This is a genomic window from Terasakiella sp. SH-1 (assembly GCF_004564135.1).
GTDB lineage: Bacteria > Pseudomonadota > Alphaproteobacteria > Rhodospirillales > Terasakiellaceae > Terasakiella.
In genome coordinates, this window is sequence record NZ_CP038255.1 from 3,454,318 (window position 1) to 3,569,660 (window position 115,343).

104 protein-coding genes and 10 pseudogenes (2 of these 114 only partly in view) are annotated in these 115,343 nt (G+C 40.3%); 64 read left to right on the forward strand and 50 right to left on the reverse strand.

Features of this window, described 5'->3' with window-relative positions; all coding sequences use genetic code 11:
* Positions 1–56: the final stretch of a 3'-5' exonuclease gene (locus tag E4K71_RS16260; protein WP_135081350.1), read on the forward strand. 541 nt of this gene lie to the left of the window's left edge; only the last 56 of its 597 coding nucleotides appear in the window; its start codon lies off the left edge, out of view; the stop codon is at positions 54–56.
* Positions 57–78: 22 nt separating this feature from the next.
* Here the strand turns inward: E4K71_RS16260 and hslU are convergent, their stop codons facing one another.
* Both hslU and hslV read right to left on the reverse strand, forming a co-directional pair.
* On the reverse strand, positions 79–1,389 hold the full coding sequence (gene hslU, locus E4K71_RS16265; RefSeq protein WP_135081352.1) for an ATP-dependent protease ATPase subunit HslU: 1,311 nt from the start codon (positions 1,387–1,389) through the stop codon (positions 79–81).
* A 3-nt stretch (positions 1,390–1,392) separates the two neighbouring features.
* On the reverse strand, positions 1,393–1,944 hold the full coding sequence (gene hslV / locus E4K71_RS16270; RefSeq protein WP_135081354.1) for an ATP-dependent protease subunit HslV: 552 nt from the start codon (positions 1,942–1,944) through the stop codon (positions 1,393–1,395).
* A 147-nt stretch (positions 1,945–2,091) separates the two neighbouring features.
* Between hslV and rfbB the strand changes: the two genes are divergently transcribed.
* From rfbB to E4K71_RS16290, 4 genes are all read left to right on the forward strand, one after another.
* Entirely contained in the window at positions 2,092–3,144 is a 1,053-nt protein-coding gene (rfbB, locus tag E4K71_RS16275; protein ID WP_135081356.1) for a dTDP-glucose 4,6-dehydratase, read from the forward strand.
* A 4-nt stretch (positions 3,145–3,148) separates the two neighbouring features.
* Positions 3,149–4,009, forward strand: coding sequence for a dTDP-4-dehydrorhamnose reductase (gene rfbD, locus E4K71_RS16280; protein ID WP_135081358.1), 861 nt, complete (start codon positions 3,149–3,151; stop codon positions 4,007–4,009).
* Positions 4,010–4,018: 9 nt separating this feature from the next.
* Positions 4,019–4,897 carry a glucose-1-phosphate thymidylyltransferase RfbA gene (gene rfbA / locus E4K71_RS16285; protein WP_135081360.1) on the forward strand — a complete coding sequence of 293 codons (879 nt, stop codon included), beginning with the start codon at positions 4,019–4,021 and terminating at the stop codon, positions 4,895–4,897.
* 91 nt (positions 4,898–4,988) lie between these two features.
* Positions 4,989–5,168: a hypothetical protein gene (locus E4K71_RS16290; protein WP_135081362.1), complete on the forward strand. Its 180-nt coding sequence runs from the start codon at positions 4,989–4,991 to the stop codon at positions 5,166–5,168.
* On the opposite strand, the gene E4K71_RS16295 is transcribed toward E4K71_RS16290, so the two are convergent.
* The 5 genes and pseudogenes from E4K71_RS16295 to E4K71_RS16320 form a co-directional block, all read right to left on the reverse strand.
* A complete protein-coding gene (locus E4K71_RS16295) occupies positions 5,153–5,635 on the reverse strand; it encodes an IS30 family transposase (protein WP_135081364.1) in 483 nt (160 codons plus the stop codon). The two genes, E4K71_RS16290 and E4K71_RS16295, sit on opposite strands and share 16 nt — an antisense overlap.
* Positions 5,636–5,800: 165 nt before the next feature.
* A pseudogene (locus E4K71_RS18490) lies at positions 5,801–6,453 on the reverse strand (IS1595 family transposase).
* A gap of 8 nt (positions 6,454–6,461) precedes the next feature.
* A complete protein-coding gene (locus tag E4K71_RS16310; protein ID WP_135081368.1) occupies positions 6,462–7,727 on the reverse strand; it encodes a hypothetical protein in 1,266 nt (421 codons plus the stop codon).
* 322 nt (positions 7,728–8,049) lie between these two features.
* A pseudogene (locus E4K71_RS16315) lies at positions 8,050–8,238 on the reverse strand (transposase); the annotation flags it as partial.
* An 82-nt stretch (positions 8,239–8,320) separates the two neighbouring features.
* Positions 8,321–9,208 carry an SDR family oxidoreductase gene (locus tag E4K71_RS16320; protein ID WP_135081372.1) on the reverse strand — a complete coding sequence of 296 codons (888 nt, stop codon included), beginning with the start codon at positions 9,206–9,208 and terminating at the stop codon, positions 8,321–8,323.
* A 718-nt stretch (positions 9,209–9,926) separates the two neighbouring features.
* Here E4K71_RS16320 and E4K71_RS16325 point away from each other — a divergent pair.
* Positions 9,927–11,273: a CDP-glycerol glycerophosphotransferase family protein gene (locus E4K71_RS16325; protein ID WP_135081374.1), complete on the forward strand. Its 1,347-nt coding sequence runs from the start codon at positions 9,927–9,929 to the stop codon at positions 11,271–11,273.
* Here E4K71_RS16325 and E4K71_RS16330 read toward each other — a convergent pair.
* Positions 11,268–11,975, reverse strand: coding sequence for an acylneuraminate cytidylyltransferase family protein (locus E4K71_RS16330; protein ID WP_135081376.1), 708 nt, complete (start codon positions 11,973–11,975; stop codon positions 11,268–11,270). The genes E4K71_RS16325 and E4K71_RS16330 overlap by 6 nt on opposite strands.
* Before the next feature lie 83 nt (positions 11,976–12,058).
* Between E4K71_RS16330 and neuC (E4K71_RS16335) the strand changes: the two genes are divergently transcribed.
* Genes neuC (E4K71_RS16335) through E4K71_RS16355 form a run of 5 tightly spaced genes read left to right on the forward strand, consistent with a single transcriptional unit; the run spans position 12,059 to position 16,784 of the window.
* The gene (neuC, locus tag E4K71_RS16335; RefSeq protein ID WP_135081378.1) at positions 12,059–13,231 is read left to right on the forward strand and encodes a UDP-N-acetylglucosamine 2-epimerase; all 1,173 of its coding nucleotides are present in this window, start codon (positions 12,059–12,061) and stop codon (positions 13,229–13,231) included.
* A gap of 10 nt (positions 13,232–13,241) precedes the next feature.
* Positions 13,242–14,135 (forward strand): formyltransferase family protein, encoded by an 894-nt coding sequence (locus tag E4K71_RS16340; protein WP_135081379.1) that lies wholly within the window; start codon positions 13,242–13,244, stop codon positions 14,133–14,135.
* Entirely contained in the window at positions 14,135–14,800 is a 666-nt protein-coding gene (locus tag E4K71_RS16345) for a PIG-L family deacetylase (protein ID WP_135081381.1), read from the forward strand. Before E4K71_RS16340 ends, E4K71_RS16345 begins: the two co-directional genes overlap by 1 nt.
* The gene (gene neuB / locus E4K71_RS16350; protein WP_135081383.1) at positions 14,800–15,861 is read left to right on the forward strand and encodes an N-acetylneuraminate synthase; all 1,062 of its coding nucleotides are present in this window, start codon (positions 14,800–14,802) and stop codon (positions 15,859–15,861) included. The genes E4K71_RS16345 and neuB overlap by 1 nt, the downstream gene beginning before the upstream one ends.
* On the forward strand, positions 15,858–16,784 hold the full coding sequence (locus E4K71_RS16355) for a methionyl-tRNA formyltransferase (protein WP_135081385.1): 927 nt from the start codon (positions 15,858–15,860) through the stop codon (positions 16,782–16,784). Before neuB ends, E4K71_RS16355 begins: the two co-directional genes overlap by 4 nt.
* 167 nt (positions 16,785–16,951) lie before the next feature.
* Here E4K71_RS16355 and E4K71_RS18495 read toward each other — a convergent pair.
* A pseudogene (locus E4K71_RS18495) lies at positions 16,952–17,562 on the reverse strand (IS3 family transposase); the annotation flags it as partial.
* A 145-nt stretch (positions 17,563–17,707) separates the two neighbouring features.
* Between E4K71_RS18495 and E4K71_RS18500 the strand changes: the two are divergent.
* Entirely contained in the window at positions 17,708–17,881 is a 174-nt protein-coding gene (locus E4K71_RS18500) for a hypothetical protein (RefSeq protein ID WP_240796837.1), read from the forward strand.
* Positions 17,882–17,932: 51 nt separating this feature from the next.
* Here the strand turns inward: E4K71_RS18500 and E4K71_RS16375 are convergent.
* Positions 17,933–18,077 (reverse strand): annotated as a pseudogene (locus E4K71_RS16375) (transposase); the annotation flags it as partial.
* 466 nt (positions 18,078–18,543) lie between these two features.
* Here E4K71_RS16375 and E4K71_RS16380 point away from each other — a divergent pair.
* The 13 genes from E4K71_RS16380 (at position 18,544) to E4K71_RS16440 (ending at position 29,029) form a co-directional block, all read left to right on the forward strand.
* Entirely contained in the window at positions 18,544–20,355 is a 1,812-nt protein-coding gene (locus E4K71_RS16380; protein ID WP_135081391.1) for a hypothetical protein, read from the forward strand.
* A complete protein-coding gene (locus tag E4K71_RS16385; protein ID WP_135081393.1) occupies positions 20,355–21,368 on the forward strand; it encodes a UbiA family prenyltransferase in 1,014 nt (337 codons plus the stop codon). The genes E4K71_RS16380 and E4K71_RS16385 overlap by 1 nt, the downstream gene beginning before the upstream one ends.
* A gap of 7 nt (positions 21,369–21,375) precedes the next feature.
* Positions 21,376–22,011, forward strand: a complete 636-nt coding sequence (locus E4K71_RS16390; RefSeq protein WP_135081395.1) for a class I SAM-dependent methyltransferase — start codon at positions 21,376–21,378, stop codon at positions 22,009–22,011.
* Between the two features lie 74 nt (positions 22,012–22,085).
* Complete coding sequence (gene hisB, locus E4K71_RS16395; RefSeq protein ID WP_135081397.1) at positions 22,086–22,673, forward strand: imidazoleglycerol-phosphate dehydratase HisB; 588 nt, start codon at positions 22,086–22,088, stop codon at positions 22,671–22,673.
* 6 nt (positions 22,674–22,679) lie between these two features.
* Positions 22,680–23,285: a glutathione S-transferase family protein gene (locus E4K71_RS16400; protein WP_135081399.1), complete on the forward strand. Its 606-nt coding sequence runs from the start codon at positions 22,680–22,682 to the stop codon at positions 23,283–23,285.
* Positions 23,286–23,290: 5 nt separating this feature from the next.
* Positions 23,291–24,178, forward strand: a complete 888-nt coding sequence (locus E4K71_RS16405) for an SMP-30/gluconolactonase/LRE family protein (RefSeq protein WP_135081401.1) — start codon at positions 23,291–23,293, stop codon at positions 24,176–24,178.
* Positions 24,175–24,549, forward strand: a complete 375-nt coding sequence (locus E4K71_RS16410) for a DUF2628 domain-containing protein (protein WP_135081403.1) — start codon at positions 24,175–24,177, stop codon at positions 24,547–24,549. Before E4K71_RS16405 ends, E4K71_RS16410 begins: the two co-directional genes overlap by 4 nt.
* 19 nt (positions 24,550–24,568) lie before the next feature.
* The gene (gene hisH / locus E4K71_RS16415) at positions 24,569–25,210 is read left to right on the forward strand and encodes an imidazole glycerol phosphate synthase subunit HisH (protein WP_135081405.1); all 642 of its coding nucleotides are present in this window, start codon (positions 24,569–24,571) and stop codon (positions 25,208–25,210) included.
* A 102-nt stretch (positions 25,211–25,312) separates the two neighbouring features.
* The gene (hisA, locus tag E4K71_RS16420; protein WP_135081407.1) at positions 25,313–26,044 is read left to right on the forward strand and encodes a 1-(5-phosphoribosyl)-5-[(5-phosphoribosylamino)methylideneamino]imidazole-4-carboxamide isomerase; all 732 of its coding nucleotides are present in this window, start codon (positions 25,313–25,315) and stop codon (positions 26,042–26,044) included.
* An 80-nt stretch (positions 26,045–26,124) separates the two neighbouring features.
* A complete protein-coding gene (gene hisF / locus E4K71_RS16425; RefSeq protein WP_135081410.1) occupies positions 26,125–26,886 on the forward strand; it encodes an imidazole glycerol phosphate synthase subunit HisF in 762 nt (253 codons plus the stop codon).
* Positions 26,886–27,209, forward strand: coding sequence for a phosphoribosyl-ATP diphosphatase (locus tag E4K71_RS16430; protein WP_135081412.1), 324 nt, complete (start codon positions 26,886–26,888; stop codon positions 27,207–27,209). Before hisF ends, E4K71_RS16430 begins: the two co-directional genes overlap by 1 nt.
* 13 nt (positions 27,210–27,222) lie before the next feature.
* Complete coding sequence (locus tag E4K71_RS16435; RefSeq protein WP_135081414.1) at positions 27,223–27,558, forward strand: 5-carboxymethyl-2-hydroxymuconate Delta-isomerase; 336 nt, start codon at positions 27,223–27,225, stop codon at positions 27,556–27,558.
* Positions 27,559–27,571: 13 nt separating this feature from the next.
* Positions 27,572–29,029 carry a hypothetical protein gene (locus E4K71_RS16440; RefSeq protein ID WP_135081416.1) on the forward strand — a complete coding sequence of 486 codons (1,458 nt, stop codon included), beginning with the start codon at positions 27,572–27,574 and terminating at the stop codon, positions 29,027–29,029.
* Here E4K71_RS16440 and E4K71_RS16445 read toward each other — a convergent pair.
* The 6 genes from E4K71_RS16445 to E4K71_RS16470 form a co-directional block, all read right to left on the reverse strand.
* On the reverse strand, positions 29,003–30,256 hold the full coding sequence (locus E4K71_RS16445; protein WP_135081418.1) for a lipopolysaccharide biosynthesis protein: 1,254 nt from the start codon (positions 30,254–30,256) through the stop codon (positions 29,003–29,005). The two genes, E4K71_RS16440 and E4K71_RS16445, sit on opposite strands and share 27 nt — an antisense overlap.
* Before the next feature lie 68 nt (positions 30,257–30,324).
* On the reverse strand, positions 30,325–33,459 hold the full coding sequence (asnB, locus tag E4K71_RS16450) for an asparagine synthase (glutamine-hydrolyzing) (protein WP_135081421.1): 3,135 nt from the start codon (positions 33,457–33,459) through the stop codon (positions 30,325–30,327).
* Between the two features lies 1 nt (position 33,460).
* Entirely contained in the window at positions 33,461–34,681 is a 1,221-nt protein-coding gene (locus tag E4K71_RS16455) for a UbiH/UbiF/VisC/COQ6 family ubiquinone biosynthesis hydroxylase (RefSeq protein WP_135081423.1), read from the reverse strand.
* 82 nt (positions 34,682–34,763) lie between these two features.
* Positions 34,764–36,077 (reverse strand): flippase, encoded by a 1,314-nt coding sequence (locus tag E4K71_RS16460; RefSeq protein WP_167730647.1) that lies wholly within the window; start codon positions 36,075–36,077, stop codon positions 34,764–34,766.
* Between the two features lie 147 nt (positions 36,078–36,224).
* The gene (locus tag E4K71_RS16465) at positions 36,225–36,968 is read right to left on the reverse strand and encodes a hypothetical protein (protein ID WP_135081427.1); all 744 of its coding nucleotides are present in this window, start codon (positions 36,966–36,968) and stop codon (positions 36,225–36,227) included.
* Positions 36,969–37,065: 97 nt separating this feature from the next.
* A complete protein-coding gene (locus E4K71_RS16470) occupies positions 37,066–38,316 on the reverse strand; it encodes a 50S ribosomal protein L11 methyltransferase (protein ID WP_135081429.1) in 1,251 nt (416 codons plus the stop codon).
* 339 nt (positions 38,317–38,655) lie between these two features.
* Here E4K71_RS16470 and E4K71_RS16475 point away from each other — a divergent pair, with 339 nt between their 5' ends.
* From E4K71_RS16475 to E4K71_RS16500, 6 genes are all read left to right on the forward strand, one after another.
* The gene (locus E4K71_RS16475) at positions 38,656–38,994 is read left to right on the forward strand and encodes a P-II family nitrogen regulator (protein ID WP_135081431.1); all 339 of its coding nucleotides are present in this window, start codon (positions 38,656–38,658) and stop codon (positions 38,992–38,994) included.
* A 14-nt stretch (positions 38,995–39,008) separates the two neighbouring features.
* Positions 39,009–40,337 (forward strand): ammonium transporter, encoded by a 1,329-nt coding sequence (locus tag E4K71_RS16480; protein WP_135081433.1) that lies wholly within the window; start codon positions 39,009–39,011, stop codon positions 40,335–40,337.
* A 330-nt stretch (positions 40,338–40,667) separates the two neighbouring features.
* A complete protein-coding gene (locus E4K71_RS16485) occupies positions 40,668–41,897 on the forward strand; it encodes an ammonium transporter (RefSeq protein WP_135081436.1) in 1,230 nt (409 codons plus the stop codon).
* A gap of 179 nt (positions 41,898–42,076) precedes the next feature.
* Positions 42,077–42,985 carry a sulfate adenylyltransferase subunit CysD gene (gene cysD / locus E4K71_RS16490; RefSeq protein WP_135081439.1) on the forward strand — a complete coding sequence of 303 codons (909 nt, stop codon included), beginning with the start codon at positions 42,077–42,079 and terminating at the stop codon, positions 42,983–42,985.
* On the forward strand, positions 42,985–44,904 hold the full coding sequence (gene cysN / locus E4K71_RS16495) for a sulfate adenylyltransferase subunit CysN (RefSeq protein WP_135081441.1): 1,920 nt from the start codon (positions 42,985–42,987) through the stop codon (positions 44,902–44,904). Before cysD ends, cysN begins: the two co-directional genes overlap by 1 nt.
* A 142-nt stretch (positions 44,905–45,046) precedes the next feature.
* Positions 45,047–46,696: a heparinase II/III family protein gene (locus E4K71_RS16500; RefSeq protein ID WP_135081443.1), complete on the forward strand. Its 1,650-nt coding sequence runs from the start codon at positions 45,047–45,049 to the stop codon at positions 46,694–46,696.
* Between the two features lie 5 nt (positions 46,697–46,701).
* On the opposite strand, the gene E4K71_RS16505 is transcribed toward E4K71_RS16500, so the two are convergent.
* From E4K71_RS16505 to E4K71_RS16520, 4 genes and pseudogenes are all read right to left on the reverse strand, one after another.
* Complete coding sequence (locus tag E4K71_RS16505; protein ID WP_135081445.1) at positions 46,702–48,597, reverse strand: nucleoside-diphosphate sugar epimerase/dehydratase; 1,896 nt, start codon at positions 48,595–48,597, stop codon at positions 46,702–46,704.
* Positions 48,598–48,663: 66 nt separating this feature from the next.
* The gene (locus E4K71_RS16510; protein ID WP_135081447.1) at positions 48,664–49,620 is read right to left on the reverse strand and encodes an SDR family oxidoreductase; all 957 of its coding nucleotides are present in this window, start codon (positions 49,618–49,620) and stop codon (positions 48,664–48,666) included.
* The gene (locus E4K71_RS16515; RefSeq protein WP_135081449.1) at positions 49,617–50,615 is read right to left on the reverse strand and encodes a glycosyltransferase family 4 protein; all 999 of its coding nucleotides are present in this window, start codon (positions 50,613–50,615) and stop codon (positions 49,617–49,619) included. The genes E4K71_RS16510 and E4K71_RS16515 overlap by 4 nt, the downstream gene beginning before the upstream one ends.
* A gap of 168 nt (positions 50,616–50,783) precedes the next feature.
* Positions 50,784–51,466, reverse strand: a pseudogene (locus E4K71_RS16520) (IS3 family transposase).
* Positions 51,467–51,633: 167 nt separating this feature from the next.
* Here E4K71_RS16520 and E4K71_RS16525 point away from each other — a divergent pair.
* The 12 genes from E4K71_RS16525 to E4K71_RS18605 all read left to right on the forward strand — a co-directional run bounded on the left by E4K71_RS16525 (position 51,634) and on the right by E4K71_RS18605 (position 62,681).
* On the forward strand, positions 51,634–52,638 hold the full coding sequence (locus tag E4K71_RS16525) for an NAD-dependent 4,6-dehydratase LegB (protein WP_135081451.1): 1,005 nt from the start codon (positions 51,634–51,636) through the stop codon (positions 52,636–52,638).
* 12 nt (positions 52,639–52,650) lie between these two features.
* Positions 52,651–53,832, forward strand: coding sequence for a LegC family aminotransferase (locus tag E4K71_RS16530; protein WP_135081453.1), 1,182 nt, complete (start codon positions 52,651–52,653; stop codon positions 53,830–53,832).
* 91 nt (positions 53,833–53,923) lie between these two features.
* The gene (locus tag E4K71_RS16535) at positions 53,924–54,748 is read left to right on the forward strand and encodes a phytanoyl-CoA dioxygenase family protein (RefSeq protein WP_135081455.1); all 825 of its coding nucleotides are present in this window, start codon (positions 53,924–53,926) and stop codon (positions 54,746–54,748) included.
* A 60-nt stretch (positions 54,749–54,808) separates the two neighbouring features.
* Positions 54,809–55,567 carry a hypothetical protein gene (locus E4K71_RS16540; protein WP_135081457.1) on the forward strand — a complete coding sequence of 253 codons (759 nt, stop codon included), beginning with the start codon at positions 54,809–54,811 and terminating at the stop codon, positions 55,565–55,567.
* A gap of 13 nt (positions 55,568–55,580) precedes the next feature.
* Entirely contained in the window at positions 55,581–56,357 is a 777-nt protein-coding gene (locus tag E4K71_RS16545) for a class I SAM-dependent methyltransferase (RefSeq protein ID WP_135081459.1), read from the forward strand.
* A 64-nt stretch (positions 56,358–56,421) separates the two neighbouring features.
* Entirely contained in the window at positions 56,422–57,222 is an 801-nt protein-coding gene (locus tag E4K71_RS16550) for a phytanoyl-CoA dioxygenase family protein (protein WP_135081461.1), read from the forward strand.
* 59 nt (positions 57,223–57,281) lie between these two features.
* Complete coding sequence (locus tag E4K71_RS16555) at positions 57,282–58,427, forward strand: radical SAM protein (protein ID WP_135081463.1); 1,146 nt, start codon at positions 57,282–57,284, stop codon at positions 58,425–58,427.
* Positions 58,428–58,439: 12 nt separating this feature from the next.
* Entirely contained in the window at positions 58,440–59,252 is an 813-nt protein-coding gene (locus E4K71_RS16560) for an AAC(3) family N-acetyltransferase (RefSeq protein ID WP_135081465.1), read from the forward strand.
* Between the two features lie 9 nt (positions 59,253–59,261).
* Positions 59,262–60,824, forward strand: coding sequence for an amino acid adenylation domain-containing protein (locus E4K71_RS16565; protein ID WP_135081467.1), 1,563 nt, complete (start codon positions 59,262–59,264; stop codon positions 60,822–60,824).
* A 22-nt stretch (positions 60,825–60,846) separates the two neighbouring features.
* Positions 60,847–61,083 carry an acyl carrier protein gene (locus E4K71_RS16570; RefSeq protein ID WP_135081469.1) on the forward strand — a complete coding sequence of 79 codons (237 nt, stop codon included), beginning with the start codon at positions 60,847–60,849 and terminating at the stop codon, positions 61,081–61,083.
* 1 nt (position 61,084) lies between these two features.
* A complete protein-coding gene (locus tag E4K71_RS16575) occupies positions 61,085–62,380 on the forward strand; it encodes a DUF4910 domain-containing protein (RefSeq protein ID WP_135081471.1) in 1,296 nt (431 codons plus the stop codon).
* 115 nt (positions 62,381–62,495) lie between these two features.
* Positions 62,496–62,681, forward strand: coding sequence for a hypothetical protein (locus E4K71_RS18605; RefSeq protein WP_346504522.1), 186 nt, complete (start codon positions 62,496–62,498; stop codon positions 62,679–62,681).
* A gap of 247 nt (positions 62,682–62,928) precedes the next feature.
* Here E4K71_RS18605 and E4K71_RS16585 read toward each other — a convergent pair.
* Both E4K71_RS16585 and E4K71_RS16590 read right to left on the reverse strand, forming a co-directional pair.
* Positions 62,929–64,108: pseudogene (locus E4K71_RS16585) on the reverse strand (IS3 family transposase).
* Positions 64,109–64,162: 54 nt separating this feature from the next.
* Entirely contained in the window at positions 64,163–64,342 is a 180-nt protein-coding gene (locus E4K71_RS16590; RefSeq protein ID WP_135081473.1) for a helix-turn-helix domain-containing protein, read from the reverse strand.
* A 37-nt stretch (positions 64,343–64,379) separates the two neighbouring features.
* Between E4K71_RS16590 and E4K71_RS18505 the strand changes: the two are divergent.
* A pseudogene (locus E4K71_RS18505) lies at positions 64,380–64,562 on the forward strand (IS30 family transposase); the annotation flags it as partial.
* Between the two features lie 230 nt (positions 64,563–64,792).
* Here E4K71_RS18505 and E4K71_RS16600 read toward each other — a convergent pair.
* The 12 genes from E4K71_RS16600 to E4K71_RS16655 all read right to left on the reverse strand — a co-directional run bounded on the left by E4K71_RS16600 (position 64,793) and on the right by E4K71_RS16655 (position 78,393).
* Positions 64,793–65,485: a WbqC family protein gene (locus tag E4K71_RS16600; RefSeq protein WP_135081477.1), complete on the reverse strand. Its 693-nt coding sequence runs from the start codon at positions 65,483–65,485 to the stop codon at positions 64,793–64,795.
* Positions 65,486–65,499: 14 nt separating this feature from the next.
* Positions 65,500–66,558, reverse strand: coding sequence for an N-acetylneuraminate synthase family protein (locus E4K71_RS16605; RefSeq protein ID WP_135081478.1), 1,059 nt, complete (start codon positions 66,556–66,558; stop codon positions 65,500–65,502).
* Between the two features lie 17 nt (positions 66,559–66,575).
* Positions 66,576–67,217 (reverse strand): pseudaminic acid biosynthesis-associated methylase, encoded by a 642-nt coding sequence (locus E4K71_RS16610; protein ID WP_135081479.1) that lies wholly within the window; start codon positions 67,215–67,217, stop codon positions 66,576–66,578.
* Positions 67,218–67,295: 78 nt separating this feature from the next.
* Positions 67,296–68,405: a glycosyltransferase family 4 protein gene (locus E4K71_RS16615; protein WP_135081481.1), complete on the reverse strand. Its 1,110-nt coding sequence runs from the start codon at positions 68,403–68,405 to the stop codon at positions 67,296–67,298.
* Entirely contained in the window at positions 68,405–69,619 is a 1,215-nt protein-coding gene (locus tag E4K71_RS16620; protein WP_135081483.1) for a glycosyltransferase family 4 protein, read from the reverse strand. Before E4K71_RS16620 ends, E4K71_RS16615 begins: the two co-directional genes overlap by 1 nt.
* A 4-nt stretch (positions 69,620–69,623) precedes the next feature.
* Positions 69,624–71,432, reverse strand: a complete 1,809-nt coding sequence (asnB, locus tag E4K71_RS16625; RefSeq protein ID WP_135081485.1) for an asparagine synthase (glutamine-hydrolyzing) — start codon at positions 71,430–71,432, stop codon at positions 69,624–69,626.
* A gap of 16 nt (positions 71,433–71,448) precedes the next feature.
* Positions 71,449–73,263: an asparagine synthase-related protein gene (locus E4K71_RS16630; protein ID WP_135081487.1), complete on the reverse strand. Its 1,815-nt coding sequence runs from the start codon at positions 73,261–73,263 to the stop codon at positions 71,449–71,451.
* 38 nt (positions 73,264–73,301) lie between these two features.
* The gene (locus E4K71_RS16635) at positions 73,302–74,876 is read right to left on the reverse strand and encodes a hypothetical protein (protein WP_135081489.1); all 1,575 of its coding nucleotides are present in this window, start codon (positions 74,874–74,876) and stop codon (positions 73,302–73,304) included.
* 14 nt (positions 74,877–74,890) lie between these two features.
* Positions 74,891–75,589, reverse strand: coding sequence for an acylneuraminate cytidylyltransferase family protein (locus E4K71_RS16640; RefSeq protein ID WP_135081491.1), 699 nt, complete (start codon positions 75,587–75,589; stop codon positions 74,891–74,893).
* A gap of 23 nt (positions 75,590–75,612) precedes the next feature.
* Positions 75,613–76,641: a hypothetical protein gene (locus E4K71_RS16645; RefSeq protein ID WP_135081493.1), complete on the reverse strand. Its 1,029-nt coding sequence runs from the start codon at positions 76,639–76,641 to the stop codon at positions 75,613–75,615.
* 1 nt (position 76,642) lies between these two features.
* A complete protein-coding gene (locus tag E4K71_RS16650; protein ID WP_135081494.1) occupies positions 76,643–77,347 on the reverse strand; it encodes a PIG-L deacetylase family protein in 705 nt (234 codons plus the stop codon).
* Positions 77,348–77,388: 41 nt separating this feature from the next.
* Complete coding sequence (locus tag E4K71_RS16655; RefSeq protein WP_135081496.1) at positions 77,389–78,393, reverse strand: N-acetylneuraminate synthase family protein; 1,005 nt, start codon at positions 78,391–78,393, stop codon at positions 77,389–77,391.
* A gap of 184 nt (positions 78,394–78,577) precedes the next feature.
* On the opposite strand from E4K71_RS16655, the gene E4K71_RS16660 reads away from it, so the two are divergent.
* Entirely contained in the window at positions 78,578–79,567 is a 990-nt protein-coding gene (locus E4K71_RS16660; RefSeq protein WP_135081498.1) for a hypothetical protein, read from the forward strand.
* Here E4K71_RS16660 and E4K71_RS16665 read toward each other — a convergent pair whose 3' ends face one another.
* From E4K71_RS16665 to E4K71_RS16685, 5 genes and pseudogenes are all read right to left on the reverse strand, one after another.
* Positions 79,568–80,683, reverse strand: a complete 1,116-nt coding sequence (locus E4K71_RS16665) for a DegT/DnrJ/EryC1/StrS aminotransferase family protein (RefSeq protein ID WP_206201921.1) — start codon at positions 80,681–80,683, stop codon at positions 79,568–79,570. It abuts the gene before it with no gap.
* Entirely contained in the window at positions 80,683–81,270 is a 588-nt protein-coding gene (locus E4K71_RS16670; RefSeq protein ID WP_135081500.1) for an acyltransferase, read from the reverse strand. Before E4K71_RS16670 ends, E4K71_RS16665 begins: the two co-directional genes overlap by 1 nt.
* Entirely contained in the window at positions 81,270–82,208 is a 939-nt protein-coding gene (locus E4K71_RS16675) for a Gfo/Idh/MocA family oxidoreductase (protein ID WP_135081502.1), read from the reverse strand. The genes E4K71_RS16670 and E4K71_RS16675 overlap by 1 nt, the downstream gene beginning before the upstream one ends.
* A gap of 15 nt (positions 82,209–82,223) precedes the next feature.
* Complete coding sequence (neuC, locus tag E4K71_RS16680; RefSeq protein WP_240796838.1) at positions 82,224–83,324, reverse strand: UDP-N-acetylglucosamine 2-epimerase; 1,101 nt, start codon at positions 83,322–83,324, stop codon at positions 82,224–82,226.
* Between the two features lie 266 nt (positions 83,325–83,590).
* A pseudogene (locus E4K71_RS16685) lies at positions 83,591–84,797 on the reverse strand (IS3 family transposase).
* Between the two features lie 388 nt (positions 84,798–85,185).
* Here E4K71_RS16685 and pseB point away from each other — a divergent pair.
* Together pseB and E4K71_RS16695 are read left to right on the forward strand one after the other, a co-directional pair.
* A complete protein-coding gene (gene pseB / locus E4K71_RS16690; protein WP_135081506.1) occupies positions 85,186–86,220 on the forward strand; it encodes a UDP-N-acetylglucosamine 4,6-dehydratase (inverting) in 1,035 nt (344 codons plus the stop codon).
* Positions 86,221–86,237: 17 nt separating this feature from the next.
* On the forward strand, positions 86,238–86,921 hold the full coding sequence (locus tag E4K71_RS16695; RefSeq protein WP_135081508.1) for a methyltransferase domain-containing protein: 684 nt from the start codon (positions 86,238–86,240) through the stop codon (positions 86,919–86,921).
* 109 nt (positions 86,922–87,030) lie between these two features.
* On the opposite strand, the pseudogene E4K71_RS16700 reads toward E4K71_RS16695, so the two are convergent.
* Positions 87,031–87,395: pseudogene (locus tag E4K71_RS16700) on the reverse strand (transposase); the annotation flags it as partial.
* Between E4K71_RS16700 and E4K71_RS16705 the strand changes: the two are divergent.
* The 12 genes from E4K71_RS16705 (at position 87,388) to E4K71_RS16760 (ending at position 100,770) form a co-directional block, all read left to right on the forward strand.
* Positions 87,388–88,938, forward strand: coding sequence for an integrin alpha (locus E4K71_RS16705; RefSeq protein WP_167730136.1), 1,551 nt, complete (start codon positions 87,388–87,390; stop codon positions 88,936–88,938). The pseudogene E4K71_RS16700 and the gene E4K71_RS16705 overlap by 8 nt on opposite strands.
* Before the next feature lie 109 nt (positions 88,939–89,047).
* Positions 89,048–90,763, forward strand: a complete 1,716-nt coding sequence (locus tag E4K71_RS16710; protein WP_135081512.1) for an ABC transporter ATP-binding protein — start codon at positions 89,048–89,050, stop codon at positions 90,761–90,763.
* Positions 90,764–90,856: 93 nt separating this feature from the next.
* A complete protein-coding gene (locus E4K71_RS16715) occupies positions 90,857–91,888 on the forward strand; it encodes a nucleotidyltransferase family protein (protein ID WP_135081514.1) in 1,032 nt (343 codons plus the stop codon).
* A gap of 23 nt (positions 91,889–91,911) precedes the next feature.
* Positions 91,912–92,601 (forward strand): acylneuraminate cytidylyltransferase family protein, encoded by a 690-nt coding sequence (locus tag E4K71_RS16720; RefSeq protein WP_135081516.1) that lies wholly within the window; start codon positions 91,912–91,914, stop codon positions 92,599–92,601.
* 26 nt (positions 92,602–92,627) lie between these two features.
* Entirely contained in the window at positions 92,628–93,944 is a 1,317-nt protein-coding gene (locus E4K71_RS16725) for an N-acetyl sugar amidotransferase (protein WP_135081517.1), read from the forward strand.
* A 25-nt stretch (positions 93,945–93,969) separates the two neighbouring features.
* Positions 93,970–94,731 carry an imidazole glycerol phosphate synthase cyclase subunit gene (locus E4K71_RS16730; RefSeq protein ID WP_206201922.1) on the forward strand — a complete coding sequence of 254 codons (762 nt, stop codon included), beginning with the start codon at positions 93,970–93,972 and terminating at the stop codon, positions 94,729–94,731.
* An 8-nt stretch (positions 94,732–94,739) separates the two neighbouring features.
* Positions 94,740–95,387 carry an imidazole glycerol phosphate synthase subunit HisH gene (hisH, locus tag E4K71_RS16735; RefSeq protein WP_167730651.1) on the forward strand — a complete coding sequence of 216 codons (648 nt, stop codon included), beginning with the start codon at positions 94,740–94,742 and terminating at the stop codon, positions 95,385–95,387.
* A 16-nt stretch (positions 95,388–95,403) separates the two neighbouring features.
* The gene (locus E4K71_RS16740) at positions 95,404–96,813 is read left to right on the forward strand and encodes a hypothetical protein (protein WP_135081521.1); all 1,410 of its coding nucleotides are present in this window, start codon (positions 95,404–95,406) and stop codon (positions 96,811–96,813) included.
* 23 nt (positions 96,814–96,836) lie between these two features.
* Positions 96,837–97,907 (forward strand): N-acetylneuraminate synthase family protein, encoded by a 1,071-nt coding sequence (locus tag E4K71_RS16745; protein WP_135081522.1) that lies wholly within the window; start codon positions 96,837–96,839, stop codon positions 97,905–97,907.
* Positions 97,885–98,904, forward strand: a complete 1,020-nt coding sequence (locus E4K71_RS16750) for a phosphotransferase (protein WP_135081524.1) — start codon at positions 97,885–97,887, stop codon at positions 98,902–98,904. The genes E4K71_RS16745 and E4K71_RS16750 overlap by 23 nt, the downstream gene beginning before the upstream one ends.
* A gap of 11 nt (positions 98,905–98,915) precedes the next feature.
* The gene (locus E4K71_RS16755) at positions 98,916–100,028 is read left to right on the forward strand and encodes a hypothetical protein (RefSeq protein ID WP_135081525.1); all 1,113 of its coding nucleotides are present in this window, start codon (positions 98,916–98,918) and stop codon (positions 100,026–100,028) included.
* On the forward strand, positions 100,021–100,770 hold the full coding sequence (locus E4K71_RS16760; protein ID WP_167730653.1) for a class I SAM-dependent methyltransferase: 750 nt from the start codon (positions 100,021–100,023) through the stop codon (positions 100,768–100,770). Before E4K71_RS16755 ends, E4K71_RS16760 begins: the two co-directional genes overlap by 8 nt.
* 284 nt (positions 100,771–101,054) lie before the next feature.
* Here the strand turns inward: E4K71_RS16760 and E4K71_RS16765 are convergent.
* From E4K71_RS16765 to E4K71_RS16795, 7 genes and pseudogenes are all read right to left on the reverse strand, one after another.
* Positions 101,055–102,204 (reverse strand): annotated as a pseudogene (locus E4K71_RS16765) (IS3 family transposase).
* Positions 102,205–102,258: 54 nt separating this feature from the next.
* Entirely contained in the window at positions 102,259–103,392 is a 1,134-nt protein-coding gene (locus E4K71_RS16770) for a glycosyltransferase family 4 protein (RefSeq protein ID WP_135081530.1), read from the reverse strand.
* Between the two features lie 4 nt (positions 103,393–103,396).
* Positions 103,397–104,626 carry an O-antigen ligase family protein gene (locus tag E4K71_RS16775; RefSeq protein ID WP_167730656.1) on the reverse strand — a complete coding sequence of 410 codons (1,230 nt, stop codon included), beginning with the start codon at positions 104,624–104,626 and terminating at the stop codon, positions 103,397–103,399.
* Positions 104,627–104,686: 60 nt separating this feature from the next.
* Positions 104,687–105,967, reverse strand: coding sequence for a nucleotide sugar dehydrogenase (locus tag E4K71_RS16780; RefSeq protein WP_346504508.1), 1,281 nt, complete (start codon positions 105,965–105,967; stop codon positions 104,687–104,689).
* 2 nt (positions 105,968–105,969) lie between these two features.
* Positions 105,970–106,986, reverse strand: a complete 1,017-nt coding sequence (locus E4K71_RS16785) for an NAD-dependent epimerase (protein ID WP_135081536.1) — start codon at positions 106,984–106,986, stop codon at positions 105,970–105,972.
* An 82-nt stretch (positions 106,987–107,068) separates the two neighbouring features.
* Complete coding sequence (locus E4K71_RS16790; protein WP_135081538.1) at positions 107,069–108,445, reverse strand: hypothetical protein; 1,377 nt, start codon at positions 108,443–108,445, stop codon at positions 107,069–107,071.
* Positions 108,446–108,560: 115 nt separating this feature from the next.
* On the reverse strand, positions 108,561–109,010 hold the full coding sequence (locus tag E4K71_RS16795; protein ID WP_135081540.1) for a thermonuclease family protein: 450 nt from the start codon (positions 109,008–109,010) through the stop codon (positions 108,561–108,563).
* Positions 109,011–109,174: 164 nt separating this feature from the next.
* Between E4K71_RS16795 and E4K71_RS16800 the strand changes: the two genes are divergently transcribed.
* Positions 109,175–110,176 carry a hypothetical protein gene (locus E4K71_RS16800; RefSeq protein ID WP_135081542.1) on the forward strand — a complete coding sequence of 334 codons (1,002 nt, stop codon included), beginning with the start codon at positions 109,175–109,177 and terminating at the stop codon, positions 110,174–110,176.
* On the opposite strand, the gene E4K71_RS16805 is transcribed toward E4K71_RS16800, so the two are convergent.
* A complete protein-coding gene (locus E4K71_RS16805; RefSeq protein WP_135081544.1) occupies positions 110,173–110,385 on the reverse strand; it encodes a DUF1674 domain-containing protein in 213 nt (70 codons plus the stop codon). The genes E4K71_RS16800 and E4K71_RS16805 overlap by 4 nt on opposite strands.
* 84 nt (positions 110,386–110,469) lie before the next feature.
* On the opposite strand from E4K71_RS16805, the gene htpX reads away from it, so the two are divergent.
* The 3 genes from htpX to E4K71_RS16820 all read left to right on the forward strand — a co-directional run bounded on the left by htpX (position 110,470) and on the right by E4K71_RS16820 (position 113,654).
* Positions 110,470–111,387 carry a zinc metalloprotease HtpX gene (gene htpX / locus E4K71_RS16810; protein WP_135081546.1) on the forward strand — a complete coding sequence of 306 codons (918 nt, stop codon included), beginning with the start codon at positions 110,470–110,472 and terminating at the stop codon, positions 111,385–111,387.
* Between the two features lie 119 nt (positions 111,388–111,506).
* Positions 111,507–112,376: an MBL fold metallo-hydrolase gene (locus E4K71_RS16815; protein WP_135081548.1), complete on the forward strand. Its 870-nt coding sequence runs from the start codon at positions 111,507–111,509 to the stop codon at positions 112,374–112,376.
* A 60-nt stretch (positions 112,377–112,436) separates the two neighbouring features.
* Complete coding sequence (locus E4K71_RS16820; protein ID WP_135081550.1) at positions 112,437–113,654, forward strand: transcription antitermination factor NusB; 1,218 nt, start codon at positions 112,437–112,439, stop codon at positions 113,652–113,654.
* Here the strand turns inward: E4K71_RS16820 and E4K71_RS16825 are convergent.
* Together E4K71_RS16825 and E4K71_RS16830 are read right to left on the reverse strand one after the other, a co-directional pair.
* Positions 113,638–114,831, reverse strand: a complete 1,194-nt coding sequence (locus tag E4K71_RS16825; protein WP_135081551.1) for a glycosyltransferase — start codon at positions 114,829–114,831, stop codon at positions 113,638–113,640. The two genes, E4K71_RS16820 and E4K71_RS16825, sit on opposite strands and share 17 nt — an antisense overlap.
* Before the next feature lie 7 nt (positions 114,832–114,838).
* Positions 114,839–115,162, reverse strand: coding sequence for a heavy metal-binding domain-containing protein (locus E4K71_RS16830; RefSeq protein WP_135081553.1), 324 nt, complete (start codon positions 115,160–115,162; stop codon positions 114,839–114,841).
* Positions 115,163–115,312: 150 nt separating this feature from the next.
* Between E4K71_RS16830 and E4K71_RS16835 the strand changes: the two genes are divergently transcribed.
* Positions 115,313–115,343: the 5' portion of an SGNH/GDSL hydrolase family protein gene (locus E4K71_RS16835; RefSeq protein ID WP_167730658.1), read on the forward strand. It continues 1,019 nt past the right edge of the window; 31 of the gene's 1,050 nt are visible here — the first part of the coding sequence; the start codon lies at positions 115,313–115,315; its stop codon lies off the right edge, out of view.

The window sequence follows — 115,343 nt, forward strand, 5'->3', positions numbered from 1 at the left end:
ATTCTTTAGCGGTTGCTTTACGAGCGATCAATGAAAGGGTGCCATCTCACATGTAAGGTGAGATGGCTATTATATCGACTACAAAATAAACTTGGAAAGGTCAGCATTTTTCGCCAGTTCACCGACATTTTTCGTCACCATTTCTTTGGTAATGGTGATCTCTTCGCCGCTGCGATCAGTTGCGGTAAAGCTGATTTCATCAAGCAGGCGTTCCAGAACTGTATGCAGGCGACGCGCACCGATATTTTCTACATTCTGGTTGATCTCTGCGGCTAGATTGGCAATTTCTTCAATGGCATCGTCCTCGAAGCTGAGTGTGACTTCTTCCGTACCGATGAGAGCGACATATTGTTTGATCAGGCTGGCTTCTGGCTCTGTCAAAATACGTCTGAAGTCTTCGCGAGTGAGGGCGGAAAGTTCGACACGGTTTGGCAGGCGGCCTTGCAGTTCTGGCAGCAAATCGCTTGGCTTAGCCACATGGAAGGCACCAGAGGCAATGAACAGGATGTGATCTGTTTTCACGGTACCGTGTTTGGTGGTGACCGTTGTACCCTCTAACATAGGCAGCAAGTCGCGCTGAACCCCTTCGCGAGAGACATCGCCACCGGCTTTTTCACCACGTGCAGAAATTTTGTCAATCTCATCAATGAATACAATGCCGTTATTTTCAACGCTGTTTAGCGCCTCAGAAACCACTTTGTCGTTATCTAACAGTTTGTCCGCTTCTTCATCCAAGAGCAGGCCGTAGCTATCAGCCACGGTGACTTTGCGGGTTTTGCGGCGCCCACCAAAGGCATCACCGAACATTTCACCGAGATTCATCATACCCATTTGGGCACCGGGCATACCCGGAATATCCATGGTTGGCATGGAAAGGGTGGAATTATCGGCCAAATCCAGCTCAATCTCTTTATCATCCAGCTTGCCTTCACGCAACATGGCGCGGAATTTCTGGCGGGTGTCTGCGGACGACGTATCACCGACCAAGGCATCAAGGACACGTTCTTCAGCAGCGATTTCTGCCTTGGCCTTGACGTCCTTTTTCATTTTCTCAGAGACCATATGGATGGCGGATTCCACCAGATCGCGGATCATTTGTTCCACATCGCGACCCACATAGCCCACTTCGGTGAATTTGGTCGCTTCCACCTTGATAAAAGGCGCTTGGGCCAGTTTTGCCAGACGGCGGGCAATTTCGGTTTTACCCACACCTGTTGGGCCGATCATCAGGATATTTTTGGGCAGAACTTCATCGCGTAGTGGGTTTTCCAACTGCTGACGACGCCAGCGAGAACGCAGCGCAATAGCGACAGAGCGTTTGGCATCATTTTGGCCAATGATATAACGATCCAGTTCCGAAACGATTTCGCGGGGGCTGAAATTTGTCATGATTTACAGAGTCTCTACAGTCAGGTTGTTGTTGGTATAAACGCAAATGTCAGCAGCAATGCCCATAGCCTTGCGCGCCATTTCTTCTACGTTCAAATCTTCACGATCTACAAGGGCGCGGGCGGCAGAAAGCGCATAATTGCCACCAGAACCGATGGCAATGATGCCGTCTTCGGGCTCTAGCACATCGCCTGTGCCTGTCAGGACGAGGGAAACGTCTTTATCGACTACAGCCATCATGGCTTCAAGCTTGCGCAGGTAACGGTCTGTGCGCCAGTCTTTCGCCATTTCCACACAGGCGCGTGTCAGTTGGTTTGGATATTGCTCAAGCTTGCCTTCCAGACGTTCAAACAGGGTGAAGGCATCGGCTGTGGCCCCCGCAAAACCGACAATCACCTTGCCACCAGCCAGTTTGCGCACCTTGCGTGCATTGCCTTTGATCACGGTTTGACCAAGGCTCACTTGCCCGTCACCAGCAATGACGACCTCATCACCTTTGCGAATGGATAAAATCGTTGTCCCGCGCCAACCGGGAAATTTGTGATCTTGAGACATGAAGCAGGTCCTATAAATTTAAAAACTTGATGCGGATTTGTGCTTGAATAAGGGGATTTGTCAACCCTATAGACCATAAATGCTGGTATTTTTCACTTACTTTGTTAGAAGAAAGAAATATTCAGTTATGGTTTGAGAAGAGACGTTATGAAAGTCATCGTCACTGGTGGGGCTGGCTTTATTGGTTCAGCTGTTTGTCGTTTATTGGTCAAAGAAAAAGGTTGGTATGTCTTAAATATTGATAAATTAACCTATGCGGCCGATTTACGCTCTCTTTCGGAAATTCAGGAAACCCCATCTTATCAATTTAAACAAATTGATATTTGTGATCGACTTGCATTGGGTCAGGCATTTCGTGAGTTTCAACCAGATGCAATTATGCATTTGGCGGCAGAAAGTCATGTGGATCGTTCTATTGATGGGCCAAGCGCTTTTATCGAAACCAATTTAGTTGGTACATATATTTTATTGGAAGCTGTGCGTGAATATTGGTTGCAATTGAGTGAGGAAAGTCAAAAAGCTTTTCGTTTTCATCATATTTCGACTGATGAAGTGTATGGCAGTTTAGGAAAAACAGGTCTCTTTACGGAAGACACACCCTATGGGCCAAATTCACCCTATTCTGCGTCAAAGGCGGGTTCAGATCATTTGGTTCGTGCTTGGCATCATACTTATGGTTTGCCTGTTGTTATCAGTAATTGTTCAAATAATTATGGCCCGTATCAGTTCCCGGAAAAACTTATTCCTTTGATGATTTTGAATATTTTACAGGGTAAGAAATTACCCGTTTATGGGGATGGGTTAAATACGCGAGATTGGTTGCATGTGGAAGATCATGCTGACGCTCTTGCCATAATTCTAGAAAAAGGAAGAAATGGCGAAAAATATAATGTTGGCGGCCATAATGAAGTGAAAAATATTGATGTGGTCCGCACTCTTTTTGAAACTGTGAAAAAATTAAATCCAGATATCCCTGTACAAAATTTTGAAGATTTGTTGACCTATGTTACGGACCGTCCCGGTCATGACTGGCGTTATGCAATTGATGCATCCAAGATTGATAAAGAACTGGGCTGGACACCTAAATATACTTTTGAAACAGGTCTGGAGCAGACCGTGCAATGGTATTTAGATAATGAAACCTGGTGGCGCCCTATTCTTGAGGGGAAATATGATGGCCAACGTTTAGGGAAGGCGTAAGGTCATGCGTATTCTGGTATTTGGGGCAAATGGGCAGGTCGCAAAATCTTTTGCATTTCAAGCACCATTTTATCCTGAGCTAAGCCTTGTTTGTAAAGGTCAAGCTGACTGTGATATTACCGATAAAGGTCAGATTATTGCGACTCTCGATGAGATAAAGCCGGATTTGATTGTTAATACAGCTGCTTATACGGCTGTGGATCAGGCTGAAGAAGACCAAGCAGCAGCTTTTTTACTGAATGAAACTGCTGTTGGTTATCTTGGTGAAATTGCCACGGTACCGATTGTCCATTTTTCAACAGATTATGTTTTTAATGGTCAGGCTTGCCTACCTTATCAGGAGGGTCAGCTAACGGATCCCTTGGGTATTTACGGGCAAAGCAAGTGGGCAGGTGAAGAAGCCTTGCGGGCCAGCTGTCCCAAACATGTGATTTTACGTACAGCCTGGGTCTATAGCCCCTTTGGCGGTAATTTTGTTAAAACCATGTTACGGATAATGAATGCTAATGATAAAATTTCTGTTGTGAGCGACCAAATTGGTTGCCCGACATCTGCCCTTGATTTGGCTGATGCAGTTTTAAAGATTGCACCACAGCTTATTAATCAATCATTTGATGGTTATGGAACATATCACATTGTTACAAATGCAGTTTTATCTTGGCATGATTTTGCAGTCGAAATAAAAGAACAGACTCATATGGATTGTGTGGTTCAGGCAATTGAGACCTCTGCTTATCCCACGAAAGCGCAACGTCCGGCCTATTCAGTCCTTTCTTGTCATAAATTCGAAGCTCAATTTGGTTTTAACTTGCCGGACTGGAAAGAAAGTTTATCCTTTTGTCTCAAGAAACTTGATCAGCATTAAGGGGATATCATGGAGCGTAAAGGGATAATTTTGGCTGGTGGCTCTGGTACACGGCTCTATCCGTCTACGGGGGCGATTTCCAAGCAGCTTTTGGCGGTTTATGATAAGCCGATGGTTTATTATCCGCTGACGACTTTGATGTTAGCAGGTATTCGTGAAATTCTACTGATCAGCACACCGCGTGATATTCCCATGTTTAAAGAGTTATTGGGAAATGGTCAGCAATGGGGCATTGAGATCCAATATGCTGTACAGGATGAACCACGTGGGCTGGCAGAGGCTTTTATCATCGGCGAAGAATTTCTGGATGGTGCGCCAGCTTGTTTGATTTTAGGTGATAATATCTATTTCGGGCATGATTTTACTAACTTGCTTGAAAATGCGATGGTTCAAGAAACAGGTGCGACTGTTTTTGCCTATTATGTGCAAGACCCTGAACGTTATGGTGTTGTCGAATTTGATAAATCAGGGGCGGCTCAAGGGATTGAAGAAAAACCGCAAGAGCCAAAATCTAATTATGCGGTAACAGGTCTGTATTTTTATGACAACCAAGTTGTTGATATTGCTAAAAACATACAACCGAGTTGGCGTAGCGAATTGGAAATAACCGATGTGAATAACGCCTATTTACAAAAAGGTCAGTTGCAAGTTGAAAAAATGGGGCGTGGCTTTGCCTGGTTGGATACTGGTACTCACAGTGCCATGTTGGATGCTGCGAACTTTGTACGTACTGTTGAGAAACGCCAAAGTTTAAAAATAGCCTGCCCGGAAGAAGTGGCATTGCGCAAAGGATTTATTGATTCCGATCAGTTCGAAAAGTTGATTGGCCAATTTAAACCAAATGAATATCGCAGTTACCTTGAAATGGTATTGCGTACATGGGAGTAATATCAAATCCTATAGATTTTGACTCATAAAGGGGATTATTACCAAACCGCTTAAACCCTGATTCAATATAGAAAACGAATAGGGGTTTTCTATGGGTGCCCCAATTCCCTTGCGATCAGGTTACAACGGTGATGCTCTTCGCTATTTTGTCAAACAAACCAATGATGCAACACAGGCCCGTCGACTCTTGAGCCTTGCGATTATCTACGATGGCGGTGTGACTTTGCAAATAATCCGTGACGCTGGATTCACATCTCAAGTGCAATTTTGAAGATTGTGAAAGAATGCCTCGGCGGGTGTCCTGAACCCAAGGGATTTTCTGGGTGTGGTGTTTAAGTTCCATGTAATGTCATCAATGTCCTGATCGCTATCATCCTTGATGTCTGTTTTTCGCGGCATGTCCCGCCGAATAATGCCATTTGTGTTTTCCATACCGCCATGTTGCCAAGGTGAATGCGGGTTACAAAAGTAGGCTTCGATGTCCAAAACGTCTTCGATCTCGGCAAAATGAGCAAACTCACCGCCATTATCAAAAGTGATTGTTTTCAGTGCCTCTGATGGTAAGTCAGCAAGCCTTTCCTGTATATTCTGAGCCGTTTCAGCCGCTGTTTTTGTCTGCAGGGAAGCCGTTAATGTAAAACGCGTCTTGCGTTCCATCAGCGTGAGCAAGTTGCTTTTTGGTGTTCGGAGATTCATCAAGTCACCTTCCCAATGCCCGAAGGTCTTTCGTCCTTCCACTTCCTTGGGCGGTCATGGATGAAACGGCGGTTTTCCAAAGGTTCACGCCTGCGTTTGTAATATCGCCGATCTCGCTTTGCCTTGGCTCTGGGGAGATAGCGATAGAGCTTGTCCAGCTTGATTTTCGGATGCGGTAAAGATAACGATAGGGGCTGATCCAGATAACTAAATTAAATACAGTCTAACCCACTGTTTAATCTGACGTAATTGCTCCTGAGGATCAGGAGTGTTAAAACGCCACTCACATTCCTTCAAAAATAGCCCAAAATGCTCCTTAGAAACACCGTTGAATTTTCGCATATGATGCTTCGCTTGGTTCTAGAAATTCTCAATGTCATTAATGTGGTTCTTTTTGTCTGCAAAGAGTTTGGAATGTTAATCCGATAGTGTTTAAAGTCGGATACATCCAGCACATTATAACCACGCCAACAGTCAGAATATGCGATGCTGTCTGGCACAACCTTATCTTGGATAATCGGCAATAAAGTTGATGAGGAGGCATCAGGTATGATCTTTGTCTAGACCTTACCTTTCCGCTTTAAAAGGCCAAATACAGCTACTTTGCCACCTGCATCGCGACCTCGCTTACCTTTGCGGGTACCGCCAAAATAACTTTCATCAGCTTCAATTTCGCCATGCAGTCGATAGCCCGGCAACTTGCTGGCAACCAATTGACGAAGCTGCATGAAGAAACGGATCGCCGTGTTCGCCTGCACGCCAACAATTCTTGCAGTCGCTCGAGCGGTGCTACCTGCGACGAAATCCTCAATCAACTTGCTTTGCTGACGTGAAGTTAGACGACTTTTTCGGCTGTACATCGTAGCCATTATAGAACCTCATTTTCAGCCCCTTTGTTTTTTATGATGCATAAACAAATCAGTAGGCATTCTATTGACCACATACCTCTTGTCATTAAGGCAATTTCTTTAAAATTGATAATTAACGATAAAGTCAAGCAACATAGAAGAGCAATATATAAAGTCGTATCAGCATGTTTTATCTGAAAGGCAATATAATAACCGTAGAGAAATGGTAAAAGTAATAAGATTAATCCCAGCAACCCAATTCCAAAAATTAACCTGTTATACCCTAAATCAGTTGCAATATAGCCCCCTTCCTCCCTGCCAAGAGATCCACTTCCTAACATAAAAGTTTCTAAATCGGTTGGAAAAATCCACATCTCACGAATATGTTTGAAATAGTAAAAGTTCTGAGGGTCAGATATCATCATTTGAAAGTTAAGAGCAGATCCCATAAAATGGGAAAAAAGAATAGAACTATTTATAAAATCAAAGCTACCTAATAATAAAACTGATATAATCAAAAATATACTTCCAATCATTATTAAAAGTGTATATTTAACTGTACTTATTATATTTCCGCTCAATTGATAAAAAATAAATAAAAATACAATATGAGATAAAATCAACCCTGTTTTACTTGTTAAAGCAATGCTAATTAAGATAATTATAGAAAATATGGTTTTTAAGAACTTATTAGCGACCTGCCCATCAAGAAAAATGAGAGGTAATCCAATTAAATGGATTGCTGATGTTTGTGCTAGACCATAAGTTAGACCCGTTATGCGTGCGCCAGTTGAAATTTCAGTTCCAGCCCAATTAACATATTGTTTTGCATTAGTTAACTCATAAATAGCACTACGAGTTTCTTCATTTATGAACATTGCAATAATGATTAAGCTATGTAAAACAATCGCATAAAGAATAAACTGAATAAGTATTTTATCCCAATTATTTTTAAATAATTTATAAAAAATAAAAATAATCCCTATTGCAGCACTAAAATTAATCCCAGATCGAATTGTTCTTAATATGAAATGCATTTCAATTTTGTTATGATAAAAATAAATAAATGATAAATATAAAATAATTAAAACAAATAAAATAAATAAAAATCGCACATGTTTAAAACATAATATATTTTTAATATAAAAAAATGTATATAATGTAAATACAAATGATACAATTACTATAATATCAACATATTTACTTAATTTCCATCCAAAAATAAAAAAGAAAACACATATATACATTAATATATACATTAATATGTAAGATTTTTTTTTTAACATCTATTATATCAATATTATTAAAATGAATATTTAATCAGTTTATTCAATAGTTTCAGGAGCAAAATACAACATTCACTAGGAATAACAATTTGACATTTTTGCCCAGCTCATTCAATAGGGCTTAAAGAGACATTTTCTTGGTGTCATATCAAAACCGTAAACTTTTGACTCATAAGAGTCTGAATCCAGTCCAGTTATTTCGCCATGATTTAACGATTGAGGGAAATTTAGAGCGCTTCAGCTACAAGCTGACTCGCTAAAGGGGGGGCAAAACTTTCTGAACTGTTAAGTGTGGCGGAAAATTATTGGGGAGCATTGGCTACTGACAGCCCGTTGTCGCAATATACAGAATGCCGTTCATAACCTGCTGTAAATCCGTTGTTCGTGGACGTCCCTGAGGGCAAGGCACAGGTATGATGAAATTTTCAATCAAATTCCATTTTTTATCCGTTAAATCGCTTGCATATCGACAATTCGAGTGGTTGCTGTCCAAGCCATTATTGTTCTCCATCAGTTGTCGCAAACCGATAGAAACATAAGTAACTGTAATCACTCAACGACTTTTAGGTCAGGCTCTGTCCAGTTTTTTGGGATCATCTCTGAGATGCTTTTCTTTTTCGACTTAATTCCTTAATACCATCATGTATACTAGGCAATGTAATCTTAAAATCTTTAGAGAATCGGTTACTATTCATTCTCATATCTTTTGGCCTAGGTGCTAATCCTAATTTTTCTATACTCTTCCCAATTTTTACCATTGAGGTGTCAAGCATTAAATAATCTGCAATACACAATGCAAAATCAGCTTTAGACATTCCTCCACAAGATGATCCCAAATTATATGTTCCTATTCTATCAGAAAGAATCGTTGCTTTTATAAGCTTAGCTAAATCTTCAACATATAAAGGTGAAAAATAAATATCATCGAAAAGAGTAATTTTAGTTTTCTCTAAAAAAGAATGGATCAACCAGTCAACAAATGTTAGACGTTTTTCTCTGCCTAAACCAAAAAAATTCGTTCTAATAATCAGGTGATTTGGTAACTGCCTAGCAAGGTCCTCCCCCCATAATTTTGTCATTGCGTAAATATTGATTGGAGCAACTATATTTTCAGAATGGGGGCCTATACCGGAATATACTTGGTCTGTTGAAATATATATAAATCGAGTTTTAGAGGATTCTTTCAATATCCAACTTGTTAGGTTTCTTGTAATTTGAACATTTGAGATATAAGCAGATTGTGGATCTTCCTCACAGCAATCAACATTTGTTGCTGCAACGGTATGAAGAATAACATCCGGGTTAATTTCTGGAAGTAAATCCTCAATCTGAGATGCATCAGAAAGATTACATTTAAAGAAGTTTGAATTTTCCTCAGCTTGTGATAGGCCAAAATTAAAAATTTCTCCACAGGTCTTGAGTTTTGGGCCTAAATACCCACCTAAAAATCCTGTAGCCCCTGTCAAAAGAATTTTCATCATATTTTCATCTATTTATCACTTAGTTCACCTCGTAGATATAATAAGATTAACTCGATAATTAGAATGCCCTTAATTATAAATGCAATTATTTAATTGAAGAAAGTGTAAATCAATTACGCTAGTTAACATAGGAAATGTTAAAAAAGTTTGGAGCTATCCTAGATAACTAGTTGTTTAGTCTTAGCTTGGTTCACATCTCAAGTGTAATTTGAAGGTTTTGAAAGAATGCCTCGGCGCGTGTCCTGAACCCAGGGCATTTTCTGGGTGTGGTGTTTAAGTTCCATGTAATGTCATCAATGTCCTGATCGCTATCATCCTTGATGTCTGTTTTTCGCGGCATGTCCCGCCGAACAATGCCATTTGTGTTTTCGATACCACCACGTTGCCAAGGTGAATGCGGGTTACAAAAGTAGGCTTCGATGTCCAAAACGCCTTCTTTATTTTGCCTGAGAAAAAGGACGGTACGGTCTACGCGATGCAACCATGATCCTAGGCATGGCTTAAGGGGATGTGAAGTCCGTAATTTGACTTGGGATCAAATCAAGGGTATTTACATTAAACGCAGAAAACACGGTATTGATAGTACGCACGCCCTAATCTCGCTATGAAATGGGGGCAGCCCCAGTCCTGAATCTAGCTCTTAACTTGATGGAGCAATAAAAAGAGGCTATACGTTTTACAATTCTAATTTAATTTTAATTCTGTCAGAATACCTCCCATGCTGCAAACGAAGATAATAAGCCAAATTTTGTCCTCAAATGCTTTCAAAAATATTTTCCGTTTCTCATTTTTCGGAATATTTGCAGGTATTTTATTAGGTTTTAAGTCTAAGTGTATTTATAAATCTAATAATAAAGATTCGTTAAAAATCATTGTGTTTAGTTCTAATCGTTACGAGCAAGATCTCGACGCAATTTCGAAGGTAGAACAAGCTAGTTTTTATACTATTCCTTTAGAGCTTTTTCAAAAAATTAATGCAATCTTTTCGTTCAAAGGGAAAACGGAAAATATTTTCTATCACCTTGAAGAAGACCCAGTTCTTTTAAACTTAAGAGATAGGCAAGTTTTGTTCCTTAGAAAAGTAGGATGGGTTTTAAAGAAGCTTTTTCATTACGATATTGCGATTACTCCATCTATGCAATACGTTAATGAAAAGGCTTGGGTCAAAGGTTTACCTGAAGGCGGGCTCCCTTTTGTTGCAATTCATAAGGAGTTCACACTGATAGATGAACATCATATTCCACGCCGAGTTAAACTTAATAAAGAAGAAAAAATTCGTTTTGAAGGTAGTCGTTTACTTGTAACAAATCAAACAGGTAAGGAACTGTTTATTCAGTCTAATATTTTTGCTGGTGAAAAGATCGGGGTAGTAGGTTTACCCCGTATGGATCGAATTTTAAAAGCTGACAGTGTATTTCGTAAACCTACTTCATCCAAACAAATGACAATGTTTTCATTTGGGCATTTTTCTGGTGATATGGAATATATTCCACGAGAGCGTAAAGCTCATTATTTTAGTATTAATGACGACTTGGGTTTTGTTGAACTTGTACGTGATAGCCATGCAGCTTTTGCAAGGGCTGCCCTTAAACGTCCTGATTTTAGGTTTGTTTATAAGCCCAAATATAATGATCCTGATTGGTTCGCAGAAATTGACCATTATGTAGAGTATGGTACTGGAAAGTCGATTAAAGAAATTAAGAACTTAGAAATTGTTTTTGATCCCGCACCTGATTTGATATGTCAATCAACAGCCGTTGTGGGGTTTAATTCAACTGTAGTTATTGAAGCGCGAGCTTTGGATAAGCCTACATTAATTCCAGTTTTTGCAGAAGCGGTCGGAGCTTATAAAGATAATGTGTTTTTTCGTGATTACTTAAAATTATTTGAAACTCCAAGTTCTGCTAAAAAATTAGAAGAACGGTTGCTTGAATTGGCTAAAGGGCAAGATACAACGCAGTCTAGTGATAGAAAAGTATATCAAAAATTTATCCGAAATTACTTAGGTTATGATGATGGGCGAACGTCCCAACGTGTCATTGAAGAACTTAAAAAAGTTTTATAAGTAGTAGTTCTGGCGTTCTAATAATAACTCCGCAATTTCGAAATCAAACGGTTCGTCAATATCAATCGAAACTTTGGCATCCATTATATATGGGCGTATTTTTTCACCATATAATGATGGTGTTTTACATAATAAATTATCTGTTTTAGTAACAATAATAGCAGGACCATTTCTACCATAAACTTTTGGAATGGTCTGAGTTTGCCCAGGCTTTGGAGCATTGTCATGATAAGTATTTAGAAACCCCTCATGCTCAGTCATTAATTTCATAGGATTAAACTGATGAGGACATTCAGTTACACTTACGACACTATCGCATGCATTAGACCTAAATAATTTAATAGCTTCATCTATGTGTATAGATGTGCGCAAAGGCGACGTGGGTTGCAGGAGGACTAAAATATCATAATGTTCACCTTTTTCATTATAGAAATTTAATAAATCTATTAAGACTGGCAACATAGGTGTTGCGTCTTCTGCGAGTTCTTTGGGGCGTACATAAGGCACTGTCCCACCCCATTGTAGCGATATATCTGCAATTTCTGAATCATCAGTAGAAACAACATAGGAATTAATATGTTGAGATTCTCTTGCTGCTATACAGGTGTAAGCAATTAGAGGCTTGCCAGCACATAATTTAATGTTTTTCCGAAGTACCCTCTTTGAACCACCTCGGGCGGGAATTACTGCTATTATTCGCATATCATTTACCTATGTATATCTTGCTTCAAGAAACATCATGTGCAAATTTGAGACTACCTTAATAATGCGATACCTAAAAGATTATGTCTGAACAAATAAAAAATATATGTGTTGTAACTGGAACCCGAGCAGAATACGGCTTACTTTTCTATTTACTTAAAGAACTTAACAAATCAACTAATTTCAATCTACAAATTGCGGTAACGGGCACCCACCTTTCTCCTGAGTTCGGTAATACATATCAGCAAATTGAACAAGATGGTTTTTTAATAAATGCTAAAATAGAAATGTTATTAAGTAGTGATACACCTATAGGTATTGCAAAATCAATTGGCCTTGGCGTTATTGGCTTCGCTGATGCATTTGATCGATTGAAACCAGATATTATTGTTTTATTGGGTGATCGGTACGAAACATTAGCTGCAGCCCAAGCCGCCTTACCCGCACGAATACCGCTCGTACATATACATGGGGGAGAAGCTACAGAGGGCCTAATTGATGAGGCTATTCGTCATAGCCTTACAAAAATGTCTCATGTTCATTTTGTAACAGCTGAACCATATAGAAATCGTGTAATTCAGATGGGAGAAGATCCCAAATATTGTTTCAACGTAAGTGCGCCAGGTTTAGATAATATCGGTAACTTAGATTTGATTGACAAGAAAGAGCTTGAAGAATTCCTTGGAATTGATCTGAAGCAAAAGATTTTTATTGTTACTTATCATCCTGTTACACTTGAAGAAAAGCCATCTCGTAGTATTAATAATCTAATAAATGCTTTAAATCAATTTGATAGAACTTCCATTGTATTTACAGGTACTAATGCAGATACATCTGGTCGAGAAATTCGACATTTAATCGAAAATTATGTACGAAAAAAACCTAGGGACCTTGCAGCTGTCGAAACACTTGGTCAACGTCGCTACCTTTCTCTTATGCATTATGCTGATGTCGTTATTGGGAATTCTTCCAGTGGGATTTTGGAAGCCCCAGCTATGGGAGTTCCAACTGTAAATATAGGAATACGTCAAAAAGGCAGGCTCACAGCACCCTCTGTTATATCCTGTAAGACGGATGAAGATAGCATCAAGGAAGCTATTCAAAAAGCCCTATCAGATGAACACATCGCACTTACAAGAAAGAAAACTTCTCCATTTGGGCAACCAGGTGCTGCAAAACGTATGGTCGATCATTTAAATAATATTAATTGGAATAAAATTATAATCAAATCATTCCATGATATTCTGGTGAAATAAGGACCAAATAATGAGTATGCGTATTATTTTGATTGGCTGTGTAGAAACAAGTAAGACAGCACTTGAAACTCTTATGAACCACCCTAAATGTGAATTAGTGGGCATTGTTACACGGGATTTTAATAACTTCAATTCTGATTTCACTGACCTTTCATTGCATATAAAAGGAGATAGATGTCCTGTATATTATGCTAACTCACAACATCGTCAGGATAAGCTTACTTCTTGGATTACAGAAAAAAAACCTGATCTAATTTTCTGCATTGGATGGTCTTGGTTATTACCCCCTTCTATTCTTAAGATCCCTCGTATTGCAGCTATTGGATATCATCCAGCAGCTTTGCCAAAAAATAGAGGGCGCCATCCATTAATCTGGGCACTTGTTCTGGGCTTAGAAGAAACAGCATCTTCCTTTTTTATAATGGAAAATAAACCTGATGAAGGAGCATTAGTACATCAAATTCCAATAAAAATTAAATTTGAGGATTATGCTAAAGACTTGTATCAAAAAATATTAAACTTAATTCCCTCACAAATATCTGAAATCATTGACCAAGCTTATGTAGGAAATTTAACTCATAAAAAACAAAGTAATAAAGAAGCAAGTTATTGGCGCAAAAGATCTCCGAAGGATGGGATGATTGATTGGAGAATGTCTTCCATAAATATTTATAATTTAATTAGAGGTTTATCCTATCCTTACTGCGGCACGTCTCTATTTGTTGGAAAAAAAGAATATTTAGTATGGCGTAGTAAAATAGGACCAAAGTTCCCAAATGACATTGAACCTGGAAAAGTTTTATATATTGAAGGTAATAATATATGCATAAAGTGTGGAGAGGGTTCTTTAGTCTTAATTGAACATGATATTGAAACCTTACCTGAGGTAGGTGAATATTTATAATGGATATCTTAGTAATTGCACCTCATCCAGATGATGAGACTCTTGGCTGTGGTGGTACCCTGCTCAAGCACAAAGCAAACGGTGATCGAATTCACTGGTTGATTATAACGTGTATGAATGTTGAACAGGGCTTTTCAGCTGAACGTATTAGAAATAGAAAGGTTGAAATTGTAGAAGTTTCTAAACAGTTTCAATTTGATAGTGTCTTTGAGCTTAATTATCCTTCCACCCTATTGGATACAATTCCAATGTCAGATTTTGTCTTAAGAATCAGTGATGTTATAAAAGAAATTAAGCCTGAAGTTGTATACCTTCCTCATGGCGGAGATATTCATTCAGATCATTATGCTGTATATCAGTCTGCTAAACCTTGTATTAAATGGTTTAGATACCCCAGCATTAAGAGAACCTATATATATGAAACTATTTCAGAAACCGATTTTTCATTACCTGACAGTTCTTTTTTTCAACCCAATGTTTTTATAAATATATCTGAATTTATTGACAAAAAAATAGAAATTATGAAAATATATGGTGGTGAAATGAAAGAGTTTCCTTTTCCTCGCTCCGAAAGAGCAATACGTGCATTAGCTGAACAACGTGGCTCCCAGGTAGGCTGCCATGCAGCAGAAGCATTTATGTTACTAAAAGAATTCAAGTCCTAATGACAAAATGTTTTATTATTGCAGAAGCTGGCGTAAATCATAATGGTGATGAGAAACTAGCATACGAACTTATTGCAGCGGCGGCTGAGGCTAAGGCAGATGCTGTAAAATTCCAAACTTTCAAAGCTGAACGTCTTGTAAGTCAAGGGACGCCAAAAGCAAACTATCAATTAGAACAGACAGATAAATCAGAAAGTCACTTCGATATGATTCAGCGTCTGGAAATAAGTCCAGACCAGCACTTTAGGCTCAAAGAAGAGTGTGAAAAATATAACATTGAATTTATGTCGACTCCTTTTGATACTATTAGTGCTAACTTTTTGGTTAAAGAACTTAAAGTTAAACGTTTAAAAATTCCCTCAGGTGAAATCATTAACGGTCCCTTACTTGATCATGTTGGACGTTTAGGGGTACCAATTATTTTATCTTCAGGAATGTCATCATTGTCTGAAATTAAACAAGCTTTAAAGGTTCTATCTCATAGCCTATGTCACCGCGATGGTCCTCCAGACTTTAAAGCATTGATAGAAAAAAGTGATCAAAGAGCTTTAAACGAGAATATCAGTTTACTTCATTGCACAACTGAATACCCAGCTCCATTCAATGAGATTAACCTTCGGGCAATGGATAATATGAGAAAAGAATTCAGGCTTCCAGTTGGTTATTCTGATCACAGTCTTGGTATTCATATTCCCTTGGCAGCAGTAGCACGAGGTGCGCGAATTATTGAAAAACATTTTACACTGGACCACAACCTGTCTGGACCAGATCATGCAGCATCATTAGAGCCAGCTGAATTAATTAAAATGGTTCAACTTATCAGGGATGTTGAGGTCGCGCTAGGAGACGGCATTAAAAAAACTACAAAAAGCGAAAAAAAGAATCTACCAGTCGTGCGCAAAAGCCTTGTCGCCAAAGTTGATATTTCTAAAGGTGAGACATTTACGGCTGAAAACTTAAGCATTAAAAGACCTGGTGATGGCATAAGTCCTATGCAATATTGGGACTATTTAGGTAAAATAGCTGAGGCTGACTATAAAAAGGACGCATTAATTAAATGAAAATAGGTTATTTTGGCGATGGTCCTTGGGCTGTTAGAGCGCTTGAATTATTAAGAGATGAAAATAATATCACAATTGATTTTATTGTTGGCCGTTATGGTTCAGTCGACCCCTCATTAGAAAATATGGCGCGTAACCTTAATATTCCTTTCTTTTGTCCTCCCAAAGTCAATGCACAGGATTTTCTTAAGACAATATCCACATTTCAGTCAGATTTAAATGTATCAATGTCTTATGATCAAATTATAAAACCTGAATTAATCAACCTGTGTCCTGAGGGGTTTGTCAATTGTCATGCAGGAGCTTTACCATTTTATCGGGGAAGAAATATTCTCAACTGGGTTTTAATTAATGGTGAAGACAAATTTGGGGTCACACTACATTATATTGATGAAGGTATTGATACTGGGGATATCATTGAGCAAAGGTTTTCTTCTATTGGCAAAGATGACACCTACTATGATATTCTTGAAATAGCTCATGAACTATGTGCTGAGACACTTTTAACAGGTCTTAGAAAAATCAGAGATAAACAAGTTAAACCAATTAAACAGAGTAGTATTCATCCCGTTGGTTTCTATTGTGGTCGACGTAAAGTCGGAGATGAAAATGTAGACTGGAATTGGACTAGTGAACGTATTCACAATTTTGTCCGAGGAATTTCTTCTCCTGGTCCATGCGCCCGTGCAAAAATTAAATCTGATGATATAGCTATTGTTCGTACGAGATTAATCTTAGGAGTACCTAGCTATATGGGAACACCAGGTGAAATTATAGGCAAAAATAATGAAGGTGTAATAATAAAAACTGGAGATACGACACTTCAAATTCTTGAATATGCTCACATTAACAAGCAACAACAGCCAGAAAAGATACTTAAGCCAACATGGCCAATTGGGACGCGAATTGATAGTAAAAACTAAATTTAAATATCAGCTTTGGCACGCTGGTTGAGAGTGTCCGTTGTCAAAACATTAGAGACCAGAGATCATGATTTCTCTTTGGTTGATTTTAAACGGCCTGATTTTGGTAGATCAAGCGTCTTTTAGCGATAGTCTGTCGTTTTAATATAGGTAATATCAGTTACCTAAAATCGATTTGGTTCCAGAACATCAAATTGTCGATCAAGTGTATTATCAACAACAATAGACGGTTTTCCACCATATTGACCAGGACGACGTTTATATCCGATCTGAGCACAAATTCCTGCCAGACGAGTCAGGCGTGCGACACGGTTAGGACTGATGCATTCGCCTAATTCTCACAGGTCATCGTGTAATTTACGATAGCCATAAACCTTGCCACTCTCTTCCCAAGCCTGTTTGATGAGTTCAGTTTGGCGTTGGTCTTCAAGGGCTCTATTGCTGAGTGGTGATTTTAGCCACGCATAAAATCCGCTTGGATGAACTCGCAATATACGGCACATGCTTCGGATCATAAAATCAGAACGATGCACCTTCATAAAGGCGTACTTCACTTGGCATCTTTTGCGAAGAACGCCGTGGCCTTTTTTAAGATGTCTCACTCCTCGGTGACACGGGCCAACTCTTTCTTTTAGCGACTGATCTCGGCAGATTGTTCCATAACTTCTTGGGCAACAGCTGGCAATTTAGAAAACCGCTTACGCCATTGATAAAGCGAATGTGTGCTGACACCTAAACGCCGGGAAACTTCTGCGACTGAATAGCCCCGTTCCGTAATCTGCTATACAGCATCAATTTTAAATTCATCGGTGAAATAGGATTTGGATATTGAATAACTCCTTGCCTCATTTTGTAACCGACAAGGTGTCTAGAAATCTAGGGGCTATTCAATCGTGTAAACTCCTTTTAGGAGGTGCCAGAAGATGGTTATCAAGAAAGAACTGCTCGATGAGCTATTTGCGTCCGTTGACAACCCACAAGACTTGATGGGTGAAGAGGGACTTCTCAAAAAATTGAAGAAAGCTCTGATTGAACGGGCAATGACACTGGACCGCCTGACCATTGATCTTTTAGACCATCAGGTCCCTCTTTATTAAAACGCAAAACCCAGTCATGGATTATTTGCAAAGTCACACCGCCATATTTCTCCAACGAACAAAACGATTGTAGAGCGTTTTATGTGAACCGTAACCTGTCGGAGTGTCACGCCATACGCCATTGAAGACCACGTTTAGGCACATGAATAATACATGAAATAACCCGTTGATCATCGGTGCGGGGAACGCCATGGGACAACGTCATGCGACCCCATTCAGGCCGGCTGGCGCTGTTATGGAAAAACACCCATGCAGACCTTCGAGAATGTCAAACATTTGGCTATTGAGAAAAATCTTGATAACTTGATGCCACAATCGGACAACACGATCTCAAATATTTTTGCTGTCCGATAATTCATATATGTCGGATCAAGTTCTGACTTTTACAAATAAGGCTTTACGTTTTTTTCGATATGTCCCTTTTGTTTCCCCAGTTTTTGCTTCGTATTCTTGTGTTTTTCTTGGTTGTCGCCTGTTTGTCATTGCCTTTAAATCAATTTGGGGATTTTCTTTTTCTTGTGTTTTTCTTGCCCATATTGTTTTGGGCAGGTGTTACGGATAGATTTATAAGATGGGGATCGGCCTTAATAGTTTTGTTGATCTGTCTTACTCTTCAATCTGTTTTGCCTCAACATAAGATACAGGAAGGTCATAATCTGTTTATGCCAGCCCCACAGGGCCAGGTTTTTAAAGATCAATTGCCTGAAGAAATTTACAGCTGGCTGGAAGCTGATTTCCTGCGAAAGTATCCTGTAAAAGGCCATTGTCTGGGTGTGGATGTATCAAAGACGAGTAATTGTTGGAAAACACATCAAAAACCCACAGAATTATATGATGTAAATGCCGATGGGATTTGGCAAAATCCTGTTTATTCACGTGTTGTCTCTGATATTAATTTTTCAGATGTCATGAGTTTGCGTGGCGGTTTTATCAATCGCTCTTATAACTGGTATGATACACGTAGTGACGTTAAACGTGCGGATATGCCGTTTTTTGTCCTGTTTGAATTTAAGGGGAATAATCCGGCAAGTCAGATCTGTTGGCGAGGTAAAGTGGCTTGGGTTGAAGAAAAAAAGCCTGTTGTTTTTCTTCATCATCTTGAATTGGCGTGTCGTTCTCTTGAAAAGGCACAAGGCTTAAAGCTTTATGGTAATGGGATTGATTCTCTTGAAATGAGGCTGGAAACCTCATTTTTGATGCAAATACATCAGTTTGCCCCTTATGTGGGAGCTGTGCTTTTGGTCCTGCTTTTGGTCCGCGTTGAATTTAAACAGCTATTTCTTCCCTTTGGTTTTGTTTGTGCAAGCTTGTCCGTCTTAGCAGGAAAGGTAAGTCATCTCTTTACAGCATTACCTGTGTATCCAGGGGGGCTTGACGGTTTAACCCATGACAGTATGTCACGCTTGATGCTGGATGGGTTTTTGAGGGATGATTGGTCGAAGGTTTTTCAGGGTGGCGTTGACATTTTTTATTACATGCCCGGATTGCGTTATTTCCGTTTTCTAGAACATTTGATGTTTGGGGAAACGGTTTATGGCTATTTGATTATTCTCACCTTTGTCCCCCTGGTTTTATATTCTTTGCTCAGGATTTTTATTCCAAGCCTGTGGCTCTTGCCTGTGATGGGACTGTTTTTCTTCACGCCTTTTGTGCGTAGTTTTGGGCTTTCTTTCCCCCATTATATGGACAATATGGCTCTGGGTTTTCCGGGGGCTTTAGGATATGGGCTGTTTCTTTTGTCTTTATGTGTTCTTGTTAAACAGGTTTTGAAGGAGAAAGAGGTTTCGCTTGTGGCCCTGTGGCTGGGCGGATTGTTCTTAGCCTTTGCTGTCTTTATGCGCCCGAATATGGCCCCAGGGGCTGCTGTCTTGTTGTTGGGGCTTTCTGTTTTATTCCTTAGACAGGGGAATTTGAAAAATATTTTATGGTTGGGGTTTGGTTTTTCTCCCCTTCTTTTTGTGCCGTTTCATAACTGGTATTTTGGGGGCGTTTTTGTTCCCTTTACCACAGCGGCTACGGCCAGTGTGAATTTACATGCCCCACCTGCCTTGTGGATAGAGGCACTGGGTGATCTGTTATCTTTTGACATGGCAAGTGGGGCTGTGGAGAAATGTTGGGAGCAGCTTTCTTTATGGTCTAAGGGGTGGCATCCCCTTCATCTTTGGGCTTTTCTTTCTGTGGTTTTTGTCTGTTTTAATCCATTTAAAACACATTTTGCCTTACGTTTGATTTCTTATATTGCCCTTGTCCAGCATAGCGTGTTGTGGGTTTTTACGGCACATAGTCGGTATGCTTGGTTGGCGTGGCTGTTGAGTTTTGTGGTGACTGTCGCGCTGAGCCGTGCATTCTTCTGGCAAATGTTTGCGACCCGTTCTGAAATATGGAATAAGATAGCCCACCTGTTAGAGCCCACGGGTCTGTCAAACCCGCCTGTTATTGATATTGATTGTATAAAGTTGAGAAAGCTTTCCTGATGTCTGACCCGAAAATTCAAGATATTTATTGGGAAAGTGTCATCAACCTTGTGAAAAAAAATCCTCTCCAGCTTTTTCAAACAAAAAATATTATTGAAAGTGGTTCGGCCAATCTGGATTTAGCACTCCTGCCACAACAAAGTAAAACAACTTTATCGGGATTATTTAAGGGATTACGCCCTCATCAATGGTCTAAAAATATTCTCATATTCGCCGTCTTAATCATTGGGGGAGTGCCGACATTTGAGAATGTGAGCATTGCTTTTGGTATTTTTGTTTTATTTTCAATGATGGCCAGTGCCACATATATCATCAATGATCTGTTTGATTTACAAGCTGATCGGCAAAATCCCTATAAACAGTATCGGCCCCTGGCAAAAGGGGAATTCAGGATTCCTCATGCTATTGCTTTATCGCTTTTGATGTTACTATTTAGTTTAGGGTTAGCCACATATCTAGATCCAGTTTTATTCCTGTGTTTTGGGACATATTTGATCGTAACACTGGCTTATACTTTCTATGTGAAGCGGTTGATTATCGTTGATGTTATGCTTCTGGCCTTTCTCTATACATGGCGGGTTATTATTGGTGGGGTCGCACTTGATCTTCCCATGAGTTCCTGGTTTATCGCCTTTGTGGTTGTGACCTTTCTTAGTCTGGCATTTGTGAAACGTGCAGCAGGGCTCAAAGACGAGGTGGGGGAAGATACAGGTCGAGGCTATCGTCAAAAGCATTATCCGTTGGTTGTTACATTGGGCTGTGGTTTGGCAGTCATAGCAACGGTTGTATATGGGTTGTTTATTCAGTTAGACCCCAGTGTGGCTGATCGTTATCATGAATATGTCTATCTTTGGTTGTCAGCCATCGCCTTTGGTTTGTGGATCGGTTATATCTGGTTGCAGACTATTAAAGGTAAGATGCATCAGGACCCGATTGTGTTTAGTGGAACAAATATCATTAGTCTTTGGCTTAGTGGGGCCACTGTTGCCTTTCATTTTTTAAGTCGGGTATAAGGTTGAAATGACGCCACAAGAAATTTCAAAGATTAATGTTCAGGCTTATAAAAGGGCAGGTTTTTTAACGCGTTTACTATGTCGTCTGCGTCCTTATATCTGCCCGTTTGATATGTTGCTGGAACATGTTCCCCATGGGGCATCGCAATTCGATATTGGATGTGGCAACGGGGTGTTTTTGTTGTTAGCCAAGCACTATTGTCATATTCAAGATAGTGTCGGTGCTGATGTAAATGAGGCGGCCCTGGCAACGGCAGATGAGGCTGTGGAGAGTGAACGTGTCGAGTTTATCATGTCCATAAGGCCACAAGAGTGGCCAAATAAGCAGTTTGACGTGGTTTCTATGATTGATGTGATGCATCATGTACCTGCTGTGCAACAAGGTATTTTCTTAGAAAAAGCATGCGAGAAAGTCAAAAACGGCGGAAAGATTATTTATAAGGATATGGCGAAAAAACCGTTCTTTTTTGCCTTTATGAATCGTTTGCACGATTTGGTCTTGGCCCGTCAGTGGATTACATATTTTGACAAGGGCGAAGCTCGTCAAATTTTGAAAAATCAAGGGTTTGACATTACATATGAAACGGTCAGAACCTGTTATTGGTATCGTCACGAATTGATCGTTGCACAAAAAATCAAATAACTTATCTCTTGCTTAAGAAGTTTGGTGTATAACACGCTTTATTGACGAAGTTTTTCTATTGGAGACACTCCCCTATGCGCACTGCATCTGTTCAGCGACAAACGTCTGAAACTGATATTTCCGTTGAGATTAATCTGGATGGGACAGGCGAGTATGACATTAAGACCGGGATCGGTTTTCTGGATCATATGCTGGAACAGCTGTCACGTCACGGGTTGATTGATCTGAAAATCCGCTGCAACGGTGATCTCCATATTGACTGTCACCATACGGTGGAAGATGTGGCTTTGGCGCTGGGTGAGGCGTTTACGCAAGCCTTGGGCGATAAAAAAGGCATTACACGTTACGCTCATGCTTATATCCCCATGGATGAGACTTTGGTGCGTGTGGCGCTGGATTGTTCCGGGCGCCCCTATCTGGTGTGGAAAGTTCAATTCTCACAGGCACAATTGGGCGATATGGATACGGAGATGTTCCAGCATTGGTTCCAATCTTTCGCGCTGAAAGCCGGGTTGTCCCTGCATGTGGAATGTCTGGATGGGGAAAATAACCATCATATTGCGGAAGCGGCCTATAAAGGGTTGGCGCGGGCCTTGCGTCAAGCGGTGGAGATTGATCCGCGCAAATCTGATGAAATTCCCAGCACCAAAGGGTCTCTCTAAACAGCTATGCTGACGCTATATTCTAGTCAAAGTTCTGGCAATTGTTACAAGGTACGCCTGCTGCTGCATCAGCTGGGCTGTGATGTTACTATCAAGGAAATGGATGTGGTGGCTGGTGATTGCCAAACAGATGAGTTTAAGGCGATCAATCCCATGGGCCAAGTCCCTGCTCTTGTCTTGGATGAAGGCATGGTTCTGGCCCAATCCAATGCTATCTTGCTGCATTTTGCCGATGAAACCCAATATATGGCCATGGATTATTTTGATAAGTCGCTGACTTATCAATGGTTATTCTGGGAACAATATAGCCATGAAACCGCCATCGCCGTGGCGCGCTATTCCATGCATTATCTGGGCAATAGCGAAGCTGATGATCCCCGTTTGTCGGAACTGTGGGAAAAGGGATATCGCGCCCTTGATGTCATGGAAAAGCATTTGTCTGATCAGGACTTCTTTGTGGGTAACCGTTATTCCATCGTCGATATTGCCCTGTTTGCCTATACCCATGTGGCCGATGAAGGGGGCTTTGACCTATCCGGTTATCCCAAGGTTCAGGCATGGCTTGACCGGATCAAGGCACAACCGCGCTGGAAACCCATGGGTGAGATCTAAATCCCATGAAATGCTTACAGGCAGAGTTGTTGGTGGGTTGTCACAATGAACTGGGGGGAGGTATCCAGTGGAATGGGGCAGAACAGCGACTTTATTGGACGGATATTCAGAACAAACACCTTTATAGCTGTGACGAGTTTGGTCATGACCTTATGTGTTATGAGCTTGAAGAACGTCTGTGTTCTTTCGCCTTTGATCTGGACGGTAAAATCCTCGCAGCCTTTGCTAGCGGTTTATACCGTCTGGATATCCAAAGCGGACAGCGTGATTTGCTCTATGCCTATGAAACTCATCAACCCGCGACTCGCTTGAATGATGGACGTTGTGATCGACAGGGCCGGTTTATTGTCGGGGGCTATTATGAAGCCGGACCAGAAGCCATTACCCATGTTCTTTCTTTTGGAAAGGGTGAGGCAACCTCTTTATTTGACGGGGTGAAATGTGCCAATAGCATTTGTTTCTCACCCTGTGGCACCCGGATGTATTTTGCTGATACAGAGACCCGTGAGATTGCGAGCTTTACTTACGCCCCAGACTCAGGGTGTTTATCACAGAGATCCTCTTTCGCCCAACTTTCTGAAGAGGAAGGTTTGCCAGATGGGTCTTGTATTGATCGTGAAGGTGGTTTGTGGAATGCTCAATATAATGGGGCCTGTGTCCAGCGGTTTTTAGCAGATGGGACACGCGATATTATTATTAAGGTTCCAGCCCTGAATGTGACTTGTTGTTGTTTTGGCGGTAAAAATTTGGATAAGCTCTTTATCACAACGGCCCGTCAGGAAATGGATACCGGGCAGCTTGTGCGCTATCCGCAAAGTGGGGGTGCGTTTGTTGTAAAGCCGGGTATAATCGGTTTGGCAGAGAGTTTATATCAGGATCGCTTGTTTGCATGAAAATATACACCGTCCATATCCAGAAATTCGGCCTTGATCCAGAACCGGATGTTCGTTTGGTTAAAGAGGGATTTAACTGGGCGGCTTTTGTCTTCTCGCTCTTTTGGGCATTGATGAAAGGCTATTGGTGGGTTGCATTGAGTATTTTTGCCCTTTCCATGGCAATAAGTGTGTTTTTAGGTGTCTTTGGGCTTGATCTTTTTGGGCAAGCTGTGGTCAATATCAGTTTCAATATGTTATTGGGTATCTATGCTAATGATTTGGCGCGCTGGACATTAAGACGGCGGGGATATTTGGAAGAAGATGTGATCTCTGCACAATCTGTGGATCATGGATTGCAGTTGGTGGTGAGCAAGCTTCAAACTGATTAGAAAGTGGGCGAAGGACAGTATGTCTGTTGTCATTATTGATTATGGGTCGGGCAATTTACGCTCTGCCGAAAAATCCTTTGAACGTGCTGCACGCGAAGCGGGCTTAGGGCTTGATGTGCTGGTGTCTAATAAACCGGAAGATGTTGCGGCCGCTGATCATGTGGTGCTGCCCGGTGTGGGTGCCTTTGGTGATTGTGCTCAGGGCTTACGCAGCCTTGATGGCATGTTGGAAGCATTGAACGAAGCGGTTCATCAAAAAGGCAAACCCTTTATGGGCATCTGTGTGGGCATGCAGTTGATGGCTGAGCGTGGCCTGGAACATGGCAATCATGAAGGTTTGGGCTGGATCAAAGGTGATGTGGTGGCGATTGAACCTACAGATGCATCCCTGAAAATTCCGCATATGGGTTGGAACGAGCTGTCGTTTGATGAGGGGGCACACCCTGTTTTGGACGGCGTAGGCGATGCGGATGTTTATTTTGTCCATTCCTATCAGTTTAAAACGGTTGATCCTGCCCACCAATTGGCAACAGTGAAGTATGGTGGTGATGTCACTGCGATGGTGGGCCGTGATAATATGGTCGGTACCCAGTTCCACCCGGAAAAAAGTCAGGCGATTGGCCTGAAAGTCATCACTAATTTCCTGAAATGGAAACCTTAAGAGAATAGATAAAGAACGTCATCCCCAACTGGATTGGGGATCTCGAAAATCACAGGAAAAAGATCCCCGCATGCGCGAGGATGACGAAAGAGAGTAAAGCAGATGAATTTATATCCAGCCATTGACCTTAAAGACGGTAACTGCGTGCGCCTTTTGCGCGGTGATATGGATGCGTCCACCGTGTTTAATGAAAATCCCGGTGATCAGGCGGCGCAATTTGTCGCTGATGGTTGTGAGTGGGTGCATATTGTGGACCTTAATGGGGCCTTTGCCGGTGAACCAGCCAATGCTGAAGCGGTGAAATCTATCCTCAATGGCATTGATGGCAAGGCAAAAACCCAGCTGGGCGGCGGTATTCGTACTTTTGAGACCATTCAATATTGGCTGGATGCAGGTATTTCCCGTGTGATTTTAGGTACCATTGCATTGCGTGATCCGGATTTTGTGATTGAGGCGTGTAAGCGCTTCCCCGGCCAAGTGGCTGTGGGGATTGATGCCCGTGATGGCTATGTGGCGGTTGAAGGTTGGGCAGAAGTCTCTGACATGAAAGTGCTCGATCTTGCTCTGAAATTTGAAGATGCGGGTGTCTCTGCCATCATCTTTACCGATATTTCCAAAGATGGCGCGATGGAAGGCCCGAACCTGCAAGCCACTGTAGAACTGGCCGAAGCGATTTCTACACCGGTGATCTTGTCTGGGGGCGTATCATCCATGGAAGATATCACCGCGATTAAGGCCGCAGAAGTACCGGGCTTGGACGGGGCGATTTCCGGTCGTGCCATTTATGACGGCAAACTCAATGTGGCGGAAGCTATGAAAGTATTAAAAGGCTAAATGTCGTCCTCGCGCAGGCGGGGACCTCGTTCAAACGGAGAAAGATTCCCGATCCAGTCGGGGATGACGTGAGTGGAAAGATGCTGAAAGTAAGAATTATCCCCTGTCTCGATGTGGCCGATGGTCGCGTGGTCAAGGGTGTGAACTTCGTTGATTTGGTGGATGCGGGTGATCCGGTGGAACAGGCCAAGGTCTATGATGCGGCAGGCGCCGATGAGTTGACGTTTCTCGATATCACTGCAACCCACGAAAATCGCGACACCATCTATGATGTGGTGCGTCGCACGGCAGAGCAATGTTTCATGCCCCTGACCGTTGGTGGCGGTGTGCGTGAAGTGGAAGATATCCGCAAGCTCTTGCTGGCCGGGGCCGATAAAGTCTCCATCAACTCCGCAGCCGTGAAACGTCCTGAATTTGTCCGTGAAGCGTCTGAGAAATTCGGGAGCCAATGTATTGTGGTTGCTATTGATGCTAAATCTGTTGGCGAAGACAAGTTCGAAATCTTCACCCATGGTGGGCGCAAGGAAACCGGTATTGATGCGGTGGAATGGGCGAAAAAGATGGAAGAATATGGCGCAGGGGAAATCCTGCTGACCTCCATGGATCGTGATGGCACCAAGATTGGATTTAATTTGCCTTTAACGCGTGCCATTGCCGATGCGGTTAAAATCCCGGTGATTGCTTCCGGTGGTGTGGGCAATTTGGACCATATGGTCGAAGGGGTGACTGAGGGCCATGCATCGGCTGTGTTGGCCGCTTCTATTTTCCATTTTGGAACGTATACGATCCAAGAGACCAAAGAACATATGGCAAAAGCCGGTATCCCTGTGAGGCTGGATTGATGGACGCAACCGTACTTGATAAGCTGTTTGAGACCATTGCATCACGCAAAGGTGCTGACCCATCTGAATCTTATACAGCCAAGCTTTTTTCCAAAGGCCGTGGCAAAATCGCCCAGAAGGTCGGTGAAGAAGGTGTAGAATGTGTCATTGCGGCCCTGTCTGAGGGCAATGATAAGCTGACCGCAGAAAGTGCCGATCTTTTCTATCACTTACTGGTGCTGTGGGCCGAAGCCGGGGTGAAACCGGAAGAGGTTTGGGTTGAGTTGGCGCGGCGCGAAGGTATTTCCGGGATTGACGAGAAAAATTCCCGCCCGAAAGATTAAGGAGACTAAAAACATGCCTCATATGGTGATTTCTTACGCAAAGTCTGTTGAAAAACAGGTGGATATTCAGACATTGGTACAAGAAGTCTGGAATGGGGCCGAAGAAAGTGGCTTGTTTAACCCCGATGCGATCAAGGCCCGTGCTTTCCCTGTGGAGCATTATGTCACCGCCAATACGGACCAGCTCTTCATCCATGTAGATGCCAAGCTGTTTGTCGGACGCACCGATGAGCAAAAACAGGATATGATCCAACGCGTCTTCGATAAAATGGATGCGCTGGTGTCAGAAGATGTAGCTTTGTCAGTTGAAGCGATTGATATTGATAAGCCGAACTATGTGAAGCGCTAGATCGTACTGTCTCATGCTGTCCACCTTGTTCCAACCCAAAAAGCCGACAAAAAAAGAATGGCTAACGATGATTGCCATTTGTGTTGTGGGTTCTATTTTGTGTATGGGGCTAATGTATGCAAAATCAAAGGCGGAAAACCCTTTTTATGGGGATGCTAGTGATTATGTGAGAGGCGCTTTTACATTATATCATCACGGTGTCTTTTCGCAGCATATTTCAATAACAATGCCACCCGCAGGTCTTGGTCGGGAGCCAGCCTATGCTTTTGTATTGTCTTTATGGGCATATTTAGATAGCGGATTCCAGTCATTAACAATTCAATGTTTAGAGGCTATTAGTTGTTCAAAAGAGCAGTTTGTAGGTGCGCAATGGTTTAACAGATTTCTGTTTGCCTTAAGCGGTGTTTTGATGTTTATCGCAGGCTATTTGGCGTCTGGGCGTTTGTTGGGGGCTACCATTGCAGGGGGGGCGATCTGGTTTAATAAACATATGCAAAAAAATATGGATTATATTGTATCTGATCCATTAGCTTTAATGTTGAGTTCATTTCTTTTGCTATTGCTTGTTGTGATTGCGGTTAAAAAGCGAGAAAATAAACCAGTCGTTTTCTTATGGGCTCTGGCAGGTGGGGTGCTGGCAGCTTTAACCTTAACCAAAGCCGTATTTTATTATTTTGGTTTACTATTTATAGCGACTTTTGTTGTTTATTGTATTTATAAAATATTTTGTAAACAGCAGGATAGGTTTTTAACTACAGTTCGTTTTCTTTTATTTTCTGTGTGTTTTATTGTCCCAGTTTTTATGTGGATGGAACGGAATAATGATATTAGTGGGGAACGTATTATTACGCCTTCACGGGCGGGTATTGCTCTGAATACGCGGGAAGTGCTGAATCATATGACACCCGCACAATATTTCACGTCTTTCCTTTATTGGACACGAGGGTTTGGGGATAATTGGGCACGAGCTTTATTGCCAAAAGAAATTTGGACTGAATTTGAGATTGCAAATCCGGATGGTTTTTATTTAAAGGCTCAACTTGGGTATCCAAAACTTGTCAAAGAAGTCATGTTAAAAGAGGGGGTCAATAAGACGGTTGCAAGCAAGATGGTTGACCGCCGTCTGATGATGGATATTGTGAGTAATCCCATTACTCATGTATTGGTTACAATCCCAGTTTTTTATTATGGAATTTGGGTGGATCAGTTTGCTTTTCTGTCTGTGCCTTTCTTTTTCTGGTGTTTATGGTTGGCTTGGAAGAAGCGTGAGTTTGCTTTACCTCTTATCTTGGCTCCCAGTTTATTTAATATGATCTTTTACGCTTTGATTAGCTTAAATATCCCACGTTATCAAATGACAGCGGTACCAGGATTAGCACTGGCTTTAGCAATAGGTTTTTGTATTTGGGCAGAGCAGGGGCGTTTTCAAAAATTACAGATTTTTTTATTGAGAAGGCGACCAAAGGGATAGTTTTTTAAAAACAGTGAAAAACATAAGACTTGTCCAGGTTATGCTAAAAATAAGATAACTAATTGATATGCCATTGAGCTGTAGAAGACTATGTAGCCAGAAAATAGAGAGAATATAGGCCAGTACTGCGATTGTTTGATTGATAAGAAGTTTACCAGGTATACCAAGAGCCAATCCTAAAGGGCTTAATGGGGCACTTAATGTCATCACCGAAGCCCCTGCTGTGAAAATAACTAAGGCTATATAGGATTGGGTGTAATCTTCACCTATGAGCAAAAGGATAGGGTAACCGAATATGGTGAACCCCAACCAGAAAAAAAGGCTAATAATTATGCAGTACTTTAATGTTGTTCTGTTGAGTTTACGTAAATCATTGAGCTGTTTCTGAACAACTAATTTATTGATTTCAGGAAAAAAGGCTTGGGTGAACGGATCGATAATTCGCATCACGATTGATGAAAGCTGTTTGATAATTCGAAGAATACCAGCTGCTGCAGGCCCTAGTAACAAGCCAGTGAGGAGTATATCGCCATCTTTAGGAAAGAGGCGTACAAACGCATTCAGGCTTGTTTTAATGATAAAGCCAAAAAAGTTTGGGCATTTTTCCAAGACTGAATAAGACAAATATTTCTTATGCTTCGGGATAAAATGAGAAGCAGAAATTAAAAATATAATAGGGATAAAAACTTCAAATACAGCCCAAACTAATAAAAAGCCTGAAAAATGATCTTCTTTTGGTAATAAAAAGAAACAAACGACTAATGAAATAAGCCGAAGCCCACTGTTTAAGGCAATGAACCAAGCGACTTTGGAAAATTTTTGATAAAACTGTAGGATCGCGATAGGAAGGTGACTTAATGTGCCAATGGCTGTAAGAGCATAAAGTTGAGCATAGAAGACCTCTTCGGCTTTGATTTCTAGCCAATGAGGAAGGTAAGGAATGAGGAAGTAAGCTGATAAACAGGCTAGAAGACTACTGGTCAGATCTAAAAGAAAACACAGTCGAGCAAGTTTATGTTGGAAATAGTCTGCATAATCTGTTTGTTTTAGCCGTTCAGCATAATGAATGAAGGCTTTACCTGTATTAAAGGTGAAAAACTGTATCAGGACAAGAACTACCGCCTGTATTGCGGCCCATTTTCCGAATGCTTCTGCTCCTAGGGCAGATGCGATAAACATATAGCTTAGCATTGTTGCCAGTGCTGCCCCTGCTTGACCAAAAAGCATTTGGATGCCCCCTTTGGCGACAGGGTGAGATTTGCAGGTTTGAATAAACTGAGAGGCAGAAGGAAGCATTATGCAGTGATTGAGGCTGGAAGAGTGGAATTAGTTTTAAGAAGGCCCATGATCCTTTTTGCCCGATGATAAAAATCAAATTTGCGATCAATATCTTTTAAGGCATTCTTAGAAATATGACTTCTTAGCTTGTCATCAGATATTAATCGTTGCAATTCAGTAGCCCATTGATTGATGTTATTTGCGGGACAGAGCAGACAGTTTGTTTCGTGTTCCAGGATATCTTTAATGACGGGTAAATCACTGGCAATAATGGCTTTTCCATGTGCCATATATTCAAAGAGTTTTAAGGGGGACATCCAAGGGGCAATATTTCTGTCGCCACCAAAGCCATAGGTTTCTTCCTGAAACGGTGCGATACAGATATCAAATGCCTGCAGGTATTGTGAGACGGATGCATGGTTGATTGCCCCGTGGAAATGAAGGTTTCCATTTGTATGTTGGGCTCGTAATTCTTCTACTTGTGAGGGAGCACCGCCAACAAGGTGAAAATCAAATTCAGGCATCATTTTTGAAAGGGTAATAACTGTTTCATAGCCCTTTCCTTTATGGAATTGCCCAACATAACCGATATGTGTGGTATTGGCCCGACCCGGTAAAGCAACAGGTAAATTTTCTTTACTTGGAATGTTAGCCCCGCTTGGCAGAACAATAACGTTCTGTTCATTTAATTCTGTGAAATTTGAAATATAATAGTCTCTCAAGGGGGTAGAAATACAAATTAAGCCTTTAAAATTCTTGGATTCAAAAAGTTTTCTTTCCAAACTTTCATGGAATGAATTTGGTGGGGGTGTATGTACTTCGAAGGCAAAAGGAACATTAAGGTTTAAACAGCTTTGCATGCTGTAAACATCGCGGCCATAGGCATAGTCGAAATTATCTTTGCTTTTTGAGAGTGTCTTTTTAACAGCATGAGCATATTTTAAGCCACCCCAAAGTCTGACCTTCGGCCATATATGTTGCTTAATAGAGACCGGCTCACTGATGCCATAATGAATATAGGGATCGATTGGACCCTTTTCATAACCTTGACGGCAGAAAAGAGTGACATCAATATCTTGGCGGGCAAAACCGCTTGCCATACTCATGACTTGAACACTGTTTGCCATGGGAGAAGGGATGGATGACGCTGAGAAATAGGCGAGTTTTTTCTTTGTTGTGTTTGTTTTAAGTGTCGGGATATTTGGGGGAGCATCACTACAGGATGGCTTGTGCCAGGTCTGTGACCAGTTGGCTAGCATTAAGACGGCCCAAAGTTGGTATTGCCAGTTTCGTTTCGAAGACTGATGCTCATTCCAGCGTTGCATGATTGCTGTTTTATCCAGACCCATTTCTTCATAAAGGATCGGTGTTTCAATCAGGTTGTGTGCCCAATCTTTTAAGGAACCACGTAACCATGCATTCAGGGGAATGGCAAACCCAGCTTTAGGCCGTTCAATTAATTCTTTAGGGACATAGCGATAGAGAACTTCGCGTAAGATATGTTTGCCATTTGTGCCTTGCAGTTTGTACTTTTCAGGCAATTGCCAGCTAAATTCGATAACGCGATGATCAAGAATGGGAACGCGGACCTCCAGCGAGCAAGCCATAGAGGCTCGATCAACCTTTGCTAGAATATCGTCCGGCATATAGGTCGTGGTGTCCAGAAGCTGCATGCGTTCAACAAAACTAAGGCCAGAAGCGGCTGCTGTACGTGTCCATCCTGCACTTTGTGCTTCTAATGTACCCGGCGTAACTCCTTCAAGATGGGTCACAAGTGAGCGATACATTAATAAGGGGTCGTCCATTCCTAACAACGGGGCAGCCTTATGGATTTTATCACCAATCATGGAAGGCAGGAAATGGCCTGTTAGTGGGGAAAGGAGCTTATCCCATGTTTGAGGAGAGGGGTGTTGCAGGCTATTGGCAATAGCATGACGGGCAAAATCAGGAATCTTTTTCCTGAAGTTTTCAATCTGAGAGCCCCAGGTATATCGGTTGTAGCCTGCAAAAAGTTCGTCCCCACCATCGCCTGATAAAGCAACCGTGACATTTTTTTTTGTCATTTCAGAAACAAGAAAAGTCGGAATTTGGGATGAATCGCTAAAAGGTTCATCATACATAGTTGCTAAACTAGGGATGACTTCTTCTGCTTTTTTTGGGGAGACATAAAGTTCTGTATGGTCAGTTTGAAGGTGGTTGGCGACAGCTTTGGCATATTCGGCTTCGTTAAACCCTTCTACATCAAAACCGATAGAAAATGTTTTTGCTTTGCTACTTCCAGCTTGTTGCATAAGTGCAACAACAGTAGAAGAATCAACGCCGCCAGATAAGAAAGCCCCTAAAGGCACATCAGTAATCATTCTCCTTTTGACAGAATCACTAAGTAGAGCCTCGAGTTCATCTGTGGCGTCTTTTTCAGAAAGGTCAAGTTGGTTTTTCTTGCCAAAATGAGCGACTTGGGTAGCATCCCAATAGCGTTGAATATGAGGTTGTCCCTTAAGGTTACTAGATAAAATACAACCTGGTTCAAGTTTATAGATCGAGTTATAAACGGAATAAGGCGCAGGAACATATGTGTATCTGAGGTATGCAGCAATGGCTTCACGACATAGCGATGGTGTCCAATTGGGCAGGGTGTGGAAAGCTTTAAGTTCTGAAGAGAAAATAAGTTGGTTATGTTGGAGCCCCCAATAGACCGGCTTAATCCCTACCCGGTCACGTACCAAATAAAAGCGGCGTTCTTTGCGATCCCAGGCGGCAATGGCGAACATGCCGATGAGTTTTTCAACAGTGGCTTTCACCCCCCAGGCCGCAAACCCGTTAACAATCACTTCGGTATCGGAATGACCTTTGAATGTGTAGCCTTTTGCCTCTAGTTCAGGGCGTAAGTCATCTGCGTTATAGATTTCTCCATTGTAAACGATCACAAAACGGCCATCACTGGACTGCATGGGTTGATGACCCGCAGGTGACAAGTCGATAATAGCAAGACGGCGATGACCAAGCCCGACACCCACCTCGCTATCGACCCAGGTATCACCACCATCTGGGCCACGGTGATAGAGGGTGTCGGTCATTCTTTTGGTGGTTTGGGCAAGTTCTTCTGTGGGGGTTTGGGCATTTAAATCAATAAAACCGGCAATTCCACACATTTTAAGATGCCTCGCGCTCTTTCATGATTTCGGGTAATTCACCAACAAGACCCATAGCAGATTTTGTAAAGAATTTCTTGGCAAAAGGAATTTGATCCACAACCGTGAGACCAATATCACGGGCCAGTCGAAGAGGAGTGCTGTTATTGGAAAAGAGTTTCACAATCGCATCGGTGGAGGCGAGCATAAGGTGGTTATCAAAATGGCGCCAGCGATCATAGTCTTCCAATACGCGCCCCGCCCCTACATCAAGGCCAAGTTTTTTGGTTTCGATGATGAGTTCAGCAATGGCGCAGGCATCGCGTGCACCCATGTTAAAGCCTTGGCCTGCAACCGGGTGCATGCCGTGGGATGCATCGCCAACCAAAGCCAGACGGGTATCAATAGAGCGTTTGGCAAATTGTAGGGTCAAAGGATAGGACCAGCGTGGTCCTTCAACTTTAACCTCACCAAGATAATCACCAAAACGTTCAGACAGTTCGGCTTGGAAATCTTCGTCGCTTAGTTTCATCATCATAGGCGCATTGCGTGTGCTTTCTGTCCAGACAATGGAGCTACGTGTGCCTTGCATCGGTAAAATGGCAAAGGGGCCATTGGGCAGGAAATGTTCCTGGGCGACATTGAGATGAGGCTTCTCACTTTGAACAGTGCAAACAATAGCTGTTTGATCATAAGACCATTTGGTGATGTCAATATTGGCTGAACGGCGCACCCATGAACCCCGACCATCTGCCCCAATGACCAGCTTGGCTTTAATCTCTATCCCATCATTGAGTTTTGCATTAACTTCGGAAGCGGAACGTTCTAACTTTTCTACACGTTTAGGCGCAAGATAGGTCGCATGGTCCATATCTGGTACGACTTTGAGGATGGCTTTGCGCACCGTGCGATTTTCCAGCATATAGCCAAAGGGTACACCAGTGAGGTCGAGACTATCAAAATGTAAAAACAGGGGTGATGTCCCATCTGTTACACGAATATCTTCAATAATGCCGGCTTCAGGTTCCATATGGTCCCATAGGCCAAGAGAAACAAACGCATTATAAACCGATCGGGCAATGGCAGAACAGCGCCCGTCATATTCTGCCTTAAGCAAGGTTTCGGGATCGTCGGCATCCACGACAACGACATCAACACCGCCACGGGCCAAGGCACAGGCTGTCATGCCACCGACGAGGCCACCACCAATAATAAGGACGTCCGTATCGTAATGTTGTGTCATCTTTAACTTTAAAATCCATTAAAGGCTCTTGGATAGATGTGACTTTTGTAAAGCTATTTGTCTCGGGCGTAAACTGTCTTATTTACGATGCTTGTTTTAAACGTTGTGAGACGCGGTAGATGAAAAAGAGAAAGAGTGAGAAGTTCCAAAATATAATGGCCGTTCCATAGGCTATAGCAGCACCATCAATGCCATAATGGGGAATGAGGGTGTAGTTCAGCAAAATATTGATCAAAACGCTGATGCTGACCAACATGGCAACAAGAACCTGACGCATAGTCATTAAGGCTGTGACACTAAAGATACCGAAAATAGCGTTTACCAATTGTGCAAAAGCCATGACTTGGAGGCTTGTTGCTCCTGATTTAAATTGTGCTCCAAAGAAGTTTAGGCACCATTCTGGAAAAACAAGCATCACCCCTGAAATGGGAAGGGCAAACCCGGTGCCTCCAACAATGGCATAAAGGATTAATTGTCTCAGGTTGTCTTTTGATCCTGTTGCATTGAACTTTGATAACAGCGGGGCAACAACGACATTTAAAGCAACCAGACCAAAGGCTGTTAAAGTCGCTAGACGTATGGCAGCAGAAAAGATGCCAGCATTTTCAATTTCATGAATGGAACCTAGAAACAAGGTACCGATTTGGCCGTTTGCAGCTTGACAGATATTAAAGACAAGCATGGATAGGCTGATAATAAACCATTCTTTTTTGGCAAAGGCCGGCTTGGTTTCACCCTTAAGAAGGGAAGGAACTTTCTTAACAAGAATATAAAATGCATAAATTGCAGCAATTCCAAATCCGATTGTTTGTCCAACCCAGACATCGCCTGTTGTTTGCGCACCAAGAATATAAATAAAGAGAAAGGCACAGAACCAGAATGACAGGGGACGAACAAGCCCTTCCGGTGTGGCGGCCAAGACACTATGACCAGAGCCCCTTAAAAAGGCTTGCCAGGTAAGCATAAGGGCGGCAAATGGCAGAGAGATTAAAGCAATCCACAAAGTGTCTGGATCAATATTGAGCCATATATTCAGGATCAAACCGACAGCGAAACAAAGTGCAGATGTAATTACAACCGACCATGTGGCAAACCGAAATAATCCTTGATAGCAATTTGATGAACCATCTGCGAGATATTTTGCGCTGAAACGTACTGATGTATGATCCAGGCCAAAAACAGCAAGGATCAACAAGAGATAGATAAAGCTTGAGGTATAGCTATAGAGGCCATATTCCTCTGCTCCAAGATTGCGTGCGAGGAAAACCTGATAAAAAAAGATAAGTGCTGCGGACGTTAGGTTAATGATAAATGTACCGCCTGACCCTTTAATCAGTTCAATCGCGAGTTCCTTGTTGGTGAACAAGGATTTTATATACGTAAGATATCGGTACAACGATAGATCCAGACGTGTTTATCAGACATTACCAAAAATCATTTGGTTATTCAGTCTCTTATGAGGAATAATCAATTTAATGATACAATAACTCCTGCTTTCTCTGCGATCAAGTCAGGATGGTTTTATGAGTTTACGTTTAGAGGCTTACAATTGCGCCCTCAGGTCCTGAATAATGGCTTTTGTATCAAGTCCGACCAGTTTATCCAGCTTTTCCCAGTCAGCCGTGCTGATTTGAGCTTTGTCAAAACTGTTATAAAGTTCTTTTAAGATCACTTTGAGTTCGGTTTCCTTGTTGATCTCAACATTGTCGACCAAAGAGCGTTTTTCCAGGAAGTTGATCATCCAGTCCAGGCGGTCTTGATAATTATACATAATATAAGCGGCGACTTTTACGAGGAAGGCTTGGAGAATGGCCTGACTTTCTGGATGGTCATAGAAATGATAAAGGGTGAAGTCTTTATCTTCGCTGGCGCGTAGCATGTTGACGATCTGGATGCAGCGTTCATTTTCGCGCACAACGTTTTCACGTTCAAATATGGCGGTAAAGAGATCGAAGTAATAGGGCAGTTTGTCACGGGTGAGGAATTCTGTTTTGATCAGGTTCTCAAATTGATAGGTGACCAGACGCCAGAAAAAACCACGGCGTTTGGATTCAAAATAGCGCGACGTAAAGGTTGCCGGGCAGCTCATATTGCGCTGCATATGGTCTTCCTGCATCATGTCAGATGACAGAAACTGGGCGGCTTTGTCTGTAATTTCGCTACGGCTGAAACTGTCTTTCCCGGTGATCAGTAATTCATTGATGAACTGTTGCAGCAACATTTGGGAATGTTGCATACAAGGGGAATTTGCCGCTTCCTTAAATTGAACCATATCTGGTTTCACCATCTTATCCTCGCCCGCTATCAACGTTTTTTTTAACTATAGCGTAGAAATCCTATAGGTAAAATTCTCTTGAAGGATATCAGTATTTTCCCTTATGCCTTTAGGGTTGAACAGGGCTTACTTCAAAATGGAAATAGGTGTGATAAGTGCTGCTGAGCTGGATCTTTTCCCCCTTGTTACATGGGTGGGGGGCAAGCAGAATTTGTGCAGCCTGACGCCAGTGGTTATGGGGTTTCGGGGCTTGGGTAGAAAAGATTAAATCATCGCTCAGGTGAAGATCAAACCACATCAAAATGGCGTCTGCCTGACCTGTTTGGCAAATCGGAATGTCTGTTTTTTCACGAAACCCTACAGAAGGGGCCTGTGTAAAATCAAATTTTTTGATGGTAAAGGGGGCGCTTAGAATACGGTGGTCTTCGGTTTCATTCAGACCAATCTGAGCATCTTTATAAGAGAGAGGGTGGGCCAGAACATTCATGGGGCTGAGGTCAAAGCCGTTCACTTGGTCCACATGGTGGAATTTTTGCAAATGCGGACATTCAATCAACACCCCGTAAAGTGTGGCTCCTTGCGGGATAATGCGGGCATCTTCTTTGAGCAAATGGTGCCAGGCATGATTAAGGGTGGGTAGAGCCCCTTCCCCCACAATGGCGCGATCAAAGATTTCGGTCAGGAGCAGATCACATTTTTCAGGGAGGTCTTCACCAATGACGAGATCGCTGGAGCGTTTGTGAATGACGCTGATTTTATCTTCAAACCCATTAAGTTTAATGATTTGCCGCGCCTGTTCTGCCATAAATCCATTGGCTTCACAGGCATAGACATGGGCAGCCCCGGCTCGCGCGGCCATCATGGCCAGCAGGCCGGACCCTGTACCCACATCAAGAACGATATCATCGGGGCGCACCATCTTTGAAATGGCCTGGTCATAAATATCATTGCGTTCCTGATCAGCCAGCATGGGTAAATGCCATCCCGGCATACATTGCATGGCGACCTGACCGCGCAGGTAGAGGATGTCCAGATCATCACCAAATTGATTGCGGGCTTTTTCCAGAATGCTCAGGGCATCCTGTTTCATTGTCATTGTGTAATAAAGATTTGAGAGCTGCACATAAGCTTGTCGAACCGTAGCGTCCAGTGTGATGACTTTATAATAGGCTTTAATCGCCAATTCTGTTTCACACAGCTCTTCCAGAGCAGCGGCCAAAAAGTAGTTGATGCTGACGTTATTGGGGTCCAGCTCAAGGGCGGTTTCAAACGTTTGACGCGCTTTTTTATAATGTGCGCTCGAGAGTTCCTTTGCCCCTTTGGAAATCAATTTTTTAACAGTGGTTGTATGTTTGACCATAGTTTAAAAAAGTCCAAAAGCTAAAGACGGATAAGTTGATGAAGGTGATTGGGGCGGAGAATAGGCGATTCAGGTAAAATTGTCATGGATAAAAAATCTCTTGCCATATAATTATGCCCAAAAAATAGTCACAAAAACTTAATAGCCTAAAAAATAGGCATTAAATTTTGTGCAGTGCACATTCCATCGAATCGACTCAGGAAATATAACTATTTGTTTTTAAATAATAAAATAGCATTTTTTGAAACTGGCACGCTCCTTGAAATAGAAGAGGCAAGAGCAATTAAGCTTTTGTTTTGAATCTATTATTTGATTTTCTCGATTTTAGGAGAGTGTGAAATGAAAATGGTAATGGCCGTCATCAAGCCCTTTAAGCTTGACGATGTTCGCGAAGCCCTCACCAGCCTTGGTGTGCATGGCTTGACCGTTTCTGAAGTTAAAGGCTTTGGTCGCCAGAAAGGTCAGACGGAAATTTATCGTGGTGCGGAATATGTTGTGAATTTCCTGCCGAAGGTAAAAATTGAAATCGTCACAAGTGATGACATGGTGGAAAGCGTTCTTGAAACCATCCGCACAAGTGCTGAAACAGGCCGTATCGGTGACGGTAAGATCTTTGTGTATGACGTATCCAAAGCTGTACGTATCCGTACAGGTGAATCAGACGACGAAGCGCTTTAAGGAGTTTTAAGACAATGACTGCGTGGAAAAAACTTTCCAAAATCTCGCTTGTGGCCCTGCTTGGTCTGGTCGCAGCGATTGATCCGGCGCTGGCTGAAGATGCGCCCACAACTGAAGTTCAATATATTCTTAACAGTTTCCTTTTCCTGGTTTGTGGCTTCTTGGTCATGTTTATGGCAGCAGGTTTCGCTATGCTGGAATCTGGTTTGGTTCGTTCCAAAAACACAGCGACGATCTGTTTGAAAAACATCGTACTTTATGCGGTGTCAGGTTTCATGTTCTACCTCGTCGGGTACAACGTTCTTTACGGTGGCGCTGAAGGTGGCTTCATTGGTTCGTTCTCCGTTTGGGGGCCGGATGATGCAGCTGCATTAAGTGGTGACTTCTCTGGCGGTTATGCGGCATCCAGTGACTGGTTCTTCCAGATGGTATTCGTTGCAACAGCAGCCTCTGTCGTATCTGGTACGGTTGCGGAACGTATTAAGCTGTGGCCGTTCCTAGGCTTTGTTGTTGTTCTTTCCGGTTTCATCTACCCGACAATTGCCATGTGGCAGTGGGGCGGCGGCTGGTTGGCTGAAATGGGCTTTGCTGATTTCGCCGGTTCCACGCTGGTACACTCAACAGGCGGCTGGTGTGCGCTGACAGGTGCAATCATCTTGGGTGCGCGTAAGGGTAAATATGACTCAGAAGGTCGTGTAACGCCGATCCCGGGTGCGAACCTGCCGATGGCGACACTGGGTACATTCATCCTGTGGCTCGGTTGGTTCGGCTTTAACGGTGGTTCTCAGTTGGCGCTGGGTACAGCAGCTGATGCGATCGCGATTTCCAACATCTTCATCAATACAAATATGGCCGCTGTTGGTGGTACGATTGCCGCAGCTCTGCTGACGCAAGTTGTGTACAAAAAAGTTGACCTGTCCATGACGCTGAACGGTGCGATCGCTGGTCTGGTTTCCATCACAGCAGGTCCGGATACGCCGACACTGGCTTCGGCATTCCTGATCGGTGCTGTTGGTGGTGTGATCGTGGTCTTTGTTGTACCGCTGCTTGATAAATTTAAAATCGACGATGTTGTTGGTGCGATCTCCGCTCACTTGGCAGCGGGTATCTGGGGCACAATGATTGTTCCGGCCACAAATGCTGATACGTCATTTGTCACTCAAGCCATTGGTGTGGTTTCCATCGGCGCCTTCGTTATCGTAACGTCTGCGATTGTATGGTTCGTGCTGAAGGCAACAGTTGGCATCCGTTGCTCCGAAGAAGATGAGGAGCTTGGTTTGGACCGTGCTGAATTGGGGATGGAAGCCTATCCTGAGTTCGGACGTGGTTCCCAAACTGTGTAATTGATCTTTCGATTACATCATCTCTACCTTCCCAAAGGTCGACCCCGGTACTCTTTTGAGTGCCGGGGTTTTCTTTTTGAATCCATTGGTCAAAGAATAACCATGCACAAAAAATAATCAAATATATGCCTATATGATTAGCATTTGAGCAAAATATATCATGACTACTTTTTGTGCACCTTTCGCCCCGACTCCGCAGGTTTCTGCCTATAGCCGGGTTTGCCTAATTAATTGGCATGTTTTTTGATTATAGGGTGCCAATGTTTAATTTCTGGGCAGTTCCAGTTTTGGGATGGGGCGGCTCACTCGTCATCTTAAAGGTAGAGAGATATGGAAACCGTAAAAATTGGGGCAGATGTCTTTTTCGTGCTGATGGGGGCTATTATGGTCCTTGCCATGCACGCAGGCTTTGCATTTTTGGAAGTTGGGACTGTTCGTCGGAAGAACCAGGTCAATGCCTTGGTTAAGATCATTGTGGATTTTGCCGTTTCGACCATTGCTTACTTCTTTGTTGGTTATATGGTGGCTTATGGGGTGAGTTTTCTTGCGCCTGCCAGCACAATTTCCGGTGCAACGGGTGACTTATTTGCCAAAAGCGGTTTCGATCTGGTGAAATTCTTCTTCCTACTCACCTTTGCAGCTGCGATCCCTGCGATTATTTCTGGGGGTATTGCGGAACGGGCGAAATTTTATCCACAATTGCTGGCGACAGCTATTTTGACAGGGCTGGTCTACCCCTTCTTTGAAGGTATTGTCTGGAATGGCAACTTCGGTTTGCAAGGCTGGATTGAAGAGGCTTTCGGTGCAGGTTTCCACGATTTTGCCGGTTCCATTGTTGTGCACGGTGTGGGCGGCTGGCTGGCCCTTGGCGCTGTTGTCATGCTGGGTGCACGCAAAGGCCGTTATAAAAAAGATGGATCTGTCGTTGGTATCCCGCCAAGCAACATCCCGTTTCTCGCACTGGGGTCCTGGATCCTTTGTGTCGGCTGGTTCGGCTTTAACGTGATGTCTGCGCAATCTGTTGAAGGTGTGACAGGCTTGGTTGCAGTCAACTCCTTAATGGCGATGGTCGGCGGTATTTTGACAGCGGTTGTTGTTGGCAAGAACGATCCGGGCTTCATCCACAACGGCGCGTTGGCTGGTCTGGTTGCCGTTTGTGCTGGCTCTGATGTGATGCATCCGGTCGGTGCTTTGGTCACAGGCGGTCTTGCTGGTGCTCTGTTCGTCTGGGGCTTTGAGAAGTGCCAAAATATATGGAAAATTGATGACGTACTCGGTGTATGGCCCCTGCATGGCATGTGCGGTCTACTCGGCGGCTTGGCTTGCGGTATCTTCGGTATGGAGGCCCTTGGCGGTATGGGCGGTGTCAGCTTTATGGCCCAGCTGGTTGGTTCCTTGATCGGTGTGGCTTTTGCAACGGTTTCTGGCTTTATTGTTTATGGTGTGCTTGCCAAATCTGTTGGTATTCGCTTGGATGAAGAAGAAGAATTCCGTGGTGCAGATTTGTCCATCCATCATATTGGGGCTTACCCGGAAGAGGACCTGACGCAGGGTCGTTAAGCTTTACAAATTTAGAAGAAACCGTTAGTCCTCAAAGATTAGCGGTTTCTTATTTTCAATATTAAACATCAATATTTTGTATTTAATTTATATTTAACACAAAATATGTATTTTTATTTGACTTGCAGGCTCATTGAGACTAAGTTGCACGAAATTTTAAAATCCAAGGATTAGGATTTATGACGACTTCAGAACTCACACACTTAAAACAACTCGAAGCTGAAAGCATTCACATTATCCGTGAAGTGGCCGCTGAATTTGAAAATCCGGTGATGCTTTATTCTATTGGTAAAGATTCCGCTGTGATGCTGCATTTGGCACGCAAGGCGTTTTATCCTTCCAAGCCTCCGTTTCCGCTTATGCATGTGGATACGACGTGGAAGTTCAAGGAAATGATTGAGTTTCGCGATCGAATTGCGCATGAATATGGTTTTGATCTGATTATTCATATTAATGAAGAGGGTGTGAAGCAGGGTATTGGTCCTTTTACGCATGGTTCTTCCATGCATACCGATGTGATGAAGACGGAAAGTCTCAAGCAAGCCTTGAACAAATATAAGTTTGACGCAGCTTTTGGTGGGGCGCGTCGTGATGAAGAAAAGTCCCGTGCCAAGGAACGTGTTTTTTCATTCCGGTCTGAAAACCACCGTTGGGATCCCAAGAATCAGCGCCCGGAATTGTGGAATGTCTATAATGCACGGGTGAAACCAGGTGAAAGCATTCGTGCTTTTCCTCTGTCCAATTGGACGGAGCTGGATATCTGGCAGTATATCTACAAAGAGAATATTCCCATTGTCCCGCTTTATTATGCCAAGGAACGTCCTGTTGTGGAACGTGATGGCATGCTGATTATGGTCGATGATGACCGTATGCCGCTGGACCCAGGTGAAACGCCGATGATGAAATCTGTGCGCTTCCGCACCCTTGGCTGTTATCCCCTGACCGGTGCAGTTGAATCTGAAGCGGCCACTTTGCCGGAAATTATTCAGGAAATGCTACTGACCCGCACGTCTGAGCGTCAAGGTCGTATGATTGATCATGACCAAGCTGGTTCCATGGAAAAGAAAAAACAAGAAGGGTACTTCTAATGGCCCACCAAGATACACTTATTGCCGAAGATATTCTGGCCTATCTCAAGGCACAGGAAGAAAAAAGCCTGCTGCGTTTTATCACGTGTGGTTCTGTAGATGATGGGAAATCCACTCTGATTGGCCGTCTCCTCTGGGATTCAAAACTGATTTTTGAAGACCAGCTCGCAGCTCTTGAATCTGACTCCAAAAAAGTTGGGACCCAAGGCGGTGATATTGATTACGCCCTGTTAATGGATGGCTTGCAGGCTGAACGGGAACAAGGCATTACCATTGATGTGGCCTATCGCTTCTTTTCCACAGACAAGCGTAAATTCATCGTGGCCGATACGCCGGGTCATGAACAATATACCCGTAATATGGCAACGGGCGCCTCCAATGCTGATGTGGCCGTGATTTTGGTAGATGCGCGCAAAGGTATCTTAACGCAGACGAAACGACATAGCTATATTGTGTCCTTGGTGGGGATTCGTAAGGTTGTTGTCGCCATCAATAAGATGGATCTGATTGAGTATAATCAGGAAAAATATGACGCCATTGAAGAAGCTTACCGTGAGTTTGCAGCCGATCTGGGCTTTGATAATATTACCTGTGTGCCCATTTCTGCCCTTAAAGGCGATAATATCATTGAACCAAGTGCCCATACCCACTGGTATCATGGCCCCACTTTAATGAGCTATCTGGAAACGGTGCAGGTCGCATCTGACTTAAAAGATAAACCTTTCCGCCTGCCCGTACAATGGGTGAACCGTCCCAACCTTGATTTTCGGGGGTTTAGCGGTACGATTGAAGCAGGGACCATCAAGCCGGGGGATGAAATTGCGGTTCCGGCTTCTGGTCAGACCTCGATTGTCGATAAAATTGTTACTATGGATGGTAATCTTGAGGAAGCAGGCGCAGGGCAGGCTGTCACTGTCACTCTGAAAGATGAAATTGATATTTCACGGGGTGATATGTTGGTGGATGCCAAGGCACGCCCGGATTTTGCCGATCAGTTTGAAGCTAAAGTCATCTGGATGCACGATGAAGCGCTCTTGCCGGGGCGCTCTTATCTGATCAAGTTTGGTTCACAATCGGCGGGTGCTCAGATCAGTGAACTCAAATACAAAGTCAACGTGAATAGTCTGGAACATACGGCAACAAAGACATTGGACCTCAATGAAGTTGGTGTCTGTAATATTGCGCTGGATCGCAGTGTTGCCTTTGATCCATATATTGAAAGCCAAGGGACAGGCCGTTTCATTCTGATTGACCGTTACACAAACGCAACGGTTGGTGTCGGTATGATTGACCATGTGTTGCGTCGGGCAACCAATGTGCATTGGCAATCCATGGATATTGGCAAGCAACAACGCGCTGAACGTAAGGGTCAAAAAGCATGTGTACTGTGGTTCACGGGCCTATCTGGTTCTGGAAAATCCACTATTGCCAACCTGGTAGAAAAGAAACTTCATTCACTACATAAACATACTTATACCCTGGATGGGGATAATGTTCGCCATGGTTTGAATAAGGATCTGGGCTTTAGTGATGCCGATCGGGTGGAAAATATCCGCCGCATTGGTGAAACGGCAAAACTGTTTGTTGATGCCGGTATGATCACCATTACGTCCTTCATCTCACCGTTCCAGTCTGAACGTAAAATGGCACGGGACCTGCTGGAAGAAGGGGAATTTATCGAAATTTTTGTCGATACACCACTAGAGATTTGTGAAGAACGCGATGTCAAAGGGCTCTATGCCAAAGCCCGTTCAGGTGACTTGCCAAACTTCACGGGTATTTCTTCGCCTTATGAAAGACCTGAAAAGCCTGAAATTCATCTGGATGGGGCAACTCTGAATGCTGAAGAAGCGGCCGAAGCCGTTGTTCAGAAGCTGGAAGATTTAGGAATCTTAGGAGTTTGGTTCCCTGAAATTTAATACATAGATACACTTTAAAAGCGGTCTTTGAGAAATCAGAGACCGCTTTTTTTCTCCCCCATCTTGCCCTGATTCTATGAACCTGATAGGTATGAAGTAAGAAAAACAAAAATATTTGGTTTCAGCTGCGTCGAGAGTGGTTATGTCTTTGTCCAACAAAGAAAATATTCATGAGCCCCCACTATGGCACCAGTGGCTGAATAAAATTCGCGCCCTGACCTATCGCTCCCCACTTTATCTCATTACATTAAAAAAACGCAAACAACTGGAAATTGACCTTGTTCCCGGTGTTTTGTTCGATATTCGGGTTGGGCATGGACGGTCCCTGAAATCAGGGAATTTTCCTTTTGCCGGACGCATTTATCAAAGTACAGGCCAGCCTTGGTCAACAGCACAAGATGACTTGGCTTGGCAACGTTGGGTCCATGGCTTCGGCTGGTTGGGGGATTTGTGTGAATATGATGACCCGGAAGCCCTGCCCAAGGCACGTGAATATGTGCAAAGCTGGCTTGATTTGCATGGCGTCTGGACCCCGCTTGCCTGGCGTTCAGACGTGATTGGCAACCGTTTGGTCGCCTGGATGTGTCATGCACGTACGCTCGCCAAAGATGCGGATGCAGATTTCATTCATTCTTTTTACACCAGCCTGTCTTTACAAGCTTCACATTTATCGCGGTCCTATTTTAATGATTTGCGCGGATATGCTTTATTAAAAGCTTTGCGCGGGCAGCTTTACGCCTGTTTTTTCATAAAGGATTTAAAACGGCGAGGGGAAAAGCCACTTAATCGCCTGGCGAATGAGTTCGACAAGCAGGTTCTACCTGATGGGGGACATATTTCGCGTTGTCCTCAAACCACATTGGACGTCTTGCGTCTTGCCCTTGAACTGGTTGATGTGTTTGAGGCCATGAATATTGAATGTCCTAAGGCCATTCGCCTGTGTATTGATCGTATGGCCCCGATGATCCGTACCATGTTACATCAAGATGGCGGATTAGCATTATTCCATGGGGGACAGGAAGGCAATACTCAGGAAATTGAAGCTTTACTGGATCGAACTGGAAACCAGGGCAAACCCTTAAGTGATGCCCGCCATACCGGCTTTCAACGGGTCGAAGCTGGGAAAACTGTTTTACTCATGGATGTAGACAGCCCACCGGACATACACACCCACCCTTTTGGTCATGCTGCCCCTCTCAGTATGGAGGTAAGCTATGATCAGGACCGTTTATTGGTGAATTGTGGCTCTGTTTTAGGTGGTGATCCCAATTGGCAAGAAGCTCTTTCTGCCACAGCTGCCCATAATACCCTGACAGTAGATGAAAAAAATTGTATGTCTCTGGTCCACGGTGGAGGCATTCAACCTCAAAATATTACGGTATCGTATCAACGCATTGAAGAAAACGGCGAAGTTCTGATCCATGCCAATCATGATGCGTATAAAGAAACATTTGGCCTGATCCATGCCCGTAGTGTTTATGTTAATAAAACCGGTGATGATATCCGGGTTGAAGATAAACTTACCGGCATGGGGGGAAGTTCCTATGCCATCAGCCTGCATCTCCACCCTGATACCCATGCTTCCTTGGTACAAGATGGGCAGGCTGTTTTGTTAAAAATGCAAAACGGTATGGGCTGGCACCTGCGTGTACAGGGCGGAAAGCTGGATATGCGTGAAAGTATCTACGTTGGTCAGCCCGGCGATATGCGCCATACGGATCAAATTTTGATCCAGGGACCTTTACGTGGCGAGGGGGCTGTTGTGAAGTGGCGCCTGAGCCGGGTGGGGTGATTTATTTATCCTAGTTTATTATGTTTAAGTTCTGGCACCATTGTCTGAACATAGTCAAGGGCCGTACTGATTTCCTTAGAAAGACAAAGTTGTTCCAATTGTTTCAGTTCAGATTGAAGTTTTTCACAATTGCGGACCCGAGGTGTTGCGATCATCACACCTGTCAGTTCAGATGGTGTCGGGGGTTCATCACCATGGAAGATTTCTTCAAAAAGCTTTTCACCGGGGCGCAAACCAGTGAATGTGATATCTATATCTTTATAGGGCTCAAGACCAGATAGACGGACCATTTGTTCAGCCAGATGTAAAATCTTGACGGGCTCTCCCATATCCAAAACACAGATTTTACCGTCAAGGGAATGATCTTTCTGCGTGAGAACAGCCGCTTGAAGGACCAATTCAACAGCCTCACGCACGGTCATAAAGTAACGTGTCATTTCTTCATGGGTAACAGTTAAAGGCCCGCCCAGATTCATCTGTTTCTGGAATAAGGGAACAACAGACCCTGTTGAGCCCAAAACATTACCAAACCGTACAGTGGTGAAACGACAGGAAAGTTGTTTGAGGTCCAAAGCTTGGGCATAACTTTCTGCAATGCGTTTGGTTGCCCCCATAATATTGGTAGGATTAACAGCCTTATCGGTAGAGATTTGAACCATAGCCTGCACGTTATGAGTAACACAAGCATCAGCGACGTTACGGGTCCCGATGGCATTGGTTAAAATACCTTCCAGTGGGTTTTCTTCAACCAATGGCACATGTTTAAGTGCGGCTGCGTGAAAGACAAGATCTGGCTTTGTTTCTTCAAAAATATGATGAAGACGGCTGGCTTCGCGAATATTACAGATGAGTGCCTGACGTTTAATGTCTGGAAATTTCCGAGAGACCTCCATATCAATGGAATAAAGTGCATATTCTGAGGCTTCTAAGAGCAAGACTGCGCTTGGGGAAAAACTACAAATCTGGCGAACCAACTCACTTCCGATGGAACCACCTGCACCTGTTATGAGGACGCGTTTGCCTTGAACAAGGGATTTAGGCAAAGATTTGTCCAATGCTTTTTGTGGTCGACCAAGGAGGTCCTCCACATCAATGGGGCGAACTTGAATTTGATCTGTACTACTTGATTTCAGTTCCGTCATTTTTGGCATTCGGGATAAAGGAATCCCAAGTTCTTCTGACAAATCATAAAGCTGCCTGACTTTTTCCCCCGGCCAGTCTTCTTTTGTAAGTACAAGACGCTGAGGTTTTTCCCCTTGTTGTTCTAATCTTTTAATAATCTCAGGAAGATCATCAACCAATCCAAGAACAGGGGTACCCTGAATATCAAGCCCGAGACGTGTTTTTTTCTCTGCTGCCAAACCAAGTGGAATATAGGGAGTGGTGGGATAGCGCCTTATGGCCCGTAAAAAAAGGTCTGCTTCGTCTCCTGCTCCAATCAATAAAATAGGTACAGTGCGAATATCCCCAGCAACATGAGTAAGATCAAAATGTCGGTCTTTGATTATTCGATAGATAAAACGTGGTCCTCCTAATAGGGCCATTAAAACAAACCAATTGATAAGAGGAATAGAACGAGGAAGCTCTTCAAGGCGCGTTGCCATAAATAGGACAAGGGCAATAATCAGTACTGCAAGACTGGTTGATTTCGTAATGGCAACTAAATCTCGGATGGAGGCATAGCGCCAAACTCCGCGATATAGCCCCATCAAATAGAAAACAAGTGCTGCAACACAGGCACTGATCACGGTCCCTGTTGTTAAAAAAGACACATTATCAAATGCCTGTTCCCCGAGCCTTAAATAAAGGGCAATCACAAAAGACAACCCAGCCATAAAAATATCATGGCTGAAAGCGACCATTGCACGTAAGCTGAATTGTCTTTTCTGAAAGAACATCATGATTAGGCATTCATTTGATTAGGTTCTACTGAGTTGAGTAACCTGTTTTGAAAATGACTGCAACCGTTATGCTTCTTTTTTAGGAGCAGAGCAACTGAGTTCAATTGCTTGATCAACAGACACAGGGGGCTGCCAACCTAACTTGCTTTGTAAAGGTGTGCTATCGACCTGTAGATACTGGGTTAAACGCCCTACTTGGTCCTGTTTGCCTAATACTTTTGCAATGAGTTCCATCCACTTAGCTGGAATGTTAATCAGTTTTGCTTTGTGGCCTTGTGCAAAACAAAGTTTCTCATAGAGTTGACGAACAGAGAGGTCATGGCCGTCAGAAATCAAAAAAGTTTGGTTGGCTGCTTGTGGATGTGTGAGACATATTTTGATGCAATCACATAGATTGTCGATAAAAACATAACTTCTTAAATTATTTAAAGAACCAAAAGGGACTGGCCAGCCCTTTGTTGCCAAGTTTTGTAATCGCTTAAAGTTTGCTTTTACCCCTGGCCCATAAATAAGAGACGGTCGTATGATACAGACTTCCATATTACTCTTTGCAGCTATGGCATTTAAAGCTTGCTCTGCTTCCCATTTGGATTGCCCATATGGATCCTCAGTATGAGGGCGATCACTATTTTTAAAAGGGAAATTTGGGGAGGAACTTTCACCATTAACCTTAATTGAACTTAAGAAAATAAATCTCTTAACGCCATGTTGGGCAGCCTGGTCAGCAAGCTGGCGTGTACCTTCAACATTGGTTTTGCGGAATTCCTCTAATGGGTTATCTGCAATATCATTCATAATATGGACCCGTGCAGCACAATGAACAACGATATCAATATTTTTGAGAGCATCTTGCCAGTTTGTATCGTTATTAATATCTCCAATATTAATATATTCAATTTTTTGATTGTGTGTATGGGGGGGGCGTCTCGTTGAACCTCGTACTGAAATGGATTGCTCATTCAAAAATTGACAAAGACGCGAACCGACGAACCCGGTTGCACCAGTGACTAATACACGTGTCATTGTTTTTTCCTTGTGGCAAAGAAGTACAATAAGGAAAAGGTTGCTAATAAGCCAAGGAAGAAGGCAACAAGGCCATTTGTAATGCTGTAGAGAGCCAATCCTAATAAGGCAATGTTAAGCGCAGTAATAGAAAGAACAACACGGTTATGCGCTATTCCGGCTTGAGTGGCCTGTTGATAGAAATGTTCACGATGGGCTTGCCATATTTTTTCTTTTCGAAATGCTCGTTTAAGTAAAGTAATGGTTGCATCGGACAAATGATATAAAGGTAAAATAAGGGCGACAAAAACAAATCCTTCACCGGCAAGGTGAATTAACATCCAGCCCAGAAGGTAGCCAATTGGTATACTGCCGACATCACCCATAAAAATTTTAGCTTTATGCCAGTTCCATTTTAAGAAGCCTAGAGAGGCCCCTCCAAGAGCGAGGCTAATAAATTGTAATTGCGGACTTAGAGTATAGAGCGTTGAAACAATGACGACACCTAAAGTAATTGTAATGATTTCAACACCACTAATGCCATCAATACCATCCATAAAATTAAAAAGATTGATGAACCAAACCCAGGCTAAGCCGAGTAAAATTTTCTCTATTGCAATTGGTAAAAAACCACCAAGATAACCAAACTCAGGTGCAGGCATGAAAAATAGCGTTAAACCGACGGCACAGGTTTGAGTTAAAAAACGTATCCCAGGGCCAAGAGAACGTAAGTCATCAACCCAAGATAAGCTTGCTAGTAAAAGTGTACTGAATATAACAGGCCATAAAATAAGTTCGTTATTTTTAAATATGGTCGCAACGATAGCCATTGCCGATAAGGCGATAGCGACAATTGCGATACCGCCACCACGAGGCGTTGGTGTTGAATGGCTACTGCGTTCATTAGGGTGGTCAAGAATGGCTTTTTTATGGAGGTATTTTAGAACAACCCCCGTTGCAAAGAGGCCCCCACATGTACTCAATGCAAAAATACTGACAAAATATAAATAGGTCATAAGCAACACATAAAATGTAAAAGTCAGAATTTGATCTGACAAAGTTGAATTATCGCACAGAAAGAATATTTGAGGTCGTTTTGTCCGATTGTGACATCAGGTTATCAAGATTTTTCTCAATAGCCAAATGTGGACTGGTACAGAAAAATTGGTGTGTGTCTCACTCACTTAGGAAGCCCTTCTCTCAAATTTAATCGGGCTGAGGCCCTTCAGGTATGAAGGGCGACGGTGAGCATTGTAAAACCCATTTATGTATTTGAACAATTCCTTTTTGGCCTGATCGCGTGTTTGGAAGGCAATTTTCCAAATTATTTCCGCTTTCAAGGTTTTGAAGAAGGTTTCCACAACGGCATTATCGTAACAATTTTCTTTGCCAGACATCGACTGTTTGAACTTGTATTTTCCAGCATTTTACGGAATTTGTTTGAGCAATATTGGCTGCCATGATCTGAATGGAAGATTACGTCAAGCAAAATAGCGATTTTGTGAAACGCTTATCACACGGCAGAGTCCTGTAATGCTGTGGTTTTCGCGGTGTTGTTGGACAAACTGGAATTTCACGGTTTTTGGCTCGCAAAGTACCGGACTGCCTTTTTTAAGATGTCCCTCTCCTCCCGCAGTTCATAAATCTCGCGGCGTAGTAGGGACAATTTCTTTTAAACCTCATCATTTGGCTCTGCCGTTTCTTCTTTACGATATTGAGAAACCCAACGGTTCAAACTGCCGACACTAACACCAAAATCGGCAACAACAACTTTACGCAGTTGGTTGCTGCTTAAAGCAATGCGGGCTGCTTCTTCTCTAAATACAGGGGGCGTTTGCGACTCATTATATTCTCCTGTAGTCTGTATAATTTACTCAGGAGACACGTTCCACTTTTTTTTAAGTACGAGTCCATTGCATAACTTTTCTGAAAAATGTAGAAGACTAACCTACTCTTATAGCTCAAGCTATATAGCTTTTTTATATGTGAGCAAAACAACAGTTTTTAAATCTCCATAATTTAGATGAGTATGTCATGAACGCTAAGAAAATTCTTGTTACAGGTGCAGATGGTTTTATTGGTTCACATTTAACTGAATTACTTATTAGCCAAGGGCATGACGTACGCGCATTGTGCTACTATAACTCATTTGGTCAATTTGGTTGGCTTGACCAATGTGCCCCAAATATAAAGAAACAGTTTGAACCTATTTTAGGTGATATTCGTGATCCTGTTTTAGTACGAAATGCCGTTAAAGGGTGTGATGTAGTATTACACTTAGCTGCCCTCATTGGTATCCCCTACTCATATGTGGCACCAAATTCATATATTGACACAAATATATCAGGCACCTTGAATGTATTACAGGCTGTTCGAGATTACGATGTAGGGCGTATGGTACATACCTCAACGAGTGAGGTTTATGGCACGGCTCAATTTGTCCCAATTACTGAAGAACACCCCTTAGTTGGCCAATCACCTTATTCGGCTTCTAAAATCGGAGCCGATCAATTAGCTATATCATATTATCGGTCTTTTCAAACGCCCGTTACAATTATGCGCCCATTTAACACCTATGGTCCACGTCAATCAGCTCGTGCAGTGATTCCAACAATCATTTCTCAAATTTTGGATAATGATGGGCCAATTAGATTAGGCTCTCTTACTCCAACAAGAGATTTTAATTTTGTTAAAGATATTGCACGAGGTTTTATCGAAATGGGGTTAAGTTCTAAAGCTGCTGGTGATGTTATCAACTTTAGTTCAAACTTTGAAATATCCATTAAGCAACTTATTGAAACTATAAAAACCATTACTGGTAAGGAAGTTGAAATTATTGCAGACAATGATCGTATACGCCCAAAAGATAGTGAAGTGGAACGGTTATGGGGCTGTAATAAGAAGGCTGAAGAAATTATTGGCTGGAAACCAGAATATAGTGGCCTTGCTGGTTTCCAAAAAGGAATTGAAGAAACAATTGAATGGTTCTCTGATCCCCAAAATCAAAAAACATATAAATCAGATCATTATAATATATAACAAGCAATAATAATGTCTAATCTACCTGCTTCCATACTTAATGCCTTAAGAACGGTTCTTCCAAACCCTGATACTTTTTATCCGTTACACGAACCAGAATTTTCGCTTGAAACGTGGAACTTGCTAAAAGAGTGCCTTGATAGTGGTTGGGTAAGTTCAGTTGGTAAATATGTGGATCAATTTGAAGAACAATTTTGTGATATAACTGGAGCGCAATATGCTATTGCTACAACGAATGGCACTGCAGCTCTTCATCTTGCTCTTCATCTTGCAAAAGTTCAGAGGGATGATGAAGTTATCACGCCAACGTTAACCTTTGTTGCAACTACAAATGCTATCTCTTATTGTGGTGCAGTTCCCCATTTTGTTGATAGTGACCCTATAACTCTCGGAGTTTGCCCAGACAAATTATCTGACTATTTAAATCAAATTGCAGTAATGCGTAATGGGATTTGCTATAATAAAAAAACAAATAGAAATATTACAGCACTAATGGTTGTCCATATCTTTGGAAGACCAGCACAAATTAAAAAGTTAAGAGTTTTGGCTGATAAATGGAACTTAGAACTTATTGAAGATGCTGCAGAAGCTTTAGGTTCAGAAGAGAGTAGTGTTTTTATTGGTTCTAATAGCAAGTTTGCTGCATTTAGCTTTAATGGAAACAAGATCATTACGACTGGAGGTGGTGGTGTATTAGCAACAAGTGATTTTAGTGTTTGGAAAAGAGCTAAGCATTTATCTACGACAGCAAAACAACAACATGCATGGGAATATTCACATGATGAGATTGGGTTTAATTATAGAATGCCAAATATTAATGCGGCAATGGGGTGTGCCCAACTTAACTGTCTCAAAGATTTCTTAAATAGAAAACGTGAATTAAGCAATCATTATCTCAGCGCGTTTCAAAAAGTCAAAGGTATTCAATTTATACAGGAAGCGCCAAATACTAAAATTAATTATTGGCTTAATATATTACAGTTAAACAAACCTAACTTGGAGCTTCGTAATGAAATATTAGAAGTTACAAATAAAAGTAACATTATGACACGACCAATTTGGAATTTAATGCATAATTTGCCAATGTATTCATCCTCACCCCGGATGCATGATTTAAGTACTGCTTCTAACCTTTTTGCTTCTATTATTAACATTCCCTCTAGTCCAAGCCTCATATCCTCAAGACTAAATTAAGTCCTTGCCATTATTTGACAAATATCAAGGTTAGTTCATATTTCCATAATAAAATGAAGCTTAATAACTAATTTTATTCAAAGGTATATAAATGATAAATTGTTTTAATGAAGCGTTAGTTGAAGCCTATAATTCGCGTAAGAAAGAGTATTTTGCAAAAATAGGCTCCCCCCTTTCCTCAGAAAACCCTAAAGTTAATAATGTCGTTAGCACCTTAAAACGAGATGGTCTTTGCGTTATTGAAAATTATTTCGATCATAACGAGGCATTGTCATTAGGGGAAATGTTAGATACATGGCTTGACGATTTAAAAAATGAAAAAAAAATATGGGAAGAAACAATTCATCATTTTGATGATATTGGTCTGACCCGACTTTTGAATGCGCACAAAATTGAAGGTAACATAAAAAGTTTCTTTGAAGATCCTTTTATTTATGAAGTGGCGAAAACATATGCTTGTGAAACAATTGAATCTCGACAAAAAATGTTAGAACGCCGTAAACCAATCAATAAGCATGGACCTGCAGACGATTATCATGTGGATGAAGGTTATTACCACAAGTTTAAAGCTTTTTTATATTTGACAGATGTGTCTGAAAGCACTGCTCCTTTTGATTATTATATAGGTTCTCATGAAGATGCTTCATGGCGTATCCCCAAAGAAATTCAAATGCATGCTTGGGAAACCTATGGCAATGAAGCAACCTTTGGTTGGCGCGGGAACTGCTTTGATAGTCGTGAAATGGATGAAATTATCAAACAAAATAATTACGAACATAAAATATGCACCGCTAAGGCAGGTACTCTTATTTTTGTCGATACCAGAGGCATTCATAAGGCAACAACACCACAAACAGGTGGACGTTTAATGTTAGGAAATTATTTCGAAGTTTCGAGAAAAAAGTTATTTTCTTAGCATCTTAATTATAAAAACTATTATGGAGCTTCGGCTCCATTTTATTTTGGAATATTTATAATGTTTTCTAGTAATTTTAGTTACGCGTTTTATGAAACCATATTACAATACTGTCAAACTAAGGGAGAAATTATCCCTTTGCATAAATTCGATCTGGGTAGCGTAGATCGTAAGACATTTGTTTGGCGACATGATATTGATATTGACTTGAGGGCTGCCGTTAAAATGGCAGAGGTGGAAGCTAAACTCGGTATTAAATCTACTTATATGGTTATTCCTGACTCACCGATTTATGATATTAGTTCCCAAGAAAACAAGTCATATATAAATGAACTTCAAGCGTTAGGGCATGAAGTCGCATTACACTTTGATATTGTTACTGCTGGCGTTACAGATCTCAAAAATAATGAACAATTAGAACAATGCATTCAACGTGATATGGATAAAATTTCATCAATCACAAATAATCGTGTTTTATCAATTTCTTTCCATCGTCCAATTCAATCTTTCTTACATGGGCCTAGTCATATATGTGGTTGTGTTAATGCATATGCTGCAGAACTTATGGATTTTTATATTTCTGATTCAAAAGGAAATTGGCGTTCAGGTAACCCATTAGAAAGATTGAAGAAATTTGATGGTTTACTTGGACAAACATTAACCCATCCGATTTGGTGGTCAGATAAACATTGTTCTCCAGATCTTTCTTTAGAACATTTTTTTCAATACCGTACATGTGATATGTCTTCTTCACAGGTATCAAATTTTGATAGCCTTCTTAGAGAGACAATTCCTGCTGTCAAACGTCAAGGCTTATAATAAAGGAAAAACCATGAAAATTGGGAAACTTGATACCCATTCCGAGTCTTTAAAAAATCGAGTTGATTTACAGAAAAAGCTAAGTTCTTTTGACTTGAACGAATGGATTTTTCAATATCTCTCTCCTTATGCAGGAGCAACATGCCTTGATTTAGGCTGTGGTAGAGGAAACCAAACTCTGGAGATTGCAAAAACCATAGGTGAAAATGGTCATATCACTTCTATTGATTTGTCAAAAGAATCCTTGCAAGCTCTTGAAAAAAGCGCACGTGAACAAGAGACTTTAACTCGTATACACACAATCAATAGTGAATTAGATAATATTGATAAATACTTAGAAAACAAAAAATTTGACCGCGTAGTTGGGAGCTATTCTTTATATTATGTTCGAAACGCAGAGCATATGTTTAAGACTATTCATCAACATCTTAATGATGGTGGGCGTTTTTTCTACTGTGGTCCTTCTCATGAAAATAATATTGAGCTTCGTAATATCATTGCAAGCGTCACGCAAGATAAAAACGTTCTTGAACCAACCGTCGCTTCTAAATTTATGGAAATGGAGAGTCAAATAATTGTCAAAAGTTTATTTAAGAATGTGGAACTCTTTACTTTCAAAAATGAAGTAACCTTTCCATGTATAGAAAGCATTAATACTTATTGGAAAAGTCATAATTTATATAACAAAGAATTTGATGATAAATTCCAAAGGTTGGTAGCTGAATATTTTGATAGAAATGGACAATTCATCAATGTTAAACGTGGTATTGGTGTTCTCGCAATAAAGTAATCTTAATCTGACGATTTCTAATTTACAGTCCCAAAAGAGCAAGTTCGTTCAAGGTAATATAGTTATGCTTAAACTCACAAATAAAGAAATTGTACAACATGTCCAAAACCTCGAGATTTTAGGCTATACGGTTTTAGAAAATTATTTGCCTGATAATGTGGTCCTGAAAATGCGAAAAAAACTGGAACAGCAGAGAGCACTTAATAAAGACAGACATTATCCAGGCTACTCAGAATTACGAAGTAAGGACGAGCAAGTTTTTAACCTTCAAAATAAAGATGTTGATTTCCTACGTTTATTATCAGATTCAAATATAGAAAATATCTTAATGAAACGTATCAATGATGAATATTATCCGGCGCTAGAAGATAATCATCCAAACTATATTCTTGGTGAGTTTATCGCACGTAAAAGTGGAGACCCCCTGCGGCTTCATATTGATTCATGGATGCCTTCAACAGGTAATCATTGCTGGATGATGCAAGTGGTTTTTGCATTGCATGATCGTAACGAGGAAGATGGCTGTACAACATTAGTTCCTGGTAGCCATCGCATTGGTGATTACACTGATCGTGAATTCCCGAATGTTGTTAAAGTGCCAATTAAAGCTGGTGATGTGGTGATGTGGGATAGTCGTTTGTGGCATGGGGCTTTGGCAAATATAAGTGATCAGGATAAATGGGTCTTAATTGCAACTATTCAACGTTGGTGGGTCAAGCAACGTTTTGATATTCCAAATGCTATTCCCAAAAATATTCTTAAAAAACTCACTGATAGAGAAAAAATCTTGTTGGGCTTTGCCTCAAGGCCGCCACTAACAGAATTTGACGGCACTAATGCACGTGGTGGCTATGAGGCCTTGTGATTCCCTAAAAAATCCACTACATCTCATGTAATAATTGAAAGAATTCTAAAGGAATAATTATGGCTGGAGCTAAAGGTGGGGAGTTTAAAGAACTTCTGTCTCCATTTTTGAAAGAAAAGTTAGAACGAGCCAAATGGGATTTCGGTGAAGACAGCAAGGAAGTCTTTGCTATTACACATCAGTATTTGAGAAGTCCTTTAGAAAATTTAATTCAATCACATGAACGTCGCCGCCATTATGAAGCGGAAATGGAAATTGAGTTTGAAGGGCAAAGCCTTATTGGTGTTGAGCGTCTATATCGTCGAACTATTCTCATCGAACCAACAACCGTTTGCGCTGCTCATTGCCGTTGGTGTCTTCGTGGTCAGTACCCTGTTAAGACAATGACGCAGGATGATATTGTTCATGCTGCAAGATATATCGGTAGTCCCCAAAACAAACAAGATATTGATGAAGTGTTGATTACTGGTGGTGATCCGTTAATGTCACAAAAATTGTTAAGTTTTACCCTCCAGGCTTTAACAGATCATGCTCCTAATGTGATTAATGTACGTATTGGTTCCCGTGTTCCGTTTCAGGACCCTAAGAGGATCAACGATGGCCTGATTGCTATTTTTAAGGAATTTAGCCAGTTTAACTTTGAAATCGGCATTAATGTTAATCATCCAATTGAATTTTGGCCAGAGTCTGTTTCTGCGATCAAGAAACTTCAATCTATCGGCGTTACATTTTACAATCAACACCCGCTCTTAAAAGGGGTTAATGATGACATTGAGACTTTAATAGAACTGTATTCCCTTTTACGTAAACATCGTATTGAGGCGCATTATTTCTTTCATGCTATTCCAATGCGTGGCATGCAACACCATCGGACATCTTTGCGCAAAGGTTTAGCACTAGCTAATCAGCTTTCATCTTGCGGACAATTTTCGGGGCGAGCTAAACCAAGATATGCTGTTTTGAGTGATATTGGGAAAATTGTTATTTATCAAGATACAATCGTCGATGAGCACACTGAGGACAATAAACTCTTATTACGCTCTGGCTTTAAATTAGAAGACCGCCAACGTTGGAATCCTAGTTGGCAAAAACCCGATTCTGTTGTTCTCGCAAATGATGGAACAATGATGACTTGGTATCAAGATGGTACAGATAAAACACTGACTGAATTATCGATAGAGCTTGCACAAAATATAAATTTGTAGAGAGTATAAAGCATGGCGAAAAAAAAATGGTCTCTTTCTGATTTAAAAAATGTTTTAGAATATTTCGGCATTCAATCTGGCGATACCTTGTTGGTTCATTCTTCTCTCTTACACATCGGAAAACCAGACGGCGTTAATATGACAGAATATCCTAAACAGACCATTCAATTGTTTAGAGATTATCTTGGTCCTACAGGTACATTTTGCGTACCCTCTGCTTTCTTTAAGTATGGCTCTAAGTCTGAGCCTTTTAATCTCCAAGACTCTCCCGTTGAACGTTTACTAGGTGTGTTACCAAATGTTTTTTTAAATGAAAAAGGATGCCACCGCTCCTCTAACCCTTTCTTTAGTGTGGCAGCAGTCGGGAAGTATGCATCAGAAATTTGTGATAATCATATAGGCTCTCCATTTGGTCAAGGCTCCCCATGGGCAACGATGTATGACCTAAATGCGAAAATGTTATTTTTAGGATGCGGGCTTGAAGCAATGACTTTCACTCGTTTTGTCGAAACTCATTTTGGTGTTCCTTACCTCTACAATAAATTATTTAACACGCCTGTAATTAATTCTGGTGAAAGACTAGATGTTACAATTACAGCTCCTCTTCGCTATCGGCACTTAGACAGTACTTATGATATGTCGACTTTCCATAGGTCTGTCGAGCAATCAGGTTTTTTGAAAAAAGTAGAAATTGGAAAAGGCTTTGCATATTATTGGGATATGCAAACAGCCTATGATATTTGCTCAGATGCTTTGAGAAAAGACATTCACTGTTTTCTTAAGGCAGTACCAAATTATGATCAGCAACAACTCCCACTAACGTAGATTTCGAACATGCTTTTACAACAAGACTTCTTTGAAAAAACGGTTGAGCAATTTCCAGACAATATTGCGGTGGATGATCATGGTGATCAAATCACCTATTTGGGCTTAGACGGAAATTCTAACCAATTAGCACACCTTTTAAAGAAATTAGGTTGTGCTGCTAATGATAGAGTCTGCATATTTACTGAGAAATCGATAAAAGCTTACACAGCAATTTTAGCGACTTTAAAGGCAGGTGGATGTTGGGTGCCGTTAAATAAGGCATTCCCAACTGAGCGAATTAAATTTCTATTTCAAACATTGAAACCCTGCGCCGTTATTTGTGATAGTGCTTCTGTTAAAATTACAGAAGCACTAAAAAGAGAGCTAAAGGCTGAATGGGATATTGTCTATATAGATGAACAAGACATTGATGATCCAGATGATAGTACTCTATCTATAAAAGATTATATTAACTTACCCGCTGAGCGACCATCACGTGCTGAAATTAATAATAATGACTTAGCCTATATTATTTTCACCTCAGGTTCTACAGGTGAGCCCAAAGGGGTTATGGTTCGACATAGTAATACGGTTCTATTTCTGTCTGAATGTCAAAAATTCTTTCAAGTTCAACCTAAAAGTCGTTTTGCCCATTTTTCGGACTTAACGTTTGATCCGTCAGTTTTTGATATGTTTTATTGCTGGGCAAGTGCAGGTACATTGGTACCAATGAATAAAAGAGAGTATAAGATTAATCCTTCTTTGTTTCTCCTTTCTCAGAACATCAACGTTTTATTTACTGTACCTTCTGTTATTTTACAGCTCCAAAATCAGGGAAAGTTGTCCGACCAAGCATTAAAAACACTCAAACATCTTCTTTTAACAGGTGAGGCAGTTCCTGCTCCGTTATTGTGTGCATGGTATGACGAACACCCTGACAGCCAAGTTTATAATATGTATGGAACGACTGAAACGGCTATCATATCTCATTGGTATAAAGTTCCCTCATATATTAAAGCAGGTGATGAAGTTGCTGTTGGTTATCCAATGCCAACCATTCGAGTTATGCTAATGGATGATGGTAAAATTGTTGAGAATGGTCAAATAGGGGAGAGTGTTATCTGCGGAGGCCAATTATCCCCTGGTTATTGGGCAAATGACCAGCAAACCGATACCGTTTTTTCTAGTTATCCAGATCATCCCGACCTTCCTATTAGGGTCTATAAAACAGGTGATTTATTGCGTAAAGATGAGAATGATTTATACTATTATGTAGGGCGACGGGATAATCAGGTTAAAGTTCGCGGTAACCGTGTAGAGCTTGGTGAAGTTGAGCGACATATTATTAATTTTGAAGGTGTTCAAAATGCATGTGTTGTGCCTATTGGGGAAAGCCATGAAAAACGCTTATATGCATATGTGCATTGTGATGAGATGGTAACAAAGAAACAATTAAAACGTCATTTGATACAGTCTATACCTGCATTTATGATTCCTTCCCATTTTCACCTTCAAAATAAATCATTACCACTCAATGCGAATGGTAAGATTGATCGCAAAGAATTAATCGCACAAGTGACAGAAACATGAACGCGTTTTAGGAATTATTACAATGAATGAGATCGGAAAAATTATTCGAGAATGTCTTATCGAAGCATTGGAATTGAATGAACATTCATTACCAACTGAGATTTCAGTTGAAACGGTTGAAACATGGGACTCGTTAGCACACTTGAATCTAATAGATTTACTTGAAGAACGTTTCGATATTTCAATCGAAAATGTAATTGCCCCGACATTATTAAATGAAAAAGAGATTATTCAAGCTATCAAAAAAACTCTAGGATAAAATGTCAAACGCCCAAAAAAAATCCATTGAGCTAGCTTCTTATCTGGATCGCCTTTTTCCTATTCTGAGAAGTATAACAGGCAATGGTGTGCGAGAAACGTTCTTAATACTTTCTGAGATCATCCCTTATGATGTTCTTGAGTTCCCCTCAGGAACCAAAGTATTTGATTGGGAAATTCCACCAGAATGGAATGTTGAAAAAGCGCAGATTAAAGATGATCTGGGTAATGTTCTTGTTGACGTGGATGATCACCCTTTACATATATTGAATTATTCAATCCCTTTTAGTGGTACGGTCTCTCTAAACGAATTACAGGACCATTTATATAGTTTACCTGAACGCCCAGAAGCTATTCCGTATGTTAGTAGCTATTATAAAGAGCGATGGGGGATGTGCGTTTCAGAACAGCAAAGGCAAGCTCTTAAACCGGGAAATTACCGTGTAGATATTCAAACATCACTTGATCCTAATGGCTCATTATCTATAGCTGAATATGTTATTCCTGGTCGCTCAAAAAAGGAAATCCTTTTTACCGCTTATAGTTGCCACCCAGGGATGGGAAATGATGAGATGGGTGGAATGATTGCTCTTACCCTATTAGCGGATCGTCTTCTTAAGAAGAAAAATTTTTATACTTATCGTTTCTTATTACACCCAGAAACCATTGGTTCCATTTCCTATCTCGCGCATAGAGGAAAAGAATTAAAACAAAACCTTCATGCAGGACACGTTATTGCTAATATATGTTGGGAACAACCCTTTAATGCCAAACGAAGTAGGTGTGGTGGAAAGGTGGACCAAATTCTTGAGTATGTTTTAAAGCATGAGCGCTATGAACAGGGAGTTTTAAACGATTTTTCACCATTAGCTTCAGATGAACGACAATATTGTTCACCTGGTTTTAACCTCCCTGTTTGCTCAATCTGGCGGGGAGATCCTTATTTCCAAGAATATCATTCTTCTCTTGATTCAAAAGAAAAGATATCAACTGATGCCATATGGGAAACTGTCGATTTTTTCGAGGAAATCTGTAGCTCTCATGAAATGAATTTAACTTATCAAAATCTTTTCCCCGATTGTGAACCGCAGTTAGGAAAAAGGGGGCTATATCCTACAATCGGTGCTTCAAGTAGACGTACTCAAGAACTTGAAGCACTCCTATGGGTCTTAAATTTATCTGATGGTAATCATGATTTGCTTCAAATAGCAAAAAAAAGTGCAACCTCATTAAAAATTATCAGTGAAGCTGCACAGAAATGTGAGCAGGCCGGCCTCTTAGTATCTATTTGCAAATAATATATACGTTTCTTCAAACTGGAGAGTACCTTCTGTTAAACTGAGATTTACAGGAGGAATAAATGAGTCCTAGAAAATCTGATGAATTTATAAACGTGAAGCTGTTCAGCTTGCACTGGCAAGTGGATTATCACGGAAACAGGTTACTGCCGGTCTTAGTATTGGCATGTCCACCTTGAACAAATGGGTCGCTCAGCATAAGCATAATGATTTGATGTCACGCTCCCATGATGACCTTTACAAGGAACTTGTCCGTCTTCGGAAAGAAAATCGCATTCTCAAGGAGGACGTGATATATTAAAAAGGCTGACCATCCGCTTCATCTGCTGTGCAAAGCCTTCAATATCAGTCCCAGTGGCTATTACGATTGGCGAAAGCGGCCCATGTCACAACGTCAGCGTGAAGACCTGATTTTGTTGACCAATATTCGCACGATCCATAAAGAGAACTACCAGTCTTATGGCGTGAACGCATGACGGATGAATTGCGAGATCTTGACTTCACAGTCAGTGAGAAACGTGTCGCTCGTTTGATAAAAGATAATAATATCAAAATGGTACGTGAATAGCTCCTATTTCCCTAGACGCCTTGATCTCTCTTTTTTGCTGTCGTTCGAATTCATTTGGTGACAGCATTTCGTTCCTAGCATGCTTGCGTTTTGGATTGTAGAACATTTCAATATAGTCAAATACATCCTGCCTTACATCCGCTCTGGTTTTGTAGACCTTGCGCCTGATGCGTTCACGTTTAAGCAGGTTAAAGAAGCTTTCCGCAACAGCGTTGTCATGACAATTACCGCGACGGCTCATAGAATGTTCCAAGTTATGAGATTTCAGAAACGAAGCCCATTCAATGCTGGTAAATTGTGAGCCCTGATCGGAATGTATGACGACTTTATTTTTAGGTTTTCGCCGCCACACAGCCATTAATAAAGCCTGCAAGGCGAGTTCTGTCAGTTGCCTGCTTTGCATAGACCAACCAACAACTTTTCTGGAATAAAGGTCAATAACAACCGCTAAATATGAATATCCTTCTGTCGTTTTAATATAGGTAATATCAGTTACCCAAAATCGATTTGGTTCCAGAACATCAAATTGTCGATCAAGTGTATTATCAACAACAATAGACGGTTTTCCTCCATATTGGCCAGGGCGACGTTTATATCCGATCTGAGTAAAATTCCTGCCAGATGAGCTAAACGTGCGACACGATTGGGGCTTATGAATTCGCCTAATTCGCACAGATCATCATGTAACTTACGATAACCATAGACCTTGCCACTCTCTTCCCAAGCCTGCTTGATAAGCTCCGTTTGACGTTGGTCTTCAAGGGCTCTTTTGCTGAGCGGTGATTTCAACCACGCATAAAACCCGCTTGGATGAACTTGCAATATACGGCACATGCTTCGGATCATAAAATCAGAACGATGCACCTTCATAAAGGCGTACTTCACTTGGCATCTTTTGCGAAGAACGCCGTGGCCTTTTTTAAGATGTCTCACTCCTCGGTGACACGGGCCAACTCTTTCTTTTAGCGACTGATCTCGGCAGATTGTTCCATAACTTCTTGGGCAACAGCTGGCAATTTAGAAAACCGCTTACGCCATTGATAAAGCGAATGTGTGCTGACACCTAAACGCTGGGAAACTTCTGCGACTGAATAGCCCCGTTCCGTAATCTGTTTTACAGCATCAATTTTAAATTCATCGGTGAAATAGGATTTGGATATTGAATAACTCCTTGCCTCATTTTGTAACCGACAAGGTGTCTAGAAATCTAGGGGCTATTCATTGCTATTAATCAACCCCTTTTCACCATGCTTGGCATACTCACGTTTCCTGCGATGAAAAGTGTCTCGTGAAATCCCAAAATAACGACAAGCTTTGGAAGCATTGCCGATTTCAACAGCGTAATTCAGAACCTTGATTTTGTGCTTAACAACACGTTCGTCTGCAGGTGTCATGGTGGACCTCAAAATACATGATGTAATTATTTACAAAATGTCAGGCAAGGTCCCAAGATCCACATTTGATAATAGCGGTGAGTTTATTCATTTTGCCAAGATCGAAGACGTTTTGGACATCGAAGCCTACTTTTGTGACCCGCATTCACCTTGGCAACGTGGTGGTATCGAAAACACAAATGGCATTATTCGGCGGGACATGCCGCGAAAAACAGACATCAAGGATGATAGCGATCAGGACATTGATGACATTACATGGAACTTAAACACCACACCCAGAGAATCCCTTGGGTTCAGGACACCCGCCGAGGCATTCTTTCACAATCTTCAAAATTACACTTTATACGTGTATTCAGCGGGTGCGAATGGTGTTTCAATGGAGGTACAACTATGCAGACCTCCTAAAGTAACTGAAAACATGATATAAACAGACTAAACACTAAAACTTAGCTACTCCATCCCCTTAAATATAGTTCCTGCCTCCTGTTCATTCATTAACAAATCAATAATGGCCATATATGGAATAAATTCAGCCCCAGTAACTTGTTGATAAGTTGGGTGGATATAATCTTGAAATTTTACTTCAATATTCTCTCTTTCAAATGAAGGAAGATCAAGATAGTTACGTCCAAGAGACCCCGAAAGGTAAGAAGTTGCAGAAAGTGACTTGCAGATATCAAGTACTAGATCGCTTTTTTGACTATCAAAAAAACCGAGTTCAGAGGATTTGATTATTTGTGTCGTAATTCCGAGTTTGTGACAATAGTAAGTTAACATCTCAAAGCATATGTCGCTAAGAGTTCTAAATTCTTTCTGATAAAACTCAGAAATTTCAGGAAAAATTTCCTTATAGCAAATTGCCTTTTTATAGTTTAGCCGAATTGAATTCAGGTGTTTTTTTTGCCACTTTTGTTTTGAATCGATTTCAATTTCTTTTAAAGACAGTTCAAATAATTTTCCTTTGGTTAAGACTGGTATACTTAACCATAAAGGGCCATTTGCGGTTAAAATTTTATTTCGATTCTGAAAACTGTTTTTCTGAAATTGAACAGTATCTAAATACACAAAAATATCACTCTGGATAATCTTGTCCATATAACCAAGCCAAGGAAGATAAGCTGGCTGATGAATACTGATTTTCATATAATGATGTTTCCTTAAGAAAAGTTCACATCAGACAATGAGATACCCTCATTTGCTCTTTTAGATACTTTTAGAATTGAACCTTCGATATTAGTCCATTCTCCTAAAAAGGATCCCTTATCAGCACGTTTAAAACCAACATTCTTTTCACTTAAAACTGTGCCTGGTTCTAGGTTTATTTTGGCAACAATTCGGCGGCGCATAATTTTTTTACTTTTTAATTCTTCATCACTGGGCGTAATATAATTACTTCCCATTGCAGCTTCTGCAAAACGGATATCACGAACTAACTGAGACATTTCCTGGGGGTCCATTGAGAACCAGTGGTCTGGACCAGCTAGGCTATGGTCCATAGTAAAGTGCTTTTCTATCACTCTAGCTCCCATTGTAACAGCTAATGTAGAAGCAAGCGTACCTTGAGAGTGATCAGAGAAGCCCCAAATGATTTCTGGGTATATTTTTTTAAGTAGTGGAATTTGATTTAGATTCAGAAATGCTGGCCCTGCTGGATATATGGATACACAATGAAGTGCAATTATTTGAGACCAATGATCTTTTAATGCAGATAATGTATGATCTACTTCTGCAAGATTTGCCATCCCCTTTGAAATGATTAAAGGTAAGCCCGTTTCCGCAAATTTCTTTAGATTTAGAATGTGATCAAAGTCGTCAGAGCCAACTTTAATAGCTTCAAGTCCAAGGGTCTGCATTAATTCTAAATTAACCATATCCTGGACAGTAGTCATAAAGAAAATATCTTTTTTCTCACATTCCTGAATAATCTGCGCCCACTCATCAGCTGTAAATTCAAAACGTTTAAACATTTCAAATTCACTTTCGGTAACTTCTTTACCTTGGGATTGATATGTAAATGTTTTTTCTTTATCAGCACAAAATTCTTCAGCAGAAAAAGTCTGAAACTTTACACAATCGCATCCAGCTTCTTTAGCGGCAGCAATAAGTTCAAATGCGAGAGAAAGGTCACCATTATGGTTGGCGCCAGCTTCTGCTATTACATATGCAGGTTGGTCATTCCCAACCAGACGATTACCTAATTGTACTGTATGGCCCATAATGATTGCTTTTCGTTCTAAGCTTTCTGAAGAAGATAAGTTTTATCAATCAGTCCAGCTTCATCTTTACATTCCAGAAGATGTGAATTTACTTCTTCTAAATTACCACAACGATCTATAAACTCTTTTGCGAAGTCACATTTCCATAAGAGGTCGGAATTTCCGCGATATTTAATCTCAGTGTATTCCGGTGCATAATATTCTGTACCCCAGATATATTTTCGGCTTACCCGGGTCATTTCTTGCATGACTTGTGTGATATTATCTGGAGAAATATGAATGAGAACATTGTTTGTAAAGACCAGATCAAAATACTCATCTTTAAATGGAATATCCAAGGCTGAGCCTTCAATGAAATCAATGCTGTGGCAATATTGTTTTGCTTTCTCAATAGCATCTCTTTGAAGTTCAAGTCCAAACAAGTTTTTGAAACCTTTGCCTTGTAAGGCGCGGAGCTGGTTGCCAATATTAGCGCCAACTTCTAGGATACGGATATCACGATCCAAATCTTTGAGGAGAAGATCAATAATTTCTGCTCGAGTTATTCCATATCGCTCAATATAAAGCGCTTCAAATGCTTTCTGATTCTCAAAGGTATTGCGATTTGTGTAGTTTTGGCCAAAATCACCAAGCCACACTTTTATTTGATCTGTCTGCATTTGAGCACTCTTTCAAATCTATATCTAAATATTGTTACTTTTTGGGCAGATCAGTAGAATAAGTCAAGATAAAGCTATTCATCTAAATGAATCAGGGAATATATATTTATTCCAATCATGAATAACATTATCAAGAGTATAACGCTGTGCCGTTTGTCGTGCTTGAAAGGCCATACCGTCTAGTTTATTGTGATTTTCAATAAATCTCAATAGGGTAAAAGCCCATTCCCTTTCATTGTTACATGGGATAATCGCCCCAGAAACTTTATCTTCAATTAAAGATTCAATTGAAGGAATCGCATCGCTGGCGATAGAGGGAATCCCATATGACAATGCTTCAAGAAGAACATTTGGGGTTCCCTCGTAACGTGAGGGTAAAGCAAAGATTGATGCTTTTTTATAGTATTCAGTAACGTTTTCTTGAAAACCACATAAAGTAATCCTTGTTTCTAGTCGTAATTGAGAAATCAGCTCTGTAAGCATCTCTCTTTCTGGCCCTTCACCTACGATCATAAGGTGCCAGTCTTCTTTTTTATCCGCGACATGAGAAAAGGCTCGAATTAATACATCATGTGCCTTTTGTTGATGCAATCTACCAACAGTCAAAATGATTTTTTGATCACGAGAAACCGGATGATGAGGAAAGCTATGACGTAATGGATTCGGGAGATATCCGAGCTTAGAATAGGGAACATATGATGACAATGTCTCTAAAGCCCCTTGGCTGTTAGCTGTAACTACATCAGCACAGGGATAGAGTTTGGTTCTTAAATAGTCCCAAAATTTTCCGAAACTTTGTTTTGCAGGGTCATTACGCTCAGAAATAACTCGCCTACACTTAAATCCTACTGTTGCCAGAATGGTTAAAATATTCATCGGTGCAATAAAGCTTAAAATCGTATAGCCAGAATATAGTTTTAAAACTTTTCTAAGTTGTATAATTCGTTTAATATTATTGAATAGTCGAGATATTAAATTGGTAGATGGGATAATCCCTCCAATTACATGTCTTGTTATTGCCGGATGAATCGGAAATTTATCCTCACTGACAGGAGCCATTGTGATCAATGCGACGTTCTTGCCATTTGCCGCCCAATAATTCATGACATTATGAGATACATTCTGTGCGCCACCACCTCCCATATCAGCGAGAACAAAAACAACAGAATCTTTGTATAGGTTTTTCATTAATTTGCCATTTGCCGAATAAGATTTATTTCTAACTCAATACGTTCTGACCAAGATGAAATGCGGGGCTTAACTTGTTGAGCAATATGTGTTTGGAATTCTTTGCGCTTTTCAGGACTTTGAATTAAATCAGCAAGACATTTTGCAAGATCACTAGGTTTTGCATTCTTAGGAATAGATGTATAAGTTCCAACAGGCATTAACTCGTCAAACTCTTCATCATGCATTCCTTCCCCAAAAATATTACGTACAACAAAACAACATTCTGCAGAAATTGCCTCAAGATTTGCATTACTTACATGCCCTTGTTTGTTTAAGCAAACGTAGATATCAGCTTTTGCAAGCTCATTTTTTACTTGAGACCCAAGTACAGCACCATAAAATTTTACCTGATCAGCAATCTGTGAATTAGTTACTTTTGTTTCCAAATCATGTTTTAATGTTCCATCCCCAATAATTTTAACTTCTGTTTGTTTTAATAAATCTTGAGGCAAATAAAATAGACTTTCTATAAAGAAGTCTGACCCTTTGAATTCTTCTAAACGGCCAAGAAGCACTATAGAAACTTTTTTTCTATACTCTCTGTTTCTATTAATTTGATCAACACCATTAAGTAAAACATCTCGTGTCACAGTCGGAAGAAGTGCTTTTTCCATCCAAGTTTTCCCTCCACTGCCATCGCCTGTACAGATTACATGGGAAAAAGGGGACTTATATGCCCATCTTAATAAACGTTCAAAGGGGCTGGTACCAGCAAGAGCATGCTGTAAGTCAATGGGGATACCTAACATCCTCAAAACAATAGGAACACTGGTGAAACGTGCAAGTATCGCAGCTTGAAGAACATTTCCTCGATCAATATACACAATATCTGGATTTGAATTTCGAACCCTTTTTAATAGATATATAGCATGTTGAATTTCCCGGATATAAAATGCAAAACGACCTGCCCATCGGCATGGCATTGCTAAAATTCTAATAGGGTTTTTTAATCCATCTATTTGAAATGATTTATTATTCAATGGAGCAAAGTCATCATTTTTATGATTAATATTAAATGACCGCGTCATAATAATTTCAAGATCAATATCATTAGCTTGATCCATATATTCCAACATATAACGTATAGCAGGAGAACCAAAAGGTTCCCATTTTTTTTGCTTAATTGAAGTTTCAAAGCCATTCATCAAACGACAAATAAATATACATTTCATAATATTATGTTTTTTGCCATTTTTCTAAAATTGCCAGCCTTAATGCCATACGGGTCCACCCTTCTCCAGCGGAACGTTTGTGCCATACTTTTTCACTGAACGCTGAGTCTATTCCATTAATCTGTGGCACAGTAGTTTCTAAATTTTTCAAAAGATGGTTTGAGGAAAAAAGGAAACCATGTGTTCCAATATTAAAATCAATATCTTTAAGGTAACTTTTTCTCAATCTTTTTAAAATGTTTTTGCGCCCGAAACTAATCATGCTACGAGGATCAATATGAGAAGCAGCCTCAAAAACATCTTTCGATAAGAATGGGGTCCGAAGTTCAAAACTTTCAGACATACTTGCATGATCTTGAGCAAATAAAATACTTCCTGGAAGTGTGCCATTTAAATCTTCGTAACCAGCTTCCAAATATGGAGCTAACTCATTTTTAAAATAGTTTTCACACCAATCTTGATATCCGTCCAATTTATTTAACCAGCGAACCATTGGATAATTTTTTTCTGCTGAATATATTTGACTTGTTGTTTTACACGCTCTATCGGCGATAGCTTGAAACTTACTGGAAAATGGCCTCAAATATTGTGATGTCGCATAGATTCCATCTAATAAGAAGTGAGGTAGGACATGAAGTTTTCGGAATCTGTACAATGTTGCAACCTTACCATAGCCATAAGCTAGTTCATCGCCCCCTACACCAGTCAATCCAACGACATAATTTTTTTTGGCAGCATGACATATTGTTTTGACTGAAAAAGCACCTGAATTATCACATGGCCCCCCAAAGAGGTGAAGCATATCATCTATATTATTTTCGTTTTCTGCAGGATCGCATTCAACAATATGATGGGGACAGCCTAAATATTTAGCCAATTGACTTGCGATGAAAGATTCATCAATTTTAATTTTGCCAGACAAATAACCTTTTTGAACAAAAGTCAATGTTTCAGGGCGAATATCCAATTCATAACGGCACATCAAAGCAACTAGTGTTGAATCAACTCCAGAAGATAAAAATAAACTTAATGGGACATCGGATATAAGCCGGCGTTCAATTGAAGTAATTAAGGCATCTCGTATACGCTCAAGATCAGCATTTGTTGCCGGGCGGGGGGGGGCGGTAGATAAGGTAGGGCGAGGTGGGAACCAATAACGTGTTTCACTAATAACTTCTTTTGCGTTAAGAGTTACTATAGTACCAGCATCAATTTTCTTTACCCCTTTGTAAGCAGAAGTGCCACCTGGCAGGTAACCTAGAGTTAAAAAACTATATAAATCTGATTGTGAAAGGTTCTTTTCTAATGGTAATAGCTTATCCAAAGCAGATAATTCAGAAGCAAACTGATAACCCGTACTTGTTTCACGCAGAAACACAGGCTTTTCTCCAAAAGGGTCAGTAACAATGTGTGTATAAGTCCCGTCGAAAATAGCAAAAGCAAACATACCATCTAGTTTAGGAACTAAACCTTTCCCCCACTGACGCCACCCATTAAGAAGAATTTCTGTATCGCTTTGAGTGGTAAATTTATGGCCTTTTTCTTCAAGTTCTTGTTTCAGATCTAAGAAATTATATATTTCACCATTAAACGTAATTGTTAACTCGCCCCGTGTCATAGGTTGAGCAGCACGCTTATTCAGATCAATAATTGCAAGACGGCGATGACCAAGAGTAATTGTTTTATCTGGGGTCTGCCATACCCCTTCTCCATCTGGACCACGATGGGATATTGCAGATAATGCATCTTTATATTTTTGGCTTCTGTTTTCTATCGCCGGGGAAACGAGGACTTCTCCTAGGATGCCACACATTAATTGATCCCTTCTATTATGAATGAGTAGAGATAAATTTATTTAGGGACATGAAATTCCATAAGAAATCTGCAACTCTCGGTGGGTTAACTTTTGTGTCATTGGAATAAAAGTCTTCAGCTAATTTCGCGATATGTTCATATTTGATAAAATCAGCATTAAATAACTTCTGAGAATCTCTCATAGAGAGAAGATAAGATTCAAAATCTTGATTTCCTTTCAAAACGGTATCATTTGTTGGCCAAGTTCGAAACATTTCGATTGGCGAATTAGACCTCTCACGAACAATCCTGCGCTTTATCGCTGATAGAGAACGATATAAAAACTTACGATGTGACGAAACAATCGGTAAGTCATCATTGGCATTTCTGATCTTCAAAAATCCAGGATACAGGTATTTCAGTGTGTGTCGAACGAGTTTCCTGTCAAATCGTTGAACCATAGGTATGCGGTGAAATAAGTCAAAAACAGAATTCTCAAATGTTGGTGTTCTTAATTCACCTTGGGTTCGCATTCCAAGATTATCAGGATAACTATAATGACGACTTGGGTCTGATAAGAACAAGTAATGCCAAATATCATCAAGATCATCAGTAAATTGTCGGGCTTCTATTTCAAGTTCCTGAATCCGATCACGGTGTGCAGCTCTAATGTCCTCAATAATGGTTTTGTGGAAACAGTTTTCCACTCCATTGTATTTTAAACGTGAGGAGAAGTTATTGATATAATGATCAGTTAATTGTGAAGGCAACTTAGCTTTAAATTTACCACCAATCCTTCTTGAGGCAAAATCAAAAGAATTTGAGGGCATATACATACCCTGAAACATATAATCAATACCAGTACCACATAGAAATACATCAATATCATTAGGCACGTCATCAAGGCCGAAAAATATGTTGGCAATGTTATATTGTGAACCGTTCTGCTCTAAAGCACCTTGGTACGTATTTAGATAATGTTTTTCATCAATTATAATAGTTTGATGAGGGCAGTTTTTAAGGGCAGCAAGTTCACGTGCTCTGAGAATTTCACGTGTATTATCGTGAAACCCAACAGTAATACTATGTAAAGGGAAATTACAGGCAGCCAGAACTGTTCTTGTATCATGCCCGCCACTTAAAAAAATTCCGGGTTTATTCTTGTCCGAGCATTTAGCTGAAATTGAATTTTTTAGCGCTATTCCCAGTTTTTCAGCATTTTCAGCAACTGAGCCAGAAAGTTTTTCAAAATTTGGTTGATAGTATCTTGAAAGAGAACAAGTAGCATTTTTCCAAATCAGGTGATACCCGGCACGTAAAAATGAAATGTTTCTAGCAAGAGTATAGGGACCATGAACACGTCTGAACTTTAGAAAATCATATGCAGAAACAGGATCCCAATCTAATTTGTTTTTTTGTTTTAAGATTTCACAACAATCGTTAAAAGAAAAGGCTCCAATAAATGAACCTTCATCAACACTGTAATGAAATTGAGTTGAAGCAAAACGATCAGTAAAAGTGTGAAGAGTGCCATTTTTTTTATCAATCACGACAATAAGAAATTCTCCATTTAACTCTTCAAGAGAACGCTCATTATCAAGTGCATCTTCAATCATTTCAGTGGGAACGGTTTTAGAAACTCTTCCATCTTTGATAAGATGACCAAAAACAATTATAAAATGCTTCTCTTGCTCTGAAATCAGTGGTGTATATTTCAAGCCTTGATAGCTAATTGTACATTTTCTTCCCGGAAATATAACAGAATAGCTTTTTTCAGGCGTAAAAGGAATTTCAATAGGTTTTGATTCTGCAGGTTGGCATATAACCGTTATTTGTTCACGCAATAGCATTTTAAAATGTGTCTTAAATATTGATGTCTTTATAAAACTTATGAAGGATAATATAGTTCCTGAAAAGAGCTATCTCTTAACTGTAATGCTTTTACAAAAGCCTCTTCTAATTCCTCTCCATCCAATTCAATTTGGTTATCATCGGAATAAACTAATGGAAGGCGTACAACTCTTTTTTCCAGAGAGGGCAAAGCATCATTCATAAATGGTGTTCGTCCAGGGTCAAAGATAACGATCGGCATTTGACTAAGAAGGCCAGTTCGAAATGTTGTAGATTGAGGATAATCCATCAACATGATATCGGCGTCATTATATGCTTCTTCAAAGGGTCTATTATCTGCCTTTATACCTGCCATCTTAAGGAGTTGTTGAGGAAAACCAGCCTTGCATCCAGGGTGTGGTTTTACAACAACTTCATAACCCTTGCTAGATAAGTACATAAGCAGTTTAGTCTGAAAATCAATTTGGGCTATATCAAATTGAAGTGCAGGAAAATAATATCTTTCTATCATATAATGCGAAGGTACATAGATAATTTTCAAGTGTTTCCCAGATTTCCTGTCCCATTTTCTTGGTACATCATAAAGTGGGACAGGTGTTTTTTCTAGTTTTATAGAATTATCTGTAAGTTTATAATCTGGAATAATTTGTTTTTGAATTGATTGAAGGTGGGCATCACTATAAGCAATAAACTTTTGACAATAAGACCATTCGGTTAAAGCAAATTCAGGACAATCCATCCAGCCACAACCTGTACCGTGATCGTGCGCTGTATTTTCTCCTCCATTTTTATAAATAATATGGGCTAAAATTCGGTTTGCAATATTGCCCATAGACGGTGCCCAAAAACGATAAGGTAAATTTTTCTGGCTCTTTTCCGCAGTAACAAGCAGTAAATTGGTTGTATCAAGCAATTGAATAAAAGATTGCAAGATTGATTTGCGATATAATTTAATATCGGCCAAATTATTTTGGCTAAAAAGAGATAGCACAAGGTCAACAAGTTCGTTTGCAATATCATTATTAGCAAAATTAATAGGACTGCTTTTCTTAAGATCAAACCATTGTTGGTAATGAGATAAAACTAGGTTTTCCTCTTTGTAATCAGCTAGATCTTGTATCCATTTTTCAGAAGAAAAACATAGTATTTGTTTTTTTCTAGAAATTATTTTTGAAGGGCGTCTTGAAAATTTATCTTTCTTTAAAGGTGAAGCAAGCCACCTTAGCCACATTAAACCGCGAGAATTTTTATCCAATATTTTATGAAAAGCCGCATCAAAATTTGATGACGCAATATTATTATGCAGAAGATTCTCTAAAATACTATTTTCTTGATCAAACCTTGGCTGAATCCCTTTTTCAAGGCAACTTTCTTTAATACGTGCAAAAATAAAAAATTGTACGGCCTCAAGACCAAGATAAATAAGACATAGCCACGCAATCTCTGCTTGGCGGTTTTGTTCTATGTTATATGTGCGCAAAATTGCACAAGCTTGCTTACAAAAAGTTTTAACAAAAACATCGGTTTCCTGATTTGAAACAGGTAAAAAGAAGTTTTCTACACCGCTTGTATCAAACTTAATATCTTTTGGGTGATAATTTAAAACTGGCATTAGTTATTCAATATTTAGATAGTTGTTTTTCTTTGCAAACGTTCATATTTCCATTCTAACCTTTCCCAATCAGCTTCATTATTAATGTCACAGCTATATCCATGGGGGACAAGGAAGGCCTGAAGTTTATTTGCTAGTTTATGACAGTCATATTGAGCAAGAATGCGTTGATCAAAGAAATAAAATAAGCCGGAATCCGTAATGGTTGGTTCTAAATCTTGTGAGTTTATTAGAACTTTATCTGGAAAAAGAGGATACCAAAATCCATCCTCTTTTTGCGTCATTGCCCAAAAGGCAGGTTCATGAAAAGGTTCACAACTCATCAAAACTTCCGGTTCATCTTTTTTGAATTGTTCATATGCTTTAAGGTAAATTTCCGCCGGGACTAAGGCTGCAGTTGCCAGACAAAATAGAACCTCATGATCATTTTCTTCTGCCTTCATAAAACGGGGAATATCATGACGAATAAGGTCCGTGAAGCCGCTAATACTATCAGCAAGATCAGGAGAACGTAATTCTAATGTTTCTGCCCCATATGAGCGCGCAACTTCGGCAATTTCTTCATCATCTGTTGAAACATAGACATTCGATAAGAAATCTAGTTCCTTTAAATGATTAATGACGTGCCCAATAATAGGTGTACCATCAAGTTCTCGGATATTTTTACGTGGAATGCGTTGGGAACCGCCCCGCGCCGGTATATAAGCAAACACTTACCATCCTCCTTTGAACAATGTCACTGTCCAATTTTATCTTTAATTAGCTTTACTACTAATTCACTACCCGCACCATGAATATATGCGCATTGGTTCTCATAAATTCTCGCCAATTCAGAAGGTGAGTTTTTTATTTGTGAGATAAGTGAATTTACATTAGCAGCACATAGAGGTGAAGGGCCACCAAGATATGTCAGAAGGCATTGTTTCTGAAGCTTATCTGCCATAGCAAGTTGGTGGTCTTCAACAGCAATTGCAAACATTGGAATACGTGCTGCAATAAGTTCGTAACAAGTTGTACCACAAGCAGTAAAAGCAAAATGGGCTCTTTTTATATACGGGATAAGACCATTAGGTGCGATATGATGTGTAATCTTTAAAGCTGATTCTTGAGATGCTTTAAAAACAATTTCAGGACAGGGGTGAGAGGGACCGATAATTACATCAAACTGGTATCCTTCAAAGAGAGTTGGTTCAATATTTTTAATAAGCCAAGCTGTAAAGCCCCCGGGATCTTCCCCTCCTGTCGTTAACAATACATGCGTTTTGTCTTTTTTTTCTCTCTCATGAGAAAATAGCTGCTTATTTAAAAAGTTATATTCCAATCCGCATAATACGGTCCTGTTATTCTGTATCGGGTATGATGTTTTTTTTGCAAACGCATTGTTATTAATAAGAAAGTCACAATCAAGGTCTCGGAACTTTTCATCATCAATGCAAATAAGACAAGACAGATTCCTATAGCGGGTACTCGTTCCCACAGTAAGGTCACGACTGTCTATTAGCAGACAATAAGGGGCTTCTGCATTGACTAAATTGTGTAAGAAAACAAAGTCTTCTTCCGATCCGACAATCCCGTGAGATACTATACAATTAAACCCATTCTCTTGTACGAAAGTCACCCCTTCTGGTGCATTTGGCTGCAGAATAAAAACAACTTCTAGATTATGAGAGCAAAATTCACGAGCAAGATTGCAGCAACGAACAACATGTCCTAGACCATAAGTTCCTCCTGCATCGCATCTAATATAAACTTTTGGAATATTCATTCTAAAGATCAAGACTACGAATCAGAGTAAATGCTTCAGCATATTTAACTCCGACCTGAGTTCCTCGATATTGAGCCAGTGATCTTAGCACTTCTTCTGACCTAGGATGTGGGGCAGGTAGCATCTCGTCTTCATACGCCTGCATAGCCTCAATTTTTAGATCGATAGTTTGAGTAACATCTACAAAAGAAGTCGCCATAAAGGGTTGAAGTGGATTCCATTCTGTTGAAGAAAGAACTTCGTATGCATAAATTGCTTTAAACGCACGGGATGTAGCAGGTCTAGCCGCAGCCAAAAGAGCCTTATAGCTCAACCGATGGTCAATATTGGCATCATGTGCAGAATGACCAAAGATACGCGTAGGGTTAAAGTCTTTAATATGATGTTCTATTTCTTTGGTAAGGTCGATGAGGGAAACTTCATCTAAACGACAACAATAACGTGAACCGAGGTAAATCTCTTCTTCCGTCATTCTTAAAAATTTAAGAGCTCTGATCGCATTTTGATTACGCTTAACTGACTTTTCTTTAACTTCAGCGCTTTCAAGGACTTTCTCATCATATCGAGCGGTTACTCCTTCTGCTAAAAAAACAACTCTCACAGGAATGTTTTTTTGTCTAGCCAGAGCAATAGTCGCACCGCACCCTAACACTTCATCATCAGGATGGGCTGCAATAATCAAAAAACGTTCAGATGAATCAAACATTTAAATCCCTTGAAAATCAATCTAAAGCTTGTAGGGACACTTTATTCAAAATCATCAAATGAAAGCTGATGATTAGCTGGAACAGCATGGCGTAACTTTTTTGATAAAACCTCATTATAACGCCATGCGGCAATCCCATCCCCAGGTTTTTTATATGATAGGTCCTTTTCTTGAATACAGTCACCTTTTCCTAGTGCTTTGGTGGTGACAATACTCTTCTCAAAAACTTTTTTCATATCTAAATATGGTGAAAGGTCATCTTTGTTGACTGGGTTATCTAACATTTTCCAGATACTCTTAATACCCCGGCAGAAGGTCGTAAACTCTTCTGGTTCCATCGCATTAGCTGCGTCACTACCATACATTGCCTTTGAAAAAGTAAGATGTTTTTCAATGCAAACAGCTCCTAGTGCAGCAGCAGCAAATGCAGCAGCACAATCTGTTGTATGATCAGAAAAACCAACAGGCAATTTATAATGGTTGGTCATTTCAGAAATAATATTTAATCCAACACGCGTTGGTGGGCAGGGGTAAGCCGAAGTACATTGCATGATCATAATTTCTTGGCAGTCAGATAGAGCTGTGATTGCACGTCCCAGCTCTTGCCAGTTACTCATGCCAGAAGAAAGCAAAACAGGTTTTCCAGTTTGAGTAATCTTTTTTAATAAAGGGGTGTTGCTGACTTCACCTGATGCGACTTTATAGCAGCTGACATTGACTTTTTCTAAGAGATCAACAGCTTCTAAAGAGAAGGGGGATGATAGAAATTGCACTTTATTTTCAGAACAACATTGTACAATTTGCTCCCATTGTTCAATAGAAAAGGCGGTTCGTTTAAAGTATTCAAGCCTTGGCTCGCCTTTAAAATAAGGGGGCATTGGAGCATTTGGTAAAGTTTCAGCTTCAGCAATATGCGTCTGAAACTTGACAATATCAGCTCCGCACTTTGCAGCAAGTTCAATTAACTTTAATGCATTACCGAAAGAGCCGTCATGGACAGAGCCAATTTCAGCAATAATTTTTCTGTCAAAAGATGTGGCTATCATTATTTAAATTTCTTGCAGTTTTACTGTTTAATCAATACGTCCATAATTCTAAAGTAGTTTTTATCATTTCAAACAATAGATTGATATAAGAAAACAAGTATCAATAGACTTGAATTTTATCTAATGAATTTTTACACATGCTTAAATATCTTAATAAAATTTTCCCCAAAAGAGGCTCAGACAGATGAATAAACCAAAATTAATTATATGGGGGGGATTCTGGACAGAACACCGAGAAAATCTATTACTTGAAGAATTAAATTCTCATGCTTCTGTTAACGCCTTCTTTTTAAGAGAAAACCTAGAGCAGTATTTTACAATTGTTTCAATTACAAGCTTCTTAGATGCTTTAGATATTTTGCACCACAAAGATGCTGTGGCAGTTTTATCCACTTTCCAAGCGGGGTTTACGCGCCTCAAACAAGACAAGCCTAATATTTTTGAGGAAATCAAAAAGAACTTTAATGGAAAAATCGCATCAATAGTCGACTTCGCGAGCTTACAGCCTTATGCTGAAGACATTCTTTTTACTGTTTTAAAACCTGAAAAAAACTGGAAAGGGTGTATTAAGCGTTTTGTAAATAGATCGGACGTCATCCATATGGGATGGAGTGCAGCAGCTAAATATTGTACCCCGAATCAAAAGAAAGAGCCGACAAGAATTTTTCTGGATCATGGGCATTATAGTGGTGATGATTTTACAGGAGTTTTCGTTTCTGCTTTAAATAAACTCTCTTTAGATACAAGCATCCCCCAATTTGAAGTATATCTGCAAGAGAATAAAGGTATTGGGAGCTGGCCATTAGGTACAAGCTGGCATGACGAAAAATATGACCGTCAGCAAAAGGTTTCTTGGCCAGATATTATGTCTGAATATGGGAAGAGCCATATTTTTTGTGTAACTCACCGTGAAAGTGCTGGTCTCGGCGTGATTGAAGCAGCTATGAGTGGAGCGTTAATTTATATTCCACATGAAGGTAGTCCTTTTATTCGTTCAGAACTGTTGGAAACAGGCCTCAAACATCGATTACTTCCCCTTAATGAAGAGTATATATATAAGCAGTTAAAGGCTGACATTATAAAGGGGGTTCATTGTCAAGAGAACCGAGAAATGGTTGAAAGAACACATGACTGGTCAATCGCAGCTAAACGTATTGCTCAAATATTCACATAATTATAGCGTTAATAGAGTGCTAATAATCTTATTTTGACTTTCTTCATCAAGATATGGGTGCATTGGTAGGCTGAGCACTGACTGTGATAGAGTTTCAGAGTTTTGGAGGCCGCCTGGAGCTATATAAGAGTCGCGATATGCTTTTTGTCGATGTAATGGAATTGGATAATATACCTGAGTTGGAATATTATTTTTGTTACACTGTTCTTGTATTTTTTCTCTATTTGAGACAGTTAAAGTATATTGAGCCCATGTTGAGCTAGTTTCTTTTGGAATGAAGGGTGTTGAAAAATGCCTTTTTAGTACAGAAGAATATTTTTGAGCAATAAGCTCTCTTTGATTTAACTCATCTTGAAAAATTCTTAATTTCTCAAGTAAAATTGCAGCTTGAATCGTGTCTAAGCGACTATTAAGACCAACCCTAATATTGTCATACTTATACTCCCCTTTTCCATGAAAGCGTAAGGATTGGAGGAGGCTAGCATTTTTAGCTTTCTCCGTAAAAACCGCTCCTCCATCACCATAACAACCTAAAGGTTTTGCAGGAAAAAAGCTTGTTGTTGTGTAATCAGCTAATGTACCAACAACATTTCCTTCATAAATTGCACCAAAGCTTTGGGCTGCATCTGCAATAAAAAGTAATTCTTCTTTATCTGCTATTTTGCGAATAGCCTTATAATCACAAGGAAGCCCAAATAAATCCACTGAGATAATCGCTTTTGGGTTTAATCCTCTTGATTTTGCATCATGAATAGAATCCTCAAGGCTTTCTGAACACATATTGAACGTTTGAAGATCGACATCAACAAAATAAAGGTTAGCGCCTAAAAGAGAAGGGGCCTCAGCTGTTGCAACAAATGTAAAAGCTGGGAGAAATACAGTATCACTGGAAGATATATTTTCTGCCATTAGGGCTAAAGATAGTGCGTCAGTACCGTTTGCGCATGTAATACAATGCTGTGCATTGCAAAAATCAGCTAATTCCTTTTCAAGAGAACGAACCTCAGGACCTAAAATATATTGACCATGTACCAAAACATTGGAAATCGCTTCTTTAATCTGGTCTCCAATAATTGCCTGTTGAGCCTGCAAATCAATAAATGGGATTTCTGTCATTAGGTTTCTTTTTGCAACTGGTTTTCGTTATTCAACCTATATTGCTGCCCTGAAAGAGGACAAACTAGATCATCGTCGAGTTTCCCTCCTTCTTCACTCATCCAACCAATTTGGCACGCAGGAACACCTGCCATAAGAGCATAAGGCTTAACATCTTGCGTTATAACAGCACCTGCAGCAATAAACGCATATTCACCAATTGTATGCCCGCAAACAATTGTTGCATTAGCGCCAATTGTAGTTCCCTTTTTTACAAGTGTACTTCGAAATTCACTTTTGCGGTTTATTTCTGCACGGGGGTTATTCACGTTAGTGAAAACACATGAAGGACCACAAAAAACGCCATCTTCCAATTCAACGCCTGTATATAGGCTTACATTATTTTGGACTTTACAATTATTACCGACTTTAACATTAGGCCCTACAACAACATTTTGTCCAAAGCTACAGTTAGACCCAATAATAACATTTGGTAAAATATGTGAGAAATGCCAAATTTTTGTCCCAGCTCCTATTTCACAGGGATCATCAATATATGCACTTTCGTGTACAAAAAAGCAATTTTCACCTTGCTTATTGCTCCTCATTATATAAGTCCTCGTGCCATCGGATGGATATCACCTTTATTAGGGGCTAAAGCCATTGTCCTAATTGCAGAAACCATTTCAATGGATGGACGGACATCAATAAGGCCGTAACCATTACCGCTTAAAATCTCTTGATAACTTTTGGTATGTAAATCAGTGAAGCCAGAAGAAAATTCAATCTCTTTTCCATCTACAGTAATTGATCGGTATGTTGGTTGTTTACCCTGGACACTTTCCGGAAGATCATTTCGATCAATAGACAGAAACCAGCGAACCTGGGCTTTTTCTAATTCGAGATAACCAGCAGCTTTACTAGCTTCACGCAAGTGAACATTATTTTGTTTAGCTTTACCAAATATATAAGTCAGCATGTCATAGAAATGGACGCCAATATTTGTTGCAATACCGCCCGATTTATCTTCATTGCCTTTCCAAGAATTGTGATACCAATTACCACGCGAAGTGATATAACTTAAATCAACCTCCCAGATCTTATCTGGAGAACTATTGATTTCTTCCTTTAACGCAATAATGGATGAATGAAGGCGCAATTGGAGAATTGTATTGATTTTTTTACCATAGTGAGATTCAAAATCCTCAAGGGCATCAATATTCCATGGGTTTAGTACAATTGGTTTTTCACAAATCGCATGCGCACCTGATCTTAATGCAAAACGGATATGCGCATCGTGCAGATAATTGGGTGAACAAATAGACATATAAGAAATTGTCTTATTTTCACGTTGAAGTTTATCAATATAACGGTCAAAGCGTTCAAATTCTGTGAAGAAACGTGCTTCAGGAAAATAAGAATCTATGACGCCTACAGAATCGAATGGGTCAAAAGCTGTTTGAATAGAGCCTCCATTTTCTTTGATCGCATTCATATGACGAGGTGCGATATAGCCCGCTGCTCCAATAAGTGCAAAATTTGTCATATTGATATTCTCCGATTAGTAATTAATCACTTTTTGAATATCAACTGTAGTTGAGGCTAAAATATTAGCAATTTTAACCCCTGCATCACCACGACCATAGATCGGGTCTATTTCATAAGACCCATGCTTTATTTGCATTTGAATTTTTTCATAAATATCATCTGCATTTGTCTCTGCATCAATAATATTATGGCCTCTCTCACGTTGCTGTTGCCGTGAACCTATATTAACTGCAGGCGTACCAATGAATGCGCCCTCTCGTACACCACTTGAAGAATTACCAACAAGGCAGGCCGTACGTTGCATCAGTTTGACATAGACATGAATCGGCAAATTTTTAAAGAAATGCATATTCTTATCTAGGCCCTTCTCACGCCAAATTCGAATACCACGAGCAATATCATCTGATCCTGCATCTGCATTTGGCCATAAAACAATCGCATGCATGCCAGTTTTAGAAACTGCTTCAAGTGTTTCCGTGATTTGCTTTTGTCCATCTCCATATTCGGTAGTTACCGGATGCTGGGAGACGAGAATAAATGGTTCTCCAAGATTAAATTGCATTCCAACACCTTGATTAAAAAGATTATTTTGTAAATCTCTTAAACGATAGTTCTGGTCATCAAGAATTCTTTTGATTAGATCAATACGAGGGCATCCCACAAGGTGAATATTTTTAGGGATCTCGCCAAGTTTAATAATCCGATCTTTTGCATCTTGTGAGGCTGGGAAGTGGATATGTGCAAGTTTAGTTACGGCATGACGAATAGATTCATCAATAGTACCGCTAACTTCCCCTCCCATGGTATGGGCAAGGGGTATATTCATATATGCTGTAGCAATAGCTGTTGCCATTGTCTCAAAACGATCACCAACAGTAATTACTGTATCTGGTTGTAGTTGTTCAAGGACAGGAGGCAAAGACATAAGACCTATACCAGTCGATTGGGCCATAGAAGTTAAGCTTTCGCCTTCTAACAACATGTTTACTTGTGCATCAATCGCAAAACCATCTTTTTTTATGAGATGAATAACAGCTCCGTATCTATCAAGTAATGCTGAAGCACTTGCAACAACCTGTAACGTCAAGTCGGAATGATTGTTAACAGCTTCCATTACAGACTTGATGCTTGAGTAGTTAGCTCGTGAACCGACTACAATGCATATTTTTTTCATAATCCATTGCCTATTTGATAAGTTATATTACGAGCAAATTGCAAGCAATCCAAAAAAACGACGAGATTATAAAGACCTCTTATGAATTGTCTAGCAGATTGTCTCGTCACCTGAGCCAAAAGTAAGGATCATTTTTTCATTTTGCTTTATCCTTTCTGAATAACAGATAGGAGGGATCAATAGGAAAGAGAGGTCGTCCGGCCAGTTTAATCGTTTTGAGTGATGAAGAGCGTGATATTGTCGGTTTGAATAGCTCCTATTTTCCTAGACGCCTTGATCTCTCTTTTTTGCTGTCGTTCGAATTCATTTGGTGACAGCATTTCGTTCCTAGCATGCTTGCGTTTTGGATTGTAGAACATTTCAATATAGTCAAATACATCCTGCCTTACATCCGCTCTGGTTTTGTAGACCTTGCGCCTGATGCGTTCACGTTTAAGCAGGTTAAAGAAGCTTTCCGCAACAGCGTTGTCATGACAATTACCGCGACGGCTCATAGAATGTTCCAAGTTATGAGATTTCAGAAACGAAGCCCATTCAATGCTGGTAAATTGTGAGCCCTGATCGGAATGTATGACGACTTTATTTTTAGGTTTTCGCCGCCACACAGCCATTAATAAAGCCTGCAAGACGAGTTCTGTCAGTTGCCTGCTTTGCATAGACCAACCAACAACTTTTCTGGAATAAAGGTCAATAACAACCGCTAAATATGAATATCCTTCTGTCGTTTTAATATAGGTAATATCAGTTACCCAAAATCGATTTGGTTCCAGAACATCAAATTGTCGATCAAGTGTATTATCAACAACAATAGACGGTTTTCCTCCATATTGACCAGGGCGACGTTTATATCCGATCTGAGTAAAATTCCTGCCAGACGAGCTAAACGTGCGACACGATTGGGGCTTATGAATTCGCCTAATTCGCACAGATCATCATGTAACTTACGATAACCATAGACCTTGCCACTCTCTTCCCAAGCCTGCTTGATAAGCTCCGTTTGACGTTGGTCTTCAAGGGCTCTTTTGCTGAGCGGTGATTTCAACCACGCATAAAACCCGCTTGGATGAACTTGCAATATACGGCACATGCTTCGGATCATAAAATCAGAACGATGCACCTTCATAAAGGCGTACTTCACTTGGCATCTTTTGCGAAGAACGCCGTGGCCTTTTTTAAGATGTCTCACTCCTCGGTGACACGGGCCAACTCTTTCTTTTAGCGACTGATCTCGGCAGATTGTTCCATAACTTCTTGGGCAACAGCTGGCAATTTAGAAAACCGCTTACGCCATTGATAAAGCGAATGTGTGCTGACACCTAAACGCCGGGAAACTTCTGCGACTGAATAGCCCCGTTCCGTAATCTGCTTTACAGCATCAATTTTAAATTCATCGGTGAAATAGGATTTGGATATTGAATAACTCCTTGCCTCATTTTGTAACCGACAAGGTGTCTAGAAATCTAGGGACTATTCAGAGAATGAAGTTGCCGACAAGAGAACAGGCAGAAAAAGCCTTGTTCGGATGCATTAATCGATTTTACAATCCCAAGCGTCGGTATTCATATTTGGGAAATATCACTCCGATGCAGTTTGAATTGAACGCCGCATAAACGAGAAGGTACTCTCCAGTTTTACGGAACGAGTCCAACTGAAAAATCAAATAAATGAGACCTATCTCCGGCTCATATGACGAGAAAACGAGCTCTGATTTTAACTGTATTAGATTGACATCAGATTAATATCTATTAAAAAAGGGGACACTATTTAATAGAGAACCTCCTTTAATATTGAGTGCTAGGTAATGTCTTTTTTTCAAGATCGTTTTAATGAAACCCCAAAAGAATTATTGGACAGGAAAAGTATTCTTGTTACAGGCGGCACAGGATCTTTTGGGAAGCACTTTATTAAAACAATATTAGAAAACTATACTCCATCTCGTTTGATTATTTTTTCTCGTGATGAATTAAAACAGCATGAAATGCAAGTATCTGCTTTGTTTCCGGAAGATAAAACACATTGTTTAAGATATTTTATCGGTGATGTGCGTGATAGACGTCGTTTACATATGGCGATGAAAGGTGTTGATTATGTCATTCATGCTGCTGCAATGAAGCAAGTGCCTGCTTCTGAGTATAACCCTTTTGAGTGTATTAATACCAATGTTTTAGGTGCACAGAATATTGTTGAAGCAGCGATTGAAAATAATGTTAAAAAAGTCATAGCCTTATCAACAGATAAGGCATGTAGCCCTGTCAATTTATATGGAGCAAGTAAGCTTGCATCGGATAAAGTTTTTCTAGCAGCTAATAATTTAAGTAGCCCTGATGGCACGCTGTTTTCTTGTGTTCGTTATGGCAATGTTGTGGGATCCCGTGGTAGCGTTGTCCCATTTTTTAAGAATTTAATCGATAATGGGAGTGAAGAACTCCCTATCACCGATGAACGTATGACGCGTTTTTGGATTACCTTAGATCAGGGTGTGAGTTTTGTTCTTACGACACTGGAGCAGATGCAGGGTGCTGAGATTTTCGTCCCCAAAATCCCAAGTATGAAAATTACTGACCTCGCCTTAGCTATGAAGCCAGATTGTAAGTTTAAGATTATAGGTATACGGCCGGGTGAGAAACTACATGAAGTAATGATTTCGAGCGATGATTCACGCACAACTGTGGAACGTGATGATCGTTATATTATTTTGTCGGAGTACCCTTGGACAGACCGTTTCCCCTTGGCAAAAAAAGATGGGCACTCCGTCCCTGAAGGATTTAGTTATGCTAGTGATACAAACACTGAATGGCTTGGTGCTGAAGAATTGGTAGAGTGTATTAAGTCGTAAAGGGTAGGTAAAGTTCAATGGTTGATATTTCAGAATACTCTCAAATGTTCCGAGATAAGAAGTTTGAGGAAATTTCCATTGCAGAAAGAACACTTGCAAATGGTTTAGAGGCTTTGCGCCTACAAAGAGATTTAGACATTATCAATAAATATGCTCAAGGTCCAAATTTTTGTGACTTCCCTATTGGGACAGGTCGAATTTATCCAAACTTTCAGGACCGCTTTAATGTTTTTGGTTATGATATTTGTGGTGTTTATGTAGATTATGCGCGTTCAAAACAGCCAGATTTTGTAGAAAATTTTCAAGAATGTTGTTTTGAGGATCCATATGATAAAGTGAAAATGGATACGATAGTTTCTTTACGGGTTTTCAATAATATTGGGGATAAAAAAACCGCAATGAAAAATATTGCACGCATTTTAAATAATAACGGGGTATGGCTTTTAAATATTCCTCCAGTTTTGTTTAACGATGCCACTTTCCATACGAATTTGAAACAAGCGGGTTTCACAATTGAAGATTATTATGGTTATGATTGGGTTTCATCTTGGAAACAAATGAATAAACTTGAAGCTCGTTTCCGTCAAGTTATCACAAAGTTTGCTGACCTGAAACTTCTACCGTATTTTTTATATAAGATTATTGATCATTTGATGCCACGGAAAGGGTTAATCATGGTCGTTGCACGTAAGACTTTGTAAAGTTCAAAGTGGGCCTGTACGGAAAAAGTGGGTGTGTCTCCTGAGTTAATTATCTTAATGTCAGGAGGTTTCAATGTACAAAAAAATTGGGGCTGGCATGGATTAGGTTTCACCAACACCATTTTTTGGGCATTTTAAACTGCTCTTTTGGTGATCCATAATTGAACCTAAATTCGAACTCTTTCAGAAACAGGGGAAAAGCCTCTTTTGGTATGCCATTATATTTTTTGAGAATACGTTTAGCTTGATTCCAAAAATTATCAATACCGTTTATGTGGTTATATTGATTGTCTGCAAAATGGGTCGAGTGGTTGATCCACATGTGTGTACATTCACTGACATCCAATGTGTTGTAAGAATGATGGCATTCCGTGAAAACAATGCTGTCAGGCTTTATTTCCAACGGATTATAGGCATTAAGGTATCCGTTCTTTGTGTATTTAAGACCTTGCCATGACGTTTAAGAATGCCAAAACTTAGATTTATTACCGTTATTTTGCATTCGCACAGGATAAATAAAGTGTTTCTAAAAATAAGAAAGAATATCAATTTTATACTTGTGTTATCGCTTTTTGTGTTTCTTTTGTTTTTAATAAAAGAGACGCCGGAAAAAGATTTAGTTCACACAGACCCTAAAAAGTGGGTCTGGGAAATATACCGGGAAAAGTTTGGGGCTTTTTTTGCACAAAATATCTCTAAAAAAGATACGCAAGCAACTATGGTTCTTTCTAAAAATAAAAATGAATTTATCAATATTGATAAATTAATAATAAGAAAAGTTCTACCTCAAACATCAACAAATGATTGGTGGAGCAGTTGGGATAATAATGAGTTTATTTGGTGGGGAGCTCGTACCCTTCTTATTAATAGCGATGAGGGAAAAGAAAAACTTCTCTCAATTCCATATTTATCTGGCAAATTTGGTGATGTTTTTTCAAAATTTATTTCTCTTGTGGATTTAAGCGATGGTAAGCAGACAAAAATTCATTTATCCGGTAAAGAGCTAATTACTGAAATTACTGGAGATGGAGAATATACTCCAACCTCCATAAATGCATTTTTTAATAGAACAAATGGGAATTTCGATTTTATCCTTGGAAACAGGCTAATTCAGAACATTTCTCTTAAAACTCCTCAATCAATAAACATTGATGATTTTCAAAAAATACAACGTGATTCAGTTTTTTTAAAACAAAATAACAACGCTCCCCTTCTCGCATTCAGAGAAGAAAGTAAAATATTTCTTACTAACTATCATAAAAATGACACTGTTCGTATCATAACACTCCCAGATGACTTTTCCGCAAAAGAGAAATACTATCCTACAGACAGAAGTATTTCATTCCTTAGTGATATTGATCTTGATGGTAATGATGAACTTGTTGTGAAATCTGCTGAATATATTTTAATTTTTTTGTCACAAAACGTATTTTCCACCCCTCCAATTAAAATCATAGGTGACAAAAGTCTATGGAGGGCAAAACTGGGAGCAACAGGTGACTTCAATAGGGATGGTTTCAACGATTTCTGGGTAGTTATTAGGCATGAAGAACCCGGTACCAGTCGTTCATTTTTAGTATCAGGCAAGGATTTGACAAGTGAGTATGATATTAGAAATTCATATTGTGAATTAATAGACTCAAAAAAATATTCTGATACAGATGGCCTTGGTTCAACTATATCACCAATAGCAGGTGATTTTGACCAAGATGGAATACCTGATTTTTCTATTGGTGGTCATTTTCATATGTCCTGGAATGGTGCTCTTTATATCCTTCCTGGTAAACATCTTAAATCTGATTGTAAAATACCTATAACATCGAAGAAGGTTGTAAAAATTCTTGGGGAACCATTTAGTGAATTAGTTCCAACTGGTTTCCATTATGATTATATGGACATTAATAAAGATAATTATAGTGATATTATTTTAACAGCAGATAACGATTTAGAGGCAGGTTTTAGCGCAGGAGCTTTATATATTTTAGATGGAAAAAAGATATCTGCATTGATCTATTAAGTCTTCATATTTAATAATTAACTTAACTAACTATTGTGCTGTGGTTCTCGTCGGAATTACGTTTTTCAGGTTAACTCAGACACAATTTCATACACATTTTGGTTCTAATATGTCCCTTTATAATTCAGATGAGCATCTGATTAAAAGAATTTATAAAATCCTTTTAATCCACCCACTCAGAAGTATTTCAATATTTATACTTACTATACTTGCCGGTTTTTTAGAGGGGATAGGAATACTTGCCTTTATTCCTGTTTTAACGAGCATACAGAATAGTGATCCATCTGATGGGTCAATGGCTATTGATCTTTTATATTCATTTTTCAATTCGTTAGGTTTTAACAAAACAATAGAAACAATGCTCATTTTCATCGTAGTCGTAATGATTCTGAAAAGCATTTTAATGTTTTATTCTAACATCATTGTTACGCGACTTGGATCTCAAACTGCAGCAGATCTAAGGTTACGTTTTATACAAGCGATTTTGGCTGCACGTTGGTCATATTTTATAAATGAAAAATCAGGTGCTTTCTCTAATGCCCTTGGAGGAGAAGCAAATGCTGCAGCACAAGTTTATTCGATGACATGTAATATGTTATCAAGAACTGGTATTGCTTTTATATATCTTCTAATTGCATCAATGGCTGCTTGGGAAATTAGTGTTGCGGGTATTCTATGTGGCGTTTTTCTCTATATCTTTTTCAAAGGGCTAAATACAAAATCGAAGAAATTAGGAAAAGAACAGGCATTAGCCTATGAGAATCTTGCAATAAGAGTCACAGATGGCCTGTTAGGTATGAAAGCTTTAAAAGCTATGTCACGGGAAAAATGGCTATTACCTATACTCTCTAAAGAAACAGAATATTTAAATAAGACAAACTATATGTTTGGCTTTTATCAACAAATGCTTCGGCAAATACCTGAGCCTATTATTGCAATAATATTGGCATTAGGAATTTATTATGGAGTAACATATTTTGATTTTCAGATTTCTTTCATTATAATCGTATCTGCTCTTTTCTATAAGGCTCTAAATACAATTAGAGAAGTTCAATCCCATACTCAAAAATTTATGTTCGCAGAGAATTATTACTACTCTTATCTTAAAAAGATAAAAAAAGCTGAAGCAAGTTTTGAAGAGAAAAAGAACTCAGCAGATGTCACATTTAATTCAAGCATCTCTTTTAACAATGTCACTTTCTCATATGGAAAACATCCGGTTATAAAAAAGGCAACATTCCATATCTCTCGTAACAAGATTACAGCATTAAGTGGAGTGTCTGGTAGTGGAAAAACCACATTGCTGGATTTACTTCTTGGATTGCAAATTGCTAAATCTGGATCTATTAAAATTGACGATGTGAACCTTAATGATATTGATATTACTAAATGGCGTAATGAAATAGGTTATGTACCGCAAGAACATTTTTTATTTAGTGATACCCTTAGAACAAATTTATCTTTAGGTGACTCTTCAATCTCAGATGATGATATTTACTGGGCTCTTGAATTAGCAGGGTGTAAAGAATTTGTCGCTGCTTTACCTAATGGGCTGGATTTCAAAGTTAGTGAAAAAGGTGGGACATTTTCCGGTGGGCAGAAACAACGCCTAATGATTGCTCGTGCTCTAGCACGCAAACCGAAACTCCTTATCCTTGATGAACCAACGAGTGCATTAGATGCTAAAACAGAAGCTGAATTTTGTAAGAATTTAAAAGAACTTAATACAGACATTGCAATTCTTGCAATCACTCATCAAGCTGGTATTCGTAATGTCGCAGATTCAATTATTGATGTATCTGAAGGTATTGCAGTTCCACGTTAAAAAAAGTAATACTTAGTTTAGGTACAAATCGTTTCCCAGAATACATCAATCAATGCGGGTCAACTCTAAACTTTACGCTGTTCTGAGTAAAAAATGTCAAATGATGAATTAAATAGATGTTTTATATCAATGACATCAACGTTACAGGATGCTTTATTAGCTATTGAAAATAGCAAATACAAAATTGCACTCATAGTTGATATGAACCAAAAACTTTTAGGCACTATTACAGATGGAGATATTAGACGCGTACTGCTAAAAAATTCAGATTTTACAACTCCATGCCATCAAATCATGAACAATGACCCAACGATTGCTCATGAAAATGACAGTAAAGCAACTCTACTTCATAAAATGACATCTTATAAAAGACGCCATTTGCCAGTTATTGATAAATATGGAAAAGTTGTTTCTGTTGTGACACTACAGAACCTAATAGCCACAACATCAAGACCTAATACCATCTTTATTATGGCCGGTGGATTTGGTAAGCGTCTCCTTCCGCTAACCAAAGAAACCCCTAAGCCTATGCTTCCCATTGGGGACAAGCCAATCCTTGAGCATATTTTAGATCGTTTCATCGCAAGTGGTTTTGATAATTTTATTATTTCTGTTCACTATCATGCTGAAATAATAAAAGAATATTTTCAGGACGGTTCAAATTGGGATGTTAACATTTCTTATGTAGAAGAAAATGAACCCAAAGGAACAGCAGGTGCTCTCGGTCTTATAAAAGATAAAAATACATTACCCATGATTGTTGTTAATGGAGATGTATTAACAGAAATCAATTTTGGTCACTTATTAGACTTCCATAATGATCATGCAAGTAATGCAACCATGTGCGTCGGACCTTATAAGTACGAAATCCCATTTGGGGTCGTTGAAACAAAAGATGGTAAACTTATTAAGTTTCGTGAGAAACCAATATTTCAACATATGATAAATGCAGGAATGTATGTTGTATCACCGCAATTATTAGACCTTATAACGCCAGGTGAATATATCGACATGCCCGATCTATTTACACGTGGGATTAAAAATGGTTTGAATACGTGTGTTTTCCCTATTCATGAGCAATGGATTGATATTGGTCGGCCAGAAGATTACAACCTTGTCAAATAATTCGATATAAACTGTTCATTAAAATGTATAAAAATCAAAAAGTGCTGGCTGTAATCACAGCGAGGGGCGGGTCTAAAGGCTTGCCAGGAAAGAATATTAGAAATCTAGCGGGCAAACCACTTATTGCATGGTCCATTGAACAAGCACAAAATTCTAAAATTATTGATCATTGTATTATTTCAACCGATTGTCCTGATATTGCTCATGTAGCTAAACAATGGGAGGGCAATATCCCATTTATGCGTCCAAAGCAACTGGGTACAGATGAGGCCACTACAATGGATGTTCTGCACCACGTGATGTCGAACGTTTATGAACATTATGATTATATTGTTTTACTACAACCAACTTCACCATTAAGAACTTTTGATGATATTGATGGATGCATACGTAAGTGTATTGATACAAATACTCCTGCCTGCGTATCTGTGTGCAAAGTTGATAAAAGCCCTATGTGGATGTTTAGAATGAATAACGATAAAGGGGAATTATCCCCCTTTAGCAGTGGTGAAAATATACCAAGCCGTAGGCAAGATACAGAACAACTCTGGAGCCTAAACGGTGCGGTCTACGTCGCACAATGGGAATGGTTGAAGAACAATGATAGTTTTATATCGAACAAAACAGTAGGCTATGCTATGACATCTGCACATTCAATTGACATTGATACGGAACTGGACTTCAAGATCGTTGAATCCCTCATCAAAGATTGACCTTTATTATGTGAAGATATTTAAAAATGACAATATTTAAAGCTTTTCAAGAGATCGATTACTCACAATATGAACCATTGAAGTCTGATAATGATGCTTTTTTTGGTTTGCCTAAAGAAGTGCAGTATTGCAATAAATGTGTAATTTCTAATCAACGCCCAAATTCTGCAGTTGAATTCTCACATACAAAAAACACCAGAAAAACAACAATTTCTTTTGATGAAGAAGGTATATGTGATGCCTGTCAGGTTGCTGAAGATAAACTAAATGTTAACTGGGCTGATCGAGCTAAAGAACTTGAAGAGGTTTGTAATAAGTATCGCAAAAATGATGGCACGTATGACGTTCTGGTTCCTGGTTCAGGTGGTAAGGATAGTTTCTATACCGCGCATATTCTCAAATATAAATTTGGTATGAATCCTCTTACAGTTACATTTGCACCTCATATTTATACTGATTGGGGATATCGAAACTTGCATAAATGGATTGACGCTGGTTTTGATAATTACCTTTTTACTCCAAATAAAAAAATACACCGCCTCCTTACACGCTTGGCAACAGAAACTATTTTTCATCCTTTTCAGCCTTTTATGCTTGGGCAGAAGAATATGGCACCTAAGTTAGCCGCCCAATTTAATATACCTTTTGTTGTTTATGGGGAAAATGAAGCAGAATACGGAAATCCTAGGCAGGATATGTCGACTGCCAAGCGCTCGCATAGATATTATACGACTGAAGACCCTGATAAGGTTTACATTGCAGGTGTTGCAATGTCGGAACTTCTTGATAAATACGGATTAACGAAAAATGACTTAGAAGCATTTATGCCTGCAAATCCAGGATTGATGAGTAAAGTAGGGGTAGATGTACATTATCTTGGTTATTATATGAAATGGCATCCTCAAGAATGTTACTATTATTCAGTAGAGCATGGTGACTTTGAAGCTTGTCCAGAACGTAATACAGGAACATTTAGTAAATACGCGAGTATTGATGATAAAATTGATGATTTACATTGGTACTCGACATTTATCAAATTTGGCATTGGGCGTTGCTCATACGATGCTGCCCAGGAAATTCGTTCTAGAGATATTGAACGTGTAGAAGGTGTTGCATTGGTGAAACGGTTTGATGGTGAATACCCCGAGCGTTTTTTTGATACTCTGATGGACTACCTATCGATTGATACGAAGCAATTCCCAAATGCAAAAGAATGGTTTGAATCGCCAGAAATGACAAAGGAATACTTCAATAACATTGTAGATAGAAATAGATCTCCTCACATCTGGCATTTCAAAGAAGGTCAATGGGGTTTACGCAAACCAGTCTGGAAAGCTTCATAGAATTGATTACAGATGAGGTTTTACTGTGAATTTACGATTTATTGCACGCATGGATATAAAAGCTCCCAATTTAATTAAAGGAGTACAATTAGAAGGGTTACGTGTTATCGGTGATCCTAGTGAGTATGCTAGGAAGTACTATGAAGCAGGAATTGATGAACTAATTTATATGGATGTAGTCGCGAGTCTTTATGAGAGGAACGGACTAGAAGAAATTGTAAAACGCACTGCCGAAGATATTTTCATTCCGATTACTGTTGGAGGTGGCATTCGTTCACTTTCCGATGTGGAACGAATGCTTAAAGCTGGAGCAGATAAAATTGCTTTGAATACTGCCGGAATTAAGAACCCAAACCTGATTACAGAAATTGCAAAAAGATTTGGATCTCAGTGTGTTGTCTTAAGTATTGAAGCCAAAAGAAACCCTCAAGGCAATTGGGAAGCCTTAACTGATAATGGTCGTGAACATACTTATAAAGATGCTATACAATGGGCCAAAGAAGGAGAGAACCTTGGTGCAGGTGAAATTCTTGTGACGTCAGTTGACCAAGAAGGGACAGCAAAAGGCTTTGATCTTAAATTGGCTCAAACATTAGATGAGAGCATCTCTATTCCATATACTATAAGTGGTGGTATGGGTGATATCACTGATGCGCATCAACTAGTTACCTCAACCAATGTTGATGCAATTGCAATGGCCCATGTATTACACTACAATAAAGTAAATCTCAGTCAATTACGCACTGCAATTAAACAAAAAACTGAAAGATATATACGCGAATTATGACTAGAGACGTGCTAATTGTTGATTATGGAATCGGAAACTTATTAAGTATTAGTCGGGCTGTTAAAAAAGCTGGCGGCAATCCAATTATTTCAAGTGAACCCGATCAAATTATTACCGCTCGTCGTGCTATTCTCCCGGGTGTCGGGGCGTTCGGCGACTGTATTGTTGAAATTAAAAGACGGGGATTATATGATCCGCTTCTGACCTCATTAAGAAATGAGCAGCAAGCATGGCTTGGTATTTGTGTTGGTATGCAAATGTTGACTAATAAAAGCTTTGAATTCGGTGAACATCAAGGATTCCAAGTTATCCCAGGTGAAGTACATAAGATACCAAACATGGAGAATGATGTATTCATTCGGAAGCTTCCTCATGTTGGGTGGAATAAACTTTTATTAAAAAATGAAACTATGTGGGAAGGTGGAATTTTTAAGGGCATTAAACCAAATTCAGCTTTCTATTTTGTACATTCTTATTCAGTAAGGTCTGAAGAAAAAGATAATATACTGGCATACGCAGAACATGATGGATATGTATTTACAGCTGCGATCCAATCCTCCAATACTTTTGGGGTGCAGTTCCATCCTGAAAAAAGCGGTACAGTCGGAATTCAGGTATTACAAAACTTTATTAATCTAGACATTAACTCTCCCTAAAATAACTTTAGAAAAGATGAAAATTCTTTTATTTCCACGTCATGAAACATCTTTCCAAAGAATGTTTCCACAATATGAAACTCTATCTAAAGATTGTCGCTTTGATCCATTTATAATTTTAGCTGACCAGCGTGTTAGCAAATATACTTCTCTTTGTGATCTGAAAAATATTAAGCATATAGATGTTATACCCAAAGTACCGGGTGACCCTATCATTGGTGCAGACAATATTTGGGATAGTATTTGTAATATTTTTCCTAAACTTATATCCGGTATACTAAGAAGGAAAAGGGTTTCGTTTTCTTTTCCTGTTTCTTTGTGGCGTTTTTATTATGTAATAAAGAATTATAAAAAAGAGGCTGAATTTTGGCTGAATTTCCTTCAAACAGAGGCCCCAGATATTGTGTTCTTACCAGGAGACCGTGAACTTGGCTTTGTGCCACCTTTATTGTGGGCTGCAAGAAAATTAAACATAAAAACTATTATTTCTGCAGGGGGGATTCCTTCAGTAGAGGGTATTGCAGCTTCAAGACAAAGTGATATTCGATTTAAAGCGAATTTAACTTCATGCCCTCTATTGTTAAACCTCATTGCTGCATTTAGATTCCCTAAACAGGAGTTCCCAACTAGAACTTCAACATTGTTGTTTTCTCCCGGCTGGTTGATACTGGCTTTAGCTAAGTTAGATATGCTTCCTGATAATCCTTGGGTGCAAGGAGGGGGGTATGCAGATTTCATCTTTATGAGTAGTGATCAAAAAGCACACTTTGCTATCAAACAAGGTTTAGATCGTAATAAAGCACTTGTAATAGGTGATGCTGCATTTGATGCCCTTTTTCACGCAAAGTCTATCTGTAAAGAACAAATTGCAGCATTTAACGATAAGTTTGTTTTATCTCAGGGCAAAAAGCTTATCGTTTTTGCTATTCCTAATTATGCAGAGCACAACATTTTGCATTGGGACGAGCATCTAGAGAAATTACGTGAATTCTCAACTGTTTTATCTCATTTTGAATGTAATGTTATCTGCTCTCTGCATCCAAAATCAGATATTGAGACTTATCGTTTTTTAGAAAGTGATTTTGGCTTTCATATTGAAACAAGCCCACTTGCTACGATTTTACCTTGTGCAGATGTGTTTCTTTGTGGGAATTCAAGTACAATTGAGTGGGCTATTATTCTAGGATTGCCAATCATTAACTTAGATTATATTTATATGAATGATGAAAACTATGAAGAATGCCCAAGTTTGTTTAAAGTGACAAAAACAAAAGACTTTAAAGAAACTCTTTTAAATTTATTAGAAAATCTTGATCATTATACGCAACAACAAATCCAATGTTCGGCTCATTATGGTATACTTGACGGTAAATTTGAGGAACACCTTAAAAAAATAGTGCTTAATATTAAAGAACACTGTCCATAAAAATAAAATTAATCGGTTGAAAAATGCAAAATTTCAAACAAACATTTCTCATTGGCAACATGGAAGTAGGCGTTAATTGCCCGCCACTTATTCTGCCTGACATTGGTACTTTTTTCAATCGTGATATGAAAGAAGCAAAAAGACTCGTTCGAACCTTAAAAGATACAGGATGTAAGATCATTAAAGGTGAAATCTTACATGACTCTACAATTTGCCTAGATGATGATACAGAAGAGATTTATCTGGATAATAACGATAAGCAAGTCCACGAGAGATATCGTCAACTTATTGAACGCAAAGTAGTTGATTTACAATCTTATGAAGACCTCTTTAAGTTAGTTAAAGAGTTGGAAATGGAATTTATTCTATCTGTTTACGATATAACAGGCGCTGATTTTGCTATAGAACAAGGTGCGTGCGCTTTAAAAATCGCTTCATCTAATATCACACACCGCCCGCTAATTGAATATATTGCACAAAAAAATATACCAATGATATTGGATACAGGAAAATCAACAATGGAGGAAATTTCCCGTGCTATTAGCTGGGTTTTAGATGCTGGTTGTAATGAACTTATTATTGAACACAGTCCAGATGCTCCTCCTGCACCTGTTGATAACCACAATCTGAGGTTTATGTGTGCTTTAGGTGAAATATTTGGAGTGCCTTTTGGACTATCAGATCATCATAATGGTGAAGAAATGATGGTTGCAGCTACAGCTCTTGGGGCTTCCATTTTAGAAACGGGAGTTTGCCTCAATAAAAAAATAACAGATCAAGACGTACGTCATGCAACCGAGGTCTATAAAATAGCTGAAGTTATCAAAAGTTGTAATAATGTATACCAAGCACTAGGAACACCCTATCGACATCTTTCTATAGAACGTCCAGAGCCAAAAGCACGTATGGGACTTGTCGCAAAAAATAATCTTCAGCAAAATCACATTTTAAGTTTTGATGATTTGCATTTTGCGTTCCCCCCTAAAGGTATTTCAGCTGCAGATTATAAAGATATTCTAGGGCGCCAACTTATCTCATCTGTTCCAAAAGGGGCTATTATCGAGTGGTCTAATGTCAAGTATGCAACTTCCTAGACCTCCCGCACTAAATGGATTACATACAACGGAATATACTTTTATTTTATTTAAAGGAGAAATTTTAGATGAAATAAAGAAGGTTACTGGCCTGTTTGATTCTAAATTCTTCATTCTTTCCACATGCCAAAATAATAAACGTTTATTTTTAAAAACTCAAAACTTAGATGGTTCGTCTATTTTTCTGAAAACAGTCGAAAACAGATTCCTAGATCAATATATCAAATCTGATCAAATAACTCTTAATCTAGCTGATTCTATAAATATAATAATTAAACCCATTTCAGGCTATCCTAAACCACTAGGCACTACACATCATATTTTTGCTTATCCATTTTATAGTTTGTCTATTCTTTCCAACAGCGAAATAGAATTTTTTCGATTAGGCTGTGCTTTGTCAGAGTTACATTATGCGTTAAAATCTATGTCGGATTTTTGGAATGTATCTGTTAAAAAAAACAGCCAACGACGTTATCGAAAGTTATATGAACGTAGTTTTAATTTGAAAAGAGTTTCAAGGATAGGCCGTGATATTATATTGAATGCCCTTTTAGATTTTGATCGGAAGAGTCTCATTCAATCATTTGATAATGCTCAAATTATACATGGTGATCTCAACAGTGGGAATATTGGATATTCAAAGCAACAGTCATCTGTCTTCTTCCTAGATTTTGAAGATACTCTCTGTTCATATCTGCCTCCTGAAGCTGATATTGCTTTCATATTAGAACGGCTTATCTTCGTACACCCTTATCAGAATAAACGAGAGCTTATTAAAGCATTCTTTAAAGGTTATTGTGGAAATGAATATAATTTATTCAAAGGTAAGCATAGTATATCATTTTGGTTATCATTTCTTAATCTAAGATCAATGTTATTACTTGCTGAAATGGAAGCGAATAATCATCAAGTTTCAGCAACAGAATGGACAAAATTTGATACATTATTCAAACAATCTAAGAAGTTTAGTATTGAACTTGAAAAGCACTTTAGCTAATTCTGAGAAACATGAAAAAGACTATTCTGTTATCTGCACGAGATACTGCAGCAGCACAAATTGTTTGCATATTAAAACCATTATTTGACAAAGAAAAGTGGTGTCAAACTATTTTGATTGCGGGTTCTCCGGCTGACAAAATTTTTATTTCTCATAAAATAGATTTTATATCATGTCCTCAATGGAAACATGAGACAGAAGCCCTAGCCTATTGTGAAAAAATAATCCAAAAATTTACCCCAGATGCAATCCTGACAGGTAGTAGTGGACCTGGGTTTGGGGTTGATGAGTATTTGATTTTTTGTGCAAATGTGCCTTCTTTCACGATCCAAGATTTTTGGGGGTTTCTAAATCCATATAGTGGACAATATGCAGATACTTATTTTGTATTAGATAAATATGCAGAAAAACAAACCAAAAGCGTTTTACGGCATAAAAAAGTTTTGCCAATTGGCTCTGTAAAACATAGCTCTATCGTTACACGGGACTGGGTAAGTATACGTACTGCTAAAAGACGTGCTATCAAATTATCATCAAATTTAGACTTATTGATCGGTTTCTTTGATCAACCTTTGAAACTTGATGAAGGTTATAAAACATTATGTAGTGATTTTGCAGCGTCTATCACTCAGTTAGAGCAGTCTTTCAAATTATTACTCCGTTTTCATCCTGGAACGCCTCGGCAAACACGTAATGTTGTTTATGATATTTTCCGTAGGAAAGGAGTTGAAATCATTTTAGACAACAATGAGAGCAACGTTTATGAGACAATTTCTGCCTGTGATATAGTTGTATCATCTTTTTCTACATGTAACCTTGACAATATCTATATGAATGCTTCTTCTTCTGCCCCCTTAGGGGTTTCTGTGTATCTATTTTATAATGAAGAGATAAGAAATTCTTTTGAAAAGCATCATGCAACTAAAATGCTTCCTTCTTTTTCTCATAATGAAGCCTATGTAATCTATAAGAAAAGTGAAATACTGCAAACGATACATAAAGCAATCAATAGCCGTATGCAAAGCTGGGTAGCAGTAAAAAAATTGCCTTCACCATTATATGCCCCTAAAAAAATAATAGACGTACTGAAAAACCAGTTACAAAGAGGAAGTGAAATTGGATAATTCACCTAATCATGCCAATTATAAGAATATTGGTACATATCTAAATGAAGATCATCATATAAAGGCAAAAGAGTCCTTTAAGGAACTTGGTAAACTTATTTTGAAGCAGCTCCCTGACAATGAAAATTCTGGATGTCTACTTGATATAGGTTGTGCAACAGGGGCATTAATCGGGTATTTGGAAACCCTTTTACCAAAATATGAAATGGTAGGTTTAGATTATTTTCCCGAGCTTGTCAAAAAAGCTGAAACTAAACTCCCTCAACATAAATTCATCCAGGGTTCAGCACTTAGCCTTCCTGATGAATTTAAAAAATCTTTCGATTTTGTGATCCTAAGTGGTGTAATTGGTATTTTTGATTTTGATGATGCTATGACTGCCTGCCGTCAAGCTCTGGATTGCTTACGTAAAGGAGGGACTCTTTATATATTTGGTAATTTTAATGAATACGACATTGACCTTCTTGTTTCACACCGAAAACGTATTGATGGCAAAACTGGGGATTGGGAAAAAGGCTGGAACGTTTATAGTATGTCGACTATGCAAGATTTCTTCTCAGATTGTCATCACATTAAGTTTTTTGATTTCGAAATGCCATTTGAACTTACGCCTCAAAACGATCCAATTAGATCTTGGACATATAAAGAGAATAATAAATTGCAATTGACGAACGGACTAAAATTCCTAATTAACTTACGCTTCTTAGAAGTGAAGCGTGATATGCTCCCTTCAGAAAAGTGATTCTGTACCAAATGTTAGAGTCTGATTCAGAAGTATTTGAGTAATTACAGTTACTTATGTTTCTATTGATTTGTGGAGCAGCCCCCACACCCTAACATAGCCTAAGGAGGCTTAGGGCTATGCCTTAACTTATGAAATTGTGGAGGGTGCTTGTCGCTGTCGCCATTCATATCTGAAGGGCCTCAGCCCGATTAAATTTGAGAGAAGGGTTGCCTAAGTGAGTGAGACACACTCTACTTTTTCAGTACAAGTCCATTTTGTCAAACTGAATAGCCCCTAGTTTCCTAGACGCCTTGTTGTCTCATTTTTTGTTGCCGTTCGAATTCATTTGGTGACAGCATTTCGTTCCTAGCATGCTTGCGTTTTGGATTGTAGAACATTTCAATATAGTCAAATACATCCTGCCTTACATCCGCTCTGGTTTTGTAGACCTTGCGCCTGATGCGTTCACGTTTAAGCAGGTTAAAGAAGCTTTCCGCAACAGCGTTGTCATGACAATTACCGCGACGGCTCATAGAATGTTCCAAGTTATGAGATTTCAGAAACGAAGCCCATTCAATGCTGGTAAATTGTGAGCCCTGATCGGAATGTATGACGACTTTATTTTTAGGTTTTCGCCGCCACACAGCCATTAATAAAGCCTGCAAGACGAGTTCTGTCAGTTGCCTGCTTTGCATAGACCAACCAACAACTTTTCTGGAATAAAGGTCAATAACAACCGCTAAATATGAATATCCTTCTGTCGTTTTAATATAGGTAATATCAGTTACCCAAAATCGATTTGGTTCCAGAACATCAAATTGTCGATCAAGTGTATTATCAACAACAATAGACGGTTTTCCTCCATATTGACCAGGGCGACGTTTATATCCGATCTGAGTAAAATTCCTGCCAGACGAGCTAAACGTGCGACACGATTGGGGCTTATGAATTCGCCTAATTCGCACAGATCATCATGTAACTTACGATAACCATAGACCTTGCCACTCTCTTCCCAAGCCTGCTTGATAAGCTCCGTTTGACGTTGGTCTTCAAGGGCTCTTTTGCTGAGCGGTGATTTCAACCACGCATAAAACCCGCTTGGATGAACTTGCAATATACGGCACATGCTTCGGATCATAAAATCAGAACGATGCACCTTCATAAAGGCGTACTTCACTTGGCATCTTTTGCGAAGAACGCCGTGGCCTTTTTTAAGATGTCTCACTCCTCGGTGACACGGGCCAACTCTTTCTTTTAGCGACTGATCTCGGCAGATTGTTCCATAACTTCTTGGGCAACAGCTGGCAATTTAGAAAACCGCTTACGCCATTGATAAAGCGAATGTGTGCTGACACCTAAACGCTGGGAAACTTCTGCGACTGAATAGCCCCGTTCCGTAATCTGTTTTACAGCATCAATTTTAAATTCATCGGTGAAATAGGATTTGGATATTGAATAACTCCTTGCCTCATTTTGTAACCGACAAGGTGTCTAGAAATCTAGGGACTATTCAAACGCGCTTAATTTGTTAATGAGAGAGACCGTTTGTTCGATGATAGCTTTATCATTCAATTCAGTGTCAATTTGTTTGCGCGCATAAGCCCCATATTGTTTTCGTATATCATAATGTTCCATCAAGTTTTCGATTGCATCTGCTAAAGCAGTCGGGTTCTTTAGGGGAACTAAAAGTCCGTTTTTTTCATGATGGACGATTTCTCGACAGCCAGGAACATCCGTGGCAATCATGGGAAGACCGCAAGCGGCAGCTTCTAAAAGGCTTTTTGGTAAACCTTCTCGCCAGGAAGGGAGAAGAGCAATGCTGGATTGCTGATATATATTGGCAATGTCACTTCTACGTCCCCAACATTCAACCAAACCATCAGATTGCCATATGTCAATATCATGTTGAGTTGCGCTTTGTGGGTTTCCGGGGTCTGGGGCGCCTACCAGAACAATACGGTAACTCTTTCCTTTGTTTTTCAATATCCTGGCAGCTTCCACAATTTCGCTAACACCTTTAGACCAAAGAGTCCGACCAACAAATGTGATTAATCCATTTTGAGGTAACTCTGGACTTGGGCTAAAATATTTTGCATCGACACCAGATCCGCGAATTAAAAAAAGGTTCTTTTCAGTTTTGAAGCCAAAAGATTGCATAAGTTCAATATCATTGCCATTTTGTACAATCATATGAATACGTTTAGTCTGTGAAAACAGCCGCATAAATATGCTGATCATAAAACGAATCAAGCGAGCCTTTAAGTTCTTTGCAATAAAGCTATAGCCCATTCCTGTAATCATATTGATGACTGTACCAACAGGAGCGCGTAATGCTGCAATTGTGCCAAGAAGAACAGTAAATAAAGCAACATGCACGACAATATCAGGCTTAACATCACGATATAACTTTGTAATGTTCTGAATAGCTGATTGTGTGGATTGGAGCGAAATTTGTTCTCGGCCAAGATTTAGGTCATGTAAAATAAACCCGTGATTCTCAAGTTCCGTTTTTGCCTGATTAATATGACAGGCAACATGGACTTTATATCCATCTTTAACCAAACCTAAGGCTAGGGGCAAACGATGGGACAGAAAATACCAATCTTTGGATACTAAAATAAGTACTTTCTTTTGGGGCATTTGTTTAACTCAACTCTTTGCGCACATTTAAATATATAATGAGGGACGTAAAGGCACAAATATAATAACTAGCTTGCCACCAGGCGGCCCAATAGGAAAAATTAAATAAACCAGAGCCCCAATAGGCAGCATTAATTGAAAACAAAACCAATAAGGCTGGGTGTCTTGTTTTCCAATATTCAGTGATGTTTTTCCAAAATATAACACAGACTAACGAGATAAAGGGAACAAAACCGATTACCCCTGTATCAAGTAAGATTTCCAGTACCCAGTTATGGGGGTGTCCTGGCAAAAGTTGAGCAGGCACATCTGCAAGAGGAATATAGCTTGGCCCGTAATAGTTGATCAATGTCTGAGTTGCCATTGGATGCAGGTTTGACGCATTTATTCCATAACCGACCCATGGGGACTGTTGCCACAGTTCCAATGCAAATTGCCAAATTGTTTGACGATGAAAGTCGATTAACCAAACAGGAAGATAGGCTAAGTCCTGATTTGCAACAGAAGTCATATATTGTTTTTGGACTAACCACTCTCCTACTCCTAGGATTGCAAGTGTAATAAGAATAATCGCAATTAAATTTATTTTCCATGTCGTTGATGAGAAAATATATAGGGCTATTGGTGCAAGGGCTGCAGCAATCAGCGCAACCATAGAAGCTTTGGCATCAAAAATGAAGATTAATGACACAATACAAATGACAGCACACAAAGATAACAAACGCCAGATTCCCGAATAATTAAAGGCGAAGAAAATAAGTAGGGGAATGGCTAAAACGAAAGCGTTGGAAGGCGGTTTAAATCCTTGATATACTTGAAGGAAAGTAACCGGTGTGAACTTCAAGAGGCTATAAATATTTGGTTCAATATAAAAGGCAGTAATGCCAACAGTGGAGACAAATAAAATGCCTATTGTTAAAAGTTTACCTTGAATAAATGTGCAATTCTGCAAATGCCAGCAAACGAAGAAAATTGCTATGGGTAATAAAATATGACGTATCCATGTTTCTAAGGAAGAACCCGTGTCATAAGAAAAAATTATATTTGGAGTAAAAAGAAGGCATGTTAGGCAGCATAGAGTAAACAAACCAAAATATTCAGATATAAATGAACGTTGGAAACCAATACGTTTTGTGGTTGTTATAGTCTGATAAATAACTGAGAGTAGAGCTAATGATAAGAAAATGGCTAATGTGGCACGCCCACTGGCAACAGCGGGTACGGCCAAGCCCAAGCTGGCAGCTCCTAGGATACTAACCTTATTCGTAAGTCGTGTCAGACTTGAATGCATAGTTTAAAGTCGCCAAAGAGTGATTTGATCTGGAATCGTGTCTCGATCTAAAGTCGCTTTAATATCAATGACTGCACCGTCTTGCTCTTTCAGCAAGTTCTGGATCAAAGACCACCCTTTGGAAACATATTCCTTGTGATTCACGGCAAGGATAATCACATCAGCAGGTTTTAAATCATCCTGCGCTGTCAAGGTCACGCCATATTCATGCATGGCTTCATTTGCATCAGCCCAAGGGTCGGAAATTTGGGTTTGGATATCCATATTTTCCAGTTCACTGATGATATCGACAACTTTACTGTTACGCAAATCAGGCACGTTTTCTTTAAACGTCAATCCCAAGATCGTTACAATCGGTTCATCTGTGCGGCCCCGTTTCATCAACATTTTAATGGCTTGCATGGCAACATGGTGTCCCATGCGATCATTCACACGGCGACCTGCCAGAATAACTTGGGGGTGGTGGCCCAGTTGTTCGGCTTTGTGGGTCAGGTAATAGGGGTCAACGCCGATACAGTGGCCCCCGACTAAGCCCGGTGTAAATTTAAGGAAGTTCCATTTCGTGCCTGCTGCTTCCAACACGTCATGGGTATCAATACCGACACGTTCAAAAATTTGGGACAATTCGTTCACAAAAGCAATATTGAGATCACGCTGGGTGTTTTCAATCACTTTGGCTGCTTCGGCTGTTTTGATGTTTGCGGCACGGTGTACACCTGCTGTCACAACGGCTTCATAAACTTGGGCAACCGTTTCCAGTGTTCCCGCATCTTGTCCGGAAACCACTTTCAAAATGGTTTCGAAACGATGTTCTTTATCTCCAGGGTTAATGCGTTCTGGAGAATAACCAACAGCAAAATCACCATCGTTGGATAGGCCGGAGATTTCTTCCAATACGGGGACGCAATCTTCTTCGGTTGCACCGGGATAAACGGTTGATTCATAAACAACGATATCGCCTTTATTGAGTACAGACCCAACTGTACGAGAGGCTGCCAGTACAGCCCCCATATCGGGGCGATGGGCATCATCAATGGGCGTGGGGACCGTAACAATATAAAAATCAGCGCGACGTAGGTCTTCAAGATCACTGGTATAGGTCAAGCTGTTGTGAAGAACATCACCTTCTTCAACTTCTTCGGTACGATCATAGCCTTTTTTCAGTTCTTCAATGCGGGTCTGATCAATATCAAAACCAATCGTTTCGTATCCGGCACGGCCATAGGAAACAGCGACAGGCAGGCCCACATAGCCCAAGCCGATAACAGCAATCTTACGATTCATGATCACAGGTCCACATTATAAAAATCGACATACCAATCAACAAACTTGCCGACACCTTCTTCAATAGATGTATTGGGGGCATAGCCTGTGATTTTGTTTAATTCAGATGTGTCAGCCCAGGTTGCAGGCACATCACCGTCCTGCATGGGCAGCATATTTTTCTCAGCCTTGCGACCCAGCTTGTCTTCCAGCACTTCAATGTAGCGAGTGAGCTGTTCACAGCGCGAATTACCGATATTGACAACCCGGTAAGGGCCGATACCGCTGGTACAAGGGTCCGGATTTGTCGCATCCCAGTTTTCATCCTTTTTCGGCGGCACACCCAGCAAACGGAAAATCCCTTCAACGATATCTTCGACAAAGGTGAAATCGCGTTCCATTTTGCCATGGTTAAAGACATTGATCGGCTTGCCTTCCAAAATAGCTTTGGTAAAGAGGAAGAGCGCCATATCCGGGCGCCCCCATGGACCATAGACAGTGAAAAAGCGCATGCCAGTAGATGGAATGTCAAAGAGATGGGCATAATTATGGGCCATCAGCTCATTGGCTTTTTTAGTGGCTGCATAAAGTGTCATTGGGTGTTCGGTGCTGTTATGTTCAGAAAATGGCATATTTTTATTGCCGCCATAAACCGAACTGGTTGAGGCAAACACCAAATGCTGAACTGGATGAGCACGACATGCTTCCAAAATGCTCAAAAAACCATCAATATTGGAATGGGTGTAAGCTTTTGGGTTTTCCAAAGAGTAACGCACACCGGCTTGTGCTGCCAGATTCACACAATGGGTGGGCTTATGGGTGGCAAAAGCCTCCATCACAGCCTCAGAATTGGCAAGGTCTTCGCGAATTTCTGTAAAGGCAGCGTGTTTTTTCAACCGCGCCAGTCGCGCTTCTTTTAAAGAGATATCGTAATAATCAGAAACACAGTCGATCCCAACCACTTCGTGACCATTGGCGATCAATTTTTCTGCCAGATGATAACCGATAAACCCGGCTGTACCTGTCACAAGGACTTTCATATCCGATTTTCCCTTTAAGAGCCTGTGTTGCGCGGCATCATAGCTTTATGAAACCGGACGGTAAATAAGGAATTTCACCTTTTTAGTCGATAAAATCAGTGTAATAACGCGCCTGAATATCTTCCTTCAGCTCTTTGGCTTTGGCGATGTTTTTATCAATCACATGAACCAACTGTGGCCTGCCGTTTTCTGTATAGTAATCTCGGGCATTTTCAAAACACGATAAAGCGTGATCCAGCCAGGCATGGGTATGCGGATCTCGTTTAGCCAGCGCAAAGAGGGTGGCACCCAGATTATTTTGCGTATTGGCCCATTGGGCGGGATATTTTTCTTCGTCATAAACTTTTAAAACCGCTTGATAGGCGACGCCAGCCTGTTCCAGCGATTGAGCGCCCTTCACCAACTGACCGTGGAGCATCATGGTTTTAGCCATTTTTGACATATTTTCCGCCCAGTTAAGCGGATATTGATATTGGTTATAGACTTTGGTGGCTTTCTTATAATAACGCGCTGCTTTTTGCAGATATTCCGGCTCACTCATCTTTCGCCCGATTTTGGCACAGGTTCCGGCAATACGCAGTTGTACAGCTGCCCATTCAAACGGGTGCAGCTCGATATTCAGTACTTCACTCACTTGTTCAAACAGGGTGATTGCCCGTGAAATATGGTCAACCAACTGCTCGTCATCTGTGTGATTTGCCATTTCTTCATACAGCCAGCCGTAATGGTTGGTGACCAAAGCCCAGTCAATCGGGGTTTTATCTTTCTCAACCACCTCTTCCCAGATTTTAAAGGCTTTAATGGCTGGGGTAAACCAGCCCAGTTCCTTACTGCGCTGGGCGATATTCGCCATAACCACGGCGGCCATTCCCATGGCCGAAACTTTTGCAGGCATAGGGGTCTTGCGGTTACTCAATGATCCAGCGAGCTTGTTCAGAGGTTCAACAGCCCCTAACAGATGTTCCCCGATTTTTACGGCATGGGTCGGCTGGCTACTGCGTGTTGCTGCAAAAATGGCAGCATAAAGGACATCCAGACTACCTTTTTCCGGTACAAAAGGCACAAGCAGACTTTCAGCAATACCGGGGACGCCTAAATTTGCTTCTCCTTCTTCTGCTGACAAGAAATGCCACCGTACAGACTGGATTTCAGGCTCCAGATACCCCCAAAGCAGTAAATCACCTTTTTCTTCTTGTAACGTTTGGCGACCTTCTTCAACCACTTTTTCATACTGGTCACTTAAGCTGCGTTTGGGGTCACGCAAGAATGTTTGATTAATCAAACGTGCGGCCAGTCCGGCCCTTTCGTTTAAGGGATGGATAATGGCTTGTAATAAGGCAGGCTTGTCTTCTTCATTATTAAAAATGCCTGCAGGTTCAGCCACCAGCACGTTTACATCGGCGATCGCTTGTGCGATTTGCCCATCCTGGCCCATGGCATTGGCCGCTGCTTCACGCATCAAAAACCAATCTATGAAACGATTAACAAAGGACAGCATTTACATCTTCAGGACTTAGGAAAAACTCTTGGCAGTATTCATACTCTTTAAGCAGGGATTAGGTAAAGAAGATAAATTACGGACACCATGAAGAACGCTTTTTACCGCCATATGGGCGGGCTAATCCATTTTGAATCAATAAGTCTGAAAGACCGTGTCCCTGATGGGTTTCAACATGGGCAATCACACGCCCCCCATATTTACCATAGTGAATGTTTTTTAAGACAATAGGCTGATCGTTAAGATACTGGGTGACGGCCTGTTTGGCCTGTTTGGCCAGATGTTTTTCCTGCTCACATTGGCCGTTTAATTCCGGACTGTCAATTTGGGCAAGGCGGACACGGGTTTGAACGACTTGCCCAATCCAGACCTGAGCCTGAACATCCAATGTATCACCATCAATCACACGCACAACCCTCGCAGGCACAGGGCCGGGAAGCATTTCTGCTGCTTGCACCGTATGAAAAGATAGAAATAGACAAATCAGAACACGCCAAATCACAATCAGGGCCTCTGTTTTTACCACAGAGAGATAATATACCTGAACGTGTATATATTTTTCTACGCACCAATAAGTGTATTTTTTGAGAACTTGTTGAGAAGAAAAATTGGGCACTTCCTGTTTGATAGCAGAAGAAGTATGTTAGAAAATAATTTTGGACCAGATTTCAAGAATAATGGATTTATAACGTGATCAGCCGTGTTTACTTTTTTCTTTTTTTCATCTTGAGTCTAGTAGCTTTGCTTCTTTCATTAAGTGCGTTTATTTTTAGGTTTGAAGAGTTTTTTGCACTAACGGGACCAAAATTCCTACAATTTGGCCCTTTGTCCCTTCTTTTTGAAGGGGTTGAACAAACAATACGCCATATTGCGATCAGTTTGGGTATAACGTTAAGCGTTAGCGTTATCATTACATTGTTTACCTCAAAGAAAATAAACCTGTTTTTTCTTATGGGTGCTGGTTTTGCCTGTGTTTTTGTGCCCACAGGTCTGATGTATCAAAAACATATTGAAACAAACCGTATTTCTCATGAGATTATTCAGCATATTAACCAAAAACCTGTTTCTACTAACATTCTAGATAATGCACGACATTTTATTGCCCGCAATGCGTCTTTTCAGGATTCAACAGTTTTTTATGATCGCTATGCCTTTGATACAGGTGTTGTTCTCAAAACACTTTTCCAACACGAATTAGGTAATGAGAAAACAGCCGATTTATTATGTGGGCCATCCGCATTGGCTATGCAGCGTTTATTGAAGTCCCAAAATATTGATTCAAGAGTTATTTTTTTGTGGTCTACAGAAGGGCTGGTTGACGGTAGCCATGTGATTTTAGAGGCGCAAAATCCGAATACCGGTCGTTGGGAAGCCCATGATCCCATGTATAATCTGTTTTTCACTGGTCCAGATGGTAATCGTTTATCTATTGCACAATTAACTCAAATGGAAAATATGGCTTCGGTCAAAGCTTGTAATAATTCGAGTTGTGGCTGGGCAGAAACAAAAGCAATACCTTATTTAGATCATGGATATTTTGCAGCCATTGAATATCCACAAAGTCATAGCTTCCTTTTGAACTCGAAACGGTTTGACCTTTCGAAAAAATTCCCCTCACTTAAAGATCGAACTTTAGAAGAATATTTTAGGCGTGCCCGAGCAAACCCCGTGTTTATCGAGCTTGGTTCTTAGAAATCGACACAACGACCGCCTTTTTCCCAATCGCCAAAGCGGGTTGGGTCTGAGCCATCTTTGCGCCCACCTACTTCTGTAGGTTCATCTTTTTGGTCAGCCATCGTATCAAATTTGCGTGCAGGCTGGGGGGCAATTGGGCGGCCATCTTCGTTACGCATCACGTCTGTGCTTTTAAATTTTGGTTTATTTTCGCTTTCTGTGGACATGGCGGGCCTCAAAAGGGTTGCAGTTTGGATGATCTTCTTCCTAAATACTCAGTGACGTTTGATTTTGCAATGGATTTAAAACTCATGAGCTACGCACGCACGGCCCTGTTACTGGCGGGTATGACCGGATTATTTCTGGTGATTGGATATATGCTGGGGGGAGAGACCGGCATTATGATCGCCTTTATCATGGCACTTGGTATGAATGCTTTTTCTTATTGGAATTCCGATAAGATGATCCTGCGCATGCATGGCGCCCGTGAAGTCGATGGTCAAAGTGCACCGGAACTTTATCAAATGGTTGCTGATTTGGCCCGGCGTGCTGACATGCCTATGCCACGGGTTTATATTATGGACAATCCCCAGCCCAATGCCTTTGCTACCGGGCGCAACCCGGAAAATGCAGCCGTGGCAGCAACGACGGGCCTGTTGGAAATGCTGTCCCATGAAGAAATTACAGGGGTGATGGCCCATGAACTCGCCCATGTGAAAAATCGCGACACACTCATCATGACCATTACGGCGACCATTGCCGGTGCCATTTCCATGCTGGCGAATTTTGCCTTTTTCTTTGGTGGCTCCAATGATGAAGAAAATCCCAATCCGCTGGGGATGGTCGGTACGATCCTTATTATGATCTTTGCCCCCATGGCAGCTATGGTGGTGCAAATGCTGATTTCACGCACCCGTGAATATGAGGCTGATCGCATTGGTGCAGAAATCTGTGGTCAACCCATGTGGCTGGCCAGTGCCCTGAATAAATTAGATAAAGGGGCGAGCCTGATTGATAATCACCGGGCTGAAAATAACCCGGCCACCGCCCATATGTTTATCGTTAACCCGCTTCATACCCGCAAAACCGATAACCTTTTTTCCACCCATCCCAATATGGACAACCGAATTGCAGCCTTGAAGGATATGAGCCCAAGCCAATCTGCCAAACGGACGTCGCGTTCAAAACTCCCGCAAAGTAACCAACCGACGAAAGGGCCGTGGGGGTGATTTAACGCATTGTTTTTTGGGTTCTATGTGTTGCAGGCTTAGTATATTGATATTTACAAATATCTACCCATCTCCTATTACTTCAATGATGCGGCGCATCATAAATTTCAGAGGTTAATATGATTCCGTTAGTCAAAGCTTTTTTCAATGAAGCGACTTATACAGTTTCTTATGTTGTTTGGGATCCTAATACTAAGAAAACAGTAATCATTGACCCAGTTTTAGATTTTGATCGTGATGCAGGTCGAACATCCAATCAATCGGCTGATGAAATTTTGACTTTTATTCAAGAAAATGAACTCGATGTTGATTGGGTCTTGGAAACACACGCTCATGCAGACCATTTAAGCGCCGCCCATTACCTGAAGCACGCACTTGGGTGTCGAACGGGTATTGGTATGGGAATTACCAAGGTCCAGAAAGTATGCGCAGGTATGTTTAATTTTGAAGCTGGTTTTCGTACAGATGGTTCGCAGTTCGATTATCTGTTTGAAGATAATGAAAAGATAAACCTAGGATCAATGAAGCTTCGTGTCCTGCATACTCCAGGCCATACACCTGCATGTGTGACATACATTATTGGAGAAGCGGCATTCGTCGGAGATACTATCTTCATGCCTGATTTCGGTACAGCCCGTTGTGATTTCCCTGGAGGCGATGCAGCTGTACTTTACGTTTCCATCCAACGCATACTTTCTCTACCTGAAGAGACAAAGTTGTTTACAGGTCACGACTATAAAGCTAAAGGGCGTGATTATTACGCTTGGGAAGCAAGTGTCTGTGAACAAAAAGCAAAGAATATTCACGTTAATACGGAGATAACACTTCAAGATTTTGTTAACATTCGTATAGAACGAGACAAAAACTTACCTGTGCCAAGACTGTTATTTCCTTCATTACAAGTGAATGTACGAGCTGGAGAAATGCCTCCTCCGGAAGAGAATGGCGTATCGTACCTTAAGTTACCAATAAGGGCACTCGCTGGTTAATAATAGCAAAGTAACTTTCTGAATTTTGGTATCCATCTCTAACAGTGATTGAAATAATTTATGCCTCGTCGTATTGCCTATGATGTCTTATGCCAAGTTTTTGGTAAGAAACGCCCGATGGATGAGGCTTATAATACCCATCCTCACCTTGAAAAACTGACGCCTAAAGCACGGACTTTTTGTCGTGCACTTTTGACCACCACGGTGCGCAATCGCGGTTTTATCGATCATTTGATTGATGAGTGTCTGGATAAACGGCCTAAAGGGCGCAATCGTGATGTGTTAAATATCATGCGTTTAGGGGTTGCCCAGCTCTATTTCATGCATGTGCCCCCTCATGCAGTCCTCTCAGAAGCACAAGTGCTGACAGGGCGGGTGAAATTTATGCAGTTTAAAAAGCTCGTAAATGCAGTGCTGCGTCGCATTGATCGTGAAAGGAAAGAATATCCAGCAGATTTAATTGCAAGGAAAAACATTCCGGATTGGTTATATTCCACATGGGAAAAGGCTTATGGCGAAGAAAAAGCTCTGAAAATTGCCAAGGCCCATTTGAAAGAAGCGCCACTGGATATTACACCGAAATATGCAGATGAAGCTAAAATTTGGGCTGAACGCCTGAAAGGTGAAGTGCTTGAAAGCGGCACGGTGCGTCTGCCTGTGGGAGGACGTATTGAAGAATTGGATGGTTATGAAAATGGTTCTTGGTGGGTACAGGATGCTGCAGCCAGTCATCCTGTGAAAATGATGGGTAATGTGGATGGGAAGCGTGTCCTTGATCTTTGTGCTGCCCCGGGTGGAAAGACCATGCAATTAGCCGCGGCTGGAGCGGATGTCATTGCGGTGGATAAATCGAAAAACCGCCTGAAACGCCTAGAGGAAAACCTGGAACGCACCCGTCTGTTTGCTGAAATTGTCCAAGCCGATCTGATGGAATGGGAGCCAGATGATTTTGTCGATATGATCTTGCTGGATGCACCTTGTTCCGCAACCGGAACATTGCGCCGCCACCCCGACGGCCTATGGACGAAAAAGGAAGAAGGCATCAAGGCCATGTCTGATATTCAGGGCAAACTCTGGCACCGAGTGTCCGATTGGGTGCGCTCTGGCGGTAAAATTGTTTACTGCACTTGTTCTCTTCAGCCTGAAGAAAGTGAACTTATGCTCAAAGCTTTCTTAAAAGGTCATAAGAATTTTGAAGTTGAAGGTGAGGTTTATCGTTCTACGCCGGATGAAGGTGGAGATGGTTTCTTTGCTGTGATGGTTAAGAAGGTGTCTTGATTGATTCCGGGAGTGATTTGTTATTCAACATACTTTGATAGAGTTCTTCATATTGAGCAACACATGTCTCAATTGAGAACTTCTCTTTGATAAGTTCTTGACCCCGAAGCCCCATTTCTTTCATTTTGTTGGAATCCTTGCTGATTCGAAGTAACGCTTGAGCAAGTTCTGCAGGGTTCTTGGCTGGGACAATATAGCCGTTTTTATTATTCTCAACCACATCGGGATTCCCCCCCACATTGGTGACAACCATGGGAAGTCCACTTGCCATAGCTTCTAAAACAGCGTTGGAAAACCCTTCTTCATGGGAACACAATAGGCCAATATCTGATGATTTAAGTAAATCACCGATATCTGTTCTTTGGCCTAAGAAATGAACTTTGTGTTCAAGTTTTAGCTCTTGTAAGCGTTGAACCAAATGTTTGCGATATCCGTTGTCGTAACCTGCACAAATAACTTGCCAATTTTCTGGAAGATCTTTTTCTATCAAATCCAACGCATTAATCAGATCCATATGTCCTTTGTAAGGGATAAGATTTGCCACAAGGATAAATACCAAATCACTTTCTTTCAAACCAATGGATTGGCGGATCGATTTTTGATCAACCTGTAACGCAAACGGTTCTATTTCTATTCCGTTATAAATAAGGCCAAGCTTTGATTCTGAAACGTACTCATCATTATTCAGATTTTCAATAACTGCTTTTGAATTCCCGAGAATACCATGCATATAGCTATGTAGTTTCTTCTCAATTTTTGCGAAAAATGGGCGACGCTGTTGATAAATATTCAGACTGCGACGACTCATTAAACGAATAGGGTTTGCTGCAAGAACAGATAAAGGCCCACCTACTAAATAAGCAGCTGGCAGAAAAAAATGGGTAATATTCGGACGCTGGAAAAGAAAATGACAGAAAAGCCGCAGAACCTGAATAAACATACTCAACAGCCTGAATGGTTTTCTCATTAGACCTGTGAAAGGTACAGAGAGCGCATGTTGGACTGAGACGCCAGCTTTTTCAAAGTCGTCAGATAATTTTCCAGGCTCCGACAAAGAATAAAGGTTGATCGTCCAGCCTCTTGTAACAAGTCCACGACAAATGCGCAGTAAATGCATTTCGGCGCCACCGATGTTTGTGGTGCCGATAACATACGTAATCGTTTTATTTTTTGTCATGCTTAATTTAAGCGAACTTTACAGCTGTCCCATTTGCAGAAACCATCAGCATTGTTTTTTGATCGCCACCAATAACTTCATAATCAAGGTCAATTGCAACGACTGCATCCGCACCGAGTTCTTGGGCTTCGGCCATCATGTCTTCCAGAGCCGCTTCTTTAGCTTTACGAAATTCTTTTTCATACGCGCCAGAACGCCCGCCAACTACATCGCGGATGCCTGCAAAAAAATCTTTGAACAGGTTGGCTCCCAAGATCGCTTCACCAGAAACAATGCCACAGTATTCAGAAACAGTTTTACCTTCTACATTATCCGTTGTGGTAACGATCATGATGATATTCCTTATTTTAAATGGCAAAAATACTGTCTAATATTCAATTATCGTTTAGGTTAATGCAATATTTTTATACCTTCCAGCCGTTATTTGAGCCGAGAGATGTCATTTATCACAAGAAACCCCCGTATTACAATGACCCTCGTGATGTTATTGTTCCTTCTTGTCCTTGTGGTGA

Bases quoted from the DNA above. Each gene is read 5' to 3' on its own strand.
- hslU (WP_135081352.1), bottom strand. From the start codon at position 1,389: ATGACAAATTTCAGCCCCCGCGAAATCGTTTCGGAACTGGATCGTTAT.
- hslV (WP_135081354.1), bottom strand. From the start codon at position 1,944: ATGTCTCAAGATCACAAATTTCCCGGTTGGCGCGGGACAACGATTTTA.
- rfbB (WP_135081356.1), top strand. From the start codon at position 2,092: ATGAAAGTCATCGTCACTGGTGGGGCTGGCTTTATTGGTTCAGCTGTT.
- rfbD (WP_135081358.1), top strand. From the start codon at position 3,149: ATGCGTATTCTGGTATTTGGGGCAAATGGGCAGGTCGCAAAATCTTTT.
- rfbA (WP_135081360.1), top strand. From the start codon at position 4,019: ATGGAGCGTAAAGGGATAATTTTGGCTGGTGGCTCTGGTACACGGCTC.
- E4K71_RS16290 (WP_135081362.1), top strand. From the start codon at position 4,989: ATGGGTGCCCCAATTCCCTTGCGATCAGGTTACAACGGTGATGCTCTT.
- E4K71_RS16310 (WP_135081368.1), bottom strand. From the start codon at position 7,727: ATGTTAAAAAAAAAATCTTACATATTAATGTATATATTAATGTATATA.
- E4K71_RS16320 (WP_135081372.1), bottom strand. From the start codon at position 9,208: ATGATGAAAATTCTTTTGACAGGGGCTACAGGATTTTTAGGTGGGTAT.
- E4K71_RS16325 (WP_135081374.1), top strand. From the start codon at position 9,927: ATGCTGCAAACGAAGATAATAAGCCAAATTTTGTCCTCAAATGCTTTC.
- E4K71_RS16330 (WP_135081376.1), bottom strand. From the start codon at position 11,975: ATGCGAATAATAGCAGTAATTCCCGCCCGAGGTGGTTCAAAGAGGGTA.
- neuC (WP_135081378.1), top strand. From the start codon at position 12,059: ATGTCTGAACAAATAAAAAATATATGTGTTGTAACTGGAACCCGAGCA.
- E4K71_RS16340 (WP_135081379.1), top strand. From the start codon at position 13,242: ATGAGTATGCGTATTATTTTGATTGGCTGTGTAGAAACAAGTAAGACA.
- E4K71_RS16345 (WP_135081381.1), top strand. From the start codon at position 14,135: ATGGATATCTTAGTAATTGCACCTCATCCAGATGATGAGACTCTTGGC.
- neuB (WP_135081383.1), top strand. From the start codon at position 14,800: ATGACAAAATGTTTTATTATTGCAGAAGCTGGCGTAAATCATAATGGT.
- E4K71_RS16355 (WP_135081385.1), top strand. From the start codon at position 15,858: ATGAAAATAGGTTATTTTGGCGATGGTCCTTGGGCTGTTAGAGCGCTT.
- E4K71_RS18500 (WP_240796837.1), top strand. From the start codon at position 17,708: ATGGTTATCAAGAAAGAACTGCTCGATGAGCTATTTGCGTCCGTTGAC.
- E4K71_RS16380 (WP_135081391.1), top strand. From the start codon at position 18,544: ATGCCAGCCCCACAGGGCCAGGTTTTTAAAGATCAATTGCCTGAAGAA.
- E4K71_RS16385 (WP_135081393.1), top strand. From the start codon at position 20,355: ATGTCTGACCCGAAAATTCAAGATATTTATTGGGAAAGTGTCATCAAC.
- E4K71_RS16390 (WP_135081395.1), top strand. From the start codon at position 21,376: ATGACGCCACAAGAAATTTCAAAGATTAATGTTCAGGCTTATAAAAGG.
- hisB (WP_135081397.1), top strand. From the start codon at position 22,086: ATGCGCACTGCATCTGTTCAGCGACAAACGTCTGAAACTGATATTTCC.
- E4K71_RS16400 (WP_135081399.1), top strand. From the start codon at position 22,680: ATGCTGACGCTATATTCTAGTCAAAGTTCTGGCAATTGTTACAAGGTA.
- E4K71_RS16405 (WP_135081401.1), top strand. From the start codon at position 23,291: ATGAAATGCTTACAGGCAGAGTTGTTGGTGGGTTGTCACAATGAACTG.
- E4K71_RS16410 (WP_135081403.1), top strand. From the start codon at position 24,175: ATGAAAATATACACCGTCCATATCCAGAAATTCGGCCTTGATCCAGAA.
- hisH (WP_135081405.1), top strand. From the start codon at position 24,569: ATGTCTGTTGTCATTATTGATTATGGGTCGGGCAATTTACGCTCTGCC.
- hisA (WP_135081407.1), top strand. From the start codon at position 25,313: ATGAATTTATATCCAGCCATTGACCTTAAAGACGGTAACTGCGTGCGC.
- hisF (WP_135081410.1), top strand. From the start codon at position 26,125: ATGCTGAAAGTAAGAATTATCCCCTGTCTCGATGTGGCCGATGGTCGC.
- E4K71_RS16430 (WP_135081412.1), top strand. From the start codon at position 26,886: ATGGACGCAACCGTACTTGATAAGCTGTTTGAGACCATTGCATCACGC.
- E4K71_RS16435 (WP_135081414.1), top strand. From the start codon at position 27,223: ATGCCTCATATGGTGATTTCTTACGCAAAGTCTGTTGAAAAACAGGTG.
- E4K71_RS16440 (WP_135081416.1), top strand. From the start codon at position 27,572: ATGCTGTCCACCTTGTTCCAACCCAAAAAGCCGACAAAAAAAGAATGG.
- E4K71_RS16445 (WP_135081418.1), bottom strand. From the start codon at position 30,256: ATGCTTTTTGGTCAAGCAGGGGCAGCACTGGCAACAATGCTAAGCTAT.
- asnB (WP_135081421.1), bottom strand. From the start codon at position 33,459: ATGTGTGGAATTGCCGGTTTTATTGATTTAAATGCCCAAACCCCCACA.
- E4K71_RS16455 (WP_135081423.1), bottom strand. From the start codon at position 34,681: ATGACACAACATTACGATACGGACGTCCTTATTATTGGTGGTGGCCTC.
- E4K71_RS16465 (WP_135081427.1), bottom strand. From the start codon at position 36,968: ATGGTGAAACCAGATATGGTTCAATTTAAGGAAGCGGCAAATTCCCCT.
- E4K71_RS16470 (WP_135081429.1), bottom strand. From the start codon at position 38,316: ATGGTCAAACATACAACCACTGTTAAAAAATTGATTTCCAAAGGGGCA.
- E4K71_RS16475 (WP_135081431.1), top strand. From the start codon at position 38,656: ATGAAAATGGTAATGGCCGTCATCAAGCCCTTTAAGCTTGACGATGTT.
- E4K71_RS16480 (WP_135081433.1), top strand. From the start codon at position 39,009: ATGACTGCGTGGAAAAAACTTTCCAAAATCTCGCTTGTGGCCCTGCTT.
- E4K71_RS16485 (WP_135081436.1), top strand. From the start codon at position 40,668: ATGGAAACCGTAAAAATTGGGGCAGATGTCTTTTTCGTGCTGATGGGG.
- cysD (WP_135081439.1), top strand. From the start codon at position 42,077: ATGACGACTTCAGAACTCACACACTTAAAACAACTCGAAGCTGAAAGC.
- cysN (WP_135081441.1), top strand. From the start codon at position 42,985: ATGGCCCACCAAGATACACTTATTGCCGAAGATATTCTGGCCTATCTC.
- E4K71_RS16500 (WP_135081443.1), top strand. From the start codon at position 45,047: ATGTCTTTGTCCAACAAAGAAAATATTCATGAGCCCCCACTATGGCAC.
- E4K71_RS16505 (WP_135081445.1), bottom strand. From the start codon at position 48,597: ATGATGTTCTTTCAGAAAAGACAATTCAGCTTACGTGCAATGGTCGCT.
- E4K71_RS16510 (WP_135081447.1), bottom strand. From the start codon at position 49,620: ATGACACGTGTATTAGTCACTGGTGCAACCGGGTTCGTCGGTTCGCGT.
- E4K71_RS16515 (WP_135081449.1), bottom strand. From the start codon at position 50,615: ATGACCTATTTATATTTTGTCAGTATTTTTGCATTGAGTACATGTGGG.
- E4K71_RS16525 (WP_135081451.1), top strand. From the start codon at position 51,634: ATGAACGCTAAGAAAATTCTTGTTACAGGTGCAGATGGTTTTATTGGT.
- E4K71_RS16530 (WP_135081453.1), top strand. From the start codon at position 52,651: ATGTCTAATCTACCTGCTTCCATACTTAATGCCTTAAGAACGGTTCTT.
- E4K71_RS16535 (WP_135081455.1), top strand. From the start codon at position 53,924: ATGATAAATTGTTTTAATGAAGCGTTAGTTGAAGCCTATAATTCGCGT.
- E4K71_RS16540 (WP_135081457.1), top strand. From the start codon at position 54,809: ATGTTTTCTAGTAATTTTAGTTACGCGTTTTATGAAACCATATTACAA.
- E4K71_RS16545 (WP_135081459.1), top strand. From the start codon at position 55,581: ATGAAAATTGGGAAACTTGATACCCATTCCGAGTCTTTAAAAAATCGA.
- E4K71_RS16550 (WP_135081461.1), top strand. From the start codon at position 56,422: ATGCTTAAACTCACAAATAAAGAAATTGTACAACATGTCCAAAACCTC.
- E4K71_RS16555 (WP_135081463.1), top strand. From the start codon at position 57,282: ATGGCTGGAGCTAAAGGTGGGGAGTTTAAAGAACTTCTGTCTCCATTT.
- E4K71_RS16560 (WP_135081465.1), top strand. From the start codon at position 58,440: ATGGCGAAAAAAAAATGGTCTCTTTCTGATTTAAAAAATGTTTTAGAA.
- E4K71_RS16565 (WP_135081467.1), top strand. From the start codon at position 59,262: ATGCTTTTACAACAAGACTTCTTTGAAAAAACGGTTGAGCAATTTCCA.
- E4K71_RS16570 (WP_135081469.1), top strand. From the start codon at position 60,847: ATGAATGAGATCGGAAAAATTATTCGAGAATGTCTTATCGAAGCATTG.
- E4K71_RS16575 (WP_135081471.1), top strand. From the start codon at position 61,085: ATGTCAAACGCCCAAAAAAAATCCATTGAGCTAGCTTCTTATCTGGAT.
- E4K71_RS16590 (WP_135081473.1), bottom strand. From the start codon at position 64,342: ATGACACCTGCAGACGAACGTGTTGTTAAGCACAAAATCAAGGTTCTG.
- E4K71_RS16600 (WP_135081477.1), bottom strand. From the start codon at position 65,485: ATGAAAATCAGTATTCATCAGCCAGCTTATCTTCCTTGGCTTGGTTAT.
- E4K71_RS16605 (WP_135081478.1), bottom strand. From the start codon at position 66,558: ATGGGCCATACAGTACAATTAGGTAATCGTCTGGTTGGGAATGACCAA.
- E4K71_RS16610 (WP_135081479.1), bottom strand. From the start codon at position 67,217: ATGCAGACAGATCAAATAAAAGTGTGGCTTGGTGATTTTGGCCAAAAC.
- E4K71_RS16615 (WP_135081481.1), bottom strand. From the start codon at position 68,405: ATGAAAAACCTATACAAAGATTCTGTTGTTTTTGTTCTCGCTGATATG.
- E4K71_RS16620 (WP_135081483.1), bottom strand. From the start codon at position 69,619: ATGAAATGTATATTTATTTGTCGTTTGATGAATGGCTTTGAAACTTCA.
- asnB (WP_135081485.1), bottom strand. From the start codon at position 71,432: ATGTGTGGCATCCTAGGAGAAGTCCTCGTTTCCCCGGCGATAGAAAAC.
- E4K71_RS16630 (WP_135081487.1), bottom strand. From the start codon at position 73,263: ATGCTATTGCGTGAACAAATAACGGTTATATGCCAACCTGCAGAATCA.
- E4K71_RS16635 (WP_135081489.1), bottom strand. From the start codon at position 74,876: ATGCCAGTTTTAAATTATCACCCAAAAGATATTAAGTTTGATACAAGC.
- E4K71_RS16645 (WP_135081493.1), bottom strand. From the start codon at position 76,641: ATGAATATTCCAAAAGTTTATATTAGATGCGATGCAGGAGGAACTTAT.
- E4K71_RS16650 (WP_135081494.1), bottom strand. From the start codon at position 77,347: ATGTTTGATTCATCTGAACGTTTTTTGATTATTGCAGCCCATCCTGAT.
- E4K71_RS16655 (WP_135081496.1), bottom strand. From the start codon at position 78,393: ATGATAGCCACATCTTTTGACAGAAAAATTATTGCTGAAATTGGCTCT.
- E4K71_RS16660 (WP_135081498.1), top strand. From the start codon at position 78,578: ATGAATAAACCAAAATTAATTATATGGGGGGGATTCTGGACAGAACAC.
- E4K71_RS16665 (WP_206201921.1), bottom strand. From the start codon at position 80,683: ATGACAGAAATCCCATTTATTGATTTGCAGGCTCAACAGGCAATTATT.
- E4K71_RS16670 (WP_135081500.1), bottom strand. From the start codon at position 81,270: ATGAGGAGCAATAAGCAAGGTGAAAATTGCTTTTTTGTACACGAAAGT.
- E4K71_RS16675 (WP_135081502.1), bottom strand. From the start codon at position 82,208: ATGACAAATTTTGCACTTATTGGAGCAGCGGGCTATATCGCACCTCGT.
- neuC (WP_240796838.1), bottom strand. From the start codon at position 83,324: ATGGAAGCTGTTAACAATCATTCCGACTTGACGTTACAGGTTGTTGCA.
- pseB (WP_135081506.1), top strand. From the start codon at position 85,186: ATGTCTTTTTTTCAAGATCGTTTTAATGAAACCCCAAAAGAATTATTG.
- E4K71_RS16695 (WP_135081508.1), top strand. From the start codon at position 86,238: ATGGTTGATATTTCAGAATACTCTCAAATGTTCCGAGATAAGAAGTTT.
- E4K71_RS16705 (WP_167730136.1), top strand. From the start codon at position 87,388: ATGCCAAAACTTAGATTTATTACCGTTATTTTGCATTCGCACAGGATA.
- E4K71_RS16710 (WP_135081512.1), top strand. From the start codon at position 89,048: ATGTCCCTTTATAATTCAGATGAGCATCTGATTAAAAGAATTTATAAA.
- E4K71_RS16715 (WP_135081514.1), top strand. From the start codon at position 90,857: ATGTCAAATGATGAATTAAATAGATGTTTTATATCAATGACATCAACG.
- E4K71_RS16720 (WP_135081516.1), top strand. From the start codon at position 91,912: ATGTATAAAAATCAAAAAGTGCTGGCTGTAATCACAGCGAGGGGCGGG.
- E4K71_RS16725 (WP_135081517.1), top strand. From the start codon at position 92,628: ATGACAATATTTAAAGCTTTTCAAGAGATCGATTACTCACAATATGAA.
- E4K71_RS16740 (WP_135081521.1), top strand. From the start codon at position 95,404: ATGAAAATTCTTTTATTTCCACGTCATGAAACATCTTTCCAAAGAATG.
- E4K71_RS16745 (WP_135081522.1), top strand. From the start codon at position 96,837: ATGCAAAATTTCAAACAAACATTTCTCATTGGCAACATGGAAGTAGGC.
- E4K71_RS16750 (WP_135081524.1), top strand. From the start codon at position 97,885: ATGTCAAGTATGCAACTTCCTAGACCTCCCGCACTAAATGGATTACAT.
- E4K71_RS16755 (WP_135081525.1), top strand. From the start codon at position 98,916: ATGAAAAAGACTATTCTGTTATCTGCACGAGATACTGCAGCAGCACAA.
- E4K71_RS16770 (WP_135081530.1), bottom strand. From the start codon at position 103,392: ATGCCCCAAAAGAAAGTACTTATTTTAGTATCCAAAGATTGGTATTTT.
- E4K71_RS16780 (WP_346504508.1), bottom strand. From the start codon at position 105,967: ATGAATCGTAAGATTGCTGTTATCGGCTTGGGCTATGTGGGCCTGCCT.
- E4K71_RS16785 (WP_135081536.1), bottom strand. From the start codon at position 106,986: ATGAAAGTCCTTGTGACAGGTACAGCCGGGTTTATCGGTTATCATCTG.
- E4K71_RS16790 (WP_135081538.1), bottom strand. From the start codon at position 108,445: ATGCGTGAAGCAGCGGCCAATGCCATGGGCCAGGATGGGCAAATCGCA.
- E4K71_RS16805 (WP_135081544.1), bottom strand. From the start codon at position 110,385: ATGTCCACAGAAAGCGAAAATAAACCAAAATTTAAAAGCACAGACGTG.
- htpX (WP_135081546.1), top strand. From the start codon at position 110,470: ATGAGCTACGCACGCACGGCCCTGTTACTGGCGGGTATGACCGGATTA.
- E4K71_RS16815 (WP_135081548.1), top strand. From the start codon at position 111,507: ATGATTCCGTTAGTCAAAGCTTTTTTCAATGAAGCGACTTATACAGTT.
- E4K71_RS16820 (WP_135081550.1), top strand. From the start codon at position 112,437: ATGCCTCGTCGTATTGCCTATGATGTCTTATGCCAAGTTTTTGGTAAG.
- E4K71_RS16825 (WP_135081551.1), bottom strand. From the start codon at position 114,831: ATGACAAAAAATAAAACGATTACGTATGTTATCGGCACCACAAACATC.
- E4K71_RS16830 (WP_135081553.1), bottom strand. From the start codon at position 115,162: ATGATCGTTACCACAACGGATAATGTAGAAGGTAAAACTGTTTCTGAA.